This window comes from Glutamicibacter sp., assembly GCF_050701915.1.
Lineage (GTDB): Bacteria > Actinomycetota > Actinomycetes > Actinomycetales > Micrococcaceae > Glutamicibacter.
The window spans coordinates 170,863-280,199 of sequence record NZ_JBOGEG010000001.1; the positions used below are offsets into that span (position 1 = coordinate 170,863).

139 protein-coding genes (1 of these 139 running past the window's edge) are annotated in these 109,337 nt (G+C 58.5%); 67 read left to right on the forward strand and 72 right to left on the reverse strand.

The genetic code is table 11. From position 1 onward, the window contains the following. The 36 genes from ACRDT3_RS00815 to ACRDT3_RS00990 all read left to right on the forward strand — a co-directional run. A protein-coding gene (locus tag ACRDT3_RS00815) for a ParB/RepB/Spo0J family partition protein (protein ID WP_431491142.1) crosses the window boundary here: on the forward strand, nt 1-9 show its final stretch. 1,512 nt of this gene lie to the left of the window's left edge; the window shows 9 of its 1,521 coding nt (coding positions 1,513-1,521); the start codon falls outside the window, past its left edge; the stop codon is at nt 7-9. 2 nt (nt 10-11) lie between these two features. Further along, nucleotides 12-296, forward strand: coding sequence for a WhiB family transcriptional regulator (locus ACRDT3_RS00820; RefSeq protein ID WP_431491143.1), 285 nt, complete (start codon nt 12-14; stop codon nt 294-296). A 9-nt stretch (nt 297-305) separates the two neighbouring features. Continuing rightward, entirely contained in the window at nt 306-1,049 is a 744-nt protein-coding gene (locus tag ACRDT3_RS00825; protein WP_431491144.1) for a hypothetical protein, read from the forward strand. A gap of 49 nt (nt 1,050-1,098) precedes the next feature. Beyond that, entirely contained in the window at nt 1,099-1,890 is a 792-nt protein-coding gene (locus tag ACRDT3_RS00830; protein ID WP_431491145.1) for a BRO family protein, read from the forward strand. Further along, entirely contained in the window at nt 1,887-2,168 is a 282-nt protein-coding gene (locus ACRDT3_RS00835; RefSeq protein ID WP_431491146.1) for a glutaredoxin family protein, read from the forward strand. Before ACRDT3_RS00830 ends, ACRDT3_RS00835 begins: the two co-directional genes overlap by 4 nt. After that, the gene (locus ACRDT3_RS00840; RefSeq protein ID WP_431491147.1) at nt 2,165-2,491 is read left to right on the forward strand and encodes a hypothetical protein; all 327 of its coding nucleotides are present in this window, start codon (nt 2,165-2,167) and stop codon (nt 2,489-2,491) included. Before ACRDT3_RS00835 ends, ACRDT3_RS00840 begins: the two co-directional genes overlap by 4 nt. Next, a complete protein-coding gene (locus ACRDT3_RS00845; protein ID WP_431491148.1) occupies nt 2,488-2,721 on the forward strand; it encodes a hypothetical protein in 234 nt (77 codons plus the stop codon). Before ACRDT3_RS00840 ends, ACRDT3_RS00845 begins: the two co-directional genes overlap by 4 nt. Then, a complete protein-coding gene (locus ACRDT3_RS00850) occupies nt 2,718-2,969 on the forward strand; it encodes a hypothetical protein (RefSeq protein ID WP_431491149.1) in 252 nt (83 codons plus the stop codon). The genes ACRDT3_RS00845 and ACRDT3_RS00850 overlap by 4 nt, the downstream gene beginning before the upstream one ends. Nucleotides 2,970-3,111: 142 nt before the next feature. After that, nucleotides 3,112-3,357, forward strand: coding sequence for a hypothetical protein (locus ACRDT3_RS00855; protein WP_431491150.1), 246 nt, complete (start codon nt 3,112-3,114; stop codon nt 3,355-3,357). Nucleotides 3,358-3,552: 195 nt separating this feature from the next. After that, nucleotides 3,553-3,855 (forward strand): hypothetical protein, encoded by a 303-nt coding sequence (locus tag ACRDT3_RS00860; RefSeq protein WP_431491151.1) that lies wholly within the window; start codon nt 3,553-3,555, stop codon nt 3,853-3,855. A 189-nt stretch (nt 3,856-4,044) separates the two neighbouring features. Beyond that, entirely contained in the window at nt 4,045-5,304 is a 1,260-nt protein-coding gene (locus ACRDT3_RS00865) for an HNH endonuclease (RefSeq protein ID WP_431491152.1), read from the forward strand. After that, nucleotides 5,304-5,660, forward strand: a complete 357-nt coding sequence (locus ACRDT3_RS00870; protein WP_431491153.1) for a VRR-NUC domain-containing protein — start codon at nt 5,304-5,306, stop codon at nt 5,658-5,660. Before ACRDT3_RS00865 ends, ACRDT3_RS00870 begins: the two co-directional genes overlap by 1 nt. Beyond that, the gene (locus tag ACRDT3_RS00875; protein ID WP_431491154.1) at nt 5,647-6,384 is read left to right on the forward strand and encodes a hypothetical protein; all 738 of its coding nucleotides are present in this window, start codon (nt 5,647-5,649) and stop codon (nt 6,382-6,384) included. The genes ACRDT3_RS00870 and ACRDT3_RS00875 overlap by 14 nt, the downstream gene beginning before the upstream one ends. A 651-nt stretch (nt 6,385-7,035) precedes the next feature. Beyond that, nucleotides 7,036-7,623 carry a P27 family phage terminase small subunit gene (locus ACRDT3_RS00880; protein WP_431491155.1) on the forward strand — a complete coding sequence of 196 codons (588 nt, stop codon included), beginning with the start codon at nt 7,036-7,038 and terminating at the stop codon, nt 7,621-7,623. 43 nt (nt 7,624-7,666) lie between these two features. Further along, nucleotides 7,667-9,406, forward strand: coding sequence for a terminase large subunit (locus ACRDT3_RS00885; RefSeq protein ID WP_431491156.1), 1,740 nt, complete (start codon nt 7,667-7,669; stop codon nt 9,404-9,406). Then, nucleotides 9,403-10,830 (forward strand): phage portal protein, encoded by a 1,428-nt coding sequence (locus ACRDT3_RS00890; protein ID WP_402735784.1) that lies wholly within the window; start codon nt 9,403-9,405, stop codon nt 10,828-10,830. The genes ACRDT3_RS00885 and ACRDT3_RS00890 overlap by 4 nt, the downstream gene beginning before the upstream one ends. After that, nucleotides 10,831-11,949 (forward strand): hypothetical protein, encoded by a 1,119-nt coding sequence (locus ACRDT3_RS00895; protein WP_431491157.1) that lies wholly within the window; start codon nt 10,831-10,833, stop codon nt 11,947-11,949. Between the two features lie 13 nt (nt 11,950-11,962). After that, nucleotides 11,963-12,694, forward strand: a complete 732-nt coding sequence (locus ACRDT3_RS00900; protein ID WP_431491158.1) for a hypothetical protein — start codon at nt 11,963-11,965, stop codon at nt 12,692-12,694. 18 nt (nt 12,695-12,712) lie between these two features. Next, complete coding sequence (locus tag ACRDT3_RS00905) at nt 12,713-13,540, forward strand: P22 phage major capsid protein family protein (RefSeq protein ID WP_431491159.1); 828 nt, start codon at nt 12,713-12,715, stop codon at nt 13,538-13,540. A gap of 4 nt (nt 13,541-13,544) precedes the next feature. Continuing rightward, entirely contained in the window at nt 13,545-13,946 is a 402-nt protein-coding gene (locus ACRDT3_RS00910; RefSeq protein WP_431491160.1) for a hypothetical protein, read from the forward strand. Nucleotides 13,947-13,958: 12 nt separating this feature from the next. Further along, entirely contained in the window at nt 13,959-14,558 is a 600-nt protein-coding gene (locus ACRDT3_RS00915; RefSeq protein ID WP_431491161.1) for a hypothetical protein, read from the forward strand. A 2-nt stretch (nt 14,559-14,560) separates the two neighbouring features. After that, nucleotides 14,561-14,953, forward strand: a complete 393-nt coding sequence (locus tag ACRDT3_RS00920) for a DUF6093 family protein (protein ID WP_431491162.1) — start codon at nt 14,561-14,563, stop codon at nt 14,951-14,953. Continuing rightward, the gene (locus ACRDT3_RS00925) at nt 14,950-15,345 is read left to right on the forward strand and encodes a hypothetical protein (protein ID WP_431491163.1); all 396 of its coding nucleotides are present in this window, start codon (nt 14,950-14,952) and stop codon (nt 15,343-15,345) included. Before ACRDT3_RS00920 ends, ACRDT3_RS00925 begins: the two co-directional genes overlap by 4 nt. Further along, entirely contained in the window at nt 15,342-15,767 is a 426-nt protein-coding gene (locus ACRDT3_RS00930; protein WP_431491164.1) for a hypothetical protein, read from the forward strand. The genes ACRDT3_RS00925 and ACRDT3_RS00930 overlap by 4 nt, the downstream gene beginning before the upstream one ends. 18 nt (nt 15,768-15,785) lie before the next feature. Next, on the forward strand, nt 15,786-15,968 hold the full coding sequence (locus ACRDT3_RS00935) for a hypothetical protein (protein ID WP_431491165.1): 183 nt from the start codon (nt 15,786-15,788) through the stop codon (nt 15,966-15,968). Continuing rightward, the gene (locus ACRDT3_RS00940) at nt 15,965-16,477 is read left to right on the forward strand and encodes a hypothetical protein (RefSeq protein ID WP_431491166.1); all 513 of its coding nucleotides are present in this window, start codon (nt 15,965-15,967) and stop codon (nt 16,475-16,477) included. The genes ACRDT3_RS00935 and ACRDT3_RS00940 overlap by 4 nt, the downstream gene beginning before the upstream one ends. Nucleotides 16,478-16,577: 100 nt before the next feature. Next, entirely contained in the window at nt 16,578-17,159 is a 582-nt protein-coding gene (locus ACRDT3_RS00945) for a hypothetical protein (RefSeq protein WP_431491167.1), read from the forward strand. Between the two features lie 41 nt (nt 17,160-17,200). Further along, a complete protein-coding gene (locus ACRDT3_RS00950; RefSeq protein ID WP_431491168.1) occupies nt 17,201-17,497 on the forward strand; it encodes a hypothetical protein in 297 nt (98 codons plus the stop codon). A 15-nt stretch (nt 17,498-17,512) separates the two neighbouring features. Beyond that, nucleotides 17,513-20,629 carry a phage tail tape measure protein gene (locus tag ACRDT3_RS00955; protein ID WP_431491169.1) on the forward strand — a complete coding sequence of 1,039 codons (3,117 nt, stop codon included), beginning with the start codon at nt 17,513-17,515 and terminating at the stop codon, nt 20,627-20,629. Then, complete coding sequence (locus tag ACRDT3_RS00960) at nt 20,622-21,374, forward strand: hypothetical protein (protein ID WP_431491170.1); 753 nt, start codon at nt 20,622-20,624, stop codon at nt 21,372-21,374. The genes ACRDT3_RS00955 and ACRDT3_RS00960 overlap by 8 nt, the downstream gene beginning before the upstream one ends. Before the next feature lie 8 nt (nt 21,375-21,382). Next, the gene (locus tag ACRDT3_RS00965; protein ID WP_431491171.1) at nt 21,383-22,465 is read left to right on the forward strand and encodes a hypothetical protein; all 1,083 of its coding nucleotides are present in this window, start codon (nt 21,383-21,385) and stop codon (nt 22,463-22,465) included. A gap of 2 nt (nt 22,466-22,467) precedes the next feature. Further along, on the forward strand, nt 22,468-23,379 hold the full coding sequence (locus ACRDT3_RS00970) for a hypothetical protein (RefSeq protein WP_431491172.1): 912 nt from the start codon (nt 22,468-22,470) through the stop codon (nt 23,377-23,379). Nucleotides 23,380-23,388: 9 nt separating this feature from the next. Next, nucleotides 23,389-23,592: a hypothetical protein gene (locus ACRDT3_RS00975; RefSeq protein WP_431491173.1), complete on the forward strand. Its 204-nt coding sequence runs from the start codon at nt 23,389-23,391 to the stop codon at nt 23,590-23,592. A 33-nt stretch (nt 23,593-23,625) separates the two neighbouring features. Beyond that, complete coding sequence (locus tag ACRDT3_RS00980; RefSeq protein WP_431491174.1) at nt 23,626-24,135, forward strand: hypothetical protein; 510 nt, start codon at nt 23,626-23,628, stop codon at nt 24,133-24,135. Then, complete coding sequence (locus ACRDT3_RS00985) at nt 24,136-25,290, forward strand: sialate O-acetylesterase (protein ID WP_431491175.1); 1,155 nt, start codon at nt 24,136-24,138, stop codon at nt 25,288-25,290. A gap of 9 nt (nt 25,291-25,299) precedes the next feature. Beyond that, nucleotides 25,300-25,890, forward strand: a complete 591-nt coding sequence (locus ACRDT3_RS00990; protein WP_431491176.1) for a hypothetical protein — start codon at nt 25,300-25,302, stop codon at nt 25,888-25,890. A 56-nt stretch (nt 25,891-25,946) separates the two neighbouring features. Here the strand turns inward: ACRDT3_RS00990 and ACRDT3_RS00995 are convergent, their stop codons facing one another. Then, nucleotides 25,947-26,093: a hypothetical protein gene (locus tag ACRDT3_RS00995; RefSeq protein WP_431491177.1), complete on the reverse strand. Its 147-nt coding sequence runs from the start codon at nt 26,091-26,093 to the stop codon at nt 25,947-25,949. A gap of 153 nt (nt 26,094-26,246) precedes the next feature. Between ACRDT3_RS00995 and ACRDT3_RS01000 the strand changes: the two genes are divergently transcribed. Next, nucleotides 26,247-26,708 (forward strand): hypothetical protein, encoded by a 462-nt coding sequence (locus ACRDT3_RS01000; protein WP_431491178.1) that lies wholly within the window; start codon nt 26,247-26,249, stop codon nt 26,706-26,708. Nucleotides 26,709-26,726: 18 nt separating this feature from the next. Here the strand turns inward: ACRDT3_RS01000 and ACRDT3_RS01005 are convergent, their stop codons facing one another. After that, nucleotides 26,727-27,092, reverse strand: a complete 366-nt coding sequence (locus ACRDT3_RS01005) for a hypothetical protein (protein WP_431491179.1) — start codon at nt 27,090-27,092, stop codon at nt 26,727-26,729. A 163-nt stretch (nt 27,093-27,255) separates the two neighbouring features. On the opposite strand from ACRDT3_RS01005, the gene ACRDT3_RS01010 reads away from it, so the two are divergent. Genes ACRDT3_RS01010 through ACRDT3_RS01020 form a run of 3 tightly spaced genes read left to right on the forward strand, consistent with a single transcriptional unit; the run spans nt 27,256 to nt 28,767 of the window. After that, nucleotides 27,256-27,429, forward strand: coding sequence for a hypothetical protein (locus ACRDT3_RS01010; RefSeq protein WP_431491180.1), 174 nt, complete (start codon nt 27,256-27,258; stop codon nt 27,427-27,429). Then, a complete protein-coding gene (locus ACRDT3_RS01015) occupies nt 27,430-28,479 on the forward strand; it encodes a peptidoglycan recognition protein family protein (RefSeq protein ID WP_431491181.1) in 1,050 nt (349 codons plus the stop codon). Nucleotides 28,480-28,482: 3 nt separating this feature from the next. Next, nucleotides 28,483-28,767 carry a hypothetical protein gene (locus ACRDT3_RS01020; protein ID WP_431491182.1) on the forward strand — a complete coding sequence of 95 codons (285 nt, stop codon included), beginning with the start codon at nt 28,483-28,485 and terminating at the stop codon, nt 28,765-28,767. Between the two features lie 64 nt (nt 28,768-28,831). Here ACRDT3_RS01020 and ACRDT3_RS01025 read toward each other — a convergent pair whose 3' ends face one another. Next, the gene (locus ACRDT3_RS01025; RefSeq protein WP_431491183.1) at nt 28,832-29,524 is read right to left on the reverse strand and encodes a hypothetical protein; all 693 of its coding nucleotides are present in this window, start codon (nt 29,522-29,524) and stop codon (nt 28,832-28,834) included. A gap of 426 nt (nt 29,525-29,950) precedes the next feature. After that, complete coding sequence (locus tag ACRDT3_RS01030) at nt 29,951-31,633, reverse strand: FAD-binding dehydrogenase (RefSeq protein ID WP_431491184.1); 1,683 nt, start codon at nt 31,631-31,633, stop codon at nt 29,951-29,953. Between the two features lie 294 nt (nt 31,634-31,927). On the opposite strand from ACRDT3_RS01030, the gene ACRDT3_RS01035 reads away from it, so the two are divergent. Next, nucleotides 31,928-33,145 carry an MFS transporter gene (locus ACRDT3_RS01035; protein ID WP_431491185.1) on the forward strand — a complete coding sequence of 406 codons (1,218 nt, stop codon included), beginning with the start codon at nt 31,928-31,930 and terminating at the stop codon, nt 33,143-33,145. Here the strand turns inward: ACRDT3_RS01035 and ACRDT3_RS01040 are convergent. Further along, on the reverse strand, nt 33,142-33,588 hold the full coding sequence (locus ACRDT3_RS01040) for an Lrp/AsnC family transcriptional regulator (RefSeq protein WP_431491380.1): 447 nt from the start codon (nt 33,586-33,588) through the stop codon (nt 33,142-33,144). The genes ACRDT3_RS01035 and ACRDT3_RS01040 overlap by 4 nt on opposite strands. A gap of 202 nt (nt 33,589-33,790) precedes the next feature. Here ACRDT3_RS01040 and ACRDT3_RS01045 point away from each other — a divergent pair, with 202 nt between their 5' ends. From ACRDT3_RS01045 to ACRDT3_RS01070, 6 genes are all read left to right on the forward strand, one after another. Continuing rightward, the gene (locus tag ACRDT3_RS01045; RefSeq protein ID WP_431491381.1) at nt 33,791-34,462 is read left to right on the forward strand and encodes a LysE family translocator; all 672 of its coding nucleotides are present in this window, start codon (nt 33,791-33,793) and stop codon (nt 34,460-34,462) included. Between the two features lie 149 nt (nt 34,463-34,611). After that, a complete protein-coding gene (locus ACRDT3_RS01050; protein WP_431491186.1) occupies nt 34,612-35,301 on the forward strand; it encodes an energy-coupling factor ABC transporter ATP-binding protein in 690 nt (229 codons plus the stop codon). After that, complete coding sequence (locus tag ACRDT3_RS01055) at nt 35,298-35,903, forward strand: energy-coupling factor transporter transmembrane component T family protein (RefSeq protein ID WP_431491187.1); 606 nt, start codon at nt 35,298-35,300, stop codon at nt 35,901-35,903. Before ACRDT3_RS01050 ends, ACRDT3_RS01055 begins: the two co-directional genes overlap by 4 nt. 45 nt (nt 35,904-35,948) lie before the next feature. After that, the gene (locus ACRDT3_RS01060) at nt 35,949-36,530 is read left to right on the forward strand and encodes a biotin transporter BioY (RefSeq protein ID WP_431491188.1); all 582 of its coding nucleotides are present in this window, start codon (nt 35,949-35,951) and stop codon (nt 36,528-36,530) included. Nucleotides 36,531-36,534: 4 nt separating this feature from the next. Beyond that, complete coding sequence (locus ACRDT3_RS01065; RefSeq protein WP_431491189.1) at nt 36,535-37,974, forward strand: class I adenylate-forming enzyme family protein; 1,440 nt, start codon at nt 36,535-36,537, stop codon at nt 37,972-37,974. Further along, nucleotides 37,971-39,152 (forward strand): thiolase family protein, encoded by a 1,182-nt coding sequence (locus ACRDT3_RS01070; protein WP_431491190.1) that lies wholly within the window; start codon nt 37,971-37,973, stop codon nt 39,150-39,152. The genes ACRDT3_RS01065 and ACRDT3_RS01070 overlap by 4 nt, the downstream gene beginning before the upstream one ends. A gap of 1 nt (nt 39,153) precedes the next feature. Here ACRDT3_RS01070 and ACRDT3_RS01075 read toward each other — a convergent pair whose 3' ends face one another. The 6 genes from ACRDT3_RS01075 to ACRDT3_RS01100 all read right to left on the reverse strand — a co-directional run bounded on the left by ACRDT3_RS01075 (nt 39,154) and on the right by ACRDT3_RS01100 (nt 44,382). Beyond that, entirely contained in the window at nt 39,154-39,498 is a 345-nt protein-coding gene (locus tag ACRDT3_RS01075) for a metal-sulfur cluster assembly factor (protein ID WP_431491191.1), read from the reverse strand. Between the two features lie 184 nt (nt 39,499-39,682). Next, nucleotides 39,683-40,027 (reverse strand): metal-sulfur cluster assembly factor, encoded by a 345-nt coding sequence (locus ACRDT3_RS01080; RefSeq protein ID WP_431491192.1) that lies wholly within the window; start codon nt 40,025-40,027, stop codon nt 39,683-39,685. Nucleotides 40,028-40,037: 10 nt separating this feature from the next. Beyond that, nucleotides 40,038-40,796 carry a Fe-S cluster assembly ATPase SufC gene (gene sufC / locus ACRDT3_RS01085; RefSeq protein WP_431491193.1) on the reverse strand — a complete coding sequence of 253 codons (759 nt, stop codon included), beginning with the start codon at nt 40,794-40,796 and terminating at the stop codon, nt 40,038-40,040. Between the two features lie 60 nt (nt 40,797-40,856). Next, nucleotides 40,857-42,137 carry a Fe-S cluster assembly protein SufD gene (gene sufD, locus ACRDT3_RS01090; RefSeq protein ID WP_431491194.1) on the reverse strand — a complete coding sequence of 427 codons (1,281 nt, stop codon included), beginning with the start codon at nt 42,135-42,137 and terminating at the stop codon, nt 40,857-40,859. 2 nt (nt 42,138-42,139) lie between these two features. Further along, nucleotides 42,140-43,600, reverse strand: coding sequence for a Fe-S cluster assembly protein SufB (sufB, locus tag ACRDT3_RS01095; RefSeq protein ID WP_431491195.1), 1,461 nt, complete (start codon nt 43,598-43,600; stop codon nt 42,140-42,142). Then, nucleotides 43,597-44,382, reverse strand: a complete 786-nt coding sequence (locus ACRDT3_RS01100) for a helix-turn-helix transcriptional regulator (RefSeq protein WP_105656647.1) — start codon at nt 44,380-44,382, stop codon at nt 43,597-43,599. Before ACRDT3_RS01100 ends, sufB begins: the two co-directional genes overlap by 4 nt. Before the next feature lie 190 nt (nt 44,383-44,572). On the opposite strand from ACRDT3_RS01100, the gene ACRDT3_RS01105 reads away from it, so the two are divergent. From ACRDT3_RS01105 to ACRDT3_RS01115, 3 genes are read left to right on the forward strand one after another with little or no spacing between them, the layout of a single operon-like run. Next, complete coding sequence (locus ACRDT3_RS01105) at nt 44,573-45,526, forward strand: ABC transporter ATP-binding protein (protein WP_431491196.1); 954 nt, start codon at nt 44,573-44,575, stop codon at nt 45,524-45,526. Further along, nucleotides 45,523-46,287, forward strand: coding sequence for an ABC transporter permease (locus ACRDT3_RS01110; protein ID WP_431491197.1), 765 nt, complete (start codon nt 45,523-45,525; stop codon nt 46,285-46,287). Before ACRDT3_RS01105 ends, ACRDT3_RS01110 begins: the two co-directional genes overlap by 4 nt. Nucleotides 46,288-46,320: 33 nt before the next feature. Beyond that, nucleotides 46,321-47,259 carry a COX15/CtaA family protein gene (locus ACRDT3_RS01115; protein ID WP_431491198.1) on the forward strand — a complete coding sequence of 313 codons (939 nt, stop codon included), beginning with the start codon at nt 46,321-46,323 and terminating at the stop codon, nt 47,257-47,259. 61 nt (nt 47,260-47,320) lie between these two features. On the opposite strand, the gene ACRDT3_RS01120 is transcribed toward ACRDT3_RS01115, so the two are convergent. The 7 genes from ACRDT3_RS01120 to ACRDT3_RS01150 form a co-directional block, all read right to left on the reverse strand. Next, complete coding sequence (locus ACRDT3_RS01120) at nt 47,321-47,761, reverse strand: hypothetical protein (RefSeq protein WP_431491199.1); 441 nt, start codon at nt 47,759-47,761, stop codon at nt 47,321-47,323. A gap of 8 nt (nt 47,762-47,769) precedes the next feature. After that, nucleotides 47,770-48,141 (reverse strand): hypothetical protein, encoded by a 372-nt coding sequence (locus ACRDT3_RS01125; RefSeq protein ID WP_431491200.1) that lies wholly within the window; start codon nt 48,139-48,141, stop codon nt 47,770-47,772. Nucleotides 48,142-48,219: 78 nt separating this feature from the next. Then, nucleotides 48,220-48,474, reverse strand: a complete 255-nt coding sequence (locus ACRDT3_RS01130; RefSeq protein ID WP_431491201.1) for a PadR family transcriptional regulator — start codon at nt 48,472-48,474, stop codon at nt 48,220-48,222. A gap of 308 nt (nt 48,475-48,782) precedes the next feature. Beyond that, nucleotides 48,783-49,730 (reverse strand): heme o synthase, encoded by a 948-nt coding sequence (locus ACRDT3_RS01135; RefSeq protein WP_105656652.1) that lies wholly within the window; start codon nt 49,728-49,730, stop codon nt 48,783-48,785. 819 nt (nt 49,731-50,549) lie between these two features. Next, nucleotides 50,550-50,870 (reverse strand): hypothetical protein, encoded by a 321-nt coding sequence (locus ACRDT3_RS01140; protein WP_431491202.1) that lies wholly within the window; start codon nt 50,868-50,870, stop codon nt 50,550-50,552. A 9-nt stretch (nt 50,871-50,879) separates the two neighbouring features. Further along, nucleotides 50,880-51,818 (reverse strand): hypothetical protein, encoded by a 939-nt coding sequence (locus tag ACRDT3_RS01145; RefSeq protein WP_431491203.1) that lies wholly within the window; start codon nt 51,816-51,818, stop codon nt 50,880-50,882. 2 nt (nt 51,819-51,820) lie between these two features. After that, nucleotides 51,821-51,955, reverse strand: coding sequence for a hypothetical protein (locus ACRDT3_RS01150; RefSeq protein ID WP_431491204.1), 135 nt, complete (start codon nt 51,953-51,955; stop codon nt 51,821-51,823). A gap of 184 nt (nt 51,956-52,139) precedes the next feature. Here ACRDT3_RS01150 and ACRDT3_RS01155 point away from each other — a divergent pair, with 184 nt between their 5' ends. Next, nucleotides 52,140-52,949 carry a hypothetical protein gene (locus ACRDT3_RS01155; RefSeq protein ID WP_431491205.1) on the forward strand — a complete coding sequence of 270 codons (810 nt, stop codon included), beginning with the start codon at nt 52,140-52,142 and terminating at the stop codon, nt 52,947-52,949. Nucleotides 52,950-52,983: 34 nt separating this feature from the next. On the opposite strand, the gene ACRDT3_RS01160 is transcribed toward ACRDT3_RS01155, so the two are convergent. Next, nucleotides 52,984-53,445 (reverse strand): hypothetical protein, encoded by a 462-nt coding sequence (locus ACRDT3_RS01160; RefSeq protein ID WP_431491206.1) that lies wholly within the window; start codon nt 53,443-53,445, stop codon nt 52,984-52,986. 215 nt (nt 53,446-53,660) lie between these two features. On the opposite strand from ACRDT3_RS01160, the gene ACRDT3_RS01165 reads away from it, so the two are divergent. Next, a complete protein-coding gene (locus ACRDT3_RS01165) occupies nt 53,661-54,443 on the forward strand; it encodes a DUF6270 domain-containing protein (protein WP_431491207.1) in 783 nt (260 codons plus the stop codon). Between the two features lie 339 nt (nt 54,444-54,782). Beyond that, on the forward strand, nt 54,783-54,983 hold the full coding sequence (locus ACRDT3_RS01170; protein ID WP_431491208.1) for a MarR family transcriptional regulator: 201 nt from the start codon (nt 54,783-54,785) through the stop codon (nt 54,981-54,983). Nucleotides 54,984-55,326: 343 nt separating this feature from the next. Here ACRDT3_RS01170 and ACRDT3_RS01175 read toward each other — a convergent pair whose 3' ends face one another. From ACRDT3_RS01175 to ACRDT3_RS01240, 14 genes are all read right to left on the reverse strand, one after another. Further along, nucleotides 55,327-57,009: a GDSL-type esterase/lipase family protein gene (locus ACRDT3_RS01175; RefSeq protein WP_431491209.1), complete on the reverse strand. Its 1,683-nt coding sequence runs from the start codon at nt 57,007-57,009 to the stop codon at nt 55,327-55,329. Next, nucleotides 57,010-57,534 carry a hypothetical protein gene (locus ACRDT3_RS01180; RefSeq protein ID WP_431491210.1) on the reverse strand — a complete coding sequence of 175 codons (525 nt, stop codon included), beginning with the start codon at nt 57,532-57,534 and terminating at the stop codon, nt 57,010-57,012. It abuts the gene before it with no gap. A gap of 33 nt (nt 57,535-57,567) precedes the next feature. Further along, on the reverse strand, nt 57,568-57,750 hold the full coding sequence (locus ACRDT3_RS01185; protein WP_431491211.1) for a hypothetical protein: 183 nt from the start codon (nt 57,748-57,750) through the stop codon (nt 57,568-57,570). Nucleotides 57,751-57,787: 37 nt separating this feature from the next. Further along, complete coding sequence (locus ACRDT3_RS01190) at nt 57,788-58,612, reverse strand: hypothetical protein (protein ID WP_431491212.1); 825 nt, start codon at nt 58,610-58,612, stop codon at nt 57,788-57,790. Beyond that, nucleotides 58,613-59,701 (reverse strand): hypothetical protein, encoded by a 1,089-nt coding sequence (locus ACRDT3_RS01195; protein WP_431491213.1) that lies wholly within the window; start codon nt 59,699-59,701, stop codon nt 58,613-58,615. It abuts the gene before it with no gap. Between the two features lie 9 nt (nt 59,702-59,710). Then, nucleotides 59,711-60,463, reverse strand: a complete 753-nt coding sequence (locus tag ACRDT3_RS01200; RefSeq protein WP_431491214.1) for a hypothetical protein — start codon at nt 60,461-60,463, stop codon at nt 59,711-59,713. After that, entirely contained in the window at nt 60,456-63,698 is a 3,243-nt protein-coding gene (locus tag ACRDT3_RS01205) for a phage tail tape measure protein (RefSeq protein WP_431491215.1), read from the reverse strand. The genes ACRDT3_RS01200 and ACRDT3_RS01205 overlap by 8 nt, the downstream gene beginning before the upstream one ends. Nucleotides 63,699-63,721: 23 nt before the next feature. Continuing rightward, the gene (locus ACRDT3_RS01210; RefSeq protein WP_431491216.1) at nt 63,722-63,940 is read right to left on the reverse strand and encodes a hypothetical protein; all 219 of its coding nucleotides are present in this window, start codon (nt 63,938-63,940) and stop codon (nt 63,722-63,724) included. A 131-nt stretch (nt 63,941-64,071) separates the two neighbouring features. Beyond that, nucleotides 64,072-64,725 (reverse strand): hypothetical protein, encoded by a 654-nt coding sequence (locus ACRDT3_RS01215; RefSeq protein ID WP_431491217.1) that lies wholly within the window; start codon nt 64,723-64,725, stop codon nt 64,072-64,074. A 21-nt stretch (nt 64,726-64,746) separates the two neighbouring features. Next, a complete protein-coding gene (locus ACRDT3_RS01220) occupies nt 64,747-64,965 on the reverse strand; it encodes a hypothetical protein (RefSeq protein WP_431491218.1) in 219 nt (72 codons plus the stop codon). A 91-nt stretch (nt 64,966-65,056) separates the two neighbouring features. Continuing rightward, nucleotides 65,057-65,575 (reverse strand): hypothetical protein, encoded by a 519-nt coding sequence (locus tag ACRDT3_RS01225; RefSeq protein WP_431491219.1) that lies wholly within the window; start codon nt 65,573-65,575, stop codon nt 65,057-65,059. Nucleotides 65,576-65,577: 2 nt separating this feature from the next. Further along, complete coding sequence (locus ACRDT3_RS01230; protein ID WP_431491220.1) at nt 65,578-65,796, reverse strand: hypothetical protein; 219 nt, start codon at nt 65,794-65,796, stop codon at nt 65,578-65,580. Between the two features lie 12 nt (nt 65,797-65,808). Then, complete coding sequence (locus ACRDT3_RS01235; protein WP_431491221.1) at nt 65,809-66,231, reverse strand: hypothetical protein; 423 nt, start codon at nt 66,229-66,231, stop codon at nt 65,809-65,811. Further along, nucleotides 66,231-66,596, reverse strand: a complete 366-nt coding sequence (locus tag ACRDT3_RS01240) for an HK97-gp10 family putative phage morphogenesis protein (protein WP_431491222.1) — start codon at nt 66,594-66,596, stop codon at nt 66,231-66,233. The genes ACRDT3_RS01235 and ACRDT3_RS01240 overlap by 1 nt, the downstream gene beginning before the upstream one ends. A 30-nt stretch (nt 66,597-66,626) precedes the next feature. Between ACRDT3_RS01240 and ACRDT3_RS01245 the strand changes: the two genes are divergently transcribed. Further along, on the forward strand, nt 66,627-66,815 hold the full coding sequence (locus tag ACRDT3_RS01245; RefSeq protein ID WP_431491223.1) for a hypothetical protein: 189 nt from the start codon (nt 66,627-66,629) through the stop codon (nt 66,813-66,815). Here the strand turns inward: ACRDT3_RS01245 and ACRDT3_RS01250 are convergent. The 22 genes from ACRDT3_RS01250 to ACRDT3_RS01355 form a co-directional block, all read right to left on the reverse strand. Continuing rightward, entirely contained in the window at nt 66,812-67,225 is a 414-nt protein-coding gene (locus tag ACRDT3_RS01250; protein WP_431491224.1) for a DUF6093 family protein, read from the reverse strand. The two genes, ACRDT3_RS01245 and ACRDT3_RS01250, sit on opposite strands and share 4 nt — an antisense overlap. Further along, nucleotides 67,225-67,596 carry a hypothetical protein gene (locus ACRDT3_RS01255; protein ID WP_431491225.1) on the reverse strand — a complete coding sequence of 124 codons (372 nt, stop codon included), beginning with the start codon at nt 67,594-67,596 and terminating at the stop codon, nt 67,225-67,227. The genes ACRDT3_RS01250 and ACRDT3_RS01255 overlap by 1 nt, the downstream gene beginning before the upstream one ends. A 75-nt stretch (nt 67,597-67,671) precedes the next feature. Beyond that, the gene (locus ACRDT3_RS01260; protein ID WP_431491226.1) at nt 67,672-68,751 is read right to left on the reverse strand and encodes a hypothetical protein; all 1,080 of its coding nucleotides are present in this window, start codon (nt 68,749-68,751) and stop codon (nt 67,672-67,674) included. A 17-nt stretch (nt 68,752-68,768) separates the two neighbouring features. After that, nucleotides 68,769-69,113 carry a capsid cement protein gene (locus ACRDT3_RS01265; protein WP_431491227.1) on the reverse strand — a complete coding sequence of 115 codons (345 nt, stop codon included), beginning with the start codon at nt 69,111-69,113 and terminating at the stop codon, nt 68,769-68,771. A gap of 12 nt (nt 69,114-69,125) precedes the next feature. Further along, the gene (locus tag ACRDT3_RS01270; protein WP_431491228.1) at nt 69,126-70,328 is read right to left on the reverse strand and encodes a hypothetical protein; all 1,203 of its coding nucleotides are present in this window, start codon (nt 70,326-70,328) and stop codon (nt 69,126-69,128) included. A gap of 170 nt (nt 70,329-70,498) precedes the next feature. Then, on the reverse strand, nt 70,499-71,551 hold the full coding sequence (locus ACRDT3_RS01275) for a phage minor head protein (protein ID WP_431491229.1): 1,053 nt from the start codon (nt 71,549-71,551) through the stop codon (nt 70,499-70,501). A gap of 12 nt (nt 71,552-71,563) precedes the next feature. Then, entirely contained in the window at nt 71,564-73,096 is a 1,533-nt protein-coding gene (locus ACRDT3_RS01280; RefSeq protein WP_431491386.1) for a hypothetical protein, read from the reverse strand. A 15-nt stretch (nt 73,097-73,111) separates the two neighbouring features. Next, nucleotides 73,112-74,617: a phage terminase large subunit gene (gene terL, locus ACRDT3_RS01285; protein ID WP_431491230.1), complete on the reverse strand. Its 1,506-nt coding sequence runs from the start codon at nt 74,615-74,617 to the stop codon at nt 73,112-73,114. Between the two features lie 18 nt (nt 74,618-74,635). Then, nucleotides 74,636-75,346: a DUF6338 family protein gene (locus ACRDT3_RS01290; RefSeq protein WP_431491231.1), complete on the reverse strand. Its 711-nt coding sequence runs from the start codon at nt 75,344-75,346 to the stop codon at nt 74,636-74,638. A 643-nt stretch (nt 75,347-75,989) separates the two neighbouring features. After that, a complete protein-coding gene (locus ACRDT3_RS01295; RefSeq protein WP_431491232.1) occupies nt 75,990-76,850 on the reverse strand; it encodes a hypothetical protein in 861 nt (286 codons plus the stop codon). After that, complete coding sequence (locus tag ACRDT3_RS01300; protein WP_431491233.1) at nt 76,804-77,496, reverse strand: hypothetical protein; 693 nt, start codon at nt 77,494-77,496, stop codon at nt 76,804-76,806. The genes ACRDT3_RS01295 and ACRDT3_RS01300 overlap by 47 nt, the downstream gene beginning before the upstream one ends. A gap of 9 nt (nt 77,497-77,505) precedes the next feature. Continuing rightward, nucleotides 77,506-77,838 carry a hypothetical protein gene (locus ACRDT3_RS01305; RefSeq protein ID WP_431491234.1) on the reverse strand — a complete coding sequence of 111 codons (333 nt, stop codon included), beginning with the start codon at nt 77,836-77,838 and terminating at the stop codon, nt 77,506-77,508. Between the two features lie 214 nt (nt 77,839-78,052). Beyond that, nucleotides 78,053-78,514, reverse strand: a complete 462-nt coding sequence (locus ACRDT3_RS01310; protein WP_431491235.1) for a hypothetical protein — start codon at nt 78,512-78,514, stop codon at nt 78,053-78,055. 226 nt (nt 78,515-78,740) lie between these two features. Beyond that, nucleotides 78,741-79,031, reverse strand: coding sequence for a hypothetical protein (locus ACRDT3_RS01315; protein WP_431491236.1), 291 nt, complete (start codon nt 79,029-79,031; stop codon nt 78,741-78,743). A gap of 2 nt (nt 79,032-79,033) precedes the next feature. Next, nucleotides 79,034-79,243, reverse strand: a complete 210-nt coding sequence (locus ACRDT3_RS01320) for a hypothetical protein (RefSeq protein WP_431491237.1) — start codon at nt 79,241-79,243, stop codon at nt 79,034-79,036. Between the two features lie 189 nt (nt 79,244-79,432). After that, nucleotides 79,433-79,813: a hypothetical protein gene (locus ACRDT3_RS01325; RefSeq protein WP_431491238.1), complete on the reverse strand. Its 381-nt coding sequence runs from the start codon at nt 79,811-79,813 to the stop codon at nt 79,433-79,435. A gap of 76 nt (nt 79,814-79,889) precedes the next feature. After that, nucleotides 79,890-80,318, reverse strand: coding sequence for a hypothetical protein (locus ACRDT3_RS01330; RefSeq protein ID WP_431491239.1), 429 nt, complete (start codon nt 80,316-80,318; stop codon nt 79,890-79,892). A gap of 612 nt (nt 80,319-80,930) precedes the next feature. Then, nucleotides 80,931-81,482: an ead/Ea22-like family protein gene (locus tag ACRDT3_RS01335; RefSeq protein WP_431491240.1), complete on the reverse strand. Its 552-nt coding sequence runs from the start codon at nt 81,480-81,482 to the stop codon at nt 80,931-80,933. Next, on the reverse strand, nt 81,479-81,751 hold the full coding sequence (locus tag ACRDT3_RS01340; protein WP_431491241.1) for a hypothetical protein: 273 nt from the start codon (nt 81,749-81,751) through the stop codon (nt 81,479-81,481). Before ACRDT3_RS01340 ends, ACRDT3_RS01335 begins: the two co-directional genes overlap by 4 nt. A 102-nt stretch (nt 81,752-81,853) precedes the next feature. After that, a complete protein-coding gene (locus ACRDT3_RS01345; protein WP_431491242.1) occupies nt 81,854-82,237 on the reverse strand; it encodes a hypothetical protein in 384 nt (127 codons plus the stop codon). 141 nt (nt 82,238-82,378) lie between these two features. Next, nucleotides 82,379-82,882 (reverse strand): hypothetical protein, encoded by a 504-nt coding sequence (locus ACRDT3_RS01350; RefSeq protein WP_431491243.1) that lies wholly within the window; start codon nt 82,880-82,882, stop codon nt 82,379-82,381. Nucleotides 82,883-83,093: 211 nt separating this feature from the next. Continuing rightward, complete coding sequence (locus ACRDT3_RS01355) at nt 83,094-83,510, reverse strand: hypothetical protein (RefSeq protein ID WP_431491244.1); 417 nt, start codon at nt 83,508-83,510, stop codon at nt 83,094-83,096. Between the two features lie 99 nt (nt 83,511-83,609). On the opposite strand from ACRDT3_RS01355, the gene ACRDT3_RS01360 reads away from it, so the two are divergent. Continuing rightward, nucleotides 83,610-83,912: a hypothetical protein gene (locus tag ACRDT3_RS01360; RefSeq protein ID WP_431491245.1), complete on the forward strand. Its 303-nt coding sequence runs from the start codon at nt 83,610-83,612 to the stop codon at nt 83,910-83,912. A 209-nt stretch (nt 83,913-84,121) separates the two neighbouring features. Here ACRDT3_RS01360 and ACRDT3_RS01365 read toward each other — a convergent pair whose 3' ends face one another. The 13 genes from ACRDT3_RS01365 to ACRDT3_RS01425 all read right to left on the reverse strand — a co-directional run bounded on the left by ACRDT3_RS01365 (nt 84,122) and on the right by ACRDT3_RS01425 (nt 91,481). Next, entirely contained in the window at nt 84,122-84,763 is a 642-nt protein-coding gene (locus ACRDT3_RS01365; protein WP_431491246.1) for a DUF6349 family protein, read from the reverse strand. A 157-nt stretch (nt 84,764-84,920) separates the two neighbouring features. After that, nucleotides 84,921-85,286, reverse strand: a complete 366-nt coding sequence (locus ACRDT3_RS01370) for a hypothetical protein (RefSeq protein ID WP_431491247.1) — start codon at nt 85,284-85,286, stop codon at nt 84,921-84,923. After that, nucleotides 85,286-85,576 carry a glutaredoxin family protein gene (locus ACRDT3_RS01375; protein ID WP_431491248.1) on the reverse strand — a complete coding sequence of 97 codons (291 nt, stop codon included), beginning with the start codon at nt 85,574-85,576 and terminating at the stop codon, nt 85,286-85,288. Before ACRDT3_RS01375 ends, ACRDT3_RS01370 begins: the two co-directional genes overlap by 1 nt. A 225-nt stretch (nt 85,577-85,801) precedes the next feature. Further along, nucleotides 85,802-86,284 carry a single-stranded DNA-binding protein gene (ssb, locus tag ACRDT3_RS01380; RefSeq protein ID WP_431491249.1) on the reverse strand — a complete coding sequence of 161 codons (483 nt, stop codon included), beginning with the start codon at nt 86,282-86,284 and terminating at the stop codon, nt 85,802-85,804. A gap of 472 nt (nt 86,285-86,756) precedes the next feature. Then, the gene (locus ACRDT3_RS01385; RefSeq protein WP_431491250.1) at nt 86,757-87,968 is read right to left on the reverse strand and encodes an AAA family ATPase; all 1,212 of its coding nucleotides are present in this window, start codon (nt 87,966-87,968) and stop codon (nt 86,757-86,759) included. A gap of 79 nt (nt 87,969-88,047) precedes the next feature. Further along, complete coding sequence (locus ACRDT3_RS01390; RefSeq protein WP_431491251.1) at nt 88,048-88,950, reverse strand: hypothetical protein; 903 nt, start codon at nt 88,948-88,950, stop codon at nt 88,048-88,050. A gap of 23 nt (nt 88,951-88,973) precedes the next feature. Beyond that, nucleotides 88,974-89,213: a hypothetical protein gene (locus tag ACRDT3_RS01395; protein ID WP_431491252.1), complete on the reverse strand. Its 240-nt coding sequence runs from the start codon at nt 89,211-89,213 to the stop codon at nt 88,974-88,976. Further along, nucleotides 89,210-89,650 carry a DUF7448 domain-containing protein gene (locus ACRDT3_RS01400; RefSeq protein ID WP_431491253.1) on the reverse strand — a complete coding sequence of 147 codons (441 nt, stop codon included), beginning with the start codon at nt 89,648-89,650 and terminating at the stop codon, nt 89,210-89,212. The genes ACRDT3_RS01395 and ACRDT3_RS01400 overlap by 4 nt, the downstream gene beginning before the upstream one ends. Continuing rightward, the gene (locus ACRDT3_RS01405; protein WP_431491254.1) at nt 89,647-90,492 is read right to left on the reverse strand and encodes a hypothetical protein; all 846 of its coding nucleotides are present in this window, start codon (nt 90,490-90,492) and stop codon (nt 89,647-89,649) included. The genes ACRDT3_RS01400 and ACRDT3_RS01405 overlap by 4 nt, the downstream gene beginning before the upstream one ends. A gap of 3 nt (nt 90,493-90,495) precedes the next feature. After that, nucleotides 90,496-90,642, reverse strand: coding sequence for a hypothetical protein (locus ACRDT3_RS01410; protein ID WP_431491255.1), 147 nt, complete (start codon nt 90,640-90,642; stop codon nt 90,496-90,498). After that, on the reverse strand, nt 90,639-90,842 hold the full coding sequence (locus ACRDT3_RS01415) for a helix-turn-helix domain-containing protein (protein ID WP_431491256.1): 204 nt from the start codon (nt 90,840-90,842) through the stop codon (nt 90,639-90,641). Before ACRDT3_RS01415 ends, ACRDT3_RS01410 begins: the two co-directional genes overlap by 4 nt. Continuing rightward, nucleotides 90,835-91,119, reverse strand: coding sequence for a hypothetical protein (locus tag ACRDT3_RS01420; protein ID WP_431491257.1), 285 nt, complete (start codon nt 91,117-91,119; stop codon nt 90,835-90,837). The genes ACRDT3_RS01415 and ACRDT3_RS01420 overlap by 8 nt, the downstream gene beginning before the upstream one ends. Nucleotides 91,120-91,160: 41 nt before the next feature. After that, a complete protein-coding gene (locus tag ACRDT3_RS01425) occupies nt 91,161-91,481 on the reverse strand; it encodes a helix-turn-helix domain-containing protein (protein ID WP_431491258.1) in 321 nt (106 codons plus the stop codon). A gap of 233 nt (nt 91,482-91,714) precedes the next feature. Between ACRDT3_RS01425 and ACRDT3_RS01430 the strand changes: the two genes are divergently transcribed. The 12 genes from ACRDT3_RS01430 to ACRDT3_RS01485 all read left to right on the forward strand — a co-directional run bounded on the left by ACRDT3_RS01430 (nt 91,715) and on the right by ACRDT3_RS01485 (nt 105,889). Beyond that, a complete protein-coding gene (locus ACRDT3_RS01430) occupies nt 91,715-92,191 on the forward strand; it encodes a hypothetical protein (RefSeq protein WP_431491259.1) in 477 nt (158 codons plus the stop codon). Between the two features lie 52 nt (nt 92,192-92,243). Next, nucleotides 92,244-92,636, forward strand: coding sequence for an ImmA/IrrE family metallo-endopeptidase (locus tag ACRDT3_RS01435; protein WP_400289232.1), 393 nt, complete (start codon nt 92,244-92,246; stop codon nt 92,634-92,636). Then, nucleotides 92,618-93,760, forward strand: a complete 1,143-nt coding sequence (locus ACRDT3_RS01440) for a tyrosine-type recombinase/integrase (protein WP_431491260.1) — start codon at nt 92,618-92,620, stop codon at nt 93,758-93,760. Before ACRDT3_RS01435 ends, ACRDT3_RS01440 begins: the two co-directional genes overlap by 19 nt. A 760-nt stretch (nt 93,761-94,520) precedes the next feature. Then, entirely contained in the window at nt 94,521-96,635 is a 2,115-nt protein-coding gene (tkt, locus tag ACRDT3_RS01445; protein WP_431491261.1) for a transketolase, read from the forward strand. Between the two features lie 18 nt (nt 96,636-96,653). Next, nucleotides 96,654-97,757 (forward strand): transaldolase, encoded by a 1,104-nt coding sequence (tal, locus tag ACRDT3_RS01450; RefSeq protein ID WP_431491262.1) that lies wholly within the window; start codon nt 96,654-96,656, stop codon nt 97,755-97,757. Beyond that, nucleotides 97,758-99,332, forward strand: a complete 1,575-nt coding sequence (locus ACRDT3_RS01455) for a glucose-6-phosphate isomerase (RefSeq protein ID WP_431491263.1) — start codon at nt 97,758-97,760, stop codon at nt 99,330-99,332. A 6-nt stretch (nt 99,333-99,338) separates the two neighbouring features. Next, on the forward strand, nt 99,339-100,859 hold the full coding sequence (gene zwf, locus ACRDT3_RS01460; RefSeq protein WP_431491264.1) for a glucose-6-phosphate dehydrogenase: 1,521 nt from the start codon (nt 99,339-99,341) through the stop codon (nt 100,857-100,859). Then, nucleotides 100,856-101,797, forward strand: coding sequence for a glucose-6-phosphate dehydrogenase assembly protein OpcA (locus ACRDT3_RS01465; RefSeq protein WP_431491265.1), 942 nt, complete (start codon nt 100,856-100,858; stop codon nt 101,795-101,797). The genes zwf and ACRDT3_RS01465 overlap by 4 nt, the downstream gene beginning before the upstream one ends. Continuing rightward, complete coding sequence (pgl, locus tag ACRDT3_RS01470) at nt 101,787-102,527, forward strand: 6-phosphogluconolactonase (protein WP_431491266.1); 741 nt, start codon at nt 101,787-101,789, stop codon at nt 102,525-102,527. The genes ACRDT3_RS01465 and pgl overlap by 11 nt, the downstream gene beginning before the upstream one ends. 94 nt (nt 102,528-102,621) lie before the next feature. Next, nucleotides 102,622-103,605: an NAD(P)/FAD-dependent oxidoreductase gene (locus tag ACRDT3_RS01475; protein WP_431491267.1), complete on the forward strand. Its 984-nt coding sequence runs from the start codon at nt 102,622-102,624 to the stop codon at nt 103,603-103,605. A gap of 228 nt (nt 103,606-103,833) precedes the next feature. Next, nucleotides 103,834-105,201, forward strand: coding sequence for a TrkH family potassium uptake protein (locus ACRDT3_RS01480; protein ID WP_431491268.1), 1,368 nt, complete (start codon nt 103,834-103,836; stop codon nt 105,199-105,201). Beyond that, entirely contained in the window at nt 105,194-105,889 is a 696-nt protein-coding gene (locus ACRDT3_RS01485) for a potassium channel family protein (RefSeq protein WP_431491269.1), read from the forward strand. Before ACRDT3_RS01480 ends, ACRDT3_RS01485 begins: the two co-directional genes overlap by 8 nt. 66 nt (nt 105,890-105,955) lie before the next feature. On the opposite strand, the gene secG is transcribed toward ACRDT3_RS01485, so the two are convergent. From secG to gap, 4 genes are read right to left on the reverse strand one after another with little or no spacing between them, the layout of a single operon-like run. Continuing rightward, nucleotides 105,956-106,207, reverse strand: coding sequence for a preprotein translocase subunit SecG (gene secG / locus ACRDT3_RS01490; protein WP_105656662.1), 252 nt, complete (start codon nt 106,205-106,207; stop codon nt 105,956-105,958). A 22-nt stretch (nt 106,208-106,229) separates the two neighbouring features. Further along, on the reverse strand, nt 106,230-107,045 hold the full coding sequence (tpiA, locus tag ACRDT3_RS01495; RefSeq protein ID WP_431491270.1) for a triose-phosphate isomerase: 816 nt from the start codon (nt 107,043-107,045) through the stop codon (nt 106,230-106,232). 2 nt (nt 107,046-107,047) lie between these two features. Beyond that, a complete protein-coding gene (locus ACRDT3_RS01500) occupies nt 107,048-108,277 on the reverse strand; it encodes a phosphoglycerate kinase (RefSeq protein ID WP_431491271.1) in 1,230 nt (409 codons plus the stop codon). Between the two features lie 16 nt (nt 108,278-108,293). Continuing rightward, nucleotides 108,294-109,301 (reverse strand): type I glyceraldehyde-3-phosphate dehydrogenase, encoded by a 1,008-nt coding sequence (gap, locus tag ACRDT3_RS01505; protein ID WP_431491272.1) that lies wholly within the window; start codon nt 109,299-109,301, stop codon nt 108,294-108,296. Nucleotides 109,302-109,337: the final 36 nt, after the last annotated feature.

Below are 109,337 nucleotides of genomic sequence, written 5' to 3' on the forward strand. Positions count from 1 at the left end.
GACGAGTAGCCGTGGCCACTAGAAGCATGGCGAGCATTACCCGCCAAGCCCCGAACTTGACCGCCGATGATCAGGACTGGCGAGCCGAAGCGCATTGCAAGAACTGGGATTTCAAGAAGAAGGGCGATCCCTGGCACCCGGTCAGCGAATCCCGCGTAGCTGCCATCGAAGGCAAGAACCTCTGCGGAGGATGCAAAGTCCGGTTCGACTGCCTCATCGACGCAGTCCAATCAGACACCAGGTACGGCATCCGCGGCGGAAAGACAGCCGACGAACGAAGAAGACTCAGGAAGTAGGAACCACGAATGCTGCAATTCACTGTAGACCTGCACCGATTCCGCCAAGCCCTGGCATCCACCAAACCGCACGTCTCCAACGACAAGGAAGACCCGGTCGGCCGGAGCATCGACTGCACGATTCGCCCGAACCGCGAACTGCTCGTCACCGCCACCAACGGCATGACCGCAGCAATCGCCCGAGTACCCATCGATGAAGAAACCTTCCTCGGCGAACTCGGCCAGTTCACCATGACCCCGGAAATCGCCGGCACCATCATCGACATGTTCGCACCAGGCAAAGAGGACTGGAACGTCCAGCTGGAAGTAACCGTCACCTTCACCCAAGAGCAACGGCCAAAACCAGAAGAAGACATCACCGTGGCCACCATCAAGGTTCGCCGCCTCGGCCAGCTCTTCGGAGGCGACCAGCTGACCGTCACCACCCCAGTGCAGTCCAACAAGCACCTGCCCCGCCTCTGGGCCACCATCGGCCGCGGAGCACAGCGCAACCGCGCAATGCTCCCACCAACCAGGTTCGACCTGAAACGCCTCTCAGCGTTCCGCGCAGCGCAAACCACCTACGGCGACCCGCTCACGGTATGCGCGCTCACGAACAACGCTGGCTCGCTGCTCGTCCTGTGCGGCCACTACTTCATCGGCATGGTCAACGCCGACCGCGTCGAACTCGAAAACAAGGACAAGGACAACTACGAGAACTTGAAGGAGCACTGGGCCACCGAACTGCCCACACCCTTCGCAGTAGTCAGCTAAACCCTTGTCCACCGCAAAACAAAGCACCCACCTTGTATAGGAGGAAGTCATGACTGAAACCCAGAGCTGGATCTACCAGGACGAAGAAGTCCGCACCCTGCTGATCAACGGCGAACCATGCTTCATCGCCAACGACCTGTGCGCAGTACTGGACATCCGCAACGCACGCGACGCAGTAGCCACCCTGGACGAAGACGAAAAGGGTGTCGCTAGTACCGACACCCTTGGCGGCGTCCAGCAAACGGCCTACGTCACCGAAGCCGGAATGTACTCACTCGTACTACGCTCCCGCAAACCCGAAGCCAAAGCCTTCAAACGCTGGCTCACCCACGAAGTACTCCCCTCCATCCGCGAAACCGGCCAATACCAGCGCTCGCCGATGACCGCGGATGAAATCGTGGCTCAGGCTCTGCAGATCACCAGTGCGCGGGTCCAGGCCTTGGAGAACAAGGTGGCGCAGGATGCGCCGAAGGTGGACTACGTGGACACGTTCGTGGCCGACGAGGATCTGATCACGATCCGCACGCTGGCTTCTGATCTGAAGATCGGCGAGAACGAGCTGCGCGCAATCCTGCTGGATCGCAAGTGGATCTACAAGCAGGAGTCCTCACGCTGGTCGGAGAAGGAACAGCGCAAGAAGCCGATGTACCGGTACAGCGCTATGGCGGACAAGAAGAACTACTTCCATGCAGTCCTCGCGCATGACGCTCCGCGTTTCCGTGGCGAGGTAATGCACACGCTGAAGCTCACACCGGAAGGAGCCGTAGCCGTGACGCGATTGATCAGCCAAATGAGAAGAGCGGCGGACGCGCTCATGAGCGTGGAAGGGCCAGCAGCATGAGCAAGCTAGTCACCTTGTACACGAAGCCCGGATCCTGCGGGCAGTGCACCAACACCAAGCGTGCTTTGAAAACCGCCGGCATCCCCTATCAAGAGATCGTCGTGAACGAATCCGATAAGCAGTCCATCGACGAGCTGAAGCTGATTGCTTCGAAGAAGAATGTCACGGCAACGATGCCCTACGTCCTGGTCATGAACATGGAAACCAAGGAATCTCACGACTGGTTCGGATTCCAGCCGGACGAGATCAAGAAGCTAGCGAAGGAACCGGAAGCATGAGCACCGGAATCATTACCGTCCAAGAACTGGGCGAAGACACTGACCTATGGTTCGTCACCGGAACCACTGACGCGCACAGCGCGGACGAAGCGGTCCGCGCATGGGTCGAGAGCACGGCTGGCGAAACCATCGAAGCGTTCATGGATGCTGAAGACCTCGTGGAGTTCAGTTTCACTTTCCGCAAGGACTGGTATTGGCTGCCCGGCGGAGATCCGGAGAACCCATTGGACGAAGCCGCCCTGGTCTACCCGAAGGACGGTCTGCTCCTGCCGGGTGCGACGCCTTTCATGGGCCCTTTCTCCGGATTCCTGGTGAAGTCATGAGCACCGTCGTTGAGGCCCGTCGCCTGAACAACACCGATCTGAACAAGGTCATCGAGTTCACGGATTCGAAAGGCACCTTGGAATCCATCACCCATGGATCCTACGAAGTCGTAGGCGGGAAGAAGATGAAGTACGTCGGCGTCATGCTGGACGGCCAGCATCACGTCCTGATGCCATCGGACAAGATCACCATCACCGGACAGATGAAGAAGCCAGAGGTGCAGCCATGAGTAAACACATCACTGAGGATTTGGTGGACCAGCTCGCGATCGTCGCCTACGAAAATATCCGGCTCCGAAGTGCTGAAGCCCCGTTGCCGTCTTGGACGGCACTGAACGCCGTAGCCCGGTACCAGCAGAAGCTCCAAGTAGTCGAGGCCCTGAACATGGTCATCCCGGTACTGATTGAGCAGGGATGGACCCCGCCAACTCAAGCACGTGAACCGTGGAAGTACTTCGGAGGTGTTGACGATGTCTAACCAGCCCCCGCTAAACCCGGACGCGCTCGAAGCTGTGACTCGTGAACGTTATGAGTCGGGGCGATCATTTGAAGACCTTCCGCCATGGGAGGACTTGTTGGAAAGGAATCGAAAAGCGGAGCTTAGGGCAATAGGAAATATCGTGTCCGCTTACCTCGCCGCCGCCCAGCTGGTAGTTAACAGCATGGAAGAACTCGAAGCGCTACCGGTTGGGTCAGTAATTCTCTCCGAGTCCTACCAGTACTCGCTCACGGTGCCGAACTACCCGGTTGTGTTCCAGAAGCTCTACACCCAGGAATGGCATCGAGGCGGACGGTTGGCCGATACGCACCCGGAGATCATCATCCCCGCCCGTGTCATCTACCAGCCGGAGGTGGACGATGCCTGAGATTTGGGAGCGTGATCTATGGACGCATGAGCCTGGATGCGCAGTCGGTCGAGGGAAAATGCCCGCGAGCTGCTTCTGCCATAGCAAGACAGTTGTTACCCGCACTCTCACCTACGATGACCGCGACAACGTCACCCTGACCCGCGCCGAAGTCGAAGCGCTACTACGACTCGCAAGCTACAAAAGGAGGAAGCCATGACCATCCCCGTGCCTACACCGCCATCAACGCCTATTCAGCGCTCGCCGGAGTTCTCCGGTCCGCCGGCAAAGCTGGATCCGCTGCGCGACATGGAACCGATCCGCATGGGTGATCTGACCAGCTTCCACCGCGGACTGCACGTCATGATCGCTATGCACAAGCGCCCCGACATGTACGGCCGAATCACCGCCCTAGAGCACGACGACCTGATGGCCGAAGTCCGAGTCCGATGGAACGGCGAGTACGACAAACGCCGTGCAGACCCGGAGCAGGTCATCAGAATCGAGGTCACGGCATGATGCTAATCAGAGCGCTCACCGACGACTCCGACAAGATCTACGTCTGCCGAAACCCGAACACCCGACGCTGGATAACTCTCCAACGCGGCAACGCCCTCGCAGACACCAAACACCCCAAAGAAGCGCTCGCCGTAGCCAGGGCGCAAGCCCGGAAGCTGCCGAAGCTTAAGAACATGAACAGGAACGCCAATGTCGTGGTTGAAGCAGTCGGACGTATCGGCGAATCACCCATTGGTATTGCGCGTCTTGGAGATGGACGAGGCTGACGATCGTCTGCTCAACGAGATGTACGGGTGGGTGAACAGGTGCGCCACGCAATCGGCCGCATTTGACCGCGACTACATCGTTGAGGTCGGCACGGCCAAGCAGATGGCCGGCCTCAGCCGCTACAAGGAACTTCTCAAGGCAGCGCTGTCTTGCGGAATCTTTGAGGAGAAAGAGATTGACGAGAACGGCAGTATGCGCCGAGTCCTCAAGCTCGTGGAAGAAGAAGACCTATTCCACATGATCCTCAAATCGGACAAGGAGCGGGAAAAGAACCGCCGTGCGGACACGTACGACCTTGCCAAGAAGGGCGCCATCATCAAGCGCGATGGCGCCGAATGCCGGTGGTGTGGCCGCATGGTCACCTTCGGCAACGACCGTAAGTCGATCAAGGCAGGCACCATTGACCACCTTGATCCGAAAGACCTGGACAACAGCGAACCGACGCCGATCGAGCGTCTAGTGGTTGCTTGCACGTCCTGTAACTCAAGCAGAAAGGATGGTGGCTTCTGGGATAAGGAACTCAGACCGGCACCACGCTCCCCGTACTTCACTGCCGACGCGGCCGCATGGCTGCGCGACAAGGCGGGAATCCTGGTCAAGGTCTCAACTGAACGTGTAGAGCTCCACGCTCCCAAGCCAGCTCCGGCATCGAGCACAGTGAATGGTCCGGCATCAACTGATGTAACGGCAAGCGACGCAGCAACGGCTACCACCGGCTCGTCCACCACCACCGGCAAGCATGCGACGGCAGCCAGCAAGGTTGAGCGCTCCGAGGCAACGGATAACCCGGCCCGGAAAGAACGCCTGTCCACCTCGGACATGGCCACCGAGCTCAACGGCATCGAATACTCGGAAATGATCGCAGCACTTGAAAGCGAAGCCGTAGAGACTCCCCTCCAGGGTGAGACTCCGGCCGGCGACGAAGCAACGGATACCACCGGCTCGTCCCCCGCGCAGTCACCGATCAACTCCGAATCAAAAAATAATCAGTTGATCATCAAGAAATCTGAGGGTGTCGGATCTGGATCTGTCGGGACGGGTCGGGACGGGTCGGGCCGGGACGGGTCTGGTGGGGCTGGGTGGCGAGATCACTCCCCTGCTGATTCCCGTCCTCCTGCTAAGCCTTCGAACAATACTCAGCCCCGTTCCAGACGTAGAAGACCTCGTAGGAGGAAGAACTAATGAAGTACAACAAACAGCCGTTCAAGAACCCTGTCCTCTTGTGGAGTGAATCAGAGTTCCAGTCTCATGTGCAGAACCTTGCGAAGTCCTTGGGCTACACGCAGCAGTACCACACCCATGATTCGAGGCGTTCGAATCCGGGCTTCCCTGATCTGGTGTTGATCCATGGTCGGACGAAGAAGTTGATGTTTGCCGAGTTGAAGGCCCAGGCCGGCCGAGTGAGTCCAGCGCAGGAGTCGTGGCTGAATGATCTTCGTTTGGGTGGCCAGGTTGCTGAGGTGTGGCGTCCATCGGATTGGGTGTCGGGTCGGATTCTTCAAATGCTTCGCGGGGGTGGAAGTAATGCCAGAGCATAAGGATGCTGCGGATTGTGGTTGCTGGGGTTGCCAGTCGATTGCTCGTGAGGGTGTTGGCGTGTGCGTGGTGCATCTGGTGGCCGAGCAGGACAAGGTACCGCCTGCAGTCGTATCGGAGTTGAACCTCTGCCCTGTGTGCGATGACCGGATGCGTGCTGATCTTCATCTGGTGGCTGACCGTTGGGATGAAGCCCAGGATGCGTTGCATCCGTCGCGAGGTGGTGACAGTGAGCGTCATGCCCAGCGTACTGAAGCACCGTTGCCGTTGAATGTCTCGGTATCGGATGCGTTGATGATCGTGCGCGACAACATCTGGTCGGTGGCGCTCAGGCTGATCGATGATCATCCTGGTCTCTCGTTGCCGGCTGATCAGACCACGCCGAGCTTGGCCGAGTGGCTGGCCCGGTGGCAGATGGTCAAGATCGCAGGAGCCACCGACAAGACCTTCACCCGCCAGGCGTATTGGTGGGTTGCCGAGGCAGCTGATCAGATCGCGGCCAAGACGTACGGAGTCGAGACTACGGCCAAGCTCCCGGACCAGTACTGCAAGCGCCCCGGGTGCAAAGGTCAGCTGTTCATTGCTGAGAGGTCCGATGGTGTGAAGACTGTTCGGTGTGCAGCTGATGCCCATCACGCAGTGCAATGGGACACCTGGTCGAAGATGTTGAAGGCGTCTCGGCCTCAGCGTCGAGGTGCTCGGCCTCCCCGTCTGGGTCGGGTTTGACGGACTTGACTTAGTGGCGTAAATTTACTGATTGAATGGCCTTACTGGCTCAAGCGATAGCCCCGAATCACAGCAGTGGTTCGGGGCTTCGTCGTACCCGGACGCAGTGAGGTGATCAGGTTGCCCGTTGCACCCAAGAAGCCTTGCACTCAGCCTGGTTGCACCGAGCTGGTCCAAGCCTTCGGTAGTCGTGGTCGATGCGACGAGCATGAGAAGGCAGCTGAAGAACACCGGGGCTCGTCGCGATGGCGCGGGTACACAGGCCGTGGCCACCGCCGGTTCCGTGAAGAAGTTCTCGCTCGTGATCCGATATGCGTCTTGTGTATGAAGAGACCATCTAAAGATGCTGACCACTACCCGACCTCCCGAAAGGGATTGATTTCGCGGGGCTTGAACCCTGACGATCCCAAATACGGTCGGGGTTTGTGCTCGCCTTGCCACAAGACGGAAACCGCTGAACATCAGCCCGGAGGGTGGAATGCGAAGCAGTGACACGCCTCGAAAGCCTTGACTTCATGCCGATCGATGCCCCTCCGAAGGGGTGGGGGTGACCCCCTTCCCGGCTCTGCAGTTAGCCGCCGGGCAGGCGAACTCGTAGTCCCGCAGGTTAGAGCTTTTTGATCAGGGGGTGTCGCCGTTATGCCTGGTCCAATGCCAAAACCGGCGCTCGCCGTGGTGCGCGAGGGCAACCCAGGGCACCGTCCGGAGCCGGAATCGGTGGTGTTGCCGCCGGCCGACTTCATCGAGCCGGACTGGTCTCGCGAACTTCCAGAAGCTCAGGCTCCGAAGAAGCCGAAAGAGCCGGAGCGCGAAGATGGAGAGTCCATTGAGCACTTCCAGCAGCGCGTCTACCGATATGAGAAGCAGTTGGTCTCGTATCAACTCAAGAGGCAGGCCATCAACGGCACTCGCTTCGTGAAAAGACGTGCGAAAGAGGAGTGGGATCGAGTGGTGCCGGTGCTTGAGAAGAGCGTCGGCCTCGCTGCGGTGGACTTCTCACTGGTCGTGGACATGTGCATCTGTGTGGCTCGCCTCGAATGGACTGAGCACGAGCTGTCGAGTGAAGGCTTGATCACCATGGGCCAGCGCGGACCGGGGAAGAACCCGCACACCACGATTGCCGGTCAGTACCGGACGCAGCTCAAGAACTACGTCCGTGAGCTTGGGCTGTCGCCTGCAGCTCGAACCGGCTTGCCTGGTCGCGAAGACACCTCCGTGGACGACGATCCGTTCGATTAGACGCTGGGGAGGGTGATTGCACCTCTAGAGATGGAGGTGGGACATGCTCGAGTACGACTTCGACCGGCTGCCGGTTCCCTATGAGGCGCTGATCGAGCTGGGCGTAGAACATGACCAGATCATCGAGGCACTCAAGCGCGAACCGCTCACCGTAGCTAACCAGGCCGACCAGCAACCAGGCGCGTGGTTCGACGTAGGGCGGGCGCGCAAGGCACTGATGGCTCTGGGGTCCTTCCGGCACACGAAAGGCCGCTGGGCAGGCGTGCGCATGCGTCTGGGCGAAGGTCTGGACTCTTGGCAGGTCGTATGGGTGCTCGCGCCGGTCTTCGGCTGGGTGTATCACGACGAAGAGATTGACCGCGTTGTCCGTGTCATCCGCTCGGTGTGGGTAGAGATTCCACGTAAGAACGGAAAATCGACCTTCGCCGCGGGGTTCTCCGGCATCCTGCTCCTGGCGGACGGCGAGGCCGGCGCCGAGGTTTACAACGCGGCCGGTTCCAAAGACCAGGCACGCCGCGTATTCGACGACTCTAAAGCCATGCTCATGTCCTCACCGGCTGCGCGTAAGCGTATCGAGCCATTGACCGATGTAGTCCGTGTTCCTCGCACACTGGGCATCCTGCGCGTTCTGTCCAAGGTCGCAGAGACCGCCCACGGCCTCAACGTCTCCGGCGCTTCCATTGACGAAATCCACACCCTGCGCAACCAGGGCAAGCTGATCGAAGCAATCGAAACCGGCACCGGCGCACGAGATCAACCGCTGATCCTGTTCATCACCACGGCCGACGAGGCCGAAGACGGTACACCGTACGACGAGAAGCACACATACACCCTCAACATCTCCAACGGCATCATCAAGGATCCGCGTTTCTACGGAGTCATCTGGGCCGCCGAAGAAAAAGACGATCCATACGAAGAGAAGACCTGGTACAAAGCCAACCCCGGCCTTGGTAAGTCGCCCACCCTCGCCTACATGCGAGACCAAGCAACCAAGGCTCAAGGCTCCCCAGCCGCGCTCAAGACCTTCCTGCAGCTCGCTCTGAACCTGCGCTCGCCGGGTTCTGCCCGCTGGGTGGACTTGAACCGCTGGGACGAGCTGGGCGGCGCGAAGCGAACTCCCCTGCGGGGCCGGCGCGCCTGGGGCGGCTTGGACTTGTCCGCAACGAGCGACTTCACGGCTTGGACGGTCTGGTCTCAATCGAACCGTCCCGGTATGAAGTTCGATCTGTTCACCCGCTTTTGGGTGCCAGAGGAACGAATCGATGATTTGGAGAAGCAACTGTTGATTCCACTGCGTGACTGGGTGGACCGCGGTTATGTGACTGCTTCCGAAGGCGACGTGATCGACTACAGCGCCGTGAAGTCAGCGGTGATTGGCGATTGCAAGCACTTCGACATGCAGCGCGTCTCCTATGACCGCATGTTCGCTGGCCAGCTGGTGCAGGAACTTGACTCGGAGCTGTCAGGAATCGACATCGTCCCCGTCGCTCAGACCTTCTACGGCTTGTCTCCTGCTTCCAAGGAGATGGAGCGCATGTGGAAGGCCAAGGAGATGCGCCACGACGATAACCCCGTCATGCGGTGGATGGCGTCCCGCGTTGAAGTCAAAACCGATGACGCGGACAACATACGCCCAGTGAAGCCGAACCGGCGCACCTCGACCGCTCGTATCGACGGGTTCCAAGCAGCTGTAACCGGCCTGGACGGAATTGTCCGTACCTCGCTGGAAGAGAAGCGCAATCTGGTGGCAACAGGCTCTAGTACACGAAGGAGGGCACAATGACGGTTGACGTTTTTGACCAAGATTCAGTGGCCCGTCGTGTAGACGAACTGGCACGGGAGCTGGAGCACCGCGGACCGACCATCGAGAAGTACGTGAACCGCTACCAGGGCGAGGGTGAAACCTTGCGCTGGGCATCGAAGAAGTTCGACGAGTACTTCAAGAAGCAGTTCGCTGGCTTCGGAGATAACTGGTGCATGCCGGTGGTCGATGCAGCTGCTGAGCGCATGCAGGTCCTCGGGTTCCGTGCACACGGTGAAGACTTGAAGATCGACGAGCAGCTGCAGCGCGACTGGCTCGGCTCCAACTCGGATCTAGGCAGTTCCGAGGCGTTCACCATGCAGATGGCCGGTGGCCGGGCCTTCTCGCTCGTGCACCCGGCAGACTCTCCGGACAAGGCGCCCAGCGTCACCTGGGAGCATCCGCAGTCAGCCATCGTCAACACTGATCCTGTGACCGGCATCGACCGCGACGGGCTGGTCATGTGGCAGGACGATAAGTACGACTTCGCTACCTACTACACGCAGACCCACTTCGTGAAGATGAAGCGGGAGAACGGCAAGCAGCGGTACGAGAATACCGAGCGGATCTCCCCTACTGGTGGCTGGGAACCTCGCGACGATGAGCACCAGCCAGCTGAGCACCACCTCGGCGAGATGCCTTTGACCGAGATACGCAACAAAACCTTACTGGACGATAACCCGATGTCTGACATCGCCGGTGTCGCCGCTCTGCAGGACGCGGTCAACCTCGTCTGGGCTTACTTGATGAACGCACTCGATCAGGCTTCCATGCCTGCCCGAGTCGCTGTGAATGCGGACGTTCCCCAGGTGCCTATCTTGGACAAGGACGGCCAGGTAGCCGGTTACCAGGATGTCGAACTGGACGAGCTTCTCAAAGAGAAGATCATCTTCCTTCCTGGCCAGGACGCTCGCATTGAAGAATGGACCGCTGCGAACCTCGAAGCCTTCTCCAAGGTCATCTCGCAGCTGGTCGAGCACATTGCAGCCCAGACCCGCACACCACCGCATTATCTGGTGGCGAAGATGATCAACACCGCGGCCGAATCACTGAACATCGCTGAAGCCGGCCTGGTCTCCAAGGTCAAGGAACGCATTCTCTATGCCTCCAAGGGCGTGAAGAAGACCTTCCGGCTCATGGCTGCAGCACGCGGTGCCACCAATGACCGAATCGAATCTCTCCGTGCGGGAACGATCATCTGGGACAACATCCAGTACCGGTCAGAATCGCAGATGGCAGACGTCGGAACCAAGTACAAGGCTGCTGGATTCCCGACCGAGTACGTCTACGAGAAGCTCCTCACCGATCCGGTCCAGGTTGCACGGGTGATGGCCATGCGCCAGAAGGAACTCCAGATGGATCCGTTCTTGGCAGCAGAGGACAGGATGCGTCAAGGGGGCTTCTAAATGGCTCAGACCATCATCGAGGCAGCGGCCACCCACTACGCCTATGGCAAGCAGGTTCAAACACGAGCCCTGCGAGACCTCACGCGTCTGTGGGTGGCCGTCGACCGAAACAACATCCTGGACTCATGGCAAGCGAAACTGGGCGCAGCAACACTCATTGTGGCCCAAGCCCAGCAGGCCGTCGCAGAGGACTCCGTCGAGTACTCGGCGGCAGTCTTGGAAGCCCAAGATGCACCCGCATCAGAGCATCAGGTACTAGCTGCTGGCTTCGCCGGAATCGCCTACCCCTTAGGCGACCAGCTGCGACGGCCGATCGGCTTGGAAGAGTCGATCGCATCTCCGGCCTACAAGACCCTCCGGGCCATCGGGCACGGATACACCGTGGACCGCTCCATGGGCATAGGCCTGGACAACCTGCTCTTGCGCTCGCAAATGCAGATCGCCGACGCATCCAGGCAAGCCGAGGGCGTGGCCATGGCAACCCCGCCGGTACGCATGCACTACGTCCGCATGCTCAACCCGCCATCCTGCTCGCGCTGCGCAATCCTGGCCGGACGAACCTACCGAGCCCAAGAAGCATTCCGGCGCCACCTCGGATGCGACTGCAGGCATATCCCGGTCAGTGAAGCGCTCGCCGGTGAAATGACCACTGATCCGTATCGGTACTTCAACTCGTTGAGTCCCGAAGACCAGGACAAGTACTTCAAGCCAACGGACGCTCAGGCGATCCGTGACGGCGCGGATATCTTCCAAGTGGTCAACGCCCAGTCGGAGACCTACACGACCGAGGGCGGGGCGCTCGCGACCTATTACGGCACTACCCGGCGCGGGTACTGGGGCTCTTTGCAAGAGACCAGGAACCGTCAGGGCAAGGAACGCTACGGCGTAGCGATACGTGAGCGCCTGATGCCTGAAGAAATTTACAAACGTTCCAACGGCAACCGTGAGCAGTCGCTCCGGATGCTTGAGGACTACGGATACATCACTGGTCTGGGGCAAAACCCAGAAGGTGTTGTCCGTGGGCCCGGTGTCGGCTACCTCGGTGGCCGGAAGCCGAGCTACTCACTCGACCCTGCAACGGGGTCGTGGACCGCCGCGTCGCGCAATGTGACCGACTGAAAGGAAATTTCCCATGCCTAAGACCGTTCACGGTATCGATCTCACTGCACCAGGTGGGGTCGCGGCACTGCTGGCCTTCCACTTCAAGACCTTCGGAACTGCCGTTATGAAGGTCGATGATCCGGACGGAGACGATCCTGTTCCGGGCGATGATCCGGAAGGCGACGATCCTGATCCGGGCGATGATCCGGAAGGTGACGATCCGGACGGCGAGGAAGGCGACCCGGAAGGGTCTGATGCTCTCGGCGACAAGGGCAAGAACGCTCTCCGTGCCATGAAGGAACGTGTCCGGGCTTCCAAGAAGGCGGAGCGCGAGGCCAAGGCCGAGCTGGACCGCCTGAAGAGCTCCGCGGGTAAATCCGAGGAGCAGGTGGAAGAGCAGCGCCAGCGGGAACAGCGCGAAGCGGCGATCCTCGACAAAGCCAACGAACGCATTGTGCGTTCGGAGATCAAGTCGGCTGCTGCAGGCAAGCTGCAGAACCCGGCATTAGCTGTCCGCCTGCTCGATCTATCTGATTTCGAGGTAGACGAGGACGGCAACGTAGACGAAGACGATATCGCTCAGGCGATTGACGAGCTTCTGGAAAAGGAACCGTATCTAGCCGTGCAAAGCGGTAGCGGTCCCAAATTCGACTCAGCTCGCGGCAAACGCAAGGTGGCGAAGCAGTACACCCGTGAAGACCTGAAAAACATGTCCACGTCGGAAATCGCTAAGGCGTACGACGAGGGCAAGGTCAAACTCTAACTCTGAAAGGAGATTGCCGTGGCAATCGACAATGCAATCCCCGAGATCTGGTCCGCCAAGATCTTGGAAGAATTCCGCCAGAAGGCTATCTTCGCCGGTCTTGCCAACCGCGAGTACGAAGGCGAAGCCAAGCAGGGCTCGACGGTGCATATCACCGGAATCAGCCCGATCGTCATCAAGGACTACAAGGCTGCCGGCCGTGTAACCAACCCTGATGAAGTCACCGACACCGGGATTGACCTGCCAATCGACAACGAGAAGTCCTTCGACTTCATCGTGGACGACATCGACGCGGCACAGGCGAAGCCTCGCCTAATGAACGCCTACTCGAAGTCGGCTGCAGACGGTCTGGTCGAGGACGCAGACAAGACCCTGGCAGCTCTGCTGATCGCCCAGGGCACGGCCATCACTCCGGCCGCACCGGCAACGGACGGCGCGAGCGCATGGAACGTTCTGCGCGACATCAAGAAGGCCATGGCTAAAGCCAAGGTTCCGACCTCGGAACGCGTCGTTGCCTTCAACGCCGAGTTCGCGGCCCTGCTGGACGAGAACGACTCCAAGCTGATGAAGGCCAACGAATCGGCTACTACCGATGGACTACGCAACGCGTCCTACGGCAAGCTGCTGACCTTCGACACCTACGAGTCGGAGAACCTGCCACAGGTGACCGTGCCGCAGATCGTGGGCTGGCACCGATCCGCGCTGGCCTTCGCCTCGCAGATCAACAAGACCGAGGCCATGCGTGCTCAATCCAAGTTCGCAGACCGCCTGCGCGGCCTGCACGTCTACGGTGCCAAGAACCTGCGCCCAAACGCAGTGTTCCACTGGACCGCACCGGTGGTGTAACCCAATGGCTGCATACATCGGACAGTCCAAGACCCTGCTCACCAACCTGGGCGAACATGTTGCGTCGTCTCTGCTGGCCAACGGCACCATTGTGGAAGTTCCCGAAGGTGCCTCGGCTGAGCAGATCGACGCGGCATGGGAACGCAAGTTCGGTGCCGAGCCGGTGATAGAGGCAGCGGCAGCTACTCCGGCCACCACTTTGGAGAAGCCACGAGGGAACGCCTCCCGCGAGGACTGGGAAGCATACGCCCTGTCCATCGGCATCACCGAGGATGACCTGAAGGGCCTGAAGCAGACCGAAATCCGCGACCTGGTCGAGCAGAAGGAAAACCCCGAGGAAGAAGAAGAGACCGAGGAAACCGTCCCCGCAGGCACCTCGGACGCTTCGGACTCCGACAACGAGTAGGAGGTGAGCCTGTTGGCTTTGATCACCACAGCGGACTTAGACCAGTACCCCCTTCCCCCAGAGGTAGTGCTGGATGATCCCATCGTGACCGTGCTCATCGAATCGGCTTCGGCCGAAGTGGTCGACGCGGCAGGCTCACCCATCATCCAGAAGCGCAGCACGGTCGAGCTTCTTGCCGGCCGTGCTCGCATCCTGCGGCTGCCAGGCTTGCCGGTAACGGAGATCCACACGGTCACTGTTGACGGCCAGCCGGTAGCCGATTGGAAGAAAGCCAACGGCGGCATCTACCGGCCTTCCGGCTGGGCTGAGAACGGCGCGGAGACTGTCACGGTGGACTACACCCACGGCCTGCCGAACCTGCCGGCAGATATCAAGGACTTGGTCTGCCGAATGGTCATCTCCGGGCTGCTCAACGCCGCAGACAACGCCGCGGACGGATTCGCACTGAACAACGGCCGTTTGTCTTCGATCAAGATTGACGACTATGCCGAGGGCTACGCCACCGGCGACACCGTTGACGCGATCACTGAAATGTCACTTCCTAAAAGCACCAGGGAGCGCCTCGCAAAGAGGTTCGGCAAATACGGCGCGAAGGTGGTGGGCAGTCTGTGAGCATGCAACGCAGAGCAATCTACGCGGCACGCCGAGGACGTGAACGAGCCAAGATGCTGATGATCGCCGAGTGCATCGTCAAGCGTCCTACCGGCAACACCTACGACCCTGCACTGGAGCACGAGGTAGCCACGTACGACATCATCTACATCGGCAAGTGCGGCTACGAAGTGGACTCCACCCAACCAGCCGAATTCGTTCTGGCCAACACGGAATTCACCGTCACCAACGCGCTGGTGAAACTCCCTATCGGATCCGTCGCAATGCAAGGAGACCTCGTGGAGATCACCAGCTCCCGGCTGGACCTGCCACGGCCGGGGACCAAGGCCAAACTCATTGAGCTGGCGGAAGGAACTCACCGTACGGCAGAGCGATGGAGGGCGGTGAGTGTGTGAGTCTCGATGATTCCCAGCTGCGCCTGCTATCCCAAGACCTCGGACTCGTACCTGACGGCATCATCCCGAAGGTTCGCGGCGTGGTCAGGAAAGGCGCGCTCAACGTCAAGAACGCCATGCAAGCCGACTTCCGAGCATCATCCTCGTTCCGCCATGCAGCCCGATCAGTCGACTTCGAAGAGGTCAGTTCCGGCGCATATGGGCAAACGAATATCGCCGCGGAGATCGGGCCCAACAAATCGCGAGCCAACACAGCCGGCCTAGCAGGCTTCGCCTACTTCGGCGGTTCACTCGGCGGTGGCGGAACAGTCCGCGACCCAACCGAAGCGCTCGCCGATGAATCTCCGAATTTCGAGAAGTACTTGCTGGATGTTATGGAGGGGCTGATATGAGTCTCGAAGTATTCCGTGGCGTCGAGGCAATGTTCCCCGCTGGCACGCGGGTTCATATCCACGAAGCCAAGTTGTCTAATCCTCCGAAGCCGTCCGACTTCCCGTATGTGGTGTTGCACGGAGGGTGGGGCGAGGAGATCTCGGGTGAGCGCGGCGACCGGTCCAGCGATGACATTCCGGATCAGACGGCGTTCACGTTGCGTTGCACGGTCGTGGCGTTGTCGTTGGATGGGCTGAATGCGTTGGCCCGCACTTCTCGCATGTCCTTGAACCGTCAGCGTCCGGTTGTTGCCGGCTGGCGGTTCTCTCGTCTTCGCCAAGTCGAAGTACTCACGGCTGAACCGGATAACCGGGTCTCCGTGGAAACCACTAACCCCGTGTATCTCGTGGACGAATACCCGTTCATGGGCTCTCGGGTCTAACCGAAAGGACACAACACCATGGCTAAGCCTGGCTTTGTGGAAGCCCGACCCAAGGGGGGCGGGGAAATCCGGCTAGTTCCGGAGCATTACCTGACCAATGCGGCACTCGGCTTCGTCGAAGTGCCATCCATTCGTGACAACGGGGTGAAGGCGAAAGCCAAGCCTCGCCCTGTCGATGTTGAAGAGGAGGATTCCAAGTGAAGTTTTCCGCTGACGGCAAGAAGAAGTGGGCGGTCTCGCTCACCAAGCCAGCTGGTCCGATCCCTACCGCAACCGAACTAAACGCAATGATCGATCCGTCGTGCATGATCTTGGACTCTGACGTGACGTGGTCCCCAACCGCGTCCGATCGGTTCAACGAGAAGACATCCTGCCAGAAGGGCAACTCCCAAGCTCTCGGCGCGTCGAACTACGAGACCGCGTTGACGTTCATCCGCGAATGGCTCACCACCGGTACCGGTGCAGATATTGAGGGTCTGGACGCTGCCTACCAGGCAGTGAAGGTCAAAGACAGCACCCTGTGGATCTACCTTCGTGAGACCGACAAGGACTCGACCGAACCATGGGCCGCCGGAGATGAGATCTTCCTCGGCGGAGAGGTTAAGACGGACACTCCAACCCGCCCGGGCAACGATGGCAACATCAAGCGCCGCGTGGAGTTCTTGCCTCAGAACATGATCAGCGAAGTGCTGGTGCCTGCAGGCGTTTAGCCGGCACCCCCTTTTACTAGCCCGGTGACGTGGATGGGCTCCTGCGTCACCGGGCTTCCCCATGCCTATTCGGAGCCCGACACCTGAAGTGGAGCCCACCATGACTGAACTAAATCCTGCTGAATTCGACTTTGAAGCGTGGATCGATGATGCACGCCTGCCCGAGGATTCGGAGACCGTGTTCAAGCGCGGCGACCTGGTCGCGAAGATCAACCATCTGGCCCGGCAGATCCGGGTGGAGAGCGATGCTCAGGCTGGCGAGAAGACCAGTGCTTCCCCACTGCTGGCCAAGCTCACAAAGGAACGCGAAGAGCTCATGAAGGCCTTCGCCCGGTCCGAGGTCACTTTCTACCTGCGGGCACTCCCCCAGTCCAAGATCAAGGAACTGGTCGACCAGCACCCGCTCGCTGACGACGCGTCCCGCGAGGATCAGCTGGCCCAGCGGGTCGCGTTGAACCGGGCGCTGCTGGCCGAATCCATCGTCGCGTTGGAATCCCCTACCTTGGAGAAGCGCGACATTAAGATGACGATCCCGCTGGTCGCCACCCTGGAAGCGAAGCTCGGAGCGGCCCAGCTCTCCAAGCTCCTGGCCAAGCGTCAGCAGGTGCAGTCCGAAGCACCAGCCCCGGACGCAGATTTTTTGCCCGATGCCTCTGGTACCAGCCAAGACTCCGGCCAGTAGTCAACGTCCTGCGCACAGCCCGAGCCGTCCAGAAGCCGCCCATGCACTGGTTATCCAGCCAGCGCGGCGACTGGACGGACAAGGACTACCTCCTGTCCCTTGTCCTCACCATCTACGAGGACGGTCTGTGCTCCTGTGGCCAGCCCACCGAGCTGGCCCACCACCCGGACAACGACGGCTGGTACACGGCGCACAAGAAGGTCTGCCAGTCCTGCGCAGCCCGTGAGCGCTCCACCCAGGGAATCGGCAAAGAGCCATACAAGCCCGACCCCGGCGAACGGGTCTACACCAGCTACGACAGGCCAGCGGATAAGCCAATCCGCGACCTGCCGGGATAACCCGAAGGAGGGCACATGGCCGAACGCAGAGTAGTCGCCAGGCTTGAAGCCGTGGTGTCGAACTTCATCAACGGGTTCAAGGACGCGAAGAAGTCCACCGAGGAACTGACGCAGTCCACCCAGAACGCCAACAAGGCGGTACAGGAGAACTCGCGCTTCTCCGAAGAAGCGGCGAAAAAGATCAAGCTCGTTGCCGACGCTGACCAGAAGGCAGCCAAGGCCGCAGGCCTGCTCTACAACGCCAATGGCCAGCTGGTGAACGCCAACGGGAAGATCGTTTCTTCATCCCAGGCCGCAGCACACGGGGTCGATGCGTTCTCCGATGCCGTGTACCTGGCCAATGTGGAAGCGCAGGATGCAGCTGCCGCCACCGAAGCGGCCGTGGCCAAGCAGGCCGAGGCCTACCAGACCCTCGCGCCTGCAGTCACGATCGCCGGTGGCGCGCTCACCCTCGCCTTCGGCAAGATGCTCACCACCTACGCGGACTTCGACAAGTCAATGTCCGAGGTCCAGGCAGCCACGCATGAGACCGCCGGCAACATGGATCTGCTCCGCGAAGCAGCCGTGGGTGCCGGCGCAGATACCGCCTTCAGCGCATCCGAAGCAGCCGGAGGCATCAAGGAACTCGCCAAGGCAGGCGTAGACACCCAGGCCATCATCAACGGCGGGCTGACCGGCGCACTGTCCTTGGCCGCAACCGACAACATCGAAGTGGCCAAGGCCGCCGAAATCGCCGCCTCGGCGATGACCCAGTTCAAGCTCTCCGGCGAAGAAGTCCCCCACATCGCCGACCTGCTCGCAGCAGGTGCCGGAAAAGCCCAGGGCGGCGTCGAAGACCTCGGCATGGCCCTGAACCAATCCGGCCTCGTCGCCAACTCCGTAGGCCTCACCATCGAGGAAACCACCGGAGCGCTCACCGCCTTCGCCGCAGCCGGCCTCACCGGCTCCGACTCAGGCACCAGCTTCAAAACCATGCTCCAAGCACTGACACCGAACTCCAAGCAAGCCGCACAGCTCATGGACGAACTCGGCATCAGCGCCTACGACGCCAACGGCCAATTCGTAGGCATGTCCGAATACGCAGGCATCCTCCAAAACGCCCTCAAGGACATGTCCGACGAACAACGCAATGCCACCCTGAAAACGCTCTTCGGATCCGACGCAGTACGCTCCGCCAACGTCCTCTACGAAGAAGGCGCCGAGGGCATCCAGAAATGGGAAGAAGCCGTCAACGACGCAGGATACGCCGCAGAAACTGCAGCCGCCATGCAAGACAACCTCGCAGGCGACCTCGAAAAACTCGGCGGATCCTTCGACACCGTCTTCCTCGAATCCGGCTCCGCAGCCAACGACGTACTACGCGGACTAGTCCAAACCGCCGAAAGCTTCGTAGACACCATCGGCACCATCCCAGAACCAGTCCTCTCCATCGGCGGCATCCTCACCGGCATCGTCGGAGGCGGAGCGCTCGCCGGTGGCGCGTTGATCACGATCATCCCGAAGGCCAAGGAAACGGTAGACGCGTTCAAGGATCTGCGTGCCTCGGGTAGCAAGGTTCCAGGCGTTCTCGGCAAGGTTGGCAAGGCAGCTGGCATTGCCGCCATTGCATTGGGCACCTTCGAACTCGCAGCGCAGATCGCCGGCACTGGCTTGGACGATCTGGGCGACTCCGCTGACTACATCGAGAAGCTCACCAATGGTGCACCTTCGGTGGAGGCACTAACCAAGCGCCTCAACGAACTGTCTTCGGCCAGCGGTAACGGCGGTGCCGGCATTGTTGGTATCGGTCAGGCCATTGAGACTCTGAACCAGCCCGGCGGCCTCAAGGCGCTGGACTGGGTGGCTTCGCTCGGTGGCATCCTCGATTCGGACGCGAAGCTTGCTTCTAAGGCTGTCGGTGAATACGACACCGCGCTGAAACAGCTGCTCGATTCTGGCGCAGAAGCCGAGGCGTTCAAGGGATTCCAGGTTGCAGCCCAACAGGGCGCCGACTACGGCCAGACCTTGGAGGAAGTCGCAGGCCAGTTCCCGGAGTTTATTGATGGACTGCAGGGCCAGGCTGATGCAGCAGGTGTAACCGTCGAGAAGCAGGACCTGCTGAACTGGGCTCTCACAGGCACCAAACCCGCTGCACTCGACGCCGCTCAAGGTGCAGACGTAGCCACAACAGCACTCGAAGAAGTAGGCCTCACCGCAGAAGGAACCGTAGACGACGTCAAGAAGTTCCTCGACGTCCTCTTCCAAGCCGGAATAATCACGCGAGACCAGAATGCCGCCTACCGCGACTACCAAGCCGCCATAGACGAGGTCGGAGACTCGATCACGAAGAACGGCAAAACCCTCGATGTCACCACAGAAAAGGGACGAGCCAACCAGGCAGCATTCGAAGGCCTCGCACAATCCGGCGAAGACTACTTCCGGGCGCTCGCCGAGGGCGACGCTTCCGAGAAGGAGCTTCAAGGGTCCTTGCAGTCGACTTACGACTCGCTCATTACCGCGGCTGGCCAGTTCGGGATCACTGGTGACGCCGCTGACAAGATGGCTCGCGAGGTGATGGGCATCCCCGAGGATGTCAAAGTCGAATCGTGGATGTCAGAAGCGGCACGTTTGGAGGCTGAAAAGACCAAGGCGGCTGTAGACGAGGTGGACGGGAAGACCGCTCACGTGTGGATCACCACGCATGAGAACTCCATCTACTCGGAGTCGCATGTTTCCAACGGCCGCGGTGGATCCGGTGGCCAGCTGAAGGCCACCGGCGGTGCGATCTTCGGCCCCGGGTCCGGAACTTCGGATGATGTGCCGATCATGGCTTCCAACGGCGAGCATATGCTCACTGCCAAAGAAGTCCAGCTCATGGGTGGACACGACAGCGTCTATCAGTTCCGTGCAGCGCTGAATGCTGGTTCCATTTCCGGCCACGCTACAGGCGGCGAGATCGGAGGCGTATCGGTGGGCATCCCCTCGGCTTCGGTCATTCAGTCCACCGTTGCGCCTGCTCCTGCTGCTGGTTCAGATCTCCCGCCGATCAGCATTCAGATCCATGGTGCCACTGACGAACGACGTGTGGCTCGACAGGTTATGGATCAGTTGAACACTGCGCTTAGAAACGAAGGAGTGACACTTAGTGGGTGAACTGGTTTCGGTTGATGGCTTTCCACTTTCAGGGCCAGCTCGTGGCGGTCAATGGAAGATCCTACAGCTTGAGGGCTGGTGGGACTGCCCTCCAGTGAAGGACCAACCAGAGAAACGAAAATTCGGCGATGGCAGTGATCGAGTACCCATCCTCTATGACGAAAGGCTGATTACAATCAGTGGACGCTTCATCGCGCGAAGCCACGAAGCACTCCACGCAGCCTTGAATCAAGTGACTAGTTTGGCGTATCGGGGCGGTGCCGAGATGGTTGTGGAAGGCCACGGACCGGTCCAATCGGCACGCGTTGATCCACGCAATCCAGGAATTGTCGCAAATATTAGAAGTGACCGATATGTCAGCTTCGTGATGCCCTTGGTAGCCACTGACCCATATAAGTATGGTGAGGCGCGTGCGTTTGACGTTGCGATGGGCGGCACGGGCGAGGCGTTTCATCGTGGGACGGTTGAGGCTTGGCCGAACATGATCGTCACTGGCGATATGCCGTCTTACACGATCCGTTTCCGTGGTGTTGATGTTGAAGTGCCAATTGGCATTCTTCCTGGTCAGTTGCATCGCATTGAATACAGGACGCGACGGCTTTATGTTGATGGCAGTTTCGTCATGGGCGGGTTCGGTTCAACAAACTTCAGACCTGTCCAGGCTGGTATTCGAAGTGATCTTCAGTTGATCGCGCAGTCTGGTTCTGGGCAAGTGAAGATGACCGTGAACGACACCTACATTTAGGAGGGTGCATGGCTTATCGTGTGACTCTTGTCGAGGGTGGATCGTTCCAGAAAATTCATGATTTGCCGATTGATGATCTGTCGTGGAAGCGGTTGTGGAATACGGGGCATCAGTCGTCGTTCAGTTTCAAGGTTTCAGAGTTGGATCTGAAGCCTGAACTAGCTCGCGGGAACATCTGGCCCCTCGAATTCTGGATTGTCGTGCAGTGGGATAACACACCGATTTACGCGGCGTTGATCACCGATCACAAATACACTCGATCTTCCCGCACCGTCACCGTGCCCTATGCCGATATTTGGTACTTCTGGGATCGACGGCACGTTTTGGGAAACCGCACTGCTGAAGCCGCAACGTACTCGTTCGACTGGAAAAACATCAGCTACCAAACGATGGCGATCCGCGCCGTCAAAATGGCGCTGACGGAAGAACCGGATAGCCCCATGCTGTGGGATCTACCCATAGTGTTCCCTACCGAAACGTCGGGCACGGTGAATCGGGAAGTGTGGGGCTACAATTTCGAAACGGTCAAAGAGATCTTGGACGAAGCGTCTCAGGCTGGCGAGTTCAATATTGATTTCCGGCCACGATGGTCTTCGAACGACACCCTGGAATGGGTGATGGAGATTGACGGATCAGGCTCCACCCTTGAGTACGATTTGGACGCGGACGTTAGCCCGGTGACGGATCTTGAGTACAGAGTGGTTGGCTCACAACTGACTAACCACGTCTTCGGCATTGGCGAAGGGTCTGAGGAAGACATGTTGGTTCGTGTCTCCACGAAGCCTTCCCAAACGAACTATCCCGCCTTTGAGAGCACGGTGGATGGGAAGAACGTCAACACCAGGGATCGTTTGCAAGCGCTGACAACGGCTCACCGCTTCGCCCATGATGCAACAATTCGGCAGGCGACGTTGAAAGTGCTGTCGGATGGTCCGCCCCATGTAGGGCAGCTTCGACTTGGTTCCAAGATTCGTTGGAGGGCGGAAGATGATCCTTATGTTCCGTCGCAGTGGCATGAACAAACCGTGGTGGAGTTCAGTGGTTCGTTGCAGCCTGAAGTGAGTATTTCGATGACGGATTGGGGTGGCTAGGTTTGGCAACACCTAATACCAAGGTCGGAAATCTGAAGGATCTGGAACGTCGTATTCGTCGTCTGGAACGTGCTAATCCGCTCTCGGCTTCGTCATTGGGTCGAGGGCGGATGCGGTTCTACGACGGCTCCGAGCTGCTTATTCAGAATGGTGCACTGAACGTCACTGGTACTGCGACGATTTCTGGTGTTCTGAATGTTTCCGGGCAAACGAACTTGTCTGGCCAGGTGTCGGTTACTGGTCCGATGAACATCACTGGCACGACCACGATTGGCGGCAACACGTCGATCACAGGCGAGCTGGTTGTCACTGGCCCGACAACGCTGGATGGAATTACTGACATTGGTGGAGACACCACGATCACCGGCCAGTTGAGCGTTACCGGACCCACGAATCTTGATGGACTGCTCACCATCAACGGAGACACCACCATTACCGGGCTGCTGGATATCACCGGCAACACGACAGTGGACGGAAACTTCGAGATCACTGCTGGCGGGCTGTTCAAATCCGGCGAGACAACTATCGAACCGTCAGGCAAAGCGACCTTCGGCGATTTCGTTATCGACCCTAGCTCTAACAGGCTGATCGATTCGCCCGCCGGATGGGTATTCACTACCGGGCCGGACAGCATTGGTTTGGCTTCCTCGATCACATCGTCCCTGAACCTGAACGGGACCTATGCCGAACTGAACTACCCAGGGTCAGTCGTCCGGGCAAGCAGCGGACGAATCGACCTAACCACGTCGAAGGTCTGGATCAATGGAGAACTCGAAGTCTCCACTACTACGAGGCTGAGGACAGCTCTCCTGTACTTGTCGACGACTCTACCCACCGTCACGTATCAGCCGAATCTCTATGTGCATACGGACGGACGTGTCTATCGAAGCACCTGGACCCCACCAACCCCATAGAAGGACATCATGGCGGACAAGAACAACGAAGAATCAGTATCCGGCATTGAGCAACGAGTCGGAACGCTCGAAACAGAGCTGGCCGAGAGCCGAAGGTCCGAGGCGATCAAAGACTCCATCATCCACGAGTACCGGCAAGCTTTATCTGATGCGCAGTTCAAGATAGCGATCCTCAACGGCCAGTTGAAACTCGCAACCCAACCCACCGAATAACCCGGTGGGTTTTCTTATACCCAAGGAGGCCCCGTGGCTAACGTGACCGGCAACCTGCTCGATATTGGCGGGAACACCATGATTTCTCGTGAAGCGGTGATCCTCTTCACTCTCAATGCACCGAACATCATGGTCGGCTCAGGCGGCGCTCGACCAGACAACACCCGCGAAGTCGTACCGGACAGCAGCGGTGACTTCACCGTGAATCTGGAACCAACGGTGAACATGTTCAAGGACGCCTGGTACAACATCTCCATTCGTTGGCTCCAAGGCGCAGACGGGCCACAAGGCAAAGCCGCAGCACTCGAAGGCTTCTTGGATCTTCAACTGCGCGTGCCCAGTGGCGGTGGTCGCCTTGACCAGCTAGTCACCATGGGCGGCCCCGGTGGAACACCAGGCCCTAATGGACGAGTCGTATGGGTGTCGCAAACTCCACCGTCGAATCCCCGCCCATGGATGCTCTGGCTTGAACAAGAGCCCGGCGATAGCCCAGACCCATTCGACCCTAAGAACACCTCAGACTTGCACGAATGGAGGCCATAAATGGCTTGGGTAGTTATAGCGAACCTGAAAGGCGCTCCCGGTGACGCAGCAGCGTTAGGGAAGTTCGAGGAGATCGAGCAGATTCTTGTCGATCACAAGGCGCTGATCGACAAGAACACCGAGGACATGATCCGCACGGAGCTTGTCCCCAATAACCAACTGATCTTCACCGATGCTTTGGGCGCTGATTTCGTGGTGATCGAATCGACGGATCGCGAACCATATTTGCGGGGCTCCACTCCACCGAATACCGACAACCTTGACCCTTCGGTAGGCGATAGCTTCGAGATGCAAGACGCTTACGGGCGAACCTTGTTCGCAGTGGATGACATGTCCAGCAACCCGCACTTCCGCGGATCCACTGGTTCTGGGTTCACGGAAACCCACTTCATTTTCTTGGTGGGCCAATCAAACTCGGTAGGTATCGGCACCCCGTCGCCAGTAGGCACGAATAACCCGCTGCCGAACCTCTACACCATCCCGCAAAGCGGTGCTAGCGCCGGGGTGGAAACCCGGGCAACTGACCCGCTGACGCACCCTTATGCCACACCGGTAGCAGGAAGCGTCGGGCACGGGTGGACTATCGCCCGACACTATGCCGTGGAGAACCCCGGTGTACGCGTCGTGGTCATCGGCCTGTCCAAATCCGGTTCCGGGTTCTGGTCTCCGGGTGACACCGCCTATTCGTGGGCTCCATCCCGTGAAGGCGAATCAGGGATCACCAGCTTGTACCGGAATGCGATCAACAAAGCCAACACCGCCATTGCCGGGTACCCAGGGACCAAGCGTGTTGCGATGTTCATCTGGCACCAGGGCGAAGGAGACGCAGTAGGCGAAACCACTCAGGCAGCGTACGAGACTGAACTGGCCGCGCTCATAAGCGGATTCCGCTCGCAAATCACGGGCGCCACCGACACGATTTTCCTGATCGGCCAGACCGGTTGGGAATTCCGTAATGTCCGAGCCCCCGGCACCTGGGCGCAAATCGATGCAGCCCACCAGAACATGCCGAACCTGGTCACTGGAACGGCTTTTGCGCCAGCCCCGCCGCAGGGGTACATGTTCGAAGACAACACCCACTTCATCGGTCACGGTCAGAAGCTTCTGGCCCAGTCGTACATCAGCGTGCTTCAGGACGCTTACTACAACCTCTAGGAGGAAGCCATGGCGGGTATCCGCATGAAGCTCAAGTCCATCGGCGCACCTGTCTTGGACACGTTCGCAGCCGCTGGTACGTTGGAAGGTTCCGCAACGACTTATGGCAGCAAGACGTGGACGAAAGTCGGCACCGGAGATACCGCAGTTTCCAAGTCCGGCGGTGTCGTCCGCGCAACCTCGGGAACAACCAACTCACTCTTGGTCTTGGACACGGGCACACATAATTTTGATGCCGGCATGAAGATCAGCAAGCTACGGGCCCCGACCAGCATCACGGCGCTCATCGTGCGAGCTGGCAGCGACACCACCTACTTCTCGCTGTCGTTGCGCCTGGACGGGTCCAACCCGGCCTACACGTTGCTGAAGCGTAATGGCGGCACTAACACCCAGTTGATCGCCACCGGCGTTGCGCCTAAGGAGGGTGACATGGTGTTGCTGTCCATCCGCAACCACGTGGCGACTGTGATCGTGAACGGTGTCTCGCTGGGGTCGGCCACGTTGGATGCGTACGGCTCCAACTACAATGCTGGGTTGCTGTTCAACGGGACTGATACGACCACGGAGATCCACGACTTCGCCGTCTATCCGGTGCTGTAAACATAAATGTGCGGCCACCCCGGTAAATAGGTGGCCGCACATTTCTCGTGAAGCGCTTAGGCAGTGAGTGCCTTGGCGAACTTCTCAGCGATTCGTTCCAGGTTCGGATTTGGCTGGCCATCTGCGATGTCGTCCATCATGTCAGAGTCGTCCTTGGCCTTGATGTACTCATGGATTGAATCAAGTACTTCGCGAGCGTTCATTTTTCCCCCAATGTGTATTTCTCGTAGATTCCCAGCTAATCACAAGGTTCGGATAGTTTGCCCACAAATAGTTAAACGTTGCATGAAAGTTATAAAGCGAGGTAACAATGCCCACCCAACAAAACTCTGCAGTAACCAGGCGAGAGGGGTAGCATGCCGATAATCCCTGAGTTTCTCGGCGGCCCGAACGGGTGGCTCGGGTATACGTCCGTCATGCTCTTGTTAATCGCGTTCTTCTGGAAACCAGTAAAGGTGATCTGGTCAAGGTTCAAAGAGTTCGCCGCGTTCCTGGATCAATGGAACGGCAAGCCAGAGAAGAAGGATCGCTCCGGGCAAATCGTGCAGCACGCAGAACCCGGTGTATCAGCGCGCATTCTCACCCTCGAAGAGAAAACGGAACGCATCCACCACGAGGTCACGCCGAACCACGGCGGGTCGATCAAGGACGCGGTAAAGCGCATTGAGGACCGCGGCAACGAAACGGCATACAAGCTAGCAGAAACGACCGAGAAGCTAGACGAACACATCGTTATTGCCAAGGAATCCGACAAGGCGCAAGAACGACTCGTTGCAGACGTTGGAAAGCTGAAATCTAAATACGCACCCGATCAATAACCGAAAATTTCTCTGCAGTTATTTCGGGTCGTCGCGCTGTTCGTTGTTGTCGAGTCGGATGCCCTTGGTATTCTTAGCATCCAGGATTGCCATCCCTTTCGGAACTGAACTATTCGTAATGGTGAGCCCGACACAGTCGGTTGCTCGAACCATGCTTCCGTATTGAGTTTCATCCGAATTAGTTTTCTCTGTTCCCATTTTCTTGGCTCCGATCCGATCGATGAAAAATGCGAGTAGTACGAAAGCTATAACGCCCAGAGCCAACGCGATAGCGTATGACCAAGATGGGGCTTCCAACAAACGTGTAGCGAAAAGTCCTATGCCTGTTACACCTAAGCCAGAAAGGGTTGCTACTACCCACTGGCCCTGCAGAATCTTTCTCATAGCAATACATTAGACGACGAATTGTCATTGTGTAGTTACAGGCTGGATCAGATGTGAGAAGACGAATCATCCCGAACGATAGCCACCCATAACGGTGGCTTTTCTTTTGCCCAGGCACGAACAGTGTCTGGGCTTTTCTATGCCCGAAAGGCAGGAACAAGCCATGACCGAAATCAAAGACGCAGCGGCCGGGAAAGAAGTCAGCGCTGCCGACATCCCCGACGATGACCAGACCTTGGACTGGGACGTGAAGCGGTTCGGCCGCATGATCGACCACGCCTCGGATGAAGCACCCACCACTGTAGTCGCCGGGACCGGCGAGGAAGAAGGCAACTAAATGCCTCGCATCGATACTCTCGTTCGACATCTCGAAGCACGTGGACTCAAGGTCGAATACGTGCCCGGTTGGTCCAAGCGTGGTTCGGCATCGTTCAATCCCAAGGGCGTAATGGACCACTGGACCGCCGGCCCGAAAGGCTCAAAAACCCGGCCTTCCTTGAACGTGGTCACCTATGGCCGCCCTGGGCTGCCCGGCCCTCTATGCAACGTGTACCTGGATCGCCGCGGTGTTGCCGTCATTGTCGCTGCTGGCCGAGCTAACCACGCCGGATACGGCTCCTGGAAGGGTCGCACTGGAAACACGTACTTCTTCGGTGTGGAAGCCGAAGCCGCCAACGCCAGCGACTGGACCGACGAAATGCGCGACGCCTACCCGCTGCTGAACGCCGGCCTGCTCGATGCAATCAACGAGGACGACGCGTCCTACGTGTGCGGACACTCCGAGTACGCGCTGCCTCGTGGCCGGAAGATCGACATCAACGGCTACACCATGGATGACATGCGCGAGCAGACGCAGCGAGTTCTTCGCGGCCAGAAGCCGAGCGTCAAGCCCGCCGGATCCAGCAAGCCGAAACCGAATCCTCAGCCCAAGCCGAAGACCAAAAAGCAGTGGAACGACAAGAAGCCAGACGGATCGACCACGTTCCCCACCGACTACGAAGACCTGATCCTGGACAAGGACTTCGGCGAGATCACCGTCGGCGCGTTCCAGATCCTCATGGAAGCGATCAAGATCGGTGTCCGCTACAACCAACGCTGGGACGGCGACTGGGGAAAGCTCAGTGTCAAGGACGCTATGGAGTGGCTGCAGTCCAACGGCTACTACAAGAAAACCCAGCACGCCCGCGCCGGTGTACCGGAGGGCACCAAGCTCAAGGTCGATGGGGGCGACGGCTACTGGTTCTGGTATGAGCTGCAGCGCTTCCTCAAGGCTCGAGGCTTCTACAACAAGACCACCGCCGGTGTGCCGTTGAAGTTGGACGGCGACCCGGAAGGCTGGACCATCTACGGTCTCCAGCGTTACCTCAACACACAGAACGGAAGTTAGAACATGTCCGAAGCATTCCTAGCCCTGTGGGCTTCCACTGTCCGAACCATCGTGCCGATTATCGTCGGCTCCGTGCTGGGCTGGTTCGCCGGTGCGAATATCCCGCTGGATCCGCAGTTCGAGGGCAAGCTCACTGCGCTGCTCACGCTCCTGTTCACCACGGCCTATTACGTGGCCGTGCGACTCTTCGAAACCTATATCAGCCCTAAGATCGGTTGGCTACTGGGTTACGCGAAGTCCCCGGATACGTACTCTGCCGAGAAGCCAGACAAGCGCGTAGCCCAGTAACTACTAAGCCGTCCCACCCTCTATCGAGGGTGGGACGGCTTTTCTGCGTCTAGGACAAACGGTTCTAATTGTCGAAGTCTCTATATGAATAGAGCATGGAAACATTGTCACCATTACGACGGTGTAATTCATCGGCGTGCATTGCGAACTTTCGGTCCGCCTCAACAGGGCTGAGTTCGCCGGATTGGATTAACCTGCACGACCGAGCGAGATCGAATTTCAAGTCGCGTAGAAACGAATTGGCCTCGTCTCGGGCGGAGATAAGCTTCAAAAATTCCTTCTCAAGTTGGTCAATGCCCACCATGTTGCTCAGAACTCCTCGCATGCGGACGAGGTTGGAAACGAAGTCCGTTAGTTCGTGAACTAAATCTCTCAGTTTTCCACTCTCGTACAGGTAGGGATAAGTCAACGTCCAACGGTCAACGAGGCGCTGCATGCGGCGGTTCCGGGCTGATTCTTCTTTGGAAGATAATCGCTCAGGCAGCGTACAGTGCTCATCCATGCCGTCCAGCAGGTTCAACAATGCGGGGATCCGTTGCTCATTTAGGGCGATAGCCTTTGTCTCTTCTAGTTGCACTTGGGCTGTACGCCAGGCACGCCGGGCATATATGCCCACTGCCGCGGCAACAATAACACCAGCCCACGTACCGGATGCGACCCATACATCTGGGGCGCTCGGAGCCGAGCAGTAAAAATTCTGAGCGCTTATGGCGTATTCGTTAGCTGCACGGCACAAATATTCTTCGGCATTGATCATGATCGAATCTTATGCTGGGTGTTCACGGATCAACTAGAATTCGCCTTGTGGATGTAAAAGTGAATTACCTGCAAGACGGCGAGCACGGGGCTGTGTCTGTCATCGGCGATAACTACGAGACAGCCCGAGACCAAGCCTTCGACCTAGTGCCCGAAGGGGCCGTACGCCTCAGCATCATAGTGGACCGAGATATGTGAATTTACACCACAATTTGCACCACATATTCGATGGGAACCAGCGTAAAACCCGGCACCCACTCCCCCCGGATACCGCGGAATCATGCGGATTTTGACGGGGTAGGAAACTTGCGGAAAACGCTTGGAGGTTCTTCTAATCTCTAGGTCGCCGGTTCGAATCCGGCCGGGGGTACCTTTAAAAACCACTGTTCACTAGCAATCTCTAATGAACAGTGGTTTTTTTCATGCTTTATCGCACGGCGTCCACTAGTGCTCGTCCTACCTGTCGGCCACTGAACAAACAGCCTCCCAAAAAAGTGCCTTCTAGTGCGTTATATCCGTGCATTCCGCCTCCGCCGAATCCGGACGCTTCACCGGCTGCATAAAGTCCGTCAACAACACTTCCGTCATCCTTGAGGACTCGGCCAGAAAGATCTGTCTGCAGTCCTCCTAAGGATTTACGCGTCAGAATATGCAGCTTCACGGCTATTAATGGCCCCGCAGCAGGATCAAGAATCTTGTGCGGTGCTACTGCGCGGGTGAGACGGTCTCCTATGTACTTGCGGGCGTTGCGGATCGACTGAATTTGCTGATCCTTGCTGAATGGATTCTCAATTTGTGAATCCCGGACAAGTAATTGCTCGCGGAGCCCTTCCGGATCAATAAACGCTTCTGGTGCGATTGCATTCATTCTCGTGGCAAGTTCTTCTACGGTAGTAGCTGAAACAAAGTCTGCACCTTTTTCGAGGAAGTCTTTAACTGGCCCCGGTGCCCCTTTCCCGAAAATCCGATCTTTCACGACCCCAGCTTTATCTCGATTAGTCAGATCTGGATTTTGTTCAGATCCCGACAGCGCGAATTCTTTTTGGATAATTCGTTGGTTCAGCACGAACCATGAATAGTCGTACTTCCGCGCAATTGGATCAGTGCGAAGATACTTCAGTGTGCCCAGGGTGTCATGCCCCGGAAGACATGGTGCGCGAAGCCGGTTTCCTTCCGGATCGAACCACATGGGACTTGGCCCGGGCAGGATTCGTATTCCATGAGAGGGCCAGATTGAGTTCCAGTTCTGGATACCCTCGGTGTAGTGCCACATTCGATCCCGATTAACGAGACGCGCTCCCGCTTCCTGTGCCAACTCGATGCCACTTCCATCTACGTACGCCGGAACTCCGGTAATCATGTGTTCCGGTGCGCTGCCGAGCCTATCCGGCCAGAATTTGCGAACCAGGTCGTGGTTCCCTCCAATTCCACCAGTCGCAACCACGACCGCCTCAGCCGAAAATTCGAATGTCGAAACCACGTTTCTGCTAGACCTTTGCCCGCGAGGAGCATCATCGGGCGACAATATTTCACCTCGGACACCGGTGACTGAACCGCCAGTAGTCACCAGCTCTGTGACTCGGTGACGATTTAGCAATTGAACGTGTCCCGTACGCAGGCCTTCACGGACCCTGTCGGCAAATGGTTCTGACACGCCAGTACCCGTTCCCCACGCGATGTGAAACCGGGGTACTGAGTTCCCGTGGCCTTCGGCTCGGCCATCGCCGCGCTCCGCCCAGCCCACCACCGGAGTCAGATCAATACCTTTTTGCTTGATCCAAGATCGTTTTTCTGTGGCCGCGAACTCCACATAGGCTTTGGCCCAACGCTGCGCCCACACATCCTCATCAGCCAATCGATCGAATTGTGCGCTATGTTGCCAATCTGACCACGCAAGATCAAACGAATCGTGAACTCCCAAACGGCGCTGTTCAGGAGTGTCCACCAGAAACAGTCCCCCGAAGGACCAGTAAGCCTGGCCACCGAGATTCGCCGAATTTTCCTGATCAAGGATTCTGACTTTCAGGCCAGCATCTAGTGCTTCGCAAGCTGCAACCAAACCAGCCAAACCAGCACCAATTATGAGTACGCCGCCATGTTGTGAACTCATCGGAGTGCCTCCACCTCAGTACGTAAGTAGTGAACGAGTGTTTATCTCGAGCGTACTTCCCGGTGAGCAAAGTCACCATAACCGCAATCTCCGCTTTGAATCCAGCTGACCAGCGTGGATTCCTCCCCCTTGATCGCAGTCACGTACCGAGCACGAGCTTTCGATTCTGTGAATGTCATGATTGCCAGCGGTGTAACGGCGCACAATCGAGCGGAATCCCGACTGAACAGTAACTTATCCCCCTGTTTTGAGATAAACTCTAGGAATTGTAGAAATCGAAAGGGATAGTGTCCGATGACCCAACTGGTCGCCCACCTCGCGCGACAGAGAATCACGGAGCGCACCAGCATCAATCTAATATTCCTTCTTGCAGGATTATCTTTTGCGACTTGGGCGGGCCGCCTCTCCATCATCGATACTGTTTTCGATTTCTCGGGCTTAAATCTAGGGTCGTTCCTGGTCTGCAGCACCATCGGAACACTGCTCGGCATCTCGCTCATTCCGACGGTAAGCAAATTCGTTCCGACACGTCGCTTGCTATGCTGCTTACCCATCGGACTAGCAGCATGCTTGGTCGTACTCGGCATAGCTATTTCCATAACGGCGAATGCCACGCTTGCCTACATTGCCCTTTTCTTTTACGGGCTCACCTTTGGCTGCCTAGACATCATGATGAATGTCAGCGGTGCACAGGTTGAACGACGCGTAGGTCGCAGCATCATGCCTTCCCTCCATGGATTCTTCAGCCTGGGAACTCTAATTGGCGCCGGCATGGCAACGGCAACCATCGCGTTGCACATCCCTAGCCTTTGGCACTTTTCCCTTGTAGCGGTGCTCATCATCGTTCTCGCATATGTTGCCCATAGGGGTATTACTTGTTGGGAAAACGAAAACTTGGTTCCAATCAACCAGGATGCACGCCAAGGGCCGGCGCAATCCACCAAGAAGCACTGGCTGCTGCTATTGCTGGGCATCATGGTTGCCGGGTTAAGCTTCACGGAAGGTGCTGCCAATGACTGGATCGCCGTTACTTCAGTTGATGGGCACGGATTCGAGCATCAAATTGGCGCGCTCATGTTCACCCTGTTCGTTGCCGCAATGACGCTGGGACGCTTTGTTGGCGGTCGCTTAGTAGACCGTTTTGGCACGAAGAATACGCTCCTAATCATGGGCCTCATCGGCCTGCTCGGTGTTGCCCTATTCATCACCGGCACAAGCCCATACCTTGTGGGCCTCGGCTCAGCGATGTGGGGCCTTGGTAGCTCACTCGGCTTCCCCTTGGGCATGAGTATCGCCGCGTCCCGCGGCGAACGCCTGGGTCCCAAGGCTGTGAGCATCGTGAGCGCCTTTGGCTACGGCGCAATGCTCGGCGGGCCACCATTTATTGGCTTCGTCGTCGATACTCTGAAGCTGCCTCAGGCTTTGTGGATTTGCGCGATTGTACTCATCATCTCTTTGCTGCTGACTCCCGCCGTAACTCGCATCCGCAACTCGAGCGACAAGATCTCTTAGACGGGCAGCATTGCCCGCTCTTTGATGTTTCGCATAACGATGGTGCTTGTCAGCTTTTCCACGCCCGGTAGATCCACCAGTACTTCGTCGTATACACGTTGGTAATGCGGCAGATCTTTCGCGAAGACACGCAGCAAGAAATCCGGCTCGCCGAAGAGGCGTTGCGCATCAACTATCAGCTCTTCTCGCTCTACGGCTAGTTCAAAGTGCTTAAGCTGCGCCCTGTCTTTTAAGGTGACGAAAACCAGGGCCTCGAATCCCAAGCCTATGAGCTCCGGGGCAATCACAGCTTGGTATCCGCTGATCACTCCCTTGCGCTCAAGATCTTTGATCCTTCGATGGCAGGGAGCCACGGATAGACCCACTTTTGCTGCTACTGCGGTTGCGCTCATGCGTCCGTCGTTCTGCAACTCGGCCAAGATCGCACGGTCCAAATCATCCATGAAATCAGAGTACCGCACAAAAAATTTGCGCCAAATACGTCTTGAACCATTTTTTCTTGCTCTATAGGTGCCTGCTCCCAAAAATATGGCAAGCACATTTCTCCGATTTTTATCTACAGTTATCACATCACGGAAATTCAGATCTTTTGGAGAAGCATTGGACCTCGCACAGTTCACCGGATTCCTCTTGGTATCGGTCACTTTGGCATGCACGCCCGGTGCAGACTGGGCGTACATCTTTTCCTCGGCACTTAGTAAAACGAGCTATCGCCCGGCTATATGGGGATTGCTCGCAGGATACCTGGTTCATACCGCCTTATTGGTGTGCGGAATTGCTGCCTTGGTCGCAAGTTCCCCATCCCTTCTCCTGTGGCTCACGGCAGCCGGTTCGGTCTATCTGCTGTGGCTGGGCATTGCGACTCTGCGTTCCTGCAAGAACGCTAAATTCTTTGATCCTGCTGCGCCATCAGTCTCCGAAACGGAAGTGCTGACCTGCGATTCCACTCAGCGCGCGTCAGCACGTGCCGAAAGCTCCCTCGCACTGCTGGATAAAGTTCAGCAACGATCACGCGGCAGCCAATTCATCAAAGGCCTGCTCACCAGTGGCACCAACCCCAAGGCGCTTTTGCTATACGTCGCCCTCATCCCGCAGTATCTGGATTCGTCCCAGGCGCTTCCGTTGTCCCTGCAAACAGGTGCCCTCGGATTGACTCATTTCACGGTATCAATCCTCGTGTACTTCTTCGTGGCAATGGCCGCTAGGGCCCTGCTCAGCTCCCGGCCGCTAGCAGCCCGCATCGTAACCCTATGCTCCGGAATCATAATGATCCTCCTGTCCGCAGGCCTGATCTACGAGCAATTTTTCGTCGCATAGAAAATATATTGAACACTGATCAAGACAATTGAACGGTGATCAAGTATGCTCGTTATCGATGGCTATTCGGCCATCGATGACGCAAGCATGAACTACTGCCCTTTCAACGACTCAGGCGTTCAAGCTACGATCCTTGCGCTGGAGCATTCGTGGAACTACCCCCAATACGATTTGAGAACGTCACTGTCCGCTTTGAAGAGCGCGATGTCCTCAAAGATGTCCGCCTGACGCTCAACGAACAGCGCATCGGCATCATCGGGGCAAATGGTGCTGGAAAGAGTACGCTTTCGCGGCTGATCAATGGCCTCGTCTTGCCCACGCAAGGAGCCGTATATGTCGGCGACCTGAACACCCGGAAGAACGCAAAGCAAATCCGCCGGGATGTGGGTTTCGTTTTTCAGAATCCAGCAAATCAAATCATCATGCCGCTGGTCTCTGAAGACATCGCATTCGGACTGAAAAACCTGCAGATCCCTAAAATAGAACGCCAGTTGCGTGTACAGCAGACCCTGGCAGAGCTCAACATCTCGCATTTAGCAGACCGTGAAAGCCACACGCTTTCCGGCGGTGAGCAGCAAATGGTTGCACTCGCTTCCGTGCTGGCAATGCGGCCACGAACGATTGTGTTCGACGAACCCACCACGATGCTAGATCTGCGCAATCGACTCGCCTTTCAACGCGAGATCGCGAAGCTGGCCCAACGCGCAATTGTCGTGACGCATGATTTGGAAATCCTTGAAGATTTCGACAGAGTTCTCGTGGTCACGGACGGCACCATCGCGTTCGATGGTGGACCTGAGGAAGCGATCGCGCATTACCGCCAGTGGAGCCACGCATGATCGCGTCTAAAAATACTTCGTATCTAGCCCGCATTAGACCCGGATGGAAATTCGGAACCTTGCTGGTTCTGAGTATCGGCCTTTATTTGATTAGCTCGTGGCAACTCTTGCTGATGTTGTTCATCCTGAGTGTCGCACTGCTGCTGTCGGCCAAGGTCGGATTCAAGCAGCTACGCATGCCGCTTTTGTCATTGGCCATGATTCTCGGCGTCGTGTTCATTCTTCTGGGACTTCAAACCGATTGGGTCAACGCCGTGGTTTCCGTCATGCGGCTGTTGACCATGTGCCTGATGGCCTACTCGGTCAGCCTGACCACAAGCTTTGACGCCATGTTGGAACTGTTCCAACAGGTCGCTTCTCCACTACGTTTCATCGGAGCAAATCCGGAGCAAATCGCGCTGGGGCTGTCCATGACGATACGGTTCATTCCGGAATTGAAAAAGGTTTATCTGGAAGTACGCGAAGCGCAGCATGCTCGGGGTCTCGGCAACAATCCATTAGCCGTGAGCGTTCCATTAGTGATCCGGTCGCTGAAGATCGCCGATGAGACGGCTGAAGCGTTGGATGCCCGAGGCTACGATTCAGCTCCAATCCGACGCTAGCCGCGCATTTCCCTTCCACCTCATTCGCACTTACAAGGAATCCCTATGCCAACTAATACTGATTCAACATCGCAAACCCGCAATACGGTCTATGTAGCGGTCTTTGCGGCCATGATCGCTGCCATGGGGCTTCTACCGCCTATTACTTTGGGGATCATTCCTGTACCAATTACCCTGCAAACCCTAGGTGTCATGCTAGCTGGCGCCTTGTTGGGACCATGGCGAGGATCATTGGCCTCACTGGTCGTGGTGGTCCTGTCGCTGGCAGGGCTGCCCCTGCTGTCTGGTGGACGCGGAGGGCTTGGGGTCCTCTTCGGGCCGACAGGCGGTTACCTTGTAGGGTGGATTTTCGGGTCCCTAGTCATAGGCGCCCTCTTCAAATACTGGGTCCTGCGCAACGAAAATAAGGTTGTCCGATTCGTGTCCGGACTCGTCTCGGTAGTTCTAGGCGGCGTCGTTGTCATCTACTTGTTCGGGGTTCCATGGACTGCAGCTGTTACCGGGCTTGGTCTCGGCACTTCGCTGCTGGGCTCACTCGGGTTCCTGCCAGGGGACATCTTCAAGGCTGTAGTGACCACTTTGGTGGCTTTGACTGTGCATCGCAGCTACCGAGGGTTGATGAGGTAGTTCAATGGCATTGTGGCGTGCGCTGGCAAGGTGGGCCGATCAACGACCGGATCACCTTGCCTTGCTGACACCTGATAGCCAGTTGACCTACGCACAGCTGATCAGGAGAAGCAGCGCTCTCGCCCAGCAGATCGGTTCATTGCCGGGCAACCGAATCGGCGTGCATACCAGCGATCCGATAGAAATGGCTATTGCCTTCTATGCGATCGTGCTCAGCGGTAGAACTTTGGCAGTTATTGACCCAGCCTGGCCCGAGAATCTGGCAATCGCCATGACAGCCAACCTTCAATGCGATTTCGTGATTGCCTCGCCCATTCCGATGTCCTCTCTCGGCGTGCCGATCCTCGCCTTTTTTCCAGAGCCGCCAGTGGACGACGAATACGCTGCGCCCACGACAAATTTTCCTGGAACCCGTGACCTCCTCATCATTTGCACTTCCGGAAGCGCATCGCATCCCAAACCAGTGGTTCGAACGGCTGCCTCTTGGGAGGAGTCCTTGAGGGCCGGTGCGCCAGTCCTGGGTGCTTCACCCGATCAAGCTACTCTCTGCCCGAGTCCCATATCCCATGGCCTGGGCCTCTACGCGATGGTTGAGTCCGTGCATGCTGGCGGCACCTTCTTGGCTACCGGAAAATGGGATCTCGACGGCGTCAGATCGTTGCTAGGACAGTCCAGCTGCACGCGTATCGTCAGCGTGCCGACAATTCTTGACAGGGTGCTTGCCCTGGTCGAACCCGCGGTGCTCTCAAATCTGCGCATAGTCGTCAGTGGCGGCGAAGCGCTGGGACAGGACAGCGTGCAGTTGCTTCACCAGATTGCCCCTTTGGCACGCTGCGTTGAATACTTCGGAAGCAGCGAACACAGTCTCATCGCCTATCGCGAGCGCATGCCCAATCAGCCGAAAGCCCTGCATTTTGAAGGCCAGCTGTTTTCGGGAGTCCGAGCGCACATCCATGACGAAAGCTCCGATACCGGATTCGGGTTGCTCTATGTTGACAGCCCATTCAATGCCAAAGGCTACGCGCCCAGCACGGACACGCCCATCTCCCGATGCGGTACCTCAATCGGCATCGGAGATCGGGCGAAGCTGGTGGGTCCAACTCGCATCGCGATCGCCCGTCGCGACGACGGGATGATGAATCTCAATGGAAACAATGTGCACCCTGGCGAAGTCAGCGCGGCGCTTGAAGCCGTGGGGCTGTCCAGCACCATCGTGCGAGTCGACACATCGGGCGCTGAACCCAAAATAGTCGCGTACACCGTTTCATCGCCACGCAGTCCGTCGGCACTTCTCGCCGACCTCCAACAGCAATTGCCCCGATACAAGATTCCGCACAAGATCGTCTACTTGAGATCGTGGCCAGAAACCTTCAGCGGAAAATTGAATACCGCAGCTTTGAAAATCCAGGACCTGGACATCGAACGGAGAGACTGGCTCAGATGAACGAGGCATACATCGTTGATGCAGCACGCACGCCGATCGTGAGAGCGGGCAAGGAATACTCCCGGATTGGTGCTGATCAGCTGCTCGCGCGGGTGATCAATACGCTTTTGGATCGAAGCGGCATCTCCCCTGCGCAAGTGGACCATGTATTTGCCGGCAATGCGGCCGGTCCAGGTGGAAATATTGCGCGTGTATCGGCGCTAGCATCGGTACTGCCCCATACTGTCAGCGCAACTACCCTTGATGCCCAATGCGCCAGTGGATTGGACGCAATTGCCGCAGGAGCGCGAATGATACGCTGCGGTGAAGCACATATCGTTGTGGCAGGTGGAGTGGAATCCGTGAGTACCGCTCCGTGGCGCGTTGAAAAGCAATCTTCGATTCTCGAGCCGCCACGACTCTACTCACGTGCGCGTTTCACCCCAGCGCCAGACCCCGATCCCGAAATGGGCGAGGCTGCGGAAACTATTGCCCGGTCCTACGGAATTACCCAGGAACGGCAGGACGACTTCGCCTTGCGCAGTCATCAGCGTGCGCTGCGGGCTCAATCTGCTGGGCTCTACACAGACGAACTCGTCTCCATCGGCACAGCTAGCGGGCAAGTCGCGACAGACACCTGTCCCAGATCCGGGCTGACGCTCAGAAAGCTCGCTGCACTCAAGCCTGCCTTCGTACCCGGTGGCACCGTCACCGCAGGAAACTCCTGCCCGATCAATGATGGGGCAGCCGCGGTGATATTGGTGAGTGAACAAATGCGTCGGGCACTGAACGCAACCTTCTCGCTGAGATACCTGGCGTCTGCTTCCGGTGCCTGCGATCCCCAAATTCTAGGTATGGCGGCGGTGCCGGCATACCGAAAACTCATCAGCCTTTTGCCGTGCACCACTGCATCCGGCACTCCCCTCATTGAGTTCAACGAAGCTTTTGCGGTGCAGGCTCTAGCGTGCCTTGATGAGTTGGGCATTCCAGAGGAGAACGTGAATCTGAATGGCGGAGCCCTGGCGTTGGGACATCCGTACGGTGCCAGTGGCGCAATTCTGGCGACTCGATTGTTTTGGCAGGCAAAGCAGGCACGACTGGACGGCCAGAGGGCAATCGCGCTCATGGCCGCTGCGGGTGGTACCGGAAGCGCCGTTGCTTTTGAGTCAGTGCTTCGCTCGGAATCGCATGGCTACTGACTCAGATATTGAATCCTAGCGCTTGCATCTGATCGCGGCCATCGTCGGTAATGCGTTCAGGACCCCAAGGTGGAGTCCAAACCCAAGTCAGATGATGATCCTCGACCAGGTTTTTCAGCGCCTCATCGATCTGCGCTTCAATAATTTCAGTTAGCGGGCAGGCAGGCGTCGTCAAGGTCAGATCGATTTCCAGAACGGAATTGTCGCCAAAGCGTAGTCCGTAAAGCAGGCCCAAATCCACGATATTGACTCCCAGCTCGGGGTCAATCACATCCTTGAGCGCTACTTCGATCTCTTCTATCGCTCGCGTTGCGCGGAAACTTGCATCTGTTGTTGTTTCGGCCATGTTCGACTCCCCTATTTTTTCCTAAGGTGATCCTTATTCAATTTAACGCAACTCTACGCACGTTTTTATTCCTTTTCGACCTTTTTCACGCGATACTCAAGTCGGTTACAGACGAGCCTCAGCATTAAATAACAGAACCGCGTACCCCTTGCGGGATACGCGGTTCTGTTCGGATTAGCCGTAATTAGATGTTAAAGCCCAGGGCCCGCATCTGATCGCGACCGTCATCGGTGATTCGTTCTGGACCCCAAGGCGGCATCCAGACCCAGTTCAAACGGTGATCGTCTACAACGCTCTCCAGCGCCTTGCCAACCTGCTCCTCGATAATATCGGTGAGCGGGCAAGCAGCGGTGGTCAGCGTGAGGTCCAGCAAAAGTACGCCGTCTTCTGCGTACTTCAGGCCATACAGCAAACCCAGGTCGACAATATTGACACCCAGTTCAGGGTCAATGACGTCCTTGAGCGCTTCCTCAACGTCTTCCAGAGGAGTCGTAGCGGCTCCCGTGCTCTGTTCGGTCGATTCGCTCATCACTGTAACCTTAGGCCTTGACGTTCAGGTAACGGTCGTAGCCTTCATCTTCCAGACGGTCAGCCAATTCAGGGCCGCCCTGTTCTGCAACACGGCCATCCACGAACACGTGCACGAACTCTGGCTTGATGTAGCGCAGGATACGGGTGTAGTGGGTGATGAGCAGGGTGCCCATCTCGTTCTCGTCCTGAGCGCGGTTGACGCCCTCGGAAACAACCTTCAGAGCGTCGACATCCAGGCCGGAGTCGGTCTCGTCCAGCACGGCGAACTTAGGCTTGAACAGTTCCAGCTGCAGGATCTCTACACGCTTCTTCTCGCCACCGGAGAAGCCTTCGTTGACGTTACGGCCAGCGAAGTCGGCGTCGATCTTCAGCTTGCTCATGGCTTCCTTGACGTCCTTGGTCCAGGTACGCAGCTTAGGAGCTTCGCCGTCGATTGCGGTCTTGGCGGTACGCAGGAAGTTGGTCATGGTTACGCCTGGTACCTCTACTGGGTACTGCATAGCCAGGAACAAGCCAGCCTTGGCGCGCTCGTCAACGCTCATCTCCAGAACATCTTCACCGTCGAGGGTGATGGAGCCGGAGGTGACGTTGTAGCGTGGGTGGCCGGCGATGGTCGAAGCCAAGGTCGACTTGCCCGAGCCGTTAGGGCCCATGATTGCATGGGTTTCGCCGGTCTTGATAGTAAGGGTTACACCCTTGAGAATTTCCTTCTCGCCCTGCTCGGTGTCAATCGAGACGTGCAGGTCCTTGATTTCCAGAGTAGACATACGTCGTTCCGTTTCTTTCTAAAAGCTCTAAGGCTAAAAAGCTGGTGAAGCAGGCGCTAGCTAGTTGCTAGTTGCAGCCAGTTCTTCTTCGATGGTGTCGGTCAGGCGCTCCTGCAGAGCCTCATCGCCGATCTGCTGAACGATTTCGTTCAGGAAGCCGCGTACTACCAGGCGGCGAGCGGTCTTTTCATCGATGCCGCGGGCCATCAGGTAGAAGAGGTGCTCATCGTCGAAGCGGCCGGTGGTCGATGCGTGTCCAGCACCATCGATCAGACCGGTTTCGATTTCCAGGTTTGGAACCGAGTCAGCGCGGGCGCCATCGGTCAGAACCAGGTTGCGGTTGGCTTCGTAGGAGTCGGTGCCCACAGCGGCCTTCTGGATCAGCACGTCGCCGACCCAGACGGTGTGCGCGTCCTTGCCCTGCAATGCACCCTTGTACAGCACGTTCGACTTGCAGTTGGCCACAGCGTGGTCAACGAACAGGCGGTGCTCCAGGTGCTGGCCGGCATCAGCGAAGTACAGGCCGTACAGCTCGATCTCAGCGCGTTCGCCGGTGAAGCGAGCCGATGGATTCACGCGAACCAGGTCGCCACCGAAGGAAACAGCGATGTGCTTGAATGAAGCGCCAGCTGCTACCAGTGCCTGCTGCGAGGAAGCGTGAACAGCGTCATCTTCCCAAGCCTGCAGAGAGATCACTGTCAGGCGTGCGTTGGCCTGAACGTCGAATTCAACGTTCTGGGCCAGCACTGCGGAGCCTACGTGGTCCAGCACGACGGTAGCTTCAGAGTTTTCCTCGGCCACAACGATCACGTGCTGAGCTGCTGCGGCCAGCGACTCGCCGGTGATGCGCAGGGTTGCTTTTGCACCCTCAGCATTCTTCGGGATGGTCACCACATGGGTCTCGGAAGCGTGCTTCCAGGCGTTGGCCGACACGCGGTCATCCGGGGTGTGCGCAACGCCGTTCAGCGCGTCATCAGCCGAAACGACCGACAGCTTGGCGATGTCGTTGCCGGTGAGCTCGACCTTCGGAGCTGCGCCGGTCAGTTCATCGCTGTGCAGGCCCTTCAGGCGCTTGAGCGGGGTAAAGCGCCAGTCCTCTTCACGACCGGTCAGCTTGGCGAAGTCATCTACGTTGGTGCTGGTCAGTCGACCGGCACGCGAAGAATCGGGGACGCCAACGCCGCCACCGTGGCTGTGTGCCTTGGTGGAGGCACCGGCCAGCGGCGAGCTGTCGTTGTCGTTGATCGGCGAAAGGTCTTCGCCCTCTTCGGTGAAACCAGGAATCGATGGTGCGCCGATGCGCGCCTTCTCTTCTGGGATATGGGTGGTGGTCTCCGACATTCTTAGCCGACCGATCCTTCCATCTGAAGTTCAATAAGGCGGTTCAGTTCCAGCGCGTACTCCATAGGCAGCTCGCGTGCGATTGGCTCAACAAAGCCGCGCACGATCATTGCCATGGCCTCATCCTCGGCCAGGCCGCGGGACTGCAGGTAGAACAGCTGCTCCTCGGACACGCGGGAAACGGTTGCCTCGTGGCCCATGGTCACGTCGTCTTCGCGGACGTCGATGTACGGGTAGGTATCCGAACGCGAGATCTGGTCAACCAGCAACGCGTCGCAGACCACCGAGTTCTTGGTGCCCTTGGCGCCTTCCTGGACCTGCACCAGACCGCGGTAGGCCGATCGGCCACCGTTACGAGCCACCGACTTGGCAACAATTGCCGAGGAGGTGTTCGGAGCGATGTGGACCATCTTGGAACCGGTGTCCTGGTGCTGGCCTTCGCCGGCGAAGGCGATGGACAAGGTTTCACCCTTGGCGTGCTCGCCAACCAGGTAGACAGCTGGGTACTTCATGGTGACCTTGGAACCGATGTTGCCATCGACCCATTCCATGGTGGCGCCTTCTTCACAGATGGCACGCTTGGTCACCAGGTTGTACACGTTGTTGGACCAGTTCTGGATGGTCGTGTAGCGAACGCGGGCGTTCTTCTTCACGATGATTTCCACAACCGCCGAGTGCAGCGAGTCCGACTGGTAGATCGGTGCGGTGCAACCCTCGATGTAGTGAACGTAGGAACCCTCATCAGCGATGATCAGGGTGCGTTCGAACTGGCCCATGTTTTCCGTGTTGATGCGGAAGTAGGCCTGCAGCGGGATCTCCACGTGGACGCCCTTCGGGACGTACACGAACGAGCCACCGGACCAAACGGCGGTGTTCAGCGACGCGAACTTGTTATCGCCTGCTGGAATGACCGAGCCGAAGTACTCCTGGAAGATCTCCGGGTGTTCCTTCAGGCCAGTATCGGTGTCAAGGAAGATGACGCCCTGGGCTTCAAGGTCTTCACGCAGCTGGTGGTAGACAACCTCGGACTCGTACTGGGCGGCAACACCGGAAACCAGACGCTGCTTTTCAGCCTCGGGAATACCCAACTTGTCGTAGGTGTTCTTGATGTCTTCTGGAAGTTCTTCCCAGGAGGTTGCCTGCTTCTCGGTGGAACGCACGAAGTACTTGATGTTGTCGAAATCAATGCCCGAGAGGTCTGGACCCCAGGTAGGCATTGGCTTGCGATCGAAGTACTTCAGCGCCTTCTGGCGGCGCTCCAGCATCCATTCTGGCTCGGACTTCAAGGCGGAAATATTCGCCACTACGTCCTTGTCGACGCCACGGCGCGCATTTGCACCCGCGTCGTTCTTGTCTGACCAGCCGTATTCGTAATTGCCGATTCCGTGGAGTTCGGGGTTCTTCTCCAGAATTTCGGAAATTACACCCGGGTCGGCAGACTCCTGTGCAATCTGATCCGTCATCGCGGCCTCTCCTGCTTCGTGAACTGAATTCGAGTTCTCTTCTCGGCGCGCATTGGCGCCTTTTCACGCCCCACAGGGATGTGGGTCGTGCACACGTGTCCGCCACCGGCCAAGGTCGATAGTCGTCGAACGTCGACGCCTAGCAAGCGGGCGAACATTTCCGTTTCCATGTCGCAAAACACTGGAAACTCTCGTGCCAAGTCTTGTATCGGGCAGTGTCCCTGGCATAGCTGCACGCTATGCATCAGAGCAGTTGCCACTTTGGTATCCACTTTTCGGGTGTATCCCACGAATCCATCTGCACTGAGCAAATTGCCCAGTACCTCTGCTCGTGCTTCCAACCCTTCAACGCCGACCAGCGCCTTGGCGTATCGGTCTTCCATTGATGCGAACCGGTTGCGCGCAAACTTGCGAATCGCGTCCTCTCCAGCCGCATCGCCGAGCATCTTCAATGCATCGGAAGCAATCTCCAGATAGTCGTTGCCCAACTTCGTCTGGCCGCGGTGCGACAGCACGTAACGGCGAGACGGGCGTCCAGCACCGGTCTTCTGATTGGCTACCAGTTTCACCTCAACGAGTCCCGATTTCGAGAGCGCGTCGAGGTGGCGGCGGACCGCAGCAGGCGTGAAGCCCAGCTTGCTTCCAAGCTCGGCGGCACTGACCGGTCCGTCCTCTAGTACTGCGTACAGGACGCGGTCGCGCGTGCGCTCCTCGGTATCCCCAACTGCGCCAACCGTCGCGGCAGTGGAGCCACTAGCTGATTCTGAATTTGATGAATACACAACACAATCATGCGTAAATTTTTGCTCTAGGTCTAGTAAGGAAGGACTTACTAAGGACACGCTTGCCCGACTAGTGCGTTGCTTGAGTCAAACTTCTGACAATTCCATTGTCCCGCCGACCTCAATGGAACTCGAGGGTTGGTGACAAAACACTCAGCTCAGCCAGTTCGACATGTCGTAGAATGTTTCAGTGTCTTCTGTAACTCCCAGCCTCGTCATCAACGAGCTGGCTAAAGATTTAGGTCCAGTCCCCGCCTTGGACAATCGCATGTTGCGAGTCCTGGAGTCGGTGTCCCTAAAAGCTTATCCGGGTCAGGTCACTACGCTTTTAGGAGCCAACGGAGCCGGTAAATCCACGACCCTTGCTTGTGCCCAGGGGCTGCTTCAGCCCGAAGGCGGCACCGTCGAGCTCTTGGGCCAAAACCCCTTCGGCGATAACCCCGAATTGCGTTCCCGCGTCGGAGTAATGCTCCAAGATGGCGGACTGCCTCCTTCAATGCGCCCGGTTCCGCTCTTGCGGCACGTCGCCTCCCTCTACCAAAAGCCCATTGATATTGAGACATTGATCACACGATTGGATCTCGAGTCATTTGGCACCCGTACGATCCGCCGCCTCTCCGGTGGCCAGAAACAGCGCGTCGCCTTGGCGCTGGCGCTGGCCGGAGATCCGGAAGTACTCTTTCTCGATGAACCAAGCGCTGGACTGGATCCTCAGTCCCGTCAGGTAGTTTTCGATCTCATTGCCGAACTTCGCGATGCAGGCAAGGCCATCATCCTCACGACCCACCTAATGGATGACGCTCAACGCCTCAGCGACTACGTCTACATCATCGACAAGGGCTGCACCGTGGCTCAAGGCACCGTTGCCGAGCTGACAGCCCGCGCTGCCGAGGACCAGGACACCCGCCCGGTGTCCTTCTGCGCCCCAGCAGGCCTGCACCTACCTGAGCCACCCGCAGGACTGCACCTGGAGGAGACCGGAGCCGGCCAGTACCGCCTCGACGGGGTCAACTCCCCCGAACACTTGAACTGGCTGACCCAATGGTGGCTCCAGGAAGGCATCTTGCCAACCGAGCTCAACCTGCAGTCACGAAGCCTCGAAGACGTTTTCCTCGAAATCGCACAAAAGGAGGGTAAGGCATGAGCCAAACACAGGCACGCTCCAATGCTGTCTCGCCACTGCGCCGAATCCTGAATCAGGGCAAATACGAATCCATCCAGATGCTCAGCAATGGCGAACAGCTCATTCTCGCTGTTGTCATGCCGCTCATTGCGCTCTTCGTGCTCACCCTGACCGATCTGGTCAAGGATGTCGCCGAACGGAGCATTGACGCCGCCGTTCCTGGCGTGCTGGCCTTGTGCGTCATTTCGACGGCTTTCACCGGGCAAGGAATTGGTACCGGTTTTGACCGCCGCTACGGCGTGCTGACCATGTTCTCAACTACCCCACTGGGGAAAACCGGACTGATTTTCGGCAAGGTCATTGCCGTGCTGTCGGTCTTGCTCATTCAGGTCGTCTTGATCTGCTCTGTCGCCTTGTTGTTCCTGGATTGGCAGCCGAACCCCTGGGGGTTTGCTCCGGCTATACTCTTCCTGCTCTTGGGCGCAGCCGCATTTACCGCGCTAGGTCTGCTCATTGCCGGCACCGTCCGCCCTGAAGCGACCTTGGCAATCACCAACCTCGCCTGGATCCTGCTGGCCGGTGCAGGCGGTGTCCTCTACCCCTTGAGCATGGCCCCTGATTGGGCCCAACCAACCCTGAATGCGTTGCCATCTGCAGCGCTGGGCGATGCCATGCGCGATGCCCTGATCCACGGCCAGTTCAGCATTGCTGGCCTTATCTTCTTGATCCTTTGGTCAGCAGTTGGCTCCTTTGCAGCCATCAAGCTGTTCAAATGGAGCTAACCACCACTCAAACTCCAATAAGGGGAGATTTAAATGTCTTCAGCCCTAGCCACCCGGAGCTGGGCCGATAAACTGCCCACGAAGGTAACTCGCCTCGTGCATGGTCTCGCGATCGCATCCCTGATCTCGCAGATTGGCATTATCGTTACCGGTGGAGCCGTACGCTTGACGAATTCGGGCCTCGGCTGTTCCCACTGGCCCAATTGCGTCCCCGGCTCGATGACGCCTGTCCCGGAAATGGGCATCCATGGAATCATCGAGTTCGGCAACCGCCTGCTGACCTTCGTCCTGCTGGTCATCGCTGTCGCCTTCCTGGTCTCCGTTTGGAAGATGCGTCCGACCCACCGCACCCTGTACAAGCTGGCCATCGGATTGCTGGCCGGAATCGCTTTGCAGGCCCTGATGGGCGCCATTACCGTGTGGACCGGACTGAACGCTTGGATCGTTTCGGTGCATTTCCTGATTTCCGGTGCCTTGGTCATCATGGCCACGCTGCAGGTAAACCGTACTCGCGTCGAATACAAGAAGCAGTCGGTGGCCCCGACGACGAAGACCCTGCGCCAAGTCACTTTTGCCGCATGGATCTTCTCGCTGCTCGCTGTTGCCATGGGCACCGTTGTCACCGGAACCGGCCCGCACGCCGGAGACGCGAGCGCACCCCGCCACTTGTTCGATCCCTTGATGGTCACCCGGATGCACACTGCACCGGTTTACCTGCTCGTAATCGCTACCGTGGTCGCACTGGTATTGGCCTACAAGCAGGGCGGCAATGCACGTCTGCGCGTTTCGATTTGGTGGTTGGTACTGGCCATTGCCTTGCAGGCAGCCATTGGCTACACCCAGCACTTCAACGGCCTACCGATTATCTTGGTCCTGTCCCATATGCTCGGGGCCAGCTTGCTGATCGCGGCTTCAGCCGACGTCTGGGATCGCGCAGCCCTCCTGCCGGAATACAAGCGCAACGATTCCTAGGATTCTTACTAAGCGCCTCGGGGTTGCCATGCATTCAAAATGCGTGGCAACCCCGAGGCATTTAACGCCGTCGGCTCGCTGCTCCGCGCTGCTTGAACCTCATCAACCCATAAAGTCCAAAGAAGGAATAAGCAGCTCCGCCCAGCCAGAATGCTGCCAGCAGTAGCCCTTGCTGCACGAAAGAAACCGTCAAGAGCACCGCTCCGCTGATGCACTTAGCCCAAACCGCAATCCGCCAATTCATCAAGAACCCGAGAGCGCAGGCCAGACCCAGCGCAAGGTACAGATAGACGGCAATGCCTTGCCCCATGCCCGCGAATAATCCGGATCCCAGGAACACCACCGGCAACAGCAAGCTGATGCCCCCGACGATGCGGATCAGTTTCGAACGCCCCTCTCGCTTCTTTGAAGCCACAAGCTCCCGGTTAATCCCGGCCAGCATCCATGCGGTAACCATTGATGGGATGTAGAAGATTCCACTGCCGGTAATGAAGCTGGCCACAAGGGCTGTCATGCACACGGCCGCAGCAAAGCTGTAGATTCGCGCTGCTTTCCTTTCACGGCAACAGACGCAGCTACACCGAGCCCGAATATCGCGAAGATCAAGAGCTGGATTGCGCCAAGTTCGTAGATAGATCCTTGGCTGGCACCTTCCGTTTCCGGCACCGCCTTGCCAAAGATCAAGTCACTGATGGCATCTGAGAGACCCCAATCGACGATGGCAACAAAGACGCCGAGAACCAGTGCCACAATACCCAGCAGCAAGCGATTCCTGCCTAGACGCGCCTGCTCTTCTGGTACCGCGAGTCCTGCCATCAGACGGGCTGCAACGGCTTCAGGGCTACCTAGCGCATCGAGGATCTGCTGATCATTCCTGCCCATAGCTCGGCCTTCGTGTCCCTCGGCGCATCACTTAGGGGCTTGCCCAAGGTCCGCAAGTAAGTCTCCACGCTTAGCCGCTCAGCTGCCGTTGCCGCGTGGCCCTCCAGTTAGTTCAGTTACCTGCCCAGAAATTGCCTGCCACACTTCGCGGAATTCATCGAGCATCAGACACCCATGCTCAGTAATTGCGTAGTACTTTCGCTTGCGCCCCGACCGGCTTTCTTCCCAGTAGGTTTCGACCAGCCCAGTGGTCTTCAATCGCGCCAGCAGTGGATACAAGCTCCCCTCGCCCGCGGTTAGCTTCCGCGCGGTCAGCTCTTCAGCCAGCTCCATCCGTATTTATCTCCGCTGGCTAACGTACCCAGCACGCAGTACTCAAGAACTCCCTTGCGTATATTTGTGGCGATTTTTTCGCGTTGCTCGGACATGATCCAAACTTTCCTTGCGTAACAAGGCTTGTATAGCAAGATTAGCCATATTCCCTTTAGCCATAACATCGTCCGGCTGAACGAGCGACAGCGAATCATCCTCCGACTCGCATAGCATTTGCACCTGGAGCCAAGAAAAGCGCCCTGCCTGGAATCCAAATTCATTTGAATTCCAGGCAGGGCGCTTAGCGAAGCTCAGCTGCGGCGTTGAACCTAGCCGAACAGCGGGCTACCCACGAACGGATCAATGGCCAGGGCCAAGAATACGATCGACAAGTAGGTGATGGAGATGTGGAAGACCTTCATGGCCTTGCGGTTGATTTCAGCAGGCTTGTGGTCACTCTGCGCCTCGCGGTAGAGCACGTGCGATTCATAGACGAACCAAATGCCCGCGCCGCCGGCAATTGCGGTGTACACGATGCCGGCGCTACCCAGCGGCACCAACAGCATCGAGCAAACGACGGTGGCCCAAGCGTAGAGCACAACCTGCACCGAAACGCGGCGTGCGTTTGCGATCGCGCCAAGCATTGGCACCGATGCCGCGTTGTAGTCGTCCGCATACTTCATGGACAGCGGCCAGTAATGCGGAGGGGTCCAGAGGAAGATCACCAGGAACAGGATGATCGCTGGCCATTCAATAGTGTTGGTCACTGCGGCCCAAGCGATCAGCACAGGCATGCAGCCGGCGATGCCACCCCAGACAATATTCTGGGCGGTACGGCGCTTGAGGATCAAAGTGTAGAACACTACGTAGAGCAGGATTGCAGCCAGGCCCAAGGCGGTAGTCAGCGGATTGGTGCCAACCCAGAGAACCACCAGGGAAGCTATCGCCAAGACCCAGGAGAAGACCAAGGCTTCCCTCGGGGTCAGGTCCCCAGTTACCAAAGGACGCCCCTTGGTACGCTTCATCAACTTATCCATATCGCGATCGATATAGCAGTTGAATGCACCAGAAGCACCTGCGGCCATAGCGCCACCAACGAGGGTGGAGATCATGAGCCAGACGGAGGGGAAACCCCGTTCGGCAAAGATCATGGTCGGAAGCGTGCTCACTAGCAGCAACTCGATAACGCGAGGCTTGGTCAACGCCACGTAAGCATTGGCCTTGCGCTTCAGAAAGTCGCCGGCATTTTCATCAGGCTGACGCGATGCGCGGGGCACTGATGCTGCGGCGACACTTTGAGTCTTCAATTAAACGCACTCAGTTCTTCACGGGTACAAGACAGACACAGTCATTCTACGCTGGATAGAACTCAGTTGGTAGTTGCCGGATTGACCGGATCCCCGTTTTTGGCGTGATTCCGGTCAAGTTCGGCGGTTTTGCTCGGCTCAAGAATTCCGGCTAGTACAGTCCCATCAAGGCTGAAACATCGGTCTACTGGTAGCCATCCGCCACGAAACCGCCACAACTCCCCTACCGCTCCCGATCCACCATGATGCTGAGACGCACGGCCCCTTCGGGCTCTAAATCGAATGCTTGGTCTCGGGCTGTTTCGTAGTCATCACCGATGACTGACACGGCGCCGGGTTCGCCGTTTTGCAGGTAGTTCACTGTTACTTCCACAAGGCGAATTCTATCGGGCTTCTTGTTGGTAGACGGTCCATGGGTCTGCCCGGTATTTGATTCTCTCGTCTTCGCCTTGGTGCCAGTCGTGGTCGTCTTCGTTTGAGAGCCAGATGCTGTCCGACCGTCGGATGCGTATGGCGGTGGCTGTCGGTATCCATGCGACTTCTAGTTGTCCGGTGGTTACGTAGTCGAGGATCTTGGTCGGATACTCAATGAACACTTCCCCTGGGATCCAGCCAATAACCCGCGCATGGTACTTCCCTAGGTCTGGACAGGTAACTTGCACGTAAGGTCTGCGCCTTGGTTCGTACCGGCTCATACGCTCGAAACGCGGATCCCGTTCAGTCATAACCTAATTGTGCCTTAACGCAGAAAACTGCCCCACCCTCGCAATGAGGATGGGGCAGATTCGGTTATTCGTCCAGGGCGGCCGAGCCGGTTACCTCGACATTACCTGCAGGTGGTTCGTCGGTCTTGCTGCCGGCTGCCAACCAAGGCAGGAAGCGCTGGAAGAACGACTCCACACCTGGCAGAGCCATGATGCGGGTGATCGCCGCAGCGATACCCAGTGCCAGCGCAGCGGCGCCGGTGGCAGCTTCTGGACTGCCCATCGTGGCCGCGGTGTAGATCGACGGTGCCATGGCCGCGAGAGCGACGATGACCGCGATGATCGTGCGGGCGGTAGCTCGCCAGGGGTGCTGGGACTGGGTGGTGACGGCTGCATGCTTAGCCATGGTGTCTCCTTAGTTGTTGTCGTTGAGCCAACGCTGGATGGCCTTGCCGGTTTCCTTCAACGGCTTGCCGTCCAGACGCCACTTGCGGGTGTCGTAGTAGACCTTGCCGCGGTGGCCCAGATCATCGGCCATCATGCGCTGGAACTCGACCCAGAACCAGTAACCGTCGTCGCCGTCCTTCTTGAGCGGCGTGCCCTTCTTGATGCCGCGGGCAGCGAACGGGGTCTTGAGGTAGTAGCCGTTGCGCTGCATCAGCGTCATGGTGTCGGTGATGGTCAGCTTCTCGAACTTGCCATCCCACTGCTTGTTGAGACCGTTCACGACGTTCTCCAGAAGGATCTGCAGGGCACCGACCTCGCAGGACAGGAAGTTGCCGTTGATCTTCAGATCAGCGTAGTTGTCCGGGAAGTTCGTGGAACCGTTCGGAACATTGGTTGGCGACTGATCCTTGACCTTCGGACGTGACATGACCGGGACGGGCTTGCCGGTCAGCTTGCCGCCCAGCTCACGCTCCCACAGCGCGATAGTGTCGTCCTTGTCGCGGCGTGCAGCGGACCAGGAGAACTCCACGTGCAGGTGGTCGGTGTGCGGGTTCACGCCGATGTAGTTATACCAACCCTTGTTCTTGTACCCGCCGGAGAAAATCTTGCGGTTGAAGATGATGCACTGGATTCCGAGCTCCTTGGAGTTCAGGCGCAGCTGCTCGGCGAACTCTTCGAAGATTTCAATCTTGTCGTACCAGCGCAGGCCGAAGTCCATCGCACGGCCTTCACCATGCAACGAGGTGGTGCTGTTGGATCCGCGCACGGGCCGGCAGTTGTAGATGCCGGAGTTCCGACCGCCCTGCTCCTTGTACTTGGCAAGGAACCAGGCCATGGCGCCCTTCGCGCCGGTGGTTGGTCCCTTGGTGCAGGTCTTAGCGCCGGTGTAGCCTCGATGGATCGCCATGCTTACTTGCCTCCTAGCGGCTTGATACCCTTGGCCGGCTCGACGTAGTCCGGGTGGGTTGGGTGAGTGACTTCCTCGGGGTTCGGGTCGTCGTACTCTTCCTGGTCGATGGCTTCCATCGGGTTCAGATCAGACATGATGTGTCCTTTCGGGCATAGAAAAACCCAGACACGGTTTGTGCCTGGGTATAAGAAAAGGACTAGCGGCGCTAGTCCTTGTGTTTGGCTTGGTTATTCTTCCAGGAAATCAAATGACACTCTCGCAACGAACTGTCGCGGATTGGCATTAGGTCTAAGTACTTGATCTTGGCAAACTGTTGATATGGATTCTCTTGAAGGTAAAGCTACGGCCAGAAATATTCCCCTCCCCATCCAGCGTGCGGTCCGTCAAAGGTGCGGATTCGGATGCGTTATTTGCGGCTTACCGTTGTACGAATATGAACACATGATGGAGTGGGCAGTCGTACAAAGGCACGTTGCGGAAGAAATTACGCTTCTTTGCGACAAGCATCATCGGGAAAAGACCAACGGGCTACTGCCAAAGGAAGCAGTATCCGCAGCAAACGAAAACCCATTCAATCTAAGAACCGGAGTTTCGGCCCCGTATGATCTGCACTACTCAGGCGATCACTGCACCACAGTCATTGGTGACAATACGTTTACCACCAAGGATCAGGGGCACGGGACCCAAATTATCCCTCTCATGATTGACGGCATCCCCATTCTTGGCTTCATCCTTTCTGACGGGCACCTTCTCCTGAACGTCAACATTTTTGATGAGTTCAATGAGTTGGCATTGAGGATCCAGAACAACGTGCTTACGTATTCCACATCGAGCTGGGACGTAGCGCTAACTGGTCGCGACCTGAAAATTCGCGAATCCCATGGAAAATTCTTTTTGGACATGCGGTTCGAAACCCCGAACATGCTCAGAATATCGAGAGGGCGGTTTCTACTAAACGGAGTCGAAGTCAAAATTAGTCCGACCGAAGTAGTGATAACCAACAACCAAACCCGCATGTCAGGGAGCCGAATGGAAAACGTAACCGTCGGTTTATCTGTAGGCACAGACGTGCCCAACGTCAGCGCCGGCGTTGTCCTCCAAGGTATACCAAGGTACACATCTCGGTAGACAAGTGAGATTGCGAGAAGTAGTCACTGATGGCTTAGGATTCTGGCGCGTACTTCGATTTCAACTTGCCAACGTCTTCGACAAGCTTTTCTTGAGCCTTGTCGGATTCCTTAGCGATGACGATGTGCTCGTCTAGTTTCACCGTGGTCTCGGCAAGCTTGTACGCAGTCTCATTGCTACGTTCCTCAATACGCTTCACCGCGTCCTTGATCGACCCACCATGATTCGGTGTCACCTCATGGTGAATCCGTTCGGTCTTCTCCTCCAACGTTAGGATGCGGGCTGACACACCAGGTTCGGCATGCTGCACGATTTGACCGGAGCGGTCTTTCTTCTCGGGCTTGCCATTCCATTGGTCAAGGAACGCCGCGAACTCCTTGAGCCGCGACCAGACGACCTTCACCGGCTTCCAAAAGAAAGCGGTCAGCAAGATCATGACCGCCGTGTAACCAAGCCAACCATTCGGGCCGCCAAGGAACTCAGGAATTACCGGCATTTACACCCCTCGGCGGGTTACGGGACGGCTGAAAAACATGAGTAGGCATCAAGCCCACCTCCAATCAACGGGCGCACCTATCGCCGCCCAAGGGATTTGGTCCACTCAGCACCGCCTAATTTGATGTACTCGTCCTGTTGGGATACTCATATAGTTGCCCTCCCTTGGATAACGGAAAGTAAACGTCTATCCAATAAATGGATATGATTGACCGCATGGATCCCCTTATCAAAGTTGCCGTGTTTGGAAGCTGTGTCACCCGTGACAACTTCAACAGCAAGTTCAACCCCGGCTACAAGGATCTGTACGAATGCGTGTTGCTAGCTGATCATGTTTCGCTGGTATCCCTCATGGCCCCGCCAGTAGAGTTTGACTCACCGAAATTCGCTGATCTTCAACCCCGTATTCAAAACAATCTTCGTCGTGAGTTCGGGCGCCATTTCCTAGACGAACTGAGGGAGGCCCGCCCTGATTATCTGATCATGGATTTCTGGCCCGACATGTTCTTCGGTGTAGCACAAATTTCCACTGGTGACTTGATAACCCGCAACAACTGGTCAACGACGAAGACACCATACTTCAGCGAAGTGGAATCACGTTGGCTCAGATTGGACCGTACGCCGAAAGAATTTCTGGATCTGTGGAAAGACGCGGCGGACAAGTTCTTTGCCTTCATGGGAGCAGAACTTCCAGGAACGCGCATAATCATCCATCGTGCCCGAAACGTGGCGGAATGGAATGCCACAGATGGCAGCGTCCATGAGTTCAAAGATTGGGGCGTCCGGATGAATAAGCACTGGGACAAGATGGACGATTACGTGCGTACAACATTCGGCTTCCCTGAGATTGATGTCCTCACTGAAAACCAACGTTCATTCGAAGGTCACCCTTGGAAAGCATTCGGTGTGCACTATACGTTCGACTACCACCAGCGTTTTCTCACCCGCCTAACGCGCTTTGTTTTTGAAGACGTGGTCGAGTCGCGGGGTTCGAATTGAACCCCGCGACAAGCGACCTAAACAGGCAGATTAACAGCCTTTGACACCCCAACACCTGCGGCATCCGAGTAAAGCGTCGCAAAGCCCGTCATATTGTTGCCCCATCTCGATCGCGTTGGCTACGAACGGGAACGCTTTGAACGCCGACCGAACAATCAGCCAGAGAATGAACAAGATCACCGCACACGGGATCAACACCCCCGGTTGAAGCAGATCATCAACCCAAGAAGGCATATTCACCCTCTCTGCGGGTTATGTTTGGGCCGAAAAACATGGGTAGGCATTGGTACCTCAAATCTTGGGGTTGCTTTGTCGCATGGGGTTTACTATTGTTGGGTTATGAGCGAAATCAACACCGCTAAAACAGCACAGGAACAGCTCACCAAAGCACACGAAAAGTACATGCACGCAGTGAACCACCGCGACACAGCAGTGCAAATAGCGAGGCAAGCCGGGGTTTCAGCAACCGAACTCGCCACCCACCTCGGACTATCTCGACAGCAAGTCCATAAAATACTTAAAACGGAAACGAAACAATGACTCATATGCCAAGCGTCAACACAGAATTCCAGCCCTTCAACAACCCTGTCGTAGAACGATCAGGCCATCAAAGCAACGATAAAAATGCGGTGCATGAGGTCATGTGGTCTTGCCCTGAATGCTCACACAACTCTTATGCGGCCAGTTCAAGCACTCCTGGATCATTCGATCCGTCCAAGTACGATGGGAAAGACGAAATTTGTCCTATGTGCTCGCAACCCGCTGAGGGGCAAGCAAGTCAATACTTCCTTGGGCCACTAGTTAGTCCGAAGGTTGATCATTGGATCAATGGGGAACCAGCCTAAACCGCTTGGGAACTTAGTAGCTCCCAAGCGGTTTCTTTTTACTTCACTAGCTCGCGGATCATGTGGCCCGCAAAGGCTGTGTGCCCCTGTTCATTCATGTGTAGTCCGTCGTAGTAAAGGCCCTGTGATTCAGGCAAGCTGCGATCTGACGGGATCCTAGGCATGTTCATGCTCATATCCACGAAGTGCACGCAAGGGAATTCTGAAGCGATGCGTCCAAGCTCCGCTCCGTACTTATCAATATCCGCCCGTGTTTGGTCAGCCCCCACAAAAGGCAGCACGAACACAATGGGTGCGTAAATACTGTTTCCCCGTGTCCACGAGATTATCCGCAACGCTGCCTCTCGGTAGTCGGAGACTACAGCACCGGCACGAGCGTCGTTCGTCGCGAGATTCACGATGATCAGTTCTACATCACCAATTGATTTCATAGCCTGAGCCAGGTAGCTGGCACGGGTATCAGTAATGTTGGTCATCTTCCATCCCGTGTACCCGGAATCGATGACTCGTACACCGAAAGTCTCGTTATTCTGCCATGTGAATAGGCCCTCAAGATATACAGATCGTCCGGAAGGGCTGCCCGCGTTACGGCGGATCTTCACCGTGTGATAAGCGTATTCCAACGAGCCGGTGTCCCACCGCGAGGAAGGAGCCAACACAGTTTGGTTGGTGTCTAATGTCGTTACCAGGACATCGTCTACCAGGACATCCATGATTCCGGTGACAGGTCCCTTTGTGAACATCACGGACGCTTTAGTGCCTAAGAAGGTGAATGCAACCTCTGAAGTGTTATCAGTCAACGCAACCGACCGCCACCCGAAGCCGAAGTCGTATCCTGAAAGGATGGTTCCAGTTGAACTAACAGGTTTCCCAGTTGTCACGTCAGACATGACATAGCGTGCAGGAATAAACGGGAATTCTGGTCCGTACCAGGAGCCGACCTTCCGATTCAGCCCCTTGGACAGCTTGTTGATCCAACGCCCCGTGATCCCTTCGATTATTCCGTAGCCCTCGGTATTGGAGTCACCGACCGCTACGATATTTACCGGGCGGTTCTTGCCTTGTTTGAGCGCGTTCACGAATGGGGTGAGGGGTCCATCCTTGGAAAGGTCCATCCACGACTGCCAAGCCGAATTCGCGTAAACACGAGACCAAGTTCGACCGGACTCGCGCTCAATCAGACGCTGAGAGATTCCCCCGCCGGCATCGTAGAGCACTTCAAGTGTGCAACGCCCACGCGAGTCTTTCGGTGTATTGAGGTTGTACGGAGCCCAAAGCGCCCAGAAACCAATATCGGCGGAGGTGTTGTAGTTGTTCAGATTTCCTGAGACAGTCGCGTCACCAATCACACCGCGCTTCGTCAGGGTTTGATCAACCATCGCGAATGCTCGCCAAGCGCTCCACGAATTATTCGAGGGCGTAATTATCGAACGCTCGTAGGTGATGCGTGTGTTGCGATCATGGATACGCTGAACGGCCACAGAAGAATTAGGCGCGATGACTTCTAACATTGCCAACGCGGCGCCCATTTCCGCAGGTTCGCCCGTTACTTCGTCCTTGGTGAATCCCCACCAGCCGACATGCTCCTGCTGGTGCATCGCATTGAGGTTTCGCCCCGCAGGTAGGTTCGGCACTGTGGACTTCGGGCGGTTAGCGAGCTCAGCCAGTGAAGCTGCATCCCCCGGGGCACCCTTCAAATTAGCGATAACTACCCAAGCCATTTATGGCCTCCATTCATGCAAGTCTGATGTGTTTCGCGGGTCGAAAGGATCAGGATTAGGACCAGGCTCTTGCTCAAGCCAGAGCATCCAGGGCCGAGGATTTGAGGGAGGTGTCTGCGACACCCACACGATCCGGTTATTCGGATTCGAACTGCCACCTCCACCGCCGCCCCCTGCTGTTGGGTCAATGAGCTGACCTATCGAACCGCCAGAAGAAGGGACACGGATCTTCAGGTCCAGGTAACTGGCAAGCGCGGCTGGCTTCTTGAATCCGGAATCATCCTGTTGCAGCCAGAGCACCGAAACCGTGTACCACGCATCGAGCGCCATCTGGTCTGTTGGTTCCAGGTTGATGCTGAACTCACCTGTAGATGGGTCTGGGGTTGCTCCGCGGGTGTTGTCCGGGACGACGTTATCGCCGCTCACGCGGATATTGCCTTGGTTCAGGGTGAATTGGACTATGCCCTCACGCGAGTCCATCAACCCGCCGGTAATGTCTTTGAGGTTCCCGGTTACGGTCGCCACTGTGCCCCCTTGGGAATAAGAAAACCCACCGTGCTAGGCGGTGGGTTGGTTTGCTTGTTTGAGTTTCCCGTTCAGGATCGCAATTTTAAGTTGAGCCTCGGATAACGCTTGCCGGTACTCCCCGATGATGGAGTCTTTGATTGCATCGGATACCCGAAGCTCAGATAATTCATTTTCGAGAGATTCGAGCCGATCTTCGATCGTCGGTTTTGCCAATTAGTCGCTCCTTAAAATTAGGTGGATGAAGCTGTCTTTACGGAACCCAGGAGGTACGTCGAAGGACTCCGCTTGAATCAATGAATACGTTTGGCGGAGATGTAGCAGATAGCAAATTCTGGAACGTGACGGTTCCACCACGCACGATCATGTTTCCTTTGACCTCTGCGGCTCCTTCAACCGTGAGCCTGTTGGAAATCACGGTGTCATTGAGCGTGAGCCGTATACGGGCAGTGTTGTAATTCAGTTCTGCATACACGGAATTCAAGTTCACCGACGAAGTACCAGAGTCCGCCAAACCGATGCTTCCCGGACCTGTAGAGAACAGCCAGCCGCCCGGTGCCTGGATCAGCTTGTTCGATGACGGGTCGATAATGAAGTCACCGAATGTCGCTTTACCGTTCGGTTCAATCTGCGTCACGCCAGCCTTGAACAAACCATTACCGAGAATCTCGAAGTTTCCATCAACCGTCGTATCACCAGTGATATCCAGCAGGCCGGTGATTGTGGTGTCTCCGCCAATGTCGGTGATGCCATCAAGGGTAGTCGGGCCGGTTACGTTCAGCTCGCCCATGATGTTGGTATTGCCGGTGATGTTCGTCGTTCCCGAGATCTCCATCGGGCCGGTCACGGATACTTGACCTTTTAGATTGGTGATTCCAGAAACGTCCAGCACACCCGAGATAGTCGCTGTGCCAGTGACGTTCAGGGCGCCGTTCTCAATGAGCAGCACCGAACCGTCATAGAACCGCAAACGTCCGCGGCCGACCGAGGCCGAGGCGAGCATCGTGTTCGTTTCCAGGCGCTTCAGGCGCCGGAAGATATCAGCGAAGGTCGGATCTTTGAGATTATGCTTGCCCAATTAGTCGCCCTCCCTGCCTTGGAACTCAAGCTTCACTTCTGAGTCAGTCATCGAACCGGAATACTCCAAGAGCTCCCACTCGCCAGACCAGCCAGCCAGCAACCACGGATCGTTGTCTGCCTTCCACCGAACGGTGGACCCCAAGTGAAGGTCTCCAACGTTAGGCCGGCCTTCGCCATTGATCCTCATGCTGATCTGCCGGATCGCACCATTGGTCGGCACCATCTCGCCCAACGTGCGCCGTCGCAGTGCATCCGCGTTCTTCACATCCTTGAATGAAACTGCGCGCTCAAGCGCGAGGTAAACGGAATCCGGTGTCTTCGCGGCGTGGACTTTCATATCCACTTCAGACCCTTCGCCCAGGCCGTAGACGATGTTGCCGATGCCTTGGCCCTCGATAGTGAAATCGAAGTCGGTGACATTGTGCTCGTCCGCGTCCAGATCCCACTCAAGGAGCCGGGTCTTGTTCGCGTTGGTTTCCATCACCCATTCCAAGGTGCCATCGGCAGCCCAGCGGGGACGGAAGTCCAGATCCACGCCGCCCTCGGCATCCATGGCCTCGTCCAGGAGATCCTGGATAGTTTCCATGTCGTACCCGTACACGGTTCGATCGATCGTGCCTGACGAATTGGCCGGCAGCACAATCGGCAAGTTGTACTCCGGAGATGAACCTCCGTTGGTGCCGAACTCGATAGCTCGTTTCGCCAGCATCCGTGAATCGACGTTGTCGAAATCGAGCTGCGACTGGGTGAGCGAGCTGGTCCTGTTATCCAGGAGGAACCGTTTCCCGAAGATCCACCAAATATCGTTCAGCGACAGGTTCACTTGCTGTGTCGCCCAAGAGTATTTGGTCGTGGTCACGAATCCGGCAAATTCGATTCGGGAGTCCGACTCCACAACAACTACTGTTTCCAGCGGCCACGTGGTGGAGCGGATCACCGGGCCCAGCGATCCGTCATACCCGGCATTCAGCATCATGGATCCGCTACGGCCACCGTTCAAGGCCCTTGCCCATGATCCGGATAGCGGTTCGATATCGGTGATCTTGGCCCACGACCCTGTGTCCACCATGCAGACTTTGTAAGCCACGAGTCCTCCTTAGATATATGTGTCGTAGACGGTGACTCCGGCGCTGCCGGATCCGCTCGGGGCCGAGAGCGAGACATTCGTCCGCAAGCCTGGAGGGATCGATCGGAATTTCTGGGAGCCGAACGCGCCCATGAACAATTCGCCGTTGATGTACAAGCGACGGCGCCGGTAATCAATCGTGTGAGTAACCCCAGAGGGAATCCCCATAGGCACCGACACAGATTGGCCGCCAATGCTGACCGTGTACCCATCCGGCATGCTTCCTAAGACGGTTACACTGGGCCACGCTTCGACCGTCCCGCGGTGAAATACCGTATCGGAGGCACCAGCTGCCACAGACTTGTACCGGCGCTCCCCATACTTGAACGGATCCAACGCAATGAGAGGAATTTCGAACTGCAGATACTTGTCACTCCTGATGTTGAACGACACGTTCCCGTCAATCCGAACGCTTGCTGTTTGAGTAGCGCCGTGGCCGGCCACAGTCAGATTGGAGAAAGAGCGAAAGCTCAGGGCCGCCAGCATCTGCATAGCTTCATGAATATAGTTATGGCTCTTGGCAATGACTCTTCCGCTGATTCGTATCTGACGTGGTTCGTACGTGATAACGCCCGGCATGCTCCCATCATTGTTCGGTCGTTCCACGTCCGCAGCTTGGGCCTTGGCAGAATCCCACCAACCCTCGATTCCAGTGACTTTCCATGCTCCCTCTCGGGAATTTTTGTTTAGCGTCACCCCGTCGAGCACGATTGAATCAGCCAATTGATACCCCCGAATTCTTGAACAATCCACGGACTTCTCCGAGAACTGTTTGTGCCAATCGACGTTCGTTTGGGCTTGCGACGACCGTCAAATGAAGGTTTACTTCGGTCGAGCCAGCGAGGGCAGGCATAGTGTTCCCTACCGGGCGCCCCCCGCCGGCAAAGCTGGCTAGGTGCTGTACTGATGGGTCATCGGCGTTGATTGCGCCAAGCACACGGTTGTACTTGTTGGCTGACGTTGCGCGGATGATCCACTCTTCGTCGTCCACGTTCGCAATCGGTCGGCCCTCAGAGGTGACTCCGAGGATCATGTCCCGGCCGAGACCAGTACGTGGGAGTTTCCCGCCGTCCTCGTAGCCAGGCAAACTGATTTGCCCGCCGCGATAGTTGCCAGTCAGTCCACCTGTACCGCCACGGTGCACCGCTGATGCACCCGAGTCAGTGAATCGGGTGCTTACTGCGATGGTGGCGAACCGTGTGCGCGCCGCGTTCTTCAGTGCTTCTTCAGCGGCGCCGGTGATCGCTTGCGCGTTGATCTTCGCGACCCGCTTCTTGGCAGCGGTCTCGTCGATCTTCTTACCGGTTTCGTCGGTGCCGGTTTCCGACACTTCGATACGCCCATCGGGCAGTTCGGTGACGATGTACCCGAGGGTTTCCAACGCCAACCGCACTTCAGGCGAGTTCTCCGTGATGGTGACGTTGCCGTCCGGAGTGGACTGCACCAGCTCGTGAATCTCAGTGATCTTCCCCGCCAACGAATCAGTGTTGGAGTTGAACTGCACGTACACGCTGCCAGGTATCAGGCCCAGCTGGTCTGCGTAGGCTGCAGCTGCTTCCTTGCTGTAGCCCATCGCAGTTGCCTGCTTGATGAAGTTCTCCCGGCCGTGCGCGATCTCTTCGGACATTTCAGCGGTGGTCGCACCGGCTTCACGCATAGGGTCAATGACCGCGAGCGTACTGGATGCGATACCGTCGAGCGCCGACGAACTAGCAAGGTACTTCTCTGAGGTCCGGTCGAATGCTTCACCGTTCTTGTCGACCACTTTGCCGTTCTCAGTAATGGTCTTCGTTGCCGAGTTGATCGATTCCTGCAGTCGCCGGATCGCTTCGTTCTCACCAATGATGACCATGCCAGTGTTGACCAGCGAGTCGTACCATTCATCAACAGCTTCGGCTGCTTCCTGCGCGGCCTTAGCCGCGTTCTCGTAGGCTGTCTTTGCTGTGTTTGTGCCGTCTGCTGCGGCCTCACCAGCTGGCAGGCCTTTGAGCATCGCTTCGACAAGGCGTTCCTGCGATACCTGCGTTTCACCGTTAGCGGTTAGCGCTTCGTAGGCGGCATCCCGGTACTGCGGGAACATGTCCATAACGTCTTTGACATCAGCACCGCGTTCGGTGGCCGCTTCCATGACACGCGCAAAGCCGGCGGCCGCGTCGTCGAACTTTCCACCGCTGGTCAGTTCAACGAGGGCCGCGTCCATCTCGCGCATGTTCTCGCGGACAACCTCGGATCCGGACTCCACGCCGGGGAGCCATGTTCCTAGGAAATCATTGAAGTTGTCGAACCCGGTGGTGTTGAACAGGCGGTCCATCGCTGATGCGAGGTCGTTGACTGCTGTTGGTGCACCGCCGAGGCCTGAGCCTCCGCCGGTGACAACGCTGCCGTTGAACACTTTGTCGAGCGCTGCGTATGCTTCGTCGCTCTTGCCGGCGATGCCGTCCAAGGCGTTGACGATCTCCGAAGACTCGATCTGCTTGTCGAACTTTCGGCGAGAGTCTGAAGCTAGTGCCGCTGCGGCAGCTATCGCGGTGTACGCGGCGGCAACACCGAGTGCGCCTTTCTCCATCTTGGACATGGACCCGACTGACTTCGGGCCTTCCTTGATCAGGTCGCGGAGCCCGGTCACCGTGTCGATTACTCCTGGCACGATCTTCATGAACGCGCCCGCTGCGAGTGCTCCAACACCTGCGACGGTGGCAAGGATGGTGACAGCGCCTTGGACTGGTGCTGGCAGGTCGGTGAACCAGCCAACAAGGTCAGCTACACCTTCGGCCATGCTTGCAATGACAGGGAGCAGTACGGCTCCCGCGTCGATGCCTGCGTCCTTGATGTTGTTCCAGGCGACTTTGACCTTGGATTCAGCGGTGGCGTAGCGTTGAGCGGCTTCGTCGGCCAGAGCCGAGTTTTCTTCCCACGCTTTAGATCCGAGTTCCAGGGATTCGGTGAGCAGGTCGCCGGAGTTCGCGAGGGCCAACATGACCTGCATTTCCTCGGTGCCCTTGATGCCCATATCCTTCAACGTGGCAGTCAGGTTTCCGCCAGCGTCGTTGGTGCGTGCGATGCCCTCGGCGACATCCTGCAGGGCTTCCATTGGGGAGCTGCTGAACTTGGAAGCGAATTCCTCGGCTGAGGTGCCTGCTACGCCTGCGAACGATTCAAGGGATTCTCCGCTTTCGTCGACTGCGGTACGCATCTTCAGCAGGACACGGGTTGCGACGCCGCCACCGAGCTCTGAACGGACACCCATGGATGCCAGGGTGTTGGACAGCGCCAGCACGTCAGCTTCGGAAGCGCCCAGCGATGCGGCTGCACCAGCGATACGCTGAGCCATCGACAAGATCTCGGCTTCAGTGGATGCACCATCGTTGCCGAGAGCGACTAGTGCGGAGCCGAAGCGTTCCACGCCTTGCGCGCCTTCGCGTTCCATGGTGCCCATGACGTTGGAGATCTGCGCGATGTTCGTGGCAGCGTCTTCCGCGGTCAGGTTGGTGGTTTCGCCGAGGTCGATCATGGTGTCGGTGAAGCCTAGAACGTCGTCGCGGGCTACGCCCAGCTGGCCGGCGGCCTCGGCCACGCCTGCGATCTCAGCGTGCGTGGACGGCAGTTCCTTGGCGAGGTCGCGCAGCCCATCGGAGAGCTCTGCATAGCCCTCTTCGGTGTCGTCGATGGTCTTGCGGACCCCAGCGAATTGCGACTGCCAGTCCATTGCCGCCTTGCCCGATAGCGCGAGTCCGCCAGTGATCAGCGTTCCGGCACCAACCATGGTATTCGATACCTGGCCCCAGGCTTCCTCATGCCGGTTGGCAACATCAGCGAGACGGCCAATGCCGGACTGTGACTGCTTGCCCGCGTCTTCGGTCTTCTTAGCGGTTTCCTTGGCTTTGGCGGAAACCCGGTCCATGTCCTTGATGAACGAACCGATTTCGGAGCTAACAATAACTCTCAGCTTTTTGTCCACCGCTGGGCACCGCCTTTATTTAGTTATCCGTCAAGATGGGTGTCTTTCAGGTGGAGTTTCTGGCCCGGCCATGTGGTGCGGTTCTTGTTGGACGTGAACGTTTCCAACGCTTCGCAGCCGTGGCACATGGTGTCGTCGTGCACTTCGAACCGTCCGACGTTTTCGTCTCCGCGGGTGATGTGTGCGGGTAGGCCGCAGCCGGGGCAGATCGTTTTCAAATATTTGGTGTATGCGATCTGCATGATTTTGTCTTGGTCGCAGTACGTCCCGTCGTCTTCCCGTACGCCCAGGAGCACGGTGACGGGGATGCGGCAGTCCCGCGCTGTTTCCACCAGGTCGAGCAGGTGGGCCCAGCGCGGGGTTCCGAGGGCTTCTACGATTTTGGGACGGTCACCTCGGGGATGTCCTGGGTGGCGCGTGCGTTCGCATCGGAAAGCAACCGCATTTGTGCTTCGCCGAGCTTTTCGTAGAGGGTGCGAGCCTGCTCTAGGTCTAGGCTGACCAGTTGCCCCTTGTTCATGAGTGTGGTGGACGCTGCGATGATGCGGAGCCGAGATTCACGCTCAATGAATTTTCGGGTGAACTCGTTGACGTTGACGCGCACGAGGGCGTTCACGTCGGCAGGGGTCTTCACTTCCATGCGGGCCGCGGTCTTGCGGGCTTCGCTCTTGCCGAGCTCTGCTTGCTTGTCGATTTCCTTGGAGCACTCGGTGAGTACAGTTTCGCGGATGTCAGCGATTTCAGCGTCGGTCAGTGAGGTGACGCGGAAGATCCTCTTCGAGGCATGGATCCGCATTTTCAGTTCGTCGATTTCAGCATCGAGCCCGGCGTTCGGGTTGCTGTTCCCGCCGAGAGCTTCGTCGTCCTCTGGTACCTCTTCGACTGGGACTTTCTGCGCTTCGAGGGCGTCGATTTCTGCGATCAGGTCGAAGCGTGCGTACAGGTTGACGTTATGGACGGTGCGTTCGCCCATGGCCAGCCAATCGTCGAGGTCTAGCTCTGCGTTGGGGGTGATGTTCTCAGACATGGTTTGACTCCTACTTGGTGGTTACTTGACTTGCAGGGTGTAGCATCGGCGGTCGAAGCCTTCGAACGCTTCGTTGAGGATCCGGGCTCCGTTCTCGTCGCGCACGTATTCAATGACACGGACACGATCTGCTGTCATATTGATTGACACCGTGTTTTCGGGCTTCAGCCCCAACGCTTCAACAGCTGCTTTCAGCTGGTCGCGGGATACGGTGCCCTTGTAGTGGCGTTTCTCAGCCATGGTTGACTCCTAATGATTGTGGTGACCCCAGAAAGGTTTAGAGTCCGGGCAGGAGCGGGAGTCAAGCACCCCTACCCGGACTGGTCTTTAGTTACGCTGCAGCGACCACAGCGCGAGGCGCGAAGGACTGCGGAGCGAACGACTGGTTGAACTTCTCGTAACCCGCAGTCGCCGGCGACAGAGTGCGTGGCGACAAGGTCAGGACCTCCATCACGGCGACTTCATCACCAGTGGCCAGTGGCACCTCTGATGGGTCTTCACCGTCCGCGACCTGGCCGATACGCTCCACGAGGTACCCGCCGATGCCCTTGTCGGTGAACGTAGTCCACGCGATGTCTTCGACAGCGTCCTTGAAGCGGAACATGTCGAAGCCAGCCTCGACGGTGTCCATGCCTGGGGCGCCGGCTTCGATGGAGTCGCACGGCGAAGGGTCGGTAATCACGGCGGTGCCAGTGATGCCGAACTGGTAGTTCGCTACGGTCACGAGGCAGGTCAGCTGGATACCAGCAGTGACCTCGGCGACCGTTGGCGCGTTCTTGTTAGCGATGGTTGGTACCCACCACAGGGCGCGGTTGTTCATGTTGAGCATCTTTGGACCCTTGGCGGCCATAGCTACTTACCTTCTTTCGAGGATGGGACTGGTGCGAGGTTCGGGAAGCGTCCGTCGAGCCAGGTTTCTGGTACTGGACGGCGTACGACCTGCTTGGTGTTGGTGTCGTATACCTTGACCTTCTTGCGCGGGTCGTAGACGCGGTCTGGTCGTGCTGGTTCAGTGATCCGGGCTACCACCGCGGGGGTGGCTGGCTCGGTGACCTGTTTAGGGGTTGCCACGGTGGGCCTCCTTTAGGTGGTGGTGAGCCGCCACGAGAGCGGCAGGAAAAACCTGGCTGGGATTGCCTGGTCGTCTTTGAGGGGCACGGCGACCCGGAACGCGTCGGTGTCGACGTGCAGCCGGTGGTTCCCGATTCGTGTGTTGGTCAGCGCGGCGGCGACTATTTCTGCGCATTTGCGTGCGTGACCCGGCGTGGGTCCGACGCAGTTCGTCTGCGGTGCCCAGTCATGCACGAGGGTGTCCGTCATGCCAGTCAGATCTGGGTCGCCGATGTCGGCCGGGATTCCAGCGAAGAACAAAACGTACGGAAGGACGTATCCTGCGCCGTCGGTGGGGATCTTGCCCGGGATGTACCCGTCGTAGGCGCGCCCACCAAAGGCTGGGATAGCTTTCAGCTTGGCTTCGAGCTCAGCACTGAATGTGGTTGCGTCCATCAGCTGTTCACTGCTTTCTCGATGATTTGCGCCATCGCTTGCTCGAACGCGTCGACATGCTTGTCTGCGGCTGGTCGCATGAACGGTTGAGGGGCCATGCGGCTGGTACCGAATTCGAGGTACGGGCTGTAGCTGGCGGATGCCACGACTTCAGCAGATGGTGATTCCTGGCTGACATTGCGCAGGTCTGAGGTTTTGATTCCGGAGCGGAGGAAGCCGGTGTCTACCGGGGCCAAGGTCTTGGCTGTGCCCTCGATGTCCTTCGCGGTTTTCTTGACCACGACTTTCGCCAGCTGGCCGACCACCTTGGGAACAGTTCCGAGTTCCACGCTGAGGTTGCGTAACTCTGATGCATCAAAGCTCATGATGTCTCCCTCGTTGGCTATGGTTCAGGTATGACTGAAAAGCACAAATACAAGCCAGGTACCGGTTTCATCTACTTCGGAGTCATCTTGACGGCGTTTCCGCTGTTCATCATGATCATCAACGGCGGGGTCATGACCCCGGTGATGTTCCTGATGATGGCCGCAGGAATTGCCTGCATCATCGTTGGCGCAGTGAAGAAGTCGAACCTGAGAAACTAAGGGTTCTGCTGGGTTTGGTTTTCCCATGCGATGAAGTCGTGAGCCCAGAGTTCAGAGCCGGTCATCCGTTGCTTCAGGATGTACTCAGTGCCGTTGCTGGTGACGATGTCGCCGCGCTCCCCCACATGAAGTTCAGGCAGAGTGCCGTCGTATGGGAGTTGGATCAGGTACTGGCGTGACTCGGTGGGCTGGCCTGCAAGGTCGGCCGCCTGCTCACGCTTCAGTTCTTGGATGCGAGCCTTGCCAGACCACAACCTGGTGCGTCCTGTCCAACCTTCGGGCAGCGGGAATGGCGCAGGGCCATCAGTGACTCGATCGATGACACAGTCAGCGGTCATGCCGCCGGCAGCGACTGGCCGGTGATGATCGGACCAGCCGTCGGGAATGATTTTGGTTCCGGGGAAAGGCATCAGAAGACCCTCCATTCCTCAGCTTCAAGCCGACTATGGCCGGTGTCGATGATTTCAAAGACACCACCGAAGTCTGGGTCTTCATCGTCGGCTTGGCCTCGGTAACCTGCAGCGAGTTTCCGGAGCGCCTCGGCGACTGCCGGCCCGTCACTGGTGAGGTCCTGGGTGCGGATCTTCTTGGAGACCAGCACTTCGGACACTGCGATAGCTTCGAGCGCGTCGGCAGCTGCACGTTTGACAGCCCAGCGTGCGCCGTCTTCCCACCCCTGCAGTTCCAGATAGGTTTGCAGGGTCGGGTCGTCGATCAGTGGTGGAGTGGCCATGTCTGCGATCAGTACACGAACTTGCCGTATTGGTGTTTCGTAGTCCATGAGCACTCCTTCAAAGTTTTTGGGTACAGCTGAGGGGCACCACCAGTCGGTGATGCCCCTCAGTCATTGGTTTTGCTAGGCTGCGCCCTTGGACGCGTAAACGCCGGTGGTGAAGCCCTTGTCGATGCCGTAGACATCGCGGCCACGGAACCAGATGCCGTCGTCTGGGAACGAACCCTGATCGAATGGAACAGCGCCACCGCCAACGCGGTTGCCCTGATCATTCTTGACGCGGATGTCGACTGCTTCTTCACCCGACAGCAGGGTGCGGATGATTGCTGGCAGGTCCGAGGAACCTGCAGGAACCAGCGCCCAGCCGGTGGACTGCGCTGCGCCAAGGCGCTTGCCAACGGCACGCGATTCCAGCGGGGTGACTACACCCTTGAATGGGTTCTGCACGCGGGTCTTCGAGGTCTTCGACCCGTCGGTTACCTGCATTTCCAGTTCGTACGCATTCAGGACGCGCAGAACTTCGGAGCGCAGACCCGAAGAGTGAACCAACACGAGGTTGGACACGTCTACGAGGTCGCCACGGTGGTCTTCCTGCTGCGACAGGGTCTTGATCGCGGCATCCAGTGCGTCAGCGCTGAAAGCTGCGGTGTCGACGGTGCCGAAGAAGCCGGCGTTCCAGTTGCCTGCAGTTGCGTCTACCAGCAGGTCAGCCACACGGCTGTTCTGCCCCTTGACGGAACCGTTACCCAACTTTGCTGGGAAGTTGGCGAGGGCGGTGAAGTTGCGGGAGCGGTAGAGCTCCCACGACAGGCCGTAGGCCTTACCGTGCTTCTGGTTGCCGTGGGTCAGTTCGGTTTCGTTCAGCGAACCGGCCTTGTACTCTTCGAGTTCCTTCACGGTCTCGAATTCGTCGCCGCCCCATAGGTCGATCAGCTTGTGACGATTGAAGTCGTCAACAATGACGCTGGTGAGGATCGGCTCGAATTCCTTGACCGCAGCCTTCTGCGCTGCGACAGCCTTCTTGGTGAAAGCGTCACTGAGCAGGACTGGGAAGTCCGAAGTGGTGAATGCTTCGAGCAGGCGCGCCTGAGCGAATGGATCCGCGCCGGTGCGACCTACACCGAACAGCTTGGCGGCTTCGTGTACGCGCTCTTCGTGAGAGGATGCGCGGCGGAAGCCTTCCTGTGCAATTTCGTGAGTCATGGTGTTGACTTCCTTTCTTAGGCGGTTGCGCCAGCGGTGTAGCCGAGCGGCACGACCTCAACGGGTGCGGTGCCGGTGGTCTTCGTTGCGAGCGCTACGCCCCAGGGGGTGTTGCCGGTCGCGGTAGCGGTCAGGGTGCCAGACGCATTGATGTAGACCGGAAGGCCCTCGGATGCGAGCGCGCCAGCTACTGGCACGTCCCACGAGCCATCAAGCCAGATGGTGACCTTTTCGCCGGTCAGTGCGTCGATCTGGGCTACGCCGCTGATCTGTCCGACCTGTACTGGGTCACCGGACTTGATATCGCGGGGCGCGGTGACGGTGATGTGTAGTGCGTTGGTGTAACGCTGGTTCTTTGCCACTGTGTTGCCTCCTTAGAGTGCGTTGATGATGTCTTCGTCGGAGACAGCGGTCTTCGACTCGATGACGGTGGTGGTGCCCAGGCCGCGTGGGGTGCCTGCGCCCTGGTCGGCTTCGGTCTTGGCTGCCGCTTCGGTGACTTCGGTGCGGAACTTGTCTGCGTCGAAGTCTTCCGGGGTGGCGGCGGATTCTGCGAGGCGGGTGTAGAGCGCTGGTGCGTCTTCACCGAAGGCTTCGGCGACGATGCGCTTGGCTTCCTTCACGCGGTTGTCCTTGGCTTCGGTTGCGCGTTCGGCGGCTTCCTTGGCTCGTGCTTCCTTCTCTGCTTTCAGTTCTGCTTCGGCCGTGGTGGCCCGGCTGGCGGTCTCGCGCAGGTCGGCGAGTTCCTTGTCATCAATGGTTGCCATGGTGGCTTCCTCCTGATTTTCGATTACCCCAGCCGGGTCCGGCGGGGAGTTCTTGGATTCTGCGGCGGTCTGAGCTACCACAGGTTCGTACGACTTGTTCAGCCGTACTTCGGTGAAGTCATCGCCCAGCGTCACGTTCACTCCGTTGAGCGTGTATGAGCGTCGAATGATCCGGTCTCCGTGAGTTTCGTAGTAAACGTAGGTTTCATCGTGATCGACTACGTAGGACCATTCCTCCGTCTGGTTGCGCACGGTGGATTGCAACCACATGCGCACGTCACTCGCGGTGGCTTCAGCAACGATGGACCGGGATTCGATGACCTTCGCTGCTTCGAGGACTTGCTCGATCTTTCCGCCACGCCCTGCAACGGTGACCAGATCAGCCCTGTTGAACGGGTTGGGGATAATTCGTTCCACGATCTTCTGCCCGGACTCGTTCACACTGATTTCAGCGCTCGCGAAGATGCTGGCGCCAATGTGCTCGTGGAAGTCGTCGACGAGGTCACGCCACGCGGAAGCGACTTTGGCTTCGGCCTGCAGCGCTCCGCCTTCGCCGATGTAGGCGTCTTCTTCCAACACGATGGCGAGGTTCCGGAGGGAGCCTTCGGGGCGTTCCATCATCTCGGTTGGGGTGTCGTGGTCGATCATGCCTAAGGTGCCACGCGGGAACGCACGCTCAGCCGCGGCCGTGGCCAGTACCTCTGGGGTGTAGTCGCCGCTGGATCCTTGGCCGGGGCTGATCAGGGTCAGTAGGATACGGCCGGGGCCGCGCCGGGTTGCGGTGGCCGCTTCACGGATCTTTTTTGGCACGACGGCCTCCTATAATCATGTTCATGGGTTTAGACAACGCGAACGATGCCCCGGGTGAGCCGGGTGCTTGCCCTGGCCATGAGTGGAAGGTAGGACGCGTGTTCTTGCGACCTACGGGTGGTTCGATGTCCGTGGTGTGCAAGTGGTGCGGGACGGTGGATTATTACCCGTCAGCCAGCGACGGAACCTAGAAGGTCTTTCACCGGTGTCTGGATGTAGGAATCTCGCCAGCCATCTGCAGTGCGGAGAGTGGCGAGGTCTTCCCAGCCGATCTTGCCGTCGTTGAGCAGCTGCATCCGGGTTGGGCCCATGATGGCTAGCTGGCTGTCTTCGGTTAGTCCGTCATACCAAGCTCGGGCGTCGGGGAACGTGTCGGCTGGTTCTTCAATGTTGAAGCCGAGTTCTTTCCATGTCTTGGTGACGTCGATGCGTGCGCAACGCCCGTTTTGGTGATCTTCGGGGCCGAACTGATCCACCGGGTACAGGGTGCCGTGCTTGGACAGGCAACTGGGGCAGGTGCGCCGGTCGAGGGTGCACTGCCATTTCCATCCAGTCAGCAGATCCTTGTTCTGCTTCGCCGAGGTGAGCGACCCGTTCCTATGAGCATCGAGCATTTCAGTGCGTGTGATCCGTGTAGCCCGTGCCAGTCCGCCGTTGAAGTGTCCCTCGGTTGCACGGATCAGCTTGCGTGCTACCTCGCGGGGGTTGTCCCCAACCGTGATGCCCTTGATCAGCTCTTTCCGCATGGCAGCGACCACCCAGCCGGCCAGTGGCCGGGTTGCCGAATGAATCTGCTGAGTAGTGCGAAGAACTATCGCATCTAGCGCGTCCGGCGCTGGTGCGTCCAAGTTGAAAGCAACACCGGCGCCTTCGGGCGGCAGCTGTGTGCGGAGGATCGCTTCATGCGACTGCACCGCATCCAAGACCGCGTCAGCGAGACTGTTCTCGATGACCTCGTTGGCGCCCCGGGTGAGTTCGTTCAGTACGGTGCGGGCTTGCCGTAGGGCTGCCTGTAGTTTCCGGTTGCGTGCGACTACTGCACGAGGTATCCGGTCAGGAGCGCCCTGCAGCAAGTCCAGCAGTGCTTCGTTGAACAACGGTGTGAGCGTATCCCACGCCTCGACCCAAGCCATTGTGAGTGCTACGGCTTGTTCGTCGGTCATCCGTTGCAAGCGCCGGCGGGTGTCGGCGGCTATCAGCAGGGTTTCATCTGTGACAGCCACCAACATCACCACCTATTCTTGTCCGGCCCGGTACGCGTCAGCCGCGGCCTGCCCGGCTACCACGAGCGGGTCGAGGAAGTTGCCTTGCTCGTCGGTCAGCTCTTCCAGCCACTCGTCAACGTCGCGCACGCCCAGGGTGCGCATGATCATCTCAGCCAACAGCAGTGGTGGGATGTGCCCGTCTGCCTTCTCCAAAGCGTCCATCATGGTCTTCGGATCGACCTTGGTGATGTCAGGGAACGCGATGGTCAGAGTACGGTCATCCTCATTGGTGAGCGCCGTTTGGAGCCGGTCGCCGTCTCGCACCGTTTTGCCTTGGCCACGCAGCACACCACGCGGTGCGATGACTGCCTGGTCGATGACGTAGCCGAGGATCTGCCGGCGCGCTTCACGCCAAACCTCCTGGCGGCCCTGCATCGTCAGCGTGGTCGGGAAGTCCAGGGTCTCCGCTACAGCGCGTGCACCAGTCTGGCCAGGATCCGCTAACAGCATGGTCACTGGGATGCCTAACGCTGTGGCGACCATGGCTGCCAATGGTTTCGCAGAGTCAGAGTCGATGGTGGCGCCGGTCTTCGGCACCGCTTCAAGCTTCGAATCGTCAGTAGCGTTGGCGCCACCACCTGGGGCCATGCTCTCGATCTTCTGCAGCTCACGACGACCTGTCGCCGCGGTACGCTTTCCGCTCTTGCCGACGCGCTGCCAAACGATCTTGGACAGGGCATTCATCATGATCGCCCACGCTTCAAGGAATTCCTTGTACCCGCGGGCCCACGGCAGGGCGGCGAACGCGTCGCCGATGCCGTATTGCCAGCCGGTGAGGGCGTTGACCTTGATGTGGTAGATCGGTGCATCCCAGATGATGTCGTGGCCGACACTGTTCGGGGTTGCCCCGTATCGGCGTTGGCGCATCTGGGGGCGGTAATCGTACCGCGGGTGGTAGGTCGTGACCTCTTGCTCGCGACCGGATGCGTCGCGCCGGTTCCAGACCCGCTTGTAGTAGCGGACGCTCAAAGAGTCTTCTGGGTCGGTGATCTGCTCTTGGATTTCCTCGAACGGGATCACACGGGGCTTCACGCGTCCGGTGAGCGGGTTGGTGAACAGGGCGAAGAACACGTTGCCGTCTGTGCCGAGGGCTAGTTCGTTGCGTGCCTGTGCTTCGGATCCTGCGAATACCTCACGTACTTCCGGGTCATCCAACCAGGTCTGCACGAGGTCGTTGACGCGTTCCCCGGTGGCTGTGGTGCCAACACCTTGCCCGAACACGTACGCTGCGCGCAGTTCCAGGCCGCGCTTGATCAGCGGGTTAGCGATCGCATACACACGGCACAGCTCAGCGTTGCGACGGCGTGCTTCGGGTGTGAGTTCGCGTTGCCCGTCCTGCAGGATCCGCTCCCAACCAGCATCTTCACGTGCCAATGACAGCTGGGCCATGGACTCGGTCAAAGTCTCCAGCTTGTGCTCTAGCGAGGATACGGTGCCTACTGGGACGCGCTCGGTTGTGTCAGCTTCGGCTAGTGGCGCCCAATCTTTGAGGTTCAGATCCACACGGCACCACCATTCCTAGTAGGGCGACAGATAGTATCCGTCGGTTTCGAGTTGGTCATATTCATCCGGCTGCACAATGTCATCCCCCAGCCCGTCGATGCGGTGCAGGAGCAACTGATTCACTGCTTGGGACATGGTGTCCAGCTGGTCATCGTTTGCGCCTGCAGGGAAGGACAGTGCTTCTTGGGTGAAGTGTTCCACCCAAGGACACAAGCTGGTTGCTGGGAGCACGATGTTCTTGGAGAACGCCAACGGGCTGACAGCTGACACGCGAGCGTACTTGGAGCCGACTGGTTCGACTGGGATCAGCCCGATCACTGTTTTCTGCAGTGCGTTCATAACCGCGGGCCCGTTGGCTTTGTCTTCCACGAGCTTGGCGGTTGCTTCCGGCCACTTCGCTGTCAATGCTTCGATGGCTTCACAGGTTTCGTTGAAGTTCATCCGCCGGCGCACTTGGTCGAGCAGGTAGGCGACGTTTCCGACGCGCAACCAGACTTGACCTACAACGTAGTCCGATGTGTTCTCGCCCTTGAACGCGAGGTCCCAGGACTGTATGAGTTCGTGGTCATCGCGGTCGATGCCGGGCACTGTGTGCCGGCCGTCTGCGTGTTCGATCCACATTGGTTGTTCGTAGCGTGCCCATTCGGTTGGGAGTACGCCGCCGTCGTCCAAGGTTGGGTTGCCCTGGTAGAGGGATTGCCACACCTTGGGGCCGACGGAGACTTTGATCTGTTCCCACTGGTGTGGGGTGCGCTGTCGGGCTGATTCGAGCCATTCGCCGGGTTTACGGTCGAGGGGGTCGTTTTCCACGGCTTCGGCGGGGATGTTGAGTACGGTCCAGCGGTCAGCGTCTTCACCGGCGAGCAGGCGGCCGGCTAGGTCGTCAGCGTGCCAACGAGTCAGTACCAGGATTACTGGCGCGCCGGGTGCGAGGCGGGTGATGCCGACGGACTGCCAGAACCCCCATGCTTGCTCACGATAGGTTTTGGAGTACGCCTGTTCAAGGTTCGATATGGGGTCATCGATGAAGAGTGCGTCTACTGCGCGACCGGTCAGGCCGCCGCGGATACCTACGGAGCGGACTCCGCCCTTTTTACCGTCGAGTTTCCAGCGTCGTGCAGCGCCATTGTCTTTGGCTACGCGCAGGCCGAGGTCGAGTGTTTCGTCGTCGCCGTCGTTACTGGTGATGTGGTTTCGGATGTTGCGCCCGAACTCGTCAGCGAGATCCTGCGCGTAGGAGACGATGGCGATACGACGGTCAGGATTACGGGTCAGGAACCACAGCGGGCCAATCGTCGTAACCCGGGTGGATTTCCCCTCCTGCGGCGGAAGGTTGATGATCAGACGATCAATCTCCCCCGCTTCGACCTTCACCAGGTACTCGTCGATCAGGTCGAGCGCCGGGGTCTGCAACGTGGTTGGCTCGATCGCTTTCGCCAGCTGGCCGGGAGTAGCCCAATTATGCTCCGGCACCTCGAAGGCGCGGGCCGCGTACTCCGCCCAGTCATAAGCGGCAGACACGGCAGCACCTCGCAATGTTTAAGGGCTCACTTCCTGAGCCCGGATCAACCTAGCTTCCGCCTCGTAAGCTCCGGCAGGATCTTCGGCAACGGTCAAGTATTCGATTTCAGCAGCGGAAATGACGACTGCCTGGTCTTGATCCAAGAGCTCATCGATTTCCGCAGTCGAAGAGCGAAACCAAATTGGGCCTTTCAAAGTGAACGACCTGTCTGGCGTTTCGTCTGGGCTTTGGTTCCAGTGGTCGATCGGTCCTTGCAGCCAGTCGCCATTCTTGAGCTGAACTGAAACGATTACCGGGATCTTCCTACCTTTGGTATCGAAAGCTACTGTCCACCCTGACTGATATAGCTTCACATCATCTTCATGGCTACCGATTCTGGCTATCCATTGGTTGATCCGTGGTTGGCCTCCGATGAATCCGAAAGTCACAGCAAGAGCCAAAATTAGGATTATGCACCCTGAGTAAACCAGTGGATTTTCAGCGCGAACGCCATCTGGGTCCGCCATCATGGCATTTACCCAAGGGTTGAGTACAGGGATGGTACTAAGCAGAATCACGAAGATCCAGGACATAAGCAAGGCTGCTGAGCTTGCCACGACTACCGTTGCGGTCTCACGGAAAGCAGACATCTTCCCGTACGATCGACGTCGTTCAATCTGGCGGGTGTACACAAGACCTGGTACTAGAAGAAATACATATAAGATTGCTGAAAAAGCATCTGTAGGCATGGCGTCAGTCCATTCTCTATGTCACGCCCCACACTATTGGTTGAAGCATTGGAGCACAAAATGGCCGGAAAAGACAAAACACCGACCTCACGGAATACGAAATTCTCGGAGAGTCAAAAGCCGGCGGCTGGTCGCGTGCAAGCGATGCCGATGACCTCACGACCAAAGCCACCTAAAAAATAGTTGTATATAAAAAGAATGCACCCTGGGCTTGTTTGACGGCAGCCCTGGTCCGCGGTGTGCGCCTCGCGTAGCGGGTCGCATGCGTGTTGTGTCGGCTCTTCGGCCGCCGTCAAGTTGTGTGGGGCAGGTACTGGTACCCGTTCGAACTCGTAGAGTTTCGGATCATGCCAGCCCTTAGCGCCCGTCGCGACTATTGGAGTCGTGCGGGTTAGCAGGAACCCCTCGTGCGCTACTCAGTCGTGAGCTGGCGGGGACATACCCGGTAGCGCTCCCCCGGGCTCGTGCACCTGGGGGCTATTTGGTTGTGCGTGCGGGTGGTGCCGGTCATGGCAGACTGCTCACGCCATTGGGGGTGCGTGGCTCTACTCTCGGCGTTCTTATTGTCGATAAGCGTTCCACCAGGAGCGCAGATCTTCACTGGTCACAGTTCTTCGATCTTGGGTCTTACCCTAGTTACAGTTCATAAGATTTGCAACTTCTGATTGCTACTATTGCGCTTGTCAGTTGCACCTGCTTGCAAGACAGCGAGCACCTCTGCTGGGGTGTGTCCCTCCTGGCGGGTGGCTAGGTCGCATTTCGGTGCGAGTTTGCCGCGGTGCACCCAGAGTTTCGCGGTCCCGTATTTCAGTGTGTAGCCGGCGGCGTTGAGGGCTTTCACGATTTGCAGGAGTGGTCCTCGAACGTGCCAGGCTTGGGCGAATCGTTCGGTGATGCGGTCCGTGAGGTCGTGTTCGCGGTGGCATTCTTTGCAGCGGCCTGTGGTCGCTGTTTCGTGGCCTTCGACTATGCCGGGGCATTTGGTGACGGTGCCTTGTTCGTCGAGGCTGAGCGCACCGCACTCCCCGAGTGGGCGTTTCTGGATTGGCCGGTCAGCTGCGGAGATCACGCGCCGCTCAAGGTCGCGCAGCTCCAGGTAGATGTCGGCCACGTACTCGCGTTGGCGTAGGTTGTGGGCCATGGCGCGCAGGTATTCGGCAGCGTGGAACGTTGTCGTGAAGATCCGCAAGTGGTCCGGTTCCTCACGTCCGTTCACCCAATGCGCCAGCTCGGTCAGCCGGCGCTCGTATTCTCCGAGGCGTTCGGCCATGTCCAGATTCAACGGGGCACCAGGCGCCGACGTACCGGCCGAACCAACGCGGGGCTGTACACCCTGATTCGCCAACGTCGCCGCTGCAGTCCGCAACGTCGCCGGCACACGATCCAAGATGCCACGGAAACGCGTGTCGCAGTGGTTGCACAAGCGCAGACCCTCGGCGGTCGAATATTCGCAAATTTCACAGACCACGTTTTGCCTTTCGCACTTTTTCTGATAATTCTTCATCTTTGGTTTCGATATAGTCTTTGGATATAAATTCAAATTCCGCATCGAGCTTCTTGCTAATGCTTGCTATCTGCTCGACGAGATCGTTCGGATGAAATTCCTCAGGCTGGAAATGCCACTGAACTATCAACTTGGAATATTCACGTAAGTTGCTCTGTATATTTTTCGCGAAAAGGTCGCGCATGGAAGCTGTACCAGCTAGCAACACGCCAGGCGAAATCTTCAAAATGAAAGGCTTGCGGACCCAAACATCGAGGAATTTCTCGATGCGCACGTTAACGTCATCGACGGCCTTAGCGAAAGCATGATCTTTAGGCAGGATCCGGAGCGCCACATAGTAGTTGAAGGCCGAATAATGTTGATCGTCTACGTCCACTGGTACTCGCGGATAGGTCTTAGAAAGTGCGCGAACGGCATCCACGTAGAGCTTCGCGCTTTCATTCCATTTCCTTAGATCAGCAGCCTTCTTGGATTTTTTGTCGGCTACGATAGGAGCAAAAATTGCAATTGCGAGAGATACTAGGACAGCTAAAACAGTCGCCCACATGGTCAAGATCTCTGTCACTCCAGCGCCTGGCACAGAGCATTCGATGAATATGTTTCCACTTTTAGGTACATCACAAGTGAATTTGTCAGCAAGAATCATGCCCTAATCCTATCCGTCCTGATCAACTCCTGATCGGTGGAGGTTCAAGCCTGGTGGGGTGTCGGTTCCGGTTATGGTGACGGGGTGGTCTGGGCTGAGGTTGGTGGTGATGAACGTTCCCTCGCAGAGCAGCTCGATACGAAATGATGGTCCGCCAAGACTATAGGTAGGGTGCGGGTCGCAGATGCTGGTGTCCTCGATGATGTTCAGTTGGTGGTCTGCTTTGACCAGGCGCCCGGAGTGGGTGACGGTTTCACCAGTTTCGGTGTCGAGTGTTTTGTAGCTGATGGTTTTGCCGAGGTCTGCGCCGGATAGGTGTTTGGCTTCACGTGTGGTGGTCATTTGATAGCTCCTGGCATTTGAAGTGTCGCCCCGGGGGCGAGTCGTGGCATTAGGTGTTCGATGATCCACAGCCAGTCTTCATGGGATTTAGGTAGGTCAACAATTTGCACGTGTTCGAAGATTGCTGCGCTGAATCGTTGCCCGTAATAGACGCGGGTTCCTACCGGGTATGTGCCCTCCCCTTTTGTGGCGTGCAGGGTTACTCTTCGCGGTGTCATGGTGTTCCTCCGGTGAGTTGGCGTAGGGCGTTGGGGACGATGGTGGGGAGCATGTCGGCTTGCAGCTTGGACAAGTTCAGCTGTGCGAAGATCTGCTTCAACGCGACTACAACGAGGTCTGCTTTCTGCTCTTCGAGTTCGATGCGCCGCTGCTCGATACCGGCTTTGAGTGCCATGGTGGTGAGCTTGGCGAAGTGCTCACGCTCTTTCGTGTAGAGGGTGTACCAGGTGTTGAAGCCGGCTTCCTGAACGGTCATGTCCACTGGCCCTTGGGCACCGATACCAGCTTCAGTCTTTGTTATCCCCCATACAAGCTCGTTGGGTTCAACTTCAGCGACTTTGGTGCGGAGCCATTGGACGTGCGCGTGGCTGATCCTGATTTCTTGCAGGAGTGCTTGCGCTGGGTCGATGTCAGGGTATTTGTCGGTGATGCCAAGGGTGCCTATGGCATGGTTCAATTCTTGTTCCGCGATCCGTTGTTCCGCTGCTGTTTTCGCTTTCGGTGAGTTGCCTCCGTGCCTACCACACCGGACACCACCGGGCACTGGGGAGGATCCGCACGCTTCGTCTTTGCCGCGTTTCTTGGCTCCGCAGATTAGTTTCCCGTCGCGTTCTTGTCCTGGGGCGTAGGTGGGGTCGCCTTTGTAGCGTTTGATCGCTTTGCCCAGGTTCTCAGCGGTCACTCTAACGACCATTGGCGGGTTCCCCCTTGTACTGGTTGGCGCAGGCTCGGAGCCATCTGCTTGCCATGGCATCTTCGCGTCCGTCGATTTCGTGTATGTTCTCGGCCGCTTCGTTGAGCGCTTCTGCTTTCGCTTCGGCGCGGACGGTTTCAAGCCAGCGGTCGAACCCTGCTTTCATCACGGGACGCTCCCGATGCATCCCCGAGTTGGCGAAAGACGCTCGCACCTGCTCCGCGTCTGGCGTGTATTCTCCGCCGTGGTAGGTGGCAGCGTGCTTCTCATCAGCGCCCATTGTTATCGGCTCTCCAATTCCTGAATCAAGGCTTCATCGATTCGGTCCTGCATGTGCTTGTCCAGCACCTCAGCAACATGAGCGCGGTGCAGGGCGTACAGCTGGCCTTCCGTCTCAGCGGTAACGACCTCGCCACACTTGCACCTCATTCGGCTGGCTTCGCTCCACGGACGCTTGACCGTGTGCGCGGCCAGGATCTCTTGGATGGTCATGGCTTCCTCCCTCGGTGTAGTAGTGGTTTCATGTCCGGGTTTCGGATGGTGAACTGTGGCATCCCTCGAAATCGATAGACGCTATAGCGCTTGCCCGGTGGTAGCCACCACCGGCGAGCCATGCGAAGGCCACGACGAAATACGGGTTGGTTGCCGTGACTTCGCCTGTACTGCTGGTCGATGGTCTTCCTAGGCATCGTTCACCTCCGGGCGGTCGGCTTTGATCATGGCAAGCAGGGGCGCGCTGTAGGGGCTGACGGGCTTCACGAAAGGCTCGCCTTCCAACGACTCATTGCAAGCCCTGATTCCCGCGCTCAGCCCCTCGTTGAACGCCGCGTTCGCCAACGCTAGCCCTGCGCGTGTGGTGATCAGTTCCTCCACGCTGTTCACTACCAGCTGGGCGACGGTGAGGGTGGTCACGCCGTTCTCTGCCAGTCGGTTCGCGATGTGGGTGGCGACGTGTCCGGTGTCGGCTTTACCGTCGTCCCATTCATCCATCCATGCGCCGATCTGGCCGGCCATGATGTCGCGCCGGGTTTGCGCGTCCGGGTTTAGCGGGGGCTGGTTCACTTTGGCATCTCCTTGATCAGTCCGCAGTAGTAACACTTGATAGCTCCCCAACTGTGGGGCAACCACTTATGGCTGTTCACTTCTCTGCCCTCATTTCGCGTGCTTTCCGGGCAACCGCGAGGAACACTTTCTGATCGTTGAGCCGCAAGTCGTAGAACACCTCTGACCCTTCAATGCCCACGGTAGAGGCTCCCACGTTATAGAACTCCAGCGCTTCGGCTTCCAACTCCGCCTGCTCCTTAGCTTCGGCGGTGATGTGCTCCTGTTCTTCGATGTGGTCGCGCAGGTTAGCTACTGCCAGCCCGGTGAACATGTTTTCGTCGCCTACAAACCCCGCCGCTTCGAGGATTGCGAGGGCGGTTTTTGCTCCGTTCTCCGGCGCAAAGTAGGCCATGGTGGACTTGTAGTTATCGGTGACGATGATTGCTGGTCGCCCGTCAGCGTTGACAATCTCAATATGAGTGCCGGGGCGCTCAGTGAGGATCAGATGCTTAGTAGTGCTCAATTGTTTTCTCCTTTGTTGGTTGGTACACAATCCGCGCACACGACGATCTTGATGGTGATTCCTGGCCCCGAGTGGACTAGCTGCTTCCAGCCGTCCTCTTTGGGTGTGGTGGTCTCCGCATCGCAGTACTGGCACTGGTAAATTTTCACGACGCGTCTCCTTGGTTGGTTCGTGCCATACGGTCGGCGTATCCACGTCCTCGGCAGCTGCCACAGAAGTCAGCGCCGCCGTAGCAACGTTCAGCCCTGCATCGGCCACCTGATCGCCGGCCAGTGCCCTTGCACTTGGCGCATTCAGTCCCACGCCCTGTCGAATCGCACGAATCGCAGGCTACGCCGTCGGCAAGGATGCGTTTCATCTCTTGACAGGTGCGCGGCGCACTCCACCACGTCCCTTGATTTTCGATTTCCTGCCGGAACAGCGACACGAGTTTGTCCCACTCTGGGAGCAGTCGATCCCAAGCCACGGACCTGCCTGCCATGCGTTTGCGTAGCGTGGGGGTGTCGATGTTCCATGAGTCGATGTAGTTCAAGCAGCGTTGCAGGTCTGACGGGTCCCACGGGTGGTCTTTGCCGCCGTAGGCGATGGCCTGCGCTGAGAGTCCAACGACGGTCATGCCTGATCACCGTCCAGGGCGTTCGTGATAGAGTCCACGGGCACTGCTAGTTCGCCGTTTCCGTAGTCCTTGTGCATGTCGTAAGAGTCGGACTCGCACACCTCCCGCACTCTTGCTACGGCCTGTTCAGCCTTGCGCTTGCCCTCGCCAAGTTCTGCAACGCGATCCCAGACAACATCCCAATCACCGTCGCCGTCATCACCGATCAAGTCCTGCGAGTCAGTGGCTTCGACAATCCATTCGGAATGCTTCGAAAGCACTTCAGCAAGAGTCTTGCAAGCTTCTCGCGCAGAGTCGCGCTGCTGCTCAGCCTGTTCGAGGCGGGACAGCAACGCGAGGACGGTTTCAGGGTCGAACGTGGCAACATGCTTGGCGTTCGCCTCCATGCGCTCACGCCTCCAAGGCATTTGCGCCTCCATGATGCGAGCTGGCCCCTTACCGAGATCCCAATCCTCGCGAGCACCAAGTACGCCGGTCTCTGCCTGATGCCACGGTCCGGGTGTTGCGGCTTCTGCGATCTTGCGCAGGGTGTCCAGGTTGCTGGTCATTTCGCACCGCCAGTGTGTGCTGCGTACACGTCGGCCACGCACTCCGCCAACGGCGCTGATGCTGGGTGGTCTGGTGCGTGATCCGCTGGGATCGGGTGGGCTTCCAGGCAGTTGCGTAAGTCTTGTTCGAACTCGGGGCTGGTGCCGAACATTGAGGCTTTCACCTCGTCTACGGCGACAGGTGCTGTGTCCGCTACCCGGTCAGCCGGCGCGCAACCGGTCAGCGCAACGATGGCGGCCGTGACGGCTACCAAGGATTTCTTGTACATGATGGTTCCCCCTCCCCCGCATGGTTTGCTACCACCGGGAGCTTGTTTACTTATCGACAGTTGCAACATTAGCAATCATTGGTTGCAATCACAACCAGCAAATTATGCGCCCAGCGGTTGAATGACCAGCACGAGCTTTTCGGTCCCGTACCCGCCATGGTGGATGAATGGGCCAGCCAGATACTCGCTCGAATCGTCAGGGATAAGCCCATAGTCCGTGACCAGCCCATCAATCACAGGTTTCAGGGTTGGCATGAGGTTGTGCGGGTCGTACCGCCGGCGCGAGTTCTTCCACACGTACGCGTCAACCTGCACCCGCTGCAGCCCTTTCGGCAGCTTCTGGTGTCGAGCTACGATGTGCGCACCATATCGCCAAGCCTTCACGAGCTTCGCCTGGGGCGCCCAGTGACGCTTGTCGTTGGCATTGATCCAATTCGCAAGCTTCGGAAGTTCTAACCGGAATTCACCGGAGGGCACAGAATCCATTTTGAGAGCCTTTCAGGAGGTTGAACGGGGAAACACCCGCCCGGATGGTTTGCGTGAGCCGTAACCATGTTTTTGTGCTGTTTGTAGTAGTTTCTGCTACGACTGGATGCAATGGTTGGCGCAAAGAGATTTAGAATGGGGCTACGCCCCGGGTTGTTGCGGAAGGTATCCTTCTGCGTTCTCGGTGCTTTTGAGTGTCCGTAGCGCTTGCTTGACGGCTTGGGCTCCGAAGGCGTTGGGCTTCCCTTCTGCGTGGATCCGTTTGCCGAGCATGTTTTCGGGGCGTTCGCCGAGTTTGATGTCGGCCCAGCAGCAGGCGCAGGTTCGTGCGTCGAAGTCTGGGTGTTCTTCGCAGGGTGGTTCCTGGTGCCGTTTGTGCCGTGAGCCGGTAGGAGCGGTTTGGTCCCAGTGCTGCCCGGTGGCTGGGTACATGGCGGGCGTGTGTTTGGCATGTGATCCGTCCGGGGCGAGCTGTGTGGTGTAGTGGGCGGCGGCTCGGATGGCGTGGCCCATGTCGTGGGCTGGCAGACCGTCGCCTTGGTTGGCTTTTTGGAGGATGCGGGCGATGCCGTTGCTGTCGAAGTCTGGTCGCATGGCTGCGATCATGCGGGTGAGTCGTTCGCCTTGGGTTCTGGTGAGGATCATGGTTTCTCCTTGGTGAATTTTGCATCAGCATCGTCGCGTGCTCGTGCGTTAAGTTTCTGGACGAATGCTGCTTTTCTTGATCATTTTTAACTGAACCAAGAGTGTCCGTAAGTTGAGAGCTAAACGTAAGTAAGTGGTTAATGGTTAATGGTGCTTATTTTCTGCTTTGGCACCTGCTTATGTTTTCGATAAGCATCTGCTTATAAGGTGCTTACCCTGTTTCAGTGACGCAGAGTTCACAGTCTGGGTTATGAATCCCCCGGTCAACATGCCATTTCTTGTGGGCTGACTTCTTTCCGCCGATTTTCCCTGCAGCCTGTTTTTCGGTGACGAGTTCCTCGATTTCCTTGCGACTGTTCTGGTGCCGGAGGTAGTCGTGAAGCTGGTAGATTCCGGGCTCTTTTTCGTGCACAAGCGAAGCGTTCAGCAGCTCTTTCCCAGCCCCGGGCCCGAGCATATGCAGGTCTTGCTTGGAGATGATCCCGTCGTTCCTGTCTTCGTTGCAGAGCCCTAGCAGGGTGACGTGCAAACGGAACGCTTTGTCGGACAGGTGCCGGATCTTCCTGTGCCTGGGGTACTCGTTGGTCAGGACAAAATAAGGGCGCTTGTCCTTCTCGGAGTAAGACATGTTACGAGACCTCCTCAAATATTTTTCTCTGAGTTTTTTCGCCGCCATGTACATGAGAAGATAGTCAATCTTCTATCAATTGTGCGAACGGCGAATATTATGGACGAAGTTTTTAAACAACTTGGCAGCGAAACTGGCGCTACCATGTGGATTGTTTCCGCAACTCTTGTTGCCGTTTTTCTTGACGCCTTGGGTAAAACATCCGAAGTCAAAAACAGCAAATTCTCACAGGAAGCATTGGAACGCATTGAGGTCTACGGAAAGCTCATAGCAGGGACGGTTGCTCTAACTTTCCTTGCTTGGATCCTCGTCCCACACGTATGGCTGTGGTTCCCTTTCGGGGCGATTGCCGTTTTCTTTTCTCTCGCTTCACTAATGCGATGGACATCGAAGCATCCATAGTCAGGGCCTTCCACCTCTATCAATGAGCCTGGTCCAGTGCCAGCCGCCGGCGTGTTCGTAGTATCGGACGCGTTCGGCGGCTCCGCGTTTCTCGGCGATGATCTCGGCGCGTAGCTGTTTCGCGGTGCGCTTGTCTGGCGCCCAGACCTTCTCGCAATGAGGGTCCGGGCAGTGTGGCCGTGGTGACCGGTGGGGATGCGGTTGCGCGGTCACTTCTCCCCCTTCTGGTTATGGATCTGGCAATCCCGAGTGATTGCCACCCGGTAGCCGCCGAACTGGTTTGCGCCTGGAATGTCACGCGTTGCCGATCGACTGCTGCCCCGGCAATCAAGCATCGGCGCCCCGGTGACCATGAAATCTTTCGGGTAGTCCTCTGGGAAGTCGAACTTATCCTCATACCCAACGCGCTTACCTTCCATCACAGGCAGGTCTTTCCATCCTGGCCAGCAGTGGTCCAAGAATTCGTGCACCGCGTCATTCGTGCTGACATGAATGCTTGACCACCATTTGCAACCGTCGCAGTACATGCGCGTGATGTACCACCTCACGCATGAGCACCAGTCCCCCACACTGTGATGGCAGCGAAGCCCAGAGTGATACATCGCCGAGTGATGCGCCGATCCGGCGCCTGATGATTCGTAGTAGGTAGACCACCCGACATAGGTTTTCCATCTGAACCCGCGACTTTGATGATCAGCACGGAAAGCTTCGAGCGCTTCTTGGAGCGCTTCGGGCGTTCCAGGATTGAAGAACGTCCCAGCCCCGCTGGTCTCCTGCATCAAGTGAGTGACGTCGACCTTTGGTCGGGATTCCAGCAGGTCAAAGATGCTCAGCTGTCCATGGATGGTCATCGTCTTTGTCCTTTCAGCTGCAGTACCGAATTGGCCCGGTCAATTTCGGATTGGGTTAGTCGCCGGTAAATCGGCTGGTCGCTCGTATGGCAACCGCATTCTTTCTTCTTCGCACATACATCCCATGGCGACCAGCAGCACGACTTCTTGCACGCGCTCATGATGCGTTCTCCAACCAGCCGTCAGCCCGAGCGAATTTTTTGCAGTCCTTGCAATACCATTCGTCTGCGCCCGAACGCTTAGCCCCTTCCAATCCGCACCGCTCACAGGAACGAACCGCGCTCGCTTCGACAACTTGGACTGGTTTGAATTCAACGACGGAAGATTCAGCAAAAACAACGAACTCAGCCTCGCCAGCGCCTGGAACTTCCCTGCCCAGGCGAATCATCACGGTAGGCGAACCAATGGTGATCACTCCGTGGCGTCGTGCTACTTTCGGCAGATCCTCTATAGCTTCGGCTTTCAAGTCCTCATACGGGATATCCGTATCCAAGACCGGCCACACTGCTTGAAAGACGCTCATTACGCTGCGTCCTGTTCGTCTCGTACCAGTGCGTGGTCGGTGATCATGCCCGGCTGGAAGCCGAACCAGTCAGCGATCAGCGTGTTGTGGATGTCGTAAACGGTCACGTACGGCATAGTCGCTGACACACCGAGTTCGGCTGCTCGTTCGCGGATCGCATCTGCAAGCTGAACCTTGTCAGCTGCATCGGCTTGGATGGTTTCGTATTCGACCCCGGCCTTGTCCAGGACGCGCTTTGTGCTGCGGCATTGCTGGCAATTCTCGGTGGTGTAGACGGTGACGATACGCATTGTTTCTCCTGAAAAAATATTGATGGTGTTGGGGTGGCCTGGTCCGACTGCTGGCCAGACCACCCCGAGTTTTTTACTGAGGGTTACTGCTTTGGTGGGATCTCATAGGTGAGAGAGCACTTCTTGCAGACAAGCCACCCGCATAAACGCTTCCTGCAATGCGGGACTGAATGGTTGACTGCAGGTCGTTTACAGCGTGGGCAGACGATTAGCGTTGCCATGGGCTTAGAACGGTGGTTCGTTGGCGGGTGGGTTGCCCCATCCCCCGCCACCGGTGCTGTTGTTCCAGCCGGCCCCCGAGCTGCTGTTTGGTGCGCGGCCGGCGGCGCCTTCACCGTTCCCGCGGGCGCCTGCTCCGACTTTCGCTGTAGCCCAGCGAAGATCCGGCCCAATAGATTCGATCTTGGCTTCAGTAACGGTCCGACGTTCGCCGGACTTCGTATCGTAGGATCGGGATTCAAGTTCTGCCAGGGCTATGACTGCCATTCCCTTGTCCAGCGATTCGGCAATGTTTTCTCCGAGTTCACGCCATGCGGAGCAACGCCAGAAGATCGTCTCCGCGTCCTTCCATTCGTTCGATTGCTTGTCGAACTTGCGTGCATTGGAAGCAATCGTGAAATTTGCTACTGCAGACCCGCTTGGGGTGAACCTCAGCTCAGGCGTTGCCGTGAGCCTTCCTCGAATCGTGATGTACTGTTCGTTGCTCATGCCGCTTTGGCCTTTCTTCTTTGGTAGTAGGCTGCACACGTTTCTTGCCTGCAAGTGCGGCAGATCCTATGTTTTCCTCCATCAAGGAGGATGGTGTTTTCGTCGTCGTATGGGTGCCCCTTGGGGCAATGGGTTTTAGCCAGTTGGTGGTCTCCGGCGCGCCCTCTTATCGAGTTGATCTTTTGCGTTGTGGCTTCCAGATGCCTCGGATTGCAGCACTTTCGATGTAGGCAAGGAACATCGGTACAACCAGAATCGTTGTGGCAGATATGGTCGATCACTAGACCACGAGGAATCGGGGCTCCGGTGAAAACTTCGTATGAGAATCTGTGGGCCTTCACCAAAGCCGAGCCATTCCAGAACTGGCCGTATCCGTTTCCGGCCTCGTCGACATATGCCGTCCATGGCCAGCATTCGTCTGGGCCGCGGACTTCGACTTTGGCCCAGAACCGGTCTAGTACGTCGCTCATTTCTAGGCCACCTCTCCGTCGATGATGGTGTATGCGTCTTCGATGTCGTCGCCGACTACTTCTAGCCAGATCTGGTATCCGTGCTCCTGCGCGGTAGCTTCGATCAGGGCGAGGCTGTCGGTGTCCAGCAGGGAGCCGTCTTGGATGCGGATGACTTTGAGTTTTGGGTTCAGTGCGATGGCCATGGCCATGCTCACGCGGATCTGTTCCGCGCTGGATGCTTGCTTGAATGGGACACTCTGGTAAGTGACGCCGTCCTCCGTGAAGCCAAGCCCCTCGACTGGGAACTGTGCTGATGCGAGTCCGTCGGCTTTGGTCTTGGCGATCTGGTCGAGCTTCGCGGTGAGCTGGTTTGCTTGACCCTTGGCTGCTTCGAACTGGAAGGACAGTGCACCGCGTTCCTGTGCCTTGCGCACGAGCCGGTTCGTTTCCTCAGCACCATCGATCTGTGCGCGCAGTTGTTCTAGGTCTGCCGTGTGATCGGAAAGGTTGCTTACGAAGTCGGTCACCTTGGCCAGGTGGTCCTTGGCCGCGGCCAGCTGGCGTTCAAGTTCCTGCACTTTGTACTGCGACTCGTTCAGGTCGGTCAGGTAGCGGTCGTTTTCCTGTTGCGCCTGTTCGAGCTTGCGATACTCGCCGAGCAGTTCGGAGACGCTGACCTCGTTTGCTGGCACACCCTCCGGCAGTTCACCGAATTGTGCGAGTGCGGATTCGAATTCCTTCACCCGACGGTTCACCGCGGTGCGTTCGTCGAACACCTGCTTGCGTTCAGCTTCCAACTGGTCTGGATCGAATGGCAGGTCGACTAGATCCAGCAACTGGGCCAGCTGCTTCTTGTCATCCAGCAAAGTGAACGCGAGCGGATCCATGGACAGGTTGCCAACGAGCTCGTCGAGCTTCGCCTGTGCCTTCGGGTACTTGGCCCCGTCCTTCGAGGTGAGCGTCAGGCGGGAGCCAGATGGGGTGAACACGCGGGTGACGGTCAGTTCCTCGGTTTCGAGAACAATCTCGGCGCGGTCTTCCCCGTCGCGGATCGGCTTCGGTGTGGTCTTCGAGTTGGCGCCACCCAGGGCTGCAGCGATGCTATCGAGCACTGAGCTCTTGCCCTGACCGTTCTTGCCGGCGACGATGACCAGGTTGCCGTCCGGGTCTGGCTTGATTTCGACGTGCTTGGCGCGCTTGTAGTTCGTGGTGGTTAGCGAAATGACTTTCATGATGTCTGACTCCTACTTGTTGTTGGTGGGTGCCCTGCCCCCAAGACAGGGCATCCACCGGGTTTGTTTGGTGTTTTGGTTAGGCGAACTTGGATCCGGCATCGACGATGCGGGACACCATTTCCTGCGGTGCGCCTTCGGCTACGGCACGGTTCCAGAGGGTGAGCAGTGCGTCACGGCTGGTGCTGGCCTCGGCGAGTTCGGCTTCCCAATCGGTTTCGAGTACGGCCGCCGGGCCGTCGTCTTGGATCGCTCCGGTCGCTTCATCCGCAACCGGCTCCGGGGCCGGGGCCGGGGCCGGGGCCGGGGCGGGGCGCGCCGGGCGCTCCCCGGCCTCATCCTTCTTCTCGACAGGCTTACGGGTGATCTTGCGAGTCTTCACGGGCGCTTCGGCAGCTGCTGGCTTCTCCCCCATGTCTTCCAGTTCCATCTCCTCGGCGCTGTACGGCATACCAGCAAGCACGTCTGGTGCGATGGTGCGACAAGCTTCTGCCTGCGCCTTCGCGGTCAGCATGGCAATAGGGTCGGACTGGTACTTGCTGTTCGACGTGTACCCGGCGGTCTTGGCCCGGCCAATAGTCCAGGTGAATTCCTGCCAGCGTTCCTGCCCCTTGCGGCGGCCGGACACAGTCACAGATTCTGGGGTGGCTTCCGTGCGGACCACTTCGTGTCCCTGAGCCATGACCAGCGCGGTCATCGTCCGGGCGTACAGTGCTGGGCGGCCGTGGACAACGAAGATGTTCGACAGTGCGTTCATCGGGTCAAGGCCGAGGCTCTTGCCGGCGAGGATCGCAGCTGCTGCGGCTTCCGGTTTGCCCATGAAGTCTTTGGGGACGAAAGCGGTCTTGCACAGGGCTGTTCCGAGCTGGTGTGCGGCGCCCAGTTCGGCGGCCCATTCGGCGAGCTGGATGGTGCCAGTGCTTGTTGGGAGGTTGGTCTGGGTGGCGACTTCGCCTGCGGGGTTGAACGGTTGGATGCTCATTGTGGTTTGACTCCTTCTGGTGGTTAGGCGGCGCGGGTTTGGCGTGCCCGGATTTCGGTGATCATGTCCTGCAAGACTTTGACCAGGGTTTCGGCGTTCTCGACCGGGATAATGACTTCGAAGTCGGGGCGATCGAGCTTGCGGAGCTTCCCCCATGCGGGGTGCTGGTCCGTGGGTTCCATATCGATGGCGATTGCATCGTCCTCGTAGAAGAGGGAAAGCTTGCTGTGCTGGACTTCGCACTCAAACTTGTAGGCGCTCATTTTTGTGCCTCCGGGATGTCTCGTACTTGGATGTCGAACCCGTAGCCGTAGTAGAACGGGTTTCCGGGCGACCATCCGACTTCGAGTTCTACAACGTCACCGAGGTCTGCGTAGATGTGCCACCGTTCAAACTCTTCAGTTGTCCCTACGCCAGTTATGACGTGGTCGATCTTGTCCAAGTGGAGGATGACGTTTTCGACCTCGGTGAATGCGCAGCAGTCAGAAGTGTTTTCGAGGATTACCTGCTTGCCGTTGTCCAGGGTTAGTAGTGTTCCCCGGCCCGTTCCCCACAAATCGATGTGGACTGATGCGTCCTTTTCGACGGAAACGATCTTGCGACCTACGACGTGACCTGCCAGCGTCTCGATATTCCCTGGCATGGTTCCATCGTCGATGTCCCCCACGAGTTCTTCGGCAGGATATGGATTCTCGCTCATGCTGCTACCTGCATTTCGGTTGGTGGGTTGATTGGTTGGAGCTTCTTCTTGCCCCGCGCTTTCGCGTCCTCATGGACTGCCTTGGCGTGCAGGAACTGCTGGAAGTGTTCATCAATCTCCGCCGGCGACGTAGCCAGCGGATAGAGGCTGGTTCCCAACGGTGAACCTTCGTACCGGGCGTTGATGCCCTCACGGTCCAAGGGAGTGACGTGGGCGACGAACGTCTTCACCACCTCGGGCATGGGAACTTCCTTACCGCCGTCCATGTAGAACTCGGCCCGGGAATACGCGGCGGTCTGCAACGCGGTCTCCATGTACACGCCCTTGGACGTTTTCAAGTCGATCTGGATCAACTTGCCGGCATCGATGTCCGCCTGGGACATGAGCAGTGGCGACGTAGCCAAGAGGTCGACCTTGCCCGAATACCAGTGCTCACGATTTCCCAGCACCACTTCCACCAAGACGGGGGTGATCTGCCAGCGGTCGAGGAAGTCCAAGTAGCCCTCGATGAACCCGATAAGGTCTTCTGGTGCGTCGACTTCGCCGGTGGCTGCGAGCTTCTCCGCGAGGTCGTGCACCTCGGTGCCACGCTCGGCAGCGCTGTCGCGTTCCTGGTTCGGAAGCAGCTGCAGGAACTTGATGGACTGATCCCGGTCGCCGGCCAACAGTTCGGCAACTTTGCCTGCGTTCTCCGGGTCGGTAACGAACTTGGCGACCACACCCGGCGCCCACCAAACCAAAGCAGGCTTCGGGATACCGCCACCCAAAATGGTGGTGGCGCCACTGACTGGTTTTCCATCGAGCCTGTAGCGGTGGGATGCTTCGTTGAATACGAGCGACATGACCTATGCCCCAATCTGTGTCTTGATGAATGCTTCGAACAGGAACCCGGCACCGCACAAGGCGACGATTCCCAAACCGGCCAAACTGACCACGACACGCTCCCCCAAACTGGTGAGCTTCAAACCGTTGCGTTCCATCCACCGGCTCATGCTGCGCGCTCCTGCCGGCGCAAGAACCGTTCGATGCTGGACTCACGAACCTTCCATGTGCCGTGCCGGTTAGCCGACGAGAACTTCATACCCACCAGGTCGCCTCGGCGGAGCATCTGGCGGACCGTCTCTGGATGCGAACGGAGTCGTTCAGCGGTTTCCGGGACTGTGAGCAGTGGGTCTGGGTTTGGTTTAGCCAAGTTGATCCCTCCAGGTCTTTCCGATCCATTCGTATTGGTGTCCGCCGTTGCGGGATTTCATCCGGCTGGTGGCGTTGGCGTTCTTGGTGATCCATCCGCGGCGTTGGGCCGTGGTGAAGATGGCGCCGACCATGTTCTTGTGTGGTGCTGGCCGTTTCATTTCTGTGCGGAGGTCGTCTGCTGTGAACCGCCGGCCCTGCGTGGCCCAGCGTTCAACGATGTCCAGTGCGTCTTCGCGCCAGTTCAGATCTTCGAGTGCCATTGGTTGTGCAGTCACCGGCGTGTCCTTTCGTTAGTTACTTGATGCAACTACCAGAGCTATGCTGCGCAACTGGTAGTTGCTTTTTCGGGGTCGAAAAGTACGGTCACGTCTACGCCAATGACCTCCGCGATACGTTCTGCGGTTTCGGGCTTGCAGCTGACTTTCTTGCCCGATGCGAGCTGGCTAATGAACGCCTGGCTAATGTCAGCGCGGCGAGCGAGCGAGCGTTGCGTGATTTTCCGGGGATCTATTGGCGCCCCATTTCGATAGGCGTCCATATCCTCTTTGGTGTAGATAAAAGTCCGGAGCCTCTGAGCGGATGATAATCGCATGTAGGTTCCCTCCTGCCACTTGCGCTTTGTTCTGAATGGGGACATTTGAAAACCTTTCTAGTTATCACTTCCTGCAACTGCTGATAGCAATAGTATGCACTACTGGTTATCATTAATGCAAGCGGTGGTAGCAATATTTTCGGCTAGATCATGCAGAACCGCAGAAATACGGGGCTTAATTGGTTATCACCAAGGGGTAACTACGGCAGAATTAGGGGTTATCAGGTAGAACAAGCGTCCGATGGCGCGCAACCCGTAACCCGCAGAGGATTCAAATCATGAACACGAACCCAAACCAAGGCATTCGCGAACTGATCCTCAACAAGCGCGGAGACCGCAGCCTCGAATCCCTTTCCAAAGCCTGCGGCGGCGTACCGACACGCGCCAATCTTGACCGCCTGATCAACCGCCCGGTACTGAGCTGGCCCAAAGAGAATGCCGTCATCCTAGGACTGGCGCGAGGACTCGGTGTTCGGGTAATCGACGTAGTCACCGCCTACGCTGCATCTCTTGGCCTGCCGGTGGAGACGGACACCTCGAACTTGACCCTCCAGGGTGCCGGCAACCTGCCAGAAGCTTCCCAGCGCGTCCTGCGTGAGACGGCAGACAACATGCTCTGGTGGCAGGAGCAGTCCCATATTGCCAGCGACGGAGCTAACGCCCCGACGGCAGATGTGCATGAGCTCTTCCCTGCTGACCGGGTCGCGGCATCCAAGGGCGAGCCGGGCGTGGACCCTGAGCAGCTGCCGGAATAATAATTCGTTGACGATTTTCTAACTGTCGGCCTCTACGCCTATATTCGAACATATGTTCGAAGTAGTTCTAGCGCGACTCAAGCCACGCATCGTAGAAACTGACCTTCCTGACCAGCTCTGGGGAGCATACGACCTGCTCACCCACACGATCTTCCTCCGCCCACGCCTCGCACCAATCCAGCGGCGCTCCACGCTATCCCACGAGACCGCCCACGCCCTCCTAGGCCACACAGGACACCACCCACGCCAGGAACGCGCAGCAGAGGAACTCTCAGCCTCCTGGCTGATCCACCCCACCCAATGGGCCGCGGCAACCCGCATCTACAACACAGCCACACCACTGGCCCACGAACTCGACGTGCTACCCCGAGACACCCACGCATACATGCGCCTACTAAAGCGCACCCAAAAACAGGAGAACCACCCATGGCCACCGGCAGAATAGTCGACCTATGGCACCGCAAAGACCGCACCCGCACCACAAGGTACGGCACCGGAAAACGATGGCAAGCAGTCTGGACCGACAACACCGGGAAGGAAACCAAACGCTCCTTCGACTACAAAGACCAAGCCCAAGCATGGATCGACACCCGAACCATCGACGATGCACTCACCCCAGGCGGCACGAAACAGCCAATTCTATTCGAGGACTACTTCGAACTCTGGTGGGAGAAACAAGCCCACCAGCGGCCCAATTCCCTGCGCACCATGGGATCGCACTGCAAGAATTGGATCGAACCAACTTTCAAAGGCCAGTACCTTCACCAAATCGAACAGGCACAAGTGCAACGCGCCGTGTACGAGTGGCAGGAAAAGAACGCCTTATCAACAACAAAGCTCATGTACCGGTACACGTCCCAGATCTTCGGAGAAGCAGTCCATGACAAATACCTGAAAGAGTCGCCCTGCAAACGAATCAAGTTCATGCAAGAAGAACTAGCCGAGAACTTGCCAGAGTTCACCCTCTCGCCGGAAGTGTTCGCCCAGTTCTGCGATCTGGCAAAGCCCCTATTCAAGACTGCAGCGCTGATCGCTGCCGCGACCGGGCTACGGCCCAAGGAGCTCATAGGCCTCACCGTGAAGGACATTGATTTTCCGCGCTCGATCATCAAGCTGACAATGCAGGACGCATCACCGAACGTAAGCACCGTCCGCCGCGGCCCGTTGAAGACCAAATACTCTCGCCGCAACATCAGCTTCGGGCCAATGGTACGGGGCTTGCTGAAAGCACTCTGCGCTAACCCTGGCGATGATGGCAGGCTGTTCCATATCGAAAGGACCCCGGCGTTGTATTGGCGGTTCGAGTCAGAGTGGTCTCGGGTGCGCGATCTATTGCCGGAAATAGGGCCAGGGTGGCACCAGCTGCGGCACTTCCATGCGAGCCAGCTGATTAGCGGTGGTATGTCGCCGGTGGCGGTAGCTGCCCGGTTGGGGCATAAGGATGCAACCATCACGCTGCAGAAGTACGCACACCTGTGGCATGAGGACGCAGGGAGCATGGCAAAGATTGGTGATTCCGTGGTGGCGTTGGGGCGCTCTACCGCCACAGAAACGCCACAAGTCGCCTAGTTGCCAGTGCTTGCAAGGGGTCTATGTCTACGCTGGATAGAAATTGATTGAAACTCCCCACGGAGAGGATCACAGTTGAAAAATGGTGATTTGGCTCAATTCAAGACGCTACAATCCCCTGCCCGGTGATCAGCCATGCGACTTTGCGACCTCGCACTTGCCATCTCCTTTTGCACTTCGAATCTGCCCCCGCATACAGCTCCCTGCCCAAACCAGCGACTCCCCTGCAGCAGAACAACACGTCAATGTCCACAAGCTGGGACCAGTGTTGGAATAGCCCACGGCGCAGCAGGCAGCATCCGCCCCAGGCGCCGAACAGCATTTGAACTGAACACGCTTCGACCAGCCAGGCGCTGACCATAAGTGAACAAAGATGACTTCCGATGGCGTCTAGTGAAACAAGAGTTGTTCTTTGTAACACGGCCTGTTTGCCGTGTACCAACTTACAGAAGCAACCGGCCTACTGGAGCGCGTCGGGAACCGCCTGCGCACAAACGCACAGAATGTCCGCGCAATTCGCTCAGGCCATGGCATGAATAGCCGCATCAAGTCCAGCCTCTGCGCAAACCGAATAATTCTGTGTCATCTTGCTAAATTCAACGCCCCAAGACGCCTTTTCGCGATAGAGTTGACTCAGATTGCGCCGTCGCGACCTGCATCCCTCTAAATAAGGCACAGCCGGAGGTATGGGGAGGCGACGGCGTATTGCGTGTCAGCGGGAGATATCTCCCGTCCAAGCCTGAATGGAAGGAACGCCGCTGTGGCGACTGAATCCTTAGTTGAAGAATTCTCACTGACCGAGTTGGACCGTAAGGCCATCGACACCACCCGTGTCCTGGCAGCCGACGCCGTCGAAAAGGTTGGCAATGGCCACCCCGGTACCGCAATGAGCTTGGCTCCGGCCGCCTACTTGATTTTCCAGAAGCACCTGCGCCACGACCCGAAGGATCCAAACTGGATCGGCCGCGACCGCTTTGTGCTTTCCCCGGGCCACACCTCGCTGACCCTGTACCTGCAGCTGTTCCTCTCCGGCTACGGCCTGGAGATGGAAGACATCGAAGCGCTGCGCACCTGGGGCGCCAAGACCCCGGGCCACCCGGAGTTCGGCCACACCGCCGGCGTTGAGATCACCACCGGCCCGCTGGGCCAGGGCCTGGCTTCCGCTGTTGGTTTCGCCTACTCCCAGCGCCGCATGCGCGGCCTGCTGGATCCAGCTGCCGAAGCAGGGACCAGCCCATTCGACCACACCGTCTACGTCATCGCTTCCGATGGCGACCTGCAAGAAGGCGTCACCTCCGAGGCTTCCTCGCTGGCCGGCCACCAGGAACTGGGCAACCTCGTTGTGATCTATGATGACAACAAGATCTCCATCGAGAACGACACCGACATCGCCTTCACCGAAGACGTGCTGGGCCGCTACGAGTCCTACGGCTGGCACACCCAGCGCGTGGACTGGACCGTCACCGGAGAATACGTCGAGGACATGGCCGCACTGGATGCTGCTGTCCGCGCCGCGAAGGCCGAGACCTCCCGCCCATCGATCATCAGCTTGCGCACCATCATCGGCTGGCCATCGCCAACCAAGCAGAACACCGGCGGCATCCACGGCTCGAAGCTGGGTACCGAGGAAGTTGCCGGCCTGAAGACGATCCTGGGCTTCGACCCGGAGAAGAACTTCCAGATCGAGGACGACGTACTGGCTCACGCCCGCGAGGTCGTTACCCGCGGCGCACAGCTGCACGCTTCGTGGAACGAGACCTTCGACGCCTGGAAGTCCGCCAATCCAGAAGAAGCCGCCCTGCTGGAGCGCCTGCAGGCTGGCGAACTGCCAGAGGGCTGGACCGAGAAGATCCCGACCTTCGAGCCAGGTTCCACCATGGCTACCCGCGCCGCGTCGGGCAAGGTCATCAACGCAATCGCGGATGAACTGCCAGAACTCTGGGGCGGCTCCGCTGACCTCGCCGGTTCGAACAACACCACCATCGAGACCGCGAAGTCCTTCGCTCCCGAGCGCCGCTCCACCGATTCCTGGTCGGCCAGCCCGTACGGCCGCGTGCTGCACTTCGGCATCCGCGAGCACGCCGCCGCCTCGATCGTGAACGGCATCGTGCTCTCGTCCCCGACCCGTGCATTCTCCGGCACCTTCCTGATCTTCTCGGACTACCAGCGCCCGGCCATCCGCTTGGCCGCGCTGATGGGTGTCCCCTCGATCTTCGTCTGGACCCACGACTCCATCGGCCTGGGCGAAGACGGCCCAACCCACCAGCCGGTGGAGCAGCTCGCTTCGCTGCGCATCATCCCCAACTTCGACGTCGTCCGCCCAGCGGATGCCAACGAAGTCGCCTACGCATGGCGCGGCATCCTCGAGCTGACCGATACCCCTTCGGGCATCGTGCTCTCCCGCCAGAACCTGCCAATCTACGACCGCGCGGCCACCGGCTTCCGCGGCGCGGAAGGCACCCTGAAGGGCGGCTACATCCTGGCCGAGGCTGTGCGCGATGGCGCAGAGACCACCCCGGATGTCATCTTGCTGGCTACCGGCTCCGAGGTCGAGCTGGCCGTCGAGGCCCGCGAAGCGCTGGCGGCCAAGAACGTCGCGGCCCGCGTCGTTTCGCTGCCTTCGCTGGAATGGTTCGCCAAGCAGGATGCCGCTTACCGCGAAGAGGTCCTGCCAGCAGCCGTCGCCGCCCGTGTTTCGGTAGAAGCCGGCGTGGCCACCGGCTGGCGCGAACTGGTAGGCGCGCACGGCGAAATCATTTCGTTGGATCACTTCGGCGCTTCCGCCGATTACAAGAAGCTGTACTCGGAGTTCGGCATCACCACCGAGGCTGTTGTAGCCGCTGCCGAAACCTCCATGCAGAACGCTGCTAAGTAAGGAACTGAAGTAAAGATTATGAGCAACCCGAATACTCAGGCCCTGTCCGACGCCGGCGTCTCCATCTGGCTGGACGACCTTTCGCGCGAACGACTGACCAGCGGCTCGCTGGCCAAGCTGATCGAAGAGAAGAACGTTGTCGGCGTAACCACCAACCCGGCAATCTTCGCGGCATCGCTGTCCAAGGCAGAGGTGTACGGCGAGGCCATCGCCGAGCAGAAGCACCGCTCGGTGGAAGACGCGATCACCGAGATCACCAGCGACGACGTGGCAGTTGCCTGCGACCTGTTCAAGGGCATCTACGAGTCCTCCAAGGGCTTCGACGGCCGCGTGTCCATCGAGGTCGACCCCCGCCTGGCTCACGAGACCGCACCGACCATCGCCCAGGCCAAGGCCCTGTACGAGCGCGTGAACCGCGAGAACGTGCTGATCAAGATCCCGGCAACCGTCGAGGGCCTGGAAGCCATCACCGAAACCATTGCCGCCGGCATTTCGGTGAACGTGACCCTGATCTTCTCGCTGGAACGCTACCGCGAGGTCATCAACGCCTACCTGCTGGGCCTGGAGAAGGCCCACGCCGCTGGCGTGGACCTGTCCAAGATCCACTCGGTCGCTTCCTTCTTCGTCTCCCGCGTGGACTCCGAGATCGACAAGCGACTGGACGCCATTGGCACCGATGCGGCAGCAGCCGTGCGCGGCCAGGCCGGCGTGGCCAACGCCCGCTTGGCCTACCAGGTCTTCGAAGAGTCCTTCGCTTCGGCACGCTACGAGGTGCTGGCAGCTGCCGGCGCCAACGTCCAGCGCCCGCTGTGGGCTTCGACCGGCGTGAAGGATCCTGCCTACCCATCGACCCTGTACGTGACCGAACTGGTCGCGCCGCAGACGGTGAACACCATGCCGGAGAAGACCCTGGACGCCACCGCAGCCGAAGCCGAGATCCGCGGCAACGCGATCGCCGGCGGCTACGATGCAGCCAACCGCGTGCTCGACAAGCTCGCTGCCCTGGGCATCGACTACACCGAGGTCGTCAACCTGCTCGAGGTCGAAGGCGTTCAGAAGTTCGACGTTGCCTGGAACGAACTGCTTGAGGATATGGCTGTGGCTCTGAAGGGAGCCAAGTAGATGGAACTTGGTCTGGTAACCTCCGGCGAGGCCCTGGCCTCCGTCGATGCGTTGCTCCCGAAGCTGATCGACGCAAAAATCGGCAGCCGCATTGCCGCGCAGGATCCCACCATCTGGGGCCCGGCGGCTGTTGCCGAATCGGCCATCCGCCTGGGCTGGGTCAACCCCTTCGAGGCAGCAGGCAAGCTCATCCCGCAAATCCTGGATCTGCGCGATGAGCTGCACGACGAGGGACTTACCCGCATCGTGCTGTGCGGCATGGGCGGATCCTCGCTGGCCCCTGAGGTCATCGCCGCCCATGACGAGGTGGACCTGGTCATCTGCGACACCACCGATCCGTCGATGGTCAAGGGCATCGTGGAAACCGACCTGGAGCACACCGTTGTGGTAGTTGCTTCCAAGTCCGGTTCCACCGTGGAAACCGACTCGCAGCGCCGTGCCTTCACCGCGGCATTCGAGGCTGCCGGAATCGATCCGGCCACCCGCCTGGTGCTGGTGACCGATCCGGGTTCGCCGATGGACAACCCCGAAGGTGTGCGCGCGGTGTTCAACGCCGACCCGAATGTGGGCGGCCGCTACTCGGCGCTGACCGCATTCGGCCTGGTTCCTTCGGGCCTGGCCGGCGCGGACATCGAGGCCCTGGTGGAAGAATCCGGCCTGATCAACGACGTGCTGGCGATGGACGACGAGGACAACCTCGCGCTGCACCTGGGTGCAGCCATGGCTACCGCGGGCCGCGACAAGCTCCTGATCGCTTGCGTTGGCAACGCCCTGCCGGGCTTCGGCGACTGGGCCGAGCAGCTGATCGCGGAATCCACCGGCAAGGAGGGCAAGGGCGTCCTGCCGGTTGCCGCCCACCTGGATGCACCTGAGCTGGAGAACCCCGCCAAGGACGTGCTGCCGCTGTTCGTCTACGAGCAGCTGCCGCACGAAATCGACGAGGACGCCACCGCGGTGCACTTCAGTGCACCGCTGGGCACCGCGTTCATGATCTTCGAGTACGCCACCGCCGTGGCCGGCTACCTGCTGGGCATCAGCCCATTCGACCAGCCCGATGTCGAGGCGGCGAAGATCGCTGCGCGCTCCATGCTCGATGCTCCGGCGCAGAGCGCACCGGATGCAGTGGATGGGCCAGTTGAGCTCTACGGCACCGGGGCCAAGACCTTGGATGCGGCTTTGGAGCAGCTCGCCGCGCAGCTGCCGGCAGACGGCTACCTTGCCGTCCAGGCATACCTGAACCGCACCGCCGACAAGGAGCTCGAAGCGCTGCGTGATGCCCTCGCCAAGAAGACCGGCCGTCCGGTCACCTTCGGCTGGGGCCCGCGCTTCCTGCACTCCACCGGCCAGTACCACAAGGGCGGCCCGGCACAGGGCGTGTTCTTGCAGGTCACCGCGGATCACAAGGAAGACCTGGAGATCCCTGACCGTCCGTACACCTTCGGCGGCCTGATCACCGCCCAGGCGATCGGCGACGGCGCAGTACTGGCTGACGCCGAACATAACCGCCCAGTGCTGCGCGTGAACCTCACGGACCGCGCCGCCGGAATCGCTGCCCTGCTAGAGGCAGCGAAGTAAGGCACTATGAGCAACCCACTACGCGACGCCCGCGACCGGCGGCTTAACCGCATTGCCGGTCCGGGCGCGCTGGTGTTCTTCGGAATCACCGGCGACCTTGCCCGCAAGAAGCTCATGCCAGCCGTCTACGACCTGGCTAACCGCGGACTGCTGCCCCCGAATTTTGCGATTGTCGGCTTTGGCCGTCGCGACTGGACGGCGCAGGACTTCGCCGACCAGGCCCGCGAATGGATCCTGGCCAGCGCCCGCACCCCCTTCAACGAAACCGTGTTCGCCCAGCTGGCCGCCGGCATGCGCTTCATCTCCGGCGCCTTCGACGATGACGGCGCATACGAGAAGCTTGCCGCGACCCTGGATGAACTGGCCGAATCGCGGTCCACCGGGCGCAACCACGCCTTCTACCTCTCGATCCCTCCGAGCTGGTTCGAGGTCGTCTGCCAGAAGCTCTCCGAGCACAAGCTGGCCAAGGACAAGAACCCTGGCTGGGAACGCGTGGTCATCGAGAAGCCCTTCGGCCACGACCTGCAAAGCGCCCGCGAACTCAACGAGATCGTCGAGTCCGTGTTCCCGCCGGACGCGGTGTTCCGCATCGACCACTATCTGGGCAAGGAAACCGTGCAGAACCTGCTGGCTCTGCGTTTCGGCAACCAGATGTTCGAGCCGCTGTGGAACAACAAGTACGTGGACCACGTGCAGATCACCATGGCCGAGGACATCGGCATTGGCGGGCGCGCAAGCTACTACGACGGTGTGGGCGCGGCCCGCGACGTCATCCAGAACCACCTGCTCCAGCTGCTCGCGCTGACCGCCATGGAGGAGCCCATCTCCTTCGACGCGGACCACTTGCGCAGCGAAAAGGAGAAGGTGCTCACCGCCGTCCAGCTGCCCGAGGACCTGGGAGCGGCCAGTGCCCGCGGCCAGTACACCTCCGGCTGGCAGGGCGCTGAAGAGGTCGTCGGCTTCCTCGACGAGGAGGGCTTCAACCCGAAGTCCAAGACCGAGACCTATGCGGCGATCCGGCTGAACATCAATACCCGACGCTGGTCCGGGGTGCCGTTCTACCTGCGTGCCGGCAAGCGCCTGGGCCGCCGCGTCACCGAGATCGCGGTGGTCTTCAAGAAGGCGCCGAATCTGCTGTTCACCGACCACAAGGACGACGAATTCGGCCAGAACGCATTCGTGATCCGCGTGCAGCCCGATGAGGGCGCGACCATCCGCTTCTCTTCCAAGGTGCCCGGCACCCAGATGGAGATCCGCGATGTGACCATGGACTTCGGCTACGGCAACGCCTTCACCGAATCCTCCCCCGAGGCCTACGAGCGCCTGATCCTCGATGTGCTGCTCGGTGAGCCGCCACTGTTCCCGCGCCATGAGGAAGTAGAGCAGTCCTGGCGCATCCTGGATCCCTTCGAGGAGTTCTGGGCCTCGCTGCCCACCCAGCCGGATCCCTATGCTCCGGGCTCCTGGGGACCTGAAAGCAGCGATGAGCTGATGGCCAAGGATGGAAGGACCTGGAGACGACCATGATGATCGATCTTCCCAACACCACCACCTCCAAGGTGGCCAAGAAGCTGATCTCCTCGCGCCGCACCCACGGCGTGGTAGCGCTCTCCCGCGTGATGACCCTGGTGGTCATCACCCGTGAGGGCTTCGCCGAGAACGCGATCGAGGCGGCCAACCTGGCCAGCCGCGAGCACCCCTGCCGGATCATCGTGGTGGTTCGCGGCAACAAGTCCGAGGCCAACCGGCTGGACGTGCAAATCCGCGTGGGCGGGGACGCCGGCGCCTCCGAGGTGATCGTGATGCGCACCTACGGCCCGGATGTCGTGGCCGACGAGGCGCTGATCTCCGCGCTGCTGCTGCCTGATGCACCGATCGTGGCCTGGTGGCCGCATGGCGTGCCGCAGGATCCGGCCGGCACCGCGCTGGGCAAGCTGGCGCACCGCCGCATCACCGATTCGGCGGAGACCGAAGACCCCACCGCCGCGCTGTTCAGCCGCATCGAGACCTACCAGGCCGGAGACACCGATCTTGCCTGGACGCGGCTGACCCTGTGGCGGGCCCAGCTGGCGAGCATCATCGACCTGATCGGCACCGACGGGCTGACCGGCATCACCGTGAAGGGCTCGGATAATTCCCCGTCCACCACGTTGCTGGCCGCCTGGCTGACCCTGTGCCTGGACGTCCCGGTGACCATCGCCGCGGACGAGTCCAATGGCGGGCTATCCAGCGTCCGGCTAACTCGCGAAGCCGGCGATGTGGAGCTTTCGCGCCCTTCCGGCGCGGTAGCGCACCTGTACCTGCCCGGGTCGGCCCCGCAGCGCATCTCCCTGCCGCGGCGATCGGTTGCCGAATGCCTGGCCGAAGAGATGCGCCGCCTGGACGCCGATGACGTCTTCGGAGAAGTCATCACCAAGGGCCTGAACCTGACCAACCTGAGGAGCATCAGATCCAGTGATCGCTAGGCAAATTCTCATCCACGAGGACCCGGAAGCTACCGCCCACGCCATTGCGGCCCGGCTGATCACCTCGATCGCCGATGCACTGGCCGCCCGCGGTGTCGCCCACGTGGTGGTGACCGGCGGTTCGCTGGGCATCGCCGCCTTGGAAGCCGTCGCCGCCAACCCCGCCAAGGCCTCGGTCAACTGGTCGCAGGTGCACTTCTGGTGGGGCGACGAGCGTTTTGTCGCGACCGATTCACCGGACCGCAATGTGCTGCAGGCAGCAGCCCTGTTCGACGCGCTGGATCAATTGGGCCTGGACCGCGCCACCGTGCACGCCATGGGCGCCAGCGACAAGTACGAGTCCGCCGAGCAGGCCGCCGCGGCCTACGCCGATGAGCTGGCCGGGGAAGCCGACGACGGCGCGTTGAACCCCGCGTTCGACGTGCTGATGCTCGGCATGGGCCCGGACTCGCATGTCGCCTCGCTCTTCCCGAACCACACCCGGTCGGACGAGCCAGGGGTCATCGCGGTCCACGACTCCCCCAAGCCGCCTGCGCACCGCGTCACGCTCACCATGGGCACCATCAACACCGCCAAAGAGGTGTGGCTCATCGTGGCCGGCGCCGATAAGGCCCCGGCGCTGGCCAAGGCCCAGCACGAGGTCAACGAGGCCGCTGTCCCGGCCTCGGCGGTGCACGGCACCCAAGCTACCCGCTGGATCATCGACCGCGCTGCGGCCACCTTGCTCTAGCCTGCACCGCATTGCCGGTGCCGCAATCCTGCATTCACCAGGATCGCGGCACCGGCCTTTGCGTTCCCCTGCACCACCTGCCCGAAAGGTTCCCATGCTTTCCGCCCCGCTGCCCGATGCCGCGCAGCCATCCCGCAAGGTCGCCGTGATCGGCGCCGGCGTCATTGGGCTCTCCGCCGCCCATGAGCTGGCAGCCGCCGGCCACCAGGTCACCGTCATCGCCGACCAGCAGCCGCTGCAGACCGTCTCCTCGGTTGCCGCCGCCATCTGGTTCCCGTACCACTCGGAGAACTCCGAAGCCGCCGATCTGCTGCTCGCCCGTTCGCTGGCACGCTTCCAGGAGCTTGCCAGCATCAAGGAAACCGGCATCGACCTGCGCCGCGGCCTGAATCTGGAAGCTTCCCCGGACGAGGACCGCTCCTGGGCGAAAATCGTCACCAACGCCGCCGAAGCCCCGGCAGAAGATATCCCGCGAATTGCCGCCGCGGGCATGCGTGCCACCGTCCCGGTGATCACCATGCCTACCTACCTGTCCTGGCTGCATGGCCAGGCCGCGGCCAAGGGCGTCAAGTTCATCCAGCGCACGGTTCGGTCCTTCGGCGAGCTGGAGGACGAGGCCGACGTCGTCGTATTGGCCGCGGGCCTGCGTGGTGGCGAACTCACCGGCGATGACGACACCGTCTACCCCATCCGCGGCCAGGTGATCCGCCTGGCCAATACCGCGGGATTGGCCGACTGGCTCTGCTATGACGAGCATCCGCAGGGCGTCTCCTACATCATTCCGCGCCGCGATGACATCATCATTGGCGGTACCGACGTGGCCAACGACTACAACCCCGAAGTCGACCCGCAGACCGCCACCGAGATGCTGCGCCGTGCCATCGGCCTGGTCCCCCAGCTGGCGGGCTGCGAGATCCTGGAGCACAAGGTGGGGCTGCGCCCGGCACGCGAGACGATCCGCCTGGAGCGCGTCGACGGGCACGCGCTGCCTGTCATCGCAGCCTACGGCCACGGAGGGGCTGGGGTGACCCTCTCCTGGGGTACCGCACAGCGGGTCGTGGAATTGCTCGAAGGCTAGCGGAACCCCCTGCAAACCGGCAGCCACGCAGGTTCGCGCGGCTGCCGTTCTGCCTTAACCGGCGAAGCGGCGCTGCTTGATCGGTTCAAGCGCTCCCGCGCAAGCCAGATCGGCCCCAGGCCGGATGACGGGAATCACCATTGACACCCGCTTTACCGGGCGTAGTATTTCATTCGTACTACTCGTCCCACGGTTTCGCGAGACGTTATCTCGACCATTGCGACCTCTATGAATCTTCCCAATTCCCGGCGCTCGGCCGCTGCGCAGCACAGCGTGCTGGCCAAGCCGGCTCGCGCAGTTGCCTTCTCCTTTGCCGGCGCAATCCTCATTGGCGGATTGCTCCTCTCGTCCCCGGCCGCCAACACGCAAGGCACCTTCACCTCCCTGGTGGACGGGCTCTTCACCGCAACGTCAGCGGTTTGCGTCACCGGCCTGACCGTCCTGGACACGGCAAACCACTACACCCTCTTCGGCAAGATCGTCATCCTGGTCCTGATCCAGGCTGGCGGCCTGGGCCTGATGCTGGTCGCATCGTTGCTGAGCATGCTGGTCATGGGCCGCATCGGCTATCTGACCCGGCTGTCCACCCAGCGCGAAAGTACCGCCGTTTCCGGCGCCGATGTGCGCACCGCAGCATTGATGATCATCAGATTGTCATTGGCTATCGAATCCGTGGTGGCCATCTTCTTGGCAGCCCGCTTCTGGCTGGCCTACGACTACGAACCAGCCAGGGCGATCTGGCATGGCCTGTTCCATGCGGTTTCGTCCTTCAATAACGCGGGTTTTGCCCTGTATTCGAACAGCCTGATGGATTTCGTCGCGGACCCGTGGCTATGCATTCCGATCAGCCTGGCCATCATTCTCGGCGGCTTGGGTTTCCCTGTCCTGGTCCAGCTCAGGCATCATTGGCGGAATTCGCTGAAGTGGACGATGAACACCCGTCTTGTCCTGCTCATGACGTCATTGCTGCTGTTTGCGGGCACCATCTTCATCACTGCCATGGAATGGAACAATCCGAAGACGCTTGGCGAGCTTGAACCGGCGCAGCGGATCCTTGCCGGATTCTTCCAATCGGTGCAGACGCGTACCGCAGGCTTCAATTCCATCGATATCGGCGCCATGCATCCAGCATCCTGGCTGGGCATTGACGTGCTGATGTTCATCGGCGGCGGCCCGGCTGGCACCGCCGGCGGCATCAAGATCACCACGGCTGCGATCCTGCTGTTCATCATCATGACCGAGCTTCGAGGCGAGACCGCCGTCAACGTCCTGGGCAAGCGCCTGTCGCGCTCGGTGCACCGCCAGGCCATCACCGTAGCGCTGATGGGCGTAGCGGCAGTATTCGTTGGCACCATGGGCCTGCTGCTGCTCACCAATTATTCCCTGGATCGCTGCCTCTTTGAAGCCACATCCGCATTTGGCACCGTCGGACTGTCCACCGGCATCACCCCGGAGCTGCCGGACCCTGCTAAGGCCATCCTCATCGCATTGATGTACCTGGGCCGCGTCGGCGTCCTCTCGCTGGGCTCCGCGCTGGCCCTGCGCGACCGAAAAGCACTCTACGAACTCCCCAAGGAAAGGCCTTCCATTGGCTAAGCTGTTGAATTTTCGAAATGACGCCAAGGGGCTGGCGAAAGCCGACTCCGTTGCAGTTATCGGGCTCGGGCGATTTGGCGAATCCCTTGCCCTGGAACTGATGAAGTCCGGCACCCATGTCCTGGGCATTGACGTGCATGAGAACAACGTCCAGTCCCTGAATGGGGAATTGACGCAGGTGGTTCGCGCCGACGCGTCAAGCCGCGAAGCGCTCGAGCAACTCTCAATCCAAGAATTCGACCGTGTGGTGGTTGCCGTAGGCAGCCACCTGCAGTCATCGATCTTGTGCTGCTCGCTCTTGGTCAGCATGGGGATACCGCAGATCTGGGCCAAGGCACAGGATGATCGGCACGGATTGATACTGGAACAGCTGGGAATCCACCACATCGTCTACCCGGAGAAGGACATGGGCAAGCGCGTCGCCCACTTGGTACGCGGATCCCTGATGGATTACCTGGAAGTCGATCCGGGCTACGCCATGGTGAAGATGAGCGCGCCAGCCACATTGCATGGGGTGAAACTCAGCGATGCCGCGGTCCGCAATAAATACCGGGTGACCATTGCGGCCACGACCAATGCGGCCGGCGAATGGAAGAACACGGACGGAAACACCGTCCTGCAGACCGGAGACAAGATCCTCGTGCTCGGCTCGATTGCCGATACTGAGAAGTTCGGGCAACTAGCCTGAAACGCGCAATAGGCGCCTTCCACATCAAGTGGAAGGCGCCTATTGCCTGCTATGGAAGGTTATTGCTCAGGCTTCGATGCTGAATCGCAGGACCAGAGCAAGGCCGATGATCACGGCACCCCAGATCAGACCAAGAATAATGGTGATGCGGTTCAGGTTGCGCTCGGCAACTCCCGAAGATCCCATTGAGCTGGTCATGCCGCCGCCGAACATGTCGGACATACCGCCACCACGGCCCTTGTGCAAAAGGATCAAAAGGGTGAGCAGGACGCTTGTAATGCCCAGCAATACCTGCAAAATGATCTTGATAATATCCAAGTCGACGGTTCCTTAGTTAGATTCAGTCGGTGACGAGATGATGCTCGAACCTGACAATATTAGCAAATTCTTCGGCATCCAGGCTGGCACCGCCAACCAACACGCCATCAACATCGCGTTCACGCATGATCGATGCGGCATTTGCTGCCTTAACACTACCGCCATAGAGCAGCTGAGTCTTCTCAGCAATCTCTGCGCCGAAGCGTTCAGCCAGTGCTCCACGAATGGCGGCGCACATTTCCTGCGCGTCAGCTGGTCCCGCAACTTCACCGGTCCCGATGGCCCACACTGGTTCGTAGGCGATGACCAGGCTTGCGGCCTGCTCAGCGGTTACGCCTTCCAGCGACTGGGACAACTGCTCCAGGGTGAATGCCACATGCTCGCCGGCCTTGCGTACTTCCAGGCCTTCACCGACGCACAGCATCGGGGTCAGCTCGTGGCGGTAGGCCGCAGCCAGCTTGGCGGCAATCACCTGGTTGGTTTCATTGTGGTACTCGCGACGCTCGGAGTGGCCTACCAAAACGTAGCTGCAGCCGAGCTTCTTGAGGAACTGGCCCGAGATTTCGCCGGTGTACGCACCGGAGTCCTGTGCGGACAGATCCTGGGCACCGTAGACGATATCCAGCTTGTCGCCCAGCGTCAGGGTCTGCACGCCGCGGATGTCGGTGAAGGGAGGGAACACTGCGACCTCGGCACGATCGTAATCGTGCTCGTGATCCTTCAGGGTCCACGCCAGCTTCTGCACCAGGGTGATGCCCTGGACGTGGTCCATGTTCATCTTCCAGTTGCCGGCAATCAGCGGCTGGCGCACAAAGGCGCCGTTCTGCGAAATGGTCATTTTTAGCCTTCCAATGCGGCAACACCCGGCAGGGTCTTGCCTTCGAGGTACTCCAGCGAAGCACCGCCACCGGTGGAGATATGCCCGAAGTCATCCTCCGAGAAGCCCAGTGCGCGTACGGCTGCAGCGGAGTCGCCGCCGCCTACAACGCTGAACGCTTCCGAGTCCGCCAGAGCCTGCGCGACGGTACGGGTACCTTCAGCGAAAGCAGGGATCTCGAAGACGCCCATTGGGCCGTTCCAGAACACGGTATTTGCGCTGGTGATGTAGCTTGCGAACAGTTCAGCGGACTTTGGTCCGATGTCCAGGCCAAGACCGTTGGAGCCGAAGCTGGCTTCCTCGATCTTGTCTGCGGCCAGCGCCTCGTGCTCAGCGTCGGCACCGAACTTGCTTGCCACGACGACGTCGCTAGGCACGATGATGTCGCAGCCGAGCTTCTCGGCCCGCTGCAGGTACTCCTGGCAGGTGGCGATCTGGTCTTCTTCAAGCAGCGAGCTGCCAATGGCGAAGCCCTGCGCCTTGAGGAAGGTGAAGGCCATGCCGCCACCGATCAGCAGCTGATCGGCCTTGCCCAGCAGGTTGTCGATGACAGCGAGCTTGTCCGACACCTTGGAACCGCCAAGCACCACAACGTATGGGCGCTTCGGGGCCTCGGTCAGGGTCTTGAGGACCTTGACCTCGGTAGCAACCAGGTCGCCCTGGTAACTAGGCAGCAGGCTGGCAATGTCGTAGACCGACGCGTGCTTCCGGTGCACGGCGCCGAAAGCGTCGTTCACGTAAGCGCCGTTCTCGCCGGTCAGCGCAGCCAGTTCCTTGGCGAACTCTTCGCGCTGCGCATCATCCTTGGAGGTTTCGCGAGCATCGAAGCGGACATTCTCCAGAACCAGCACGGAGCCCACTTCGAGGTTTGCCGCTGCCTGGCGAGCGGAGTCGCCCACCACGTCATCGGCGACAGTGACGTCGAAGTCAGCCAGTTCGTTCAGGCGGTTAGCCGCTGGAGCGATGGAGTACTTGGCATCGACCTGGCCCTTGGGGCGTCCCAAGTGGGCCATTACGATGACCTTTGCGCCGGCTTCAGCCAGCTTGCCGATGACTGGCAGCGACGCGCGGACGCGGCCATCATCGGTCACAGTTGCACCGTCGAGCGGTACGTTCAGGTCACTGCGGACCAGAACGTACCGTCCGCGGACGCCGTTGTCAGCGATCAATTCGTCAATGGTGTGAGAAGACATGTCTCTAGGTTATCGACTAGAGGCTGGATCCCACGAATTCAACGAGGTCAACAAGTCGCGAGGAGTAGCCCCACTCGTTGTCGTACCACGCGACGACCTTCACGCTGTTGCCCATCACGGTGGTCAGACCGGAGTCGAAAACTGCCGAGTGGGGATTGGTCACGATGTCCGAAGAAACCAGTGGATCGGTGGAGTACTCAAGGTATCCGCTCAATGCACCCTCGGCAGCGGCCTTCTCGAATGCTGCGTTGATTTCTTCCACGGTTGCGGTGCGAGCCAGGTTCACGGTCAGGTCGGTGGCCGAACCGGTTGGAACTGGTACGCGCATAGCGTAACCGTGCAGCTTGCCCTTCAGCTCTGGGAGCACCACGCCGATGGCCTTGGCGGCACCGGTGGAGGTCGGGATGACATTCAGTGCTGCGGCACGGGCACGGCGTGGGTCGCTGTGCGGTGCATCCTGCAGGCGCTGGTCCGCGGTGTAGGCGTGGATGGTGGTCATCAGGCCATCAACAATGCCGAACTCTTCGTTCAGCACCTTGGCTACTGGCGCCAGGCAGTTGGTGGTGCACGATGCGTTCGAAATGATGGCGTGGTTTGCAGGATCGTACTTGTCCTGGTTGACACCCATCACGATAGTGATGTCTTCATTCTTGGCAGGAGCCGAGATGATGACCTTCTTTGCGCCAGCAGCTACGTGCTTCTTGGCGTCTTCTGCGTTGGTGAAGAATCCGGTCGATTCGATAACGACATCGACTTTCAATTCGCCCCATGGAAGGTTGGCTGGCTCGCGCTCAGACAGAACCTTGATACGGCGTTCTCCGACGACGATGGTATCGCCGTCTACGGATACCGGCTCGCCCACTGGGCCGAGCACGGAATCGAACTTCACCAGGTGAGCAAGCGAATCGATTGAACCAAGGTCATTGACGGCGACGATTTCAATGTCTGCCTTATGGGCCAGAACTGCACGCAAGAAGTTGCGTCCGATACGACCGAAACCATTGATTCCAACACGGGTTGTCACGTGACTATCTCCTCTAAATGGGATGATGATGCCACG

Coding starts and splice junctions, on each gene's coding strand:
- ACRDT3_RS00825 (WP_431491144.1), top strand. CDS start 306: ATGCTGCAATTCACTGTAGACCTGCACCGATTCCGCCAAGCCCTGGCA.
- ACRDT3_RS00830 (WP_431491145.1), top strand. CDS start 1,099: ATGACTGAAACCCAGAGCTGGATCTACCAGGACGAAGAAGTCCGCACC.
- ACRDT3_RS00835 (WP_431491146.1), top strand. CDS start 1,887: ATGAGCAAGCTAGTCACCTTGTACACGAAGCCCGGATCCTGCGGGCAG.
- ACRDT3_RS00840 (WP_431491147.1), top strand. CDS start 2,165: ATGAGCACCGGAATCATTACCGTCCAAGAACTGGGCGAAGACACTGAC.
- ACRDT3_RS00845 (WP_431491148.1), top strand. CDS start 2,488: ATGAGCACCGTCGTTGAGGCCCGTCGCCTGAACAACACCGATCTGAAC.
- ACRDT3_RS00850 (WP_431491149.1), top strand. CDS start 2,718: ATGAGTAAACACATCACTGAGGATTTGGTGGACCAGCTCGCGATCGTC.
- ACRDT3_RS00860 (WP_431491151.1), top strand. CDS start 3,553: ATGACCATCCCCGTGCCTACACCGCCATCAACGCCTATTCAGCGCTCG.
- ACRDT3_RS00865 (WP_431491152.1), top strand. CDS start 4,045: ATGTCGTGGTTGAAGCAGTCGGACGTATCGGCGAATCACCCATTGGTA.
- ACRDT3_RS00870 (WP_431491153.1), top strand. CDS start 5,304: ATGAAGTACAACAAACAGCCGTTCAAGAACCCTGTCCTCTTGTGGAGT.
- ACRDT3_RS00875 (WP_431491154.1), top strand. CDS start 5,647: ATGCCAGAGCATAAGGATGCTGCGGATTGTGGTTGCTGGGGTTGCCAG.
- ACRDT3_RS00880 (WP_431491155.1), top strand. CDS start 7,036: ATGCCAAAACCGGCGCTCGCCGTGGTGCGCGAGGGCAACCCAGGGCAC.
- ACRDT3_RS00885 (WP_431491156.1), top strand. CDS start 7,667: ATGCTCGAGTACGACTTCGACCGGCTGCCGGTTCCCTATGAGGCGCTG.
- ACRDT3_RS00890 (WP_402735784.1), top strand. CDS start 9,403: ATGACGGTTGACGTTTTTGACCAAGATTCAGTGGCCCGTCGTGTAGAC.
- ACRDT3_RS00895 (WP_431491157.1), top strand. CDS start 10,831: ATGGCTCAGACCATCATCGAGGCAGCGGCCACCCACTACGCCTATGGC.
- ACRDT3_RS00900 (WP_431491158.1), top strand. CDS start 11,963: ATGCCTAAGACCGTTCACGGTATCGATCTCACTGCACCAGGTGGGGTC.
- ACRDT3_RS00910 (WP_431491160.1), top strand. CDS start 13,545: ATGGCTGCATACATCGGACAGTCCAAGACCCTGCTCACCAACCTGGGC.
- ACRDT3_RS00920 (WP_431491162.1), top strand. CDS start 14,561: ATGCAACGCAGAGCAATCTACGCGGCACGCCGAGGACGTGAACGAGCC.
- ACRDT3_RS00930 (WP_431491164.1), top strand. CDS start 15,342: ATGAGTCTCGAAGTATTCCGTGGCGTCGAGGCAATGTTCCCCGCTGGC.
- ACRDT3_RS00935 (WP_431491165.1), top strand. CDS start 15,786: ATGGCTAAGCCTGGCTTTGTGGAAGCCCGACCCAAGGGGGGCGGGGAA.
- ACRDT3_RS00945 (WP_431491167.1), top strand. CDS start 16,578: ATGACTGAACTAAATCCTGCTGAATTCGACTTTGAAGCGTGGATCGAT.
- ACRDT3_RS00950 (WP_431491168.1), top strand. CDS start 17,201: ATGCACTGGTTATCCAGCCAGCGCGGCGACTGGACGGACAAGGACTAC.
- ACRDT3_RS00955 (WP_431491169.1), top strand. CDS start 17,513: ATGGCCGAACGCAGAGTAGTCGCCAGGCTTGAAGCCGTGGTGTCGAAC.
- ACRDT3_RS00965 (WP_431491171.1), top strand. CDS start 21,383: ATGGCTTATCGTGTGACTCTTGTCGAGGGTGGATCGTTCCAGAAAATT.
- ACRDT3_RS00975 (WP_431491173.1), top strand. CDS start 23,389: ATGGCGGACAAGAACAACGAAGAATCAGTATCCGGCATTGAGCAACGA.
- ACRDT3_RS00985 (WP_431491175.1), top strand. CDS start 24,136: ATGGCTTGGGTAGTTATAGCGAACCTGAAAGGCGCTCCCGGTGACGCA.
- ACRDT3_RS00990 (WP_431491176.1), top strand. CDS start 25,300: ATGGCGGGTATCCGCATGAAGCTCAAGTCCATCGGCGCACCTGTCTTG.
- ACRDT3_RS00995 (WP_431491177.1), bottom strand. CDS start 26,093: ATGAACGCTCGCGAAGTACTTGATTCAATCCATGAGTACATCAAGGCC.
- ACRDT3_RS01000 (WP_431491178.1), top strand. CDS start 26,247: ATGCCGATAATCCCTGAGTTTCTCGGCGGCCCGAACGGGTGGCTCGGG.
- ACRDT3_RS01005 (WP_431491179.1), bottom strand. CDS start 27,092: ATGAGAAAGATTCTGCAGGGCCAGTGGGTAGTAGCAACCCTTTCTGGC.
- ACRDT3_RS01010 (WP_431491180.1), top strand. CDS start 27,256: ATGACCGAAATCAAAGACGCAGCGGCCGGGAAAGAAGTCAGCGCTGCC.
- ACRDT3_RS01015 (WP_431491181.1), top strand. CDS start 27,430: ATGCCTCGCATCGATACTCTCGTTCGACATCTCGAAGCACGTGGACTC.
- ACRDT3_RS01020 (WP_431491182.1), top strand. CDS start 28,483: ATGTCCGAAGCATTCCTAGCCCTGTGGGCTTCCACTGTCCGAACCATC.
- ACRDT3_RS01025 (WP_431491183.1), bottom strand. CDS start 29,524: ATGATCAATGCCGAAGAATATTTGTGCCGTGCAGCTAACGAATACGCC.
- ACRDT3_RS01030 (WP_431491184.1), bottom strand. CDS start 31,633: ATGAGTTCACAACATGGCGGCGTACTCATAATTGGTGCTGGTTTGGCT.
- ACRDT3_RS01035 (WP_431491185.1), top strand. CDS start 31,928: ATGACCCAACTGGTCGCCCACCTCGCGCGACAGAGAATCACGGAGCGC.
- ACRDT3_RS01040 (WP_431491380.1), bottom strand. CDS start 33,588: ATGGATGATTTGGACCGTGCGATCTTGGCCGAGTTGCAGAACGACGGA.
- ACRDT3_RS01055 (WP_431491187.1), top strand. CDS start 35,298: ATGATCGCGTCTAAAAATACTTCGTATCTAGCCCGCATTAGACCCGGA.
- ACRDT3_RS01060 (WP_431491188.1), top strand. CDS start 35,949: ATGCCAACTAATACTGATTCAACATCGCAAACCCGCAATACGGTCTAT.
- ACRDT3_RS01065 (WP_431491189.1), top strand. CDS start 36,535: ATGGCATTGTGGCGTGCGCTGGCAAGGTGGGCCGATCAACGACCGGAT.
- ACRDT3_RS01070 (WP_431491190.1), top strand. CDS start 37,971: ATGAACGAGGCATACATCGTTGATGCAGCACGCACGCCGATCGTGAGA.
- ACRDT3_RS01075 (WP_431491191.1), bottom strand. CDS start 39,498: ATGGCCGAAACAACAACAGATGCAAGTTTCCGCGCAACGCGAGCGATA.
- ACRDT3_RS01080 (WP_431491192.1), bottom strand. CDS start 40,027: ATGAGCGAATCGACCGAACAGAGCACGGGAGCCGCTACGACTCCTCTG.
- sufC (WP_431491193.1), bottom strand. CDS start 40,796: ATGTCTACTCTGGAAATCAAGGACCTGCACGTCTCGATTGACACCGAG.
- sufD (WP_431491194.1), bottom strand. CDS start 42,137: ATGTCGGAGACCACCACCCATATCCCAGAAGAGAAGGCGCGCATCGGC.
- sufB (WP_431491195.1), bottom strand. CDS start 43,600: ATGACGGATCAGATTGCACAGGAGTCTGCCGACCCGGGTGTAATTTCC.
- ACRDT3_RS01110 (WP_431491197.1), top strand. CDS start 45,523: ATGAGCCAAACACAGGCACGCTCCAATGCTGTCTCGCCACTGCGCCGA.
- ACRDT3_RS01115 (WP_431491198.1), top strand. CDS start 46,321: ATGTCTTCAGCCCTAGCCACCCGGAGCTGGGCCGATAAACTGCCCACG.
- ACRDT3_RS01125 (WP_431491200.1), bottom strand. CDS start 48,141: ATGGGCAGGAATGATCAGCAGATCCTCGATGCGCTAGGTAGCCCTGAA.
- ACRDT3_RS01130 (WP_431491201.1), bottom strand. CDS start 48,474: ATGGAGCTGGCTGAAGAGCTGACCGCGCGGAAGCTAACCGCGGGCGAG.
- ACRDT3_RS01140 (WP_431491202.1), bottom strand. CDS start 50,870: ATGGCTAAGCATGCAGCCGTCACCACCCAGTCCCAGCACCCCTGGCGA.
- ACRDT3_RS01145 (WP_431491203.1), bottom strand. CDS start 51,818: ATGGCGATCCATCGAGGCTACACCGGCGCTAAGACCTGCACCAAGGGA.
- ACRDT3_RS01150 (WP_431491204.1), bottom strand. CDS start 51,955: ATGTCTGATCTGAACCCGATGGAAGCCATCGACCAGGAAGAGTACGAC.
- ACRDT3_RS01155 (WP_431491205.1), top strand. CDS start 52,140: ATGGATTCTCTTGAAGGTAAAGCTACGGCCAGAAATATTCCCCTCCCC.
- ACRDT3_RS01160 (WP_431491206.1), bottom strand. CDS start 53,445: ATGCCGGTAATTCCTGAGTTCCTTGGCGGCCCGAATGGTTGGCTTGGT.
- ACRDT3_RS01165 (WP_431491207.1), top strand. CDS start 53,661: ATGGATCCCCTTATCAAAGTTGCCGTGTTTGGAAGCTGTGTCACCCGT.
- ACRDT3_RS01170 (WP_431491208.1), top strand. CDS start 54,783: ATGAGCGAAATCAACACCGCTAAAACAGCACAGGAACAGCTCACCAAA.
- ACRDT3_RS01175 (WP_431491209.1), bottom strand. CDS start 57,009: ATGGCTTGGGTAGTTATCGCTAATTTGAAGGGTGCCCCGGGGGATGCA.
- ACRDT3_RS01210 (WP_431491216.1), bottom strand. CDS start 63,940: ATGCAGATCGCATACACCAAATATTTGAAAACGATCTGCCCCGGCTGC.
- ACRDT3_RS01215 (WP_431491217.1), bottom strand. CDS start 64,725: ATGTCTGAGAACATCACCCCCAACGCAGAGCTAGACCTCGACGATTGG.
- ACRDT3_RS01220 (WP_431491218.1), bottom strand. CDS start 64,965: ATGGCTGAGAAACGCCACTACAAGGGCACCGTATCCCGCGACCAGCTG.
- ACRDT3_RS01225 (WP_431491219.1), bottom strand. CDS start 65,575: ATGGCCGCCAAGGGTCCAAAGATGCTCAACATGAACAACCGCGCCCTG.
- ACRDT3_RS01235 (WP_431491221.1), bottom strand. CDS start 66,231: ATGGACGCAACCACATTCAGTGCTGAGCTCGAAGCCAAGCTGAAAGCT.
- ACRDT3_RS01240 (WP_431491222.1), bottom strand. CDS start 66,596: ATGAGCTTTGATGCATCAGAGTTACGCAACCTCAGCGTGGAACTCGGA.
- ACRDT3_RS01245 (WP_431491223.1), top strand. CDS start 66,627: ATGACTGAAAAGCACAAATACAAGCCAGGTACCGGTTTCATCTACTTC.
- ACRDT3_RS01250 (WP_431491224.1), bottom strand. CDS start 67,225: ATGCCTTTCCCCGGAACCAAAATCATTCCCGACGGCTGGTCCGATCAT.
- ACRDT3_RS01255 (WP_431491225.1), bottom strand. CDS start 67,596: ATGGACTACGAAACACCAATACGGCAAGTTCGTGTACTGATCGCAGAC.
- ACRDT3_RS01260 (WP_431491226.1), bottom strand. CDS start 68,751: ATGACTCACGAAATTGCACAGGAAGGCTTCCGCCGCGCATCCTCTCAC.
- ACRDT3_RS01290 (WP_431491231.1), bottom strand. CDS start 75,346: ATGCCTACAGATGCTTTTTCAGCAATCTTATATGTATTTCTTCTAGTA.
- ACRDT3_RS01295 (WP_431491232.1), bottom strand. CDS start 76,850: ATGAAGAATTATCAGAAAAAGTGCGAAAGGCAAAACGTGGTCTGTGAA.
- ACRDT3_RS01300 (WP_431491233.1), bottom strand. CDS start 77,496: ATGATTCTTGCTGACAAATTCACTTGTGATGTACCTAAAAGTGGAAAC.
- ACRDT3_RS01305 (WP_431491234.1), bottom strand. CDS start 77,838: ATGACCACCACACGTGAAGCCAAACACCTATCCGGCGCAGACCTCGGC.
- ACRDT3_RS01315 (WP_431491236.1), bottom strand. CDS start 79,031: ATGGGCGCTGATGAGAAGCACGCTGCCACCTACCACGGCGGAGAATAC.
- ACRDT3_RS01320 (WP_431491237.1), bottom strand. CDS start 79,243: ATGACCATCCAAGAGATCCTGGCCGCGCACACGGTCAAGCGTCCGTGG.
- ACRDT3_RS01335 (WP_431491240.1), bottom strand. CDS start 81,482: ATGACCAGCAACCTGGACACCCTGCGCAAGATCGCAGAAGCCGCAACA.
- ACRDT3_RS01340 (WP_431491241.1), bottom strand. CDS start 81,751: ATGTACAAGAAATCCTTGGTAGCCGTCACGGCCGCCATCGTTGCGCTG.
- ACRDT3_RS01345 (WP_431491242.1), bottom strand. CDS start 82,237: ATGGATTCTGTGCCCTCCGGTGAATTCCGGTTAGAACTTCCGAAGCTT.
- ACRDT3_RS01350 (WP_431491243.1), bottom strand. CDS start 82,882: ATGATCCTCACCAGAACCCAAGGCGAACGACTCACCCGCATGATCGCA.
- ACRDT3_RS01355 (WP_431491244.1), bottom strand. CDS start 83,510: ATGTCTTACTCCGAGAAGGACAAGCGCCCTTATTTTGTCCTGACCAAC.
- ACRDT3_RS01360 (WP_431491245.1), top strand. CDS start 83,610: ATGGACGAAGTTTTTAAACAACTTGGCAGCGAAACTGGCGCTACCATG.
- ACRDT3_RS01365 (WP_431491246.1), bottom strand. CDS start 84,763: ATGACCATCCATGGACAGCTGAGCATCTTTGACCTGCTGGAATCCCGA.
- ACRDT3_RS01370 (WP_431491247.1), bottom strand. CDS start 85,286: ATGAGCGTCTTTCAAGCAGTGTGGCCGGTCTTGGATACGGATATCCCG.
- ACRDT3_RS01375 (WP_431491248.1), bottom strand. CDS start 85,576: ATGCGTATCGTCACCGTCTACACCACCGAGAATTGCCAGCAATGCCGC.
- ssb (WP_431491249.1), bottom strand. CDS start 86,284: ATGAGCAACGAACAGTACATCACGATTCGAGGAAGGCTCACGGCAACG.
- ACRDT3_RS01385 (WP_431491250.1), bottom strand. CDS start 87,968: ATGAAAGTCATTTCGCTAACCACCACGAACTACAAGCGCGCCAAGCAC.
- ACRDT3_RS01390 (WP_431491251.1), bottom strand. CDS start 88,950: ATGAGCATCCAACCGTTCAACCCCGCAGGCGAAGTCGCCACCCAGACC.
- ACRDT3_RS01395 (WP_431491252.1), bottom strand. CDS start 89,213: ATGAGCGCCTACAAGTTTGAGTGCGAAGTCCAGCACAGCAAGCTTTCC.
- ACRDT3_RS01400 (WP_431491253.1), bottom strand. CDS start 89,650: ATGAGCGAGAATCCATATCCTGCCGAAGAACTCGTGGGGGACATCGAC.
- ACRDT3_RS01405 (WP_431491254.1), bottom strand. CDS start 90,492: ATGTCGCTCGTATTCAACGAAGCATCCCACCGCTACAGGCTCGATGGA.
- ACRDT3_RS01410 (WP_431491255.1), bottom strand. CDS start 90,642: ATGAGCCGGTGGATGGAACGCAACGGTTTGAAGCTCACCAGTTTGGGG.
- ACRDT3_RS01425 (WP_431491258.1), bottom strand. CDS start 91,481: ATGTCCCCATTCAGAACAAAGCGCAAGTGGCAGGAGGGAACCTACATG.
- ACRDT3_RS01430 (WP_431491259.1), top strand. CDS start 91,715: ATGAACACGAACCCAAACCAAGGCATTCGCGAACTGATCCTCAACAAG.
- ACRDT3_RS01435 (WP_400289232.1), top strand. CDS start 92,244: ATGTTCGAAGTAGTTCTAGCGCGACTCAAGCCACGCATCGTAGAAACT.
- ACRDT3_RS01440 (WP_431491260.1), top strand. CDS start 92,618: ATGGCCACCGGCAGAATAGTCGACCTATGGCACCGCAAAGACCGCACC.
- tal (WP_431491262.1), top strand. CDS start 96,654: ATGAGCAACCCGAATACTCAGGCCCTGTCCGACGCCGGCGTCTCCATC.
- ACRDT3_RS01455 (WP_431491263.1), top strand. CDS start 97,758: ATGGAACTTGGTCTGGTAACCTCCGGCGAGGCCCTGGCCTCCGTCGAT.
- zwf (WP_431491264.1), top strand. CDS start 99,339: ATGAGCAACCCACTACGCGACGCCCGCGACCGGCGGCTTAACCGCATT.
- ACRDT3_RS01465 (WP_431491265.1), top strand. CDS start 100,856: ATGATGATCGATCTTCCCAACACCACCACCTCCAAGGTGGCCAAGAAG.
- ACRDT3_RS01475 (WP_431491267.1), top strand. CDS start 102,622: ATGCTTTCCGCCCCGCTGCCCGATGCCGCGCAGCCATCCCGCAAGGTC.
- ACRDT3_RS01480 (WP_431491268.1), top strand. CDS start 103,834: ATGAATCTTCCCAATTCCCGGCGCTCGGCCGCTGCGCAGCACAGCGTG.
- tpiA (WP_431491270.1), bottom strand. CDS start 107,045: ATGACCATTTCGCAGAACGGCGCCTTTGTGCGCCAGCCGCTGATTGCC.
- ACRDT3_RS01500 (WP_431491271.1), bottom strand. CDS start 108,277: ATGTCTTCTCACACCATTGACGAATTGATCGCTGACAACGGCGTCCGC.